At 66.3% G+C, this 115,343-nt stretch carries 105 protein-coding genes and 1 pseudogene (1 of these 106 running past the window's edge); 47 read left to right on the top strand and 59 right to left on the bottom strand.

The genetic code is table 11. The annotated features are described in order from the left end of the window. The 3 genes in view from M1247_RS29110 to M1247_RS29100 are tightly spaced (at most 42 nt apart) and all read left to right on the top strand, a layout consistent with a single transcriptional unit that may run on beyond the window. Nucleotides 1-1,805 carry the 3' portion of an amino acid permease gene (locus M1247_RS29110; RefSeq protein WP_317159885.1) on the top strand. Its footprint begins 16 nt before the window's first position, so the window shows 1,805 of its 1,821 coding nt (coding positions 17-1,821); its start codon lies off the left edge, out of view; the stop codon is at nt 1,803-1,805. Further along, the gene (locus M1247_RS29105; protein ID WP_317159884.1) at nt 1,802-2,686 is read left to right on the top strand and encodes a universal stress protein; all 885 of its coding nucleotides are present in this window, start codon (nt 1,802-1,804) and stop codon (nt 2,684-2,686) included. Before M1247_RS29110 ends, M1247_RS29105 begins: the two co-directional genes overlap by 4 nt. A 42-nt stretch (nt 2,687-2,728) precedes the next feature. Beyond that, nucleotides 2,729-4,126, top strand: coding sequence for a sensor histidine kinase (locus tag M1247_RS29100; protein WP_317159883.1), 1,398 nt, complete (start codon nt 2,729-2,731; stop codon nt 4,124-4,126). Here the strand turns inward: M1247_RS29100 and M1247_RS29095 are convergent. From M1247_RS29095 to M1247_RS29085, 3 genes are all read right to left on the bottom strand, one after another. Continuing rightward, complete coding sequence (locus M1247_RS29095) at nt 4,087-4,776, bottom strand: response regulator transcription factor (RefSeq protein WP_317159882.1); 690 nt, start codon at nt 4,774-4,776, stop codon at nt 4,087-4,089. The genes M1247_RS29100 and M1247_RS29095 overlap by 40 nt on opposite strands. 113 nt (nt 4,777-4,889) lie before the next feature. Then, complete coding sequence (locus tag M1247_RS29090; protein WP_317159881.1) at nt 4,890-5,534, bottom strand: porin MspA; 645 nt, start codon at nt 5,532-5,534, stop codon at nt 4,890-4,892. 112 nt (nt 5,535-5,646) lie between these two features. Next, on the bottom strand, nt 5,647-6,330 hold the full coding sequence (locus tag M1247_RS29085; protein WP_410506964.1) for an HNH endonuclease family protein: 684 nt from the start codon (nt 6,328-6,330) through the stop codon (nt 5,647-5,649). Between the two features lie 92 nt (nt 6,331-6,422). On the opposite strand from M1247_RS29085, the gene M1247_RS29080 reads away from it, so the two are divergent. The 3 genes from M1247_RS29080 to mscL all read left to right on the top strand — a co-directional run bounded on the left by M1247_RS29080 (nt 6,423) and on the right by mscL (nt 8,005). Beyond that, nucleotides 6,423-6,767: an FmdB family zinc ribbon protein gene (locus M1247_RS29080; RefSeq protein WP_317159879.1), complete on the top strand. Its 345-nt coding sequence runs from the start codon at nt 6,423-6,425 to the stop codon at nt 6,765-6,767. 74 nt (nt 6,768-6,841) lie between these two features. Then, nucleotides 6,842-7,507 carry an SAF domain-containing protein gene (locus M1247_RS29075; RefSeq protein ID WP_317159878.1) on the top strand — a complete coding sequence of 222 codons (666 nt, stop codon included), beginning with the start codon at nt 6,842-6,844 and terminating at the stop codon, nt 7,505-7,507. Between the two features lie 87 nt (nt 7,508-7,594). Further along, nucleotides 7,595-8,005 (top strand): large-conductance mechanosensitive channel protein MscL, encoded by a 411-nt coding sequence (gene mscL, locus M1247_RS29070; RefSeq protein WP_317159877.1) that lies wholly within the window; start codon nt 7,595-7,597, stop codon nt 8,003-8,005. Between the two features lie 70 nt (nt 8,006-8,075). On the opposite strand, the gene M1247_RS29065 is transcribed toward mscL, so the two are convergent. The 8 genes from M1247_RS29065 to M1247_RS29030 all read right to left on the bottom strand — a co-directional run bounded on the left by M1247_RS29065 (nt 8,076) and on the right by M1247_RS29030 (nt 15,020). Beyond that, nucleotides 8,076-8,732, bottom strand: a complete 657-nt coding sequence (locus tag M1247_RS29065) for a porin MspA (protein WP_317159876.1) — start codon at nt 8,730-8,732, stop codon at nt 8,076-8,078. Nucleotides 8,733-9,121: 389 nt separating this feature from the next. Next, entirely contained in the window at nt 9,122-9,280 is a 159-nt protein-coding gene (locus M1247_RS29060; protein ID WP_317159875.1) for a hypothetical protein, read from the bottom strand. Nucleotides 9,281-9,416: 136 nt separating this feature from the next. Further along, nucleotides 9,417-9,911: a MogA/MoaB family molybdenum cofactor biosynthesis protein gene (locus M1247_RS29055; protein WP_317159999.1), complete on the bottom strand. Its 495-nt coding sequence runs from the start codon at nt 9,909-9,911 to the stop codon at nt 9,417-9,419. An 80-nt stretch (nt 9,912-9,991) separates the two neighbouring features. Next, nucleotides 9,992-11,305, bottom strand: a complete 1,314-nt coding sequence (locus tag M1247_RS29050) for a S1C family serine protease (RefSeq protein ID WP_317159874.1) — start codon at nt 11,303-11,305, stop codon at nt 9,992-9,994. A gap of 169 nt (nt 11,306-11,474) precedes the next feature. Then, on the bottom strand, nt 11,475-12,950 hold the full coding sequence (locus M1247_RS29045; protein ID WP_317159873.1) for a HAMP domain-containing sensor histidine kinase: 1,476 nt from the start codon (nt 12,948-12,950) through the stop codon (nt 11,475-11,477). A gap of 8 nt (nt 12,951-12,958) precedes the next feature. After that, on the bottom strand, nt 12,959-13,645 hold the full coding sequence (locus tag M1247_RS29040; protein WP_317159872.1) for a response regulator transcription factor: 687 nt from the start codon (nt 13,643-13,645) through the stop codon (nt 12,959-12,961). Between the two features lie 155 nt (nt 13,646-13,800). Next, nucleotides 13,801-13,974, bottom strand: coding sequence for a 50S ribosomal protein L32 (rpmF, locus tag M1247_RS29035; protein ID WP_003885704.1), 174 nt, complete (start codon nt 13,972-13,974; stop codon nt 13,801-13,803). Nucleotides 13,975-14,084: 110 nt separating this feature from the next. After that, on the bottom strand, nt 14,085-15,020 hold the full coding sequence (locus M1247_RS29030) for an NADP-dependent oxidoreductase (RefSeq protein WP_317159871.1): 936 nt from the start codon (nt 15,018-15,020) through the stop codon (nt 14,085-14,087). A 100-nt stretch (nt 15,021-15,120) separates the two neighbouring features. Between M1247_RS29030 and M1247_RS29025 the strand changes: the two genes are divergently transcribed. The 8 genes from M1247_RS29025 to M1247_RS28990 all read left to right on the top strand — a co-directional run bounded on the left by M1247_RS29025 (nt 15,121) and on the right by M1247_RS28990 (nt 24,889). After that, the gene (locus M1247_RS29025) at nt 15,121-15,615 is read left to right on the top strand and encodes a MarR family winged helix-turn-helix transcriptional regulator (protein ID WP_317159870.1); all 495 of its coding nucleotides are present in this window, start codon (nt 15,121-15,123) and stop codon (nt 15,613-15,615) included. 62 nt (nt 15,616-15,677) lie between these two features. After that, entirely contained in the window at nt 15,678-17,414 is a 1,737-nt protein-coding gene (locus tag M1247_RS29020; RefSeq protein ID WP_317159869.1) for an acyclic terpene utilization AtuA family protein, read from the top strand. Then, nucleotides 17,411-18,559, top strand: a complete 1,149-nt coding sequence (locus tag M1247_RS29015) for an acyl-CoA dehydrogenase family protein (RefSeq protein WP_317159868.1) — start codon at nt 17,411-17,413, stop codon at nt 18,557-18,559. Before M1247_RS29020 ends, M1247_RS29015 begins: the two co-directional genes overlap by 4 nt. Beyond that, on the top strand, nt 18,556-20,151 hold the full coding sequence (locus M1247_RS29010) for an acyl-CoA carboxylase subunit beta (RefSeq protein WP_317159867.1): 1,596 nt from the start codon (nt 18,556-18,558) through the stop codon (nt 20,149-20,151). The genes M1247_RS29015 and M1247_RS29010 overlap by 4 nt, the downstream gene beginning before the upstream one ends. 8 nt (nt 20,152-20,159) lie before the next feature. Continuing rightward, a complete protein-coding gene (locus M1247_RS29005) occupies nt 20,160-22,109 on the top strand; it encodes an acetyl/propionyl/methylcrotonyl-CoA carboxylase subunit alpha (RefSeq protein ID WP_458695267.1) in 1,950 nt (649 codons plus the stop codon). Further along, on the top strand, nt 22,103-23,263 hold the full coding sequence (locus M1247_RS29000; RefSeq protein ID WP_458695266.1) for an acyl-CoA dehydrogenase family protein: 1,161 nt from the start codon (nt 22,103-22,105) through the stop codon (nt 23,261-23,263). Before M1247_RS29005 ends, M1247_RS29000 begins: the two co-directional genes overlap by 7 nt. Before the next feature lie 15 nt (nt 23,264-23,278). Next, the gene (locus tag M1247_RS28995; protein WP_317159864.1) at nt 23,279-24,046 is read left to right on the top strand and encodes an enoyl-CoA hydratase family protein; all 768 of its coding nucleotides are present in this window, start codon (nt 23,279-23,281) and stop codon (nt 24,044-24,046) included. Between the two features lie 84 nt (nt 24,047-24,130). Beyond that, a complete protein-coding gene (locus M1247_RS28990) occupies nt 24,131-24,889 on the top strand; it encodes a hypothetical protein (protein ID WP_317159863.1) in 759 nt (252 codons plus the stop codon). Here the strand turns inward: M1247_RS28990 and M1247_RS28985 are convergent. After that, nucleotides 24,850-25,860: a cation diffusion facilitator family transporter gene (locus M1247_RS28985; RefSeq protein ID WP_317159862.1), complete on the bottom strand. Its 1,011-nt coding sequence runs from the start codon at nt 25,858-25,860 to the stop codon at nt 24,850-24,852. The two genes, M1247_RS28990 and M1247_RS28985, sit on opposite strands and share 40 nt — an antisense overlap. Further along, complete coding sequence (locus M1247_RS28980; RefSeq protein WP_317159861.1) at nt 25,857-26,258, bottom strand: ArsR/SmtB family transcription factor; 402 nt, start codon at nt 26,256-26,258, stop codon at nt 25,857-25,859. The genes M1247_RS28985 and M1247_RS28980 overlap by 4 nt, the downstream gene beginning before the upstream one ends. Nucleotides 26,259-26,459: 201 nt before the next feature. Here M1247_RS28980 and M1247_RS28975 point away from each other — a divergent pair, with 201 nt between their 5' ends. Next, a complete protein-coding gene (locus M1247_RS28975; RefSeq protein WP_317159860.1) occupies nt 26,460-26,900 on the top strand; it encodes an ester cyclase in 441 nt (146 codons plus the stop codon). Nucleotides 26,901-26,917: 17 nt separating this feature from the next. On the opposite strand, the gene M1247_RS28970 is transcribed toward M1247_RS28975, so the two are convergent. The 4 genes from M1247_RS28970 to M1247_RS28955 all read right to left on the bottom strand — a co-directional run bounded on the left by M1247_RS28970 (nt 26,918) and on the right by M1247_RS28955 (nt 32,633). After that, entirely contained in the window at nt 26,918-28,303 is a 1,386-nt protein-coding gene (locus tag M1247_RS28970) for an HNH endonuclease signature motif containing protein (protein ID WP_317159859.1), read from the bottom strand. Between the two features lie 154 nt (nt 28,304-28,457). After that, nucleotides 28,458-29,777 (bottom strand): glutamine synthetase family protein, encoded by a 1,320-nt coding sequence (locus M1247_RS28965; protein ID WP_317159998.1) that lies wholly within the window; start codon nt 29,775-29,777, stop codon nt 28,458-28,460. An 83-nt stretch (nt 29,778-29,860) separates the two neighbouring features. Then, a complete protein-coding gene (locus M1247_RS28960) occupies nt 29,861-31,225 on the bottom strand; it encodes an aminotransferase family protein (RefSeq protein ID WP_317159858.1) in 1,365 nt (454 codons plus the stop codon). Between the two features lie 34 nt (nt 31,226-31,259). After that, entirely contained in the window at nt 31,260-32,633 is a 1,374-nt protein-coding gene (locus M1247_RS28955; RefSeq protein WP_317159857.1) for an aldehyde dehydrogenase family protein, read from the bottom strand. 195 nt (nt 32,634-32,828) lie between these two features. Between M1247_RS28955 and M1247_RS28950 the strand changes: the two genes are divergently transcribed. Next, nucleotides 32,829-34,868 (top strand): N,N-dimethylformamidase beta subunit family domain-containing protein, encoded by a 2,040-nt coding sequence (locus M1247_RS28950; RefSeq protein WP_317159856.1) that lies wholly within the window; start codon nt 32,829-32,831, stop codon nt 34,866-34,868. A gap of 49 nt (nt 34,869-34,917) precedes the next feature. Here the strand turns inward: M1247_RS28950 and M1247_RS28945 are convergent, their stop codons facing one another. The 3 genes from M1247_RS28945 to M1247_RS28935 all read right to left on the bottom strand — a co-directional run bounded on the left by M1247_RS28945 (nt 34,918) and on the right by M1247_RS28935 (nt 38,908). After that, nucleotides 34,918-36,306, bottom strand: a complete 1,389-nt coding sequence (locus M1247_RS28945; RefSeq protein ID WP_317159855.1) for an APC family permease — start codon at nt 36,304-36,306, stop codon at nt 34,918-34,920. Nucleotides 36,307-36,649: 343 nt separating this feature from the next. Then, nucleotides 36,650-37,417, bottom strand: coding sequence for a FadR/GntR family transcriptional regulator (locus M1247_RS28940; protein WP_317159854.1), 768 nt, complete (start codon nt 37,415-37,417; stop codon nt 36,650-36,652). Between the two features lie 231 nt (nt 37,418-37,648). Next, nucleotides 37,649-38,908, bottom strand: a complete 1,260-nt coding sequence (locus M1247_RS28935) for a hypothetical protein (RefSeq protein WP_317159853.1) — start codon at nt 38,906-38,908, stop codon at nt 37,649-37,651. Between the two features lie 514 nt (nt 38,909-39,422). On the opposite strand from M1247_RS28935, the gene M1247_RS28930 reads away from it, so the two are divergent. From M1247_RS28930 to M1247_RS28920, 3 genes are all read left to right on the top strand, one after another. Then, nucleotides 39,423-39,713, top strand: coding sequence for a hypothetical protein (locus M1247_RS28930; RefSeq protein ID WP_317159852.1), 291 nt, complete (start codon nt 39,423-39,425; stop codon nt 39,711-39,713). A 56-nt stretch (nt 39,714-39,769) separates the two neighbouring features. Further along, nucleotides 39,770-40,531: an SDR family oxidoreductase gene (locus tag M1247_RS28925; protein WP_317159851.1), complete on the top strand. Its 762-nt coding sequence runs from the start codon at nt 39,770-39,772 to the stop codon at nt 40,529-40,531. 94 nt (nt 40,532-40,625) lie between these two features. Next, entirely contained in the window at nt 40,626-41,207 is a 582-nt protein-coding gene (locus tag M1247_RS28920; protein ID WP_317159997.1) for a DUF1707 SHOCT-like domain-containing protein, read from the top strand. Between the two features lie 433 nt (nt 41,208-41,640). Here M1247_RS28920 and M1247_RS28915 read toward each other — a convergent pair whose 3' ends face one another. Next, the gene (locus tag M1247_RS28915; protein WP_317159850.1) at nt 41,641-42,846 is read right to left on the bottom strand and encodes a PE-PPE domain-containing protein; all 1,206 of its coding nucleotides are present in this window, start codon (nt 42,844-42,846) and stop codon (nt 41,641-41,643) included. A 197-nt stretch (nt 42,847-43,043) separates the two neighbouring features. Here M1247_RS28915 and M1247_RS28910 point away from each other — a divergent pair, with 197 nt between their 5' ends. The 7 genes from M1247_RS28910 (at nt 43,044) to M1247_RS28880 (ending at nt 50,222) form a co-directional block, all read left to right on the top strand. Continuing rightward, entirely contained in the window at nt 43,044-43,865 is an 822-nt protein-coding gene (locus M1247_RS28910) for an SDR family NAD(P)-dependent oxidoreductase (protein ID WP_410506962.1), read from the top strand. An 85-nt stretch (nt 43,866-43,950) separates the two neighbouring features. Then, a complete protein-coding gene (locus M1247_RS28905; protein ID WP_317159848.1) occupies nt 43,951-44,679 on the top strand; it encodes a GntR family transcriptional regulator in 729 nt (242 codons plus the stop codon). Between the two features lie 234 nt (nt 44,680-44,913). Beyond that, nucleotides 44,914-46,353, top strand: coding sequence for a flavin monoamine oxidase family protein (locus M1247_RS28900; protein ID WP_317159847.1), 1,440 nt, complete (start codon nt 44,914-44,916; stop codon nt 46,351-46,353). Between the two features lie 28 nt (nt 46,354-46,381). Continuing rightward, the gene (locus tag M1247_RS28895) at nt 46,382-46,726 is read left to right on the top strand and encodes an antibiotic biosynthesis monooxygenase family protein (protein WP_317159846.1); all 345 of its coding nucleotides are present in this window, start codon (nt 46,382-46,384) and stop codon (nt 46,724-46,726) included. Beyond that, entirely contained in the window at nt 46,723-48,063 is a 1,341-nt protein-coding gene (locus tag M1247_RS28890; protein ID WP_317159845.1) for an MFS transporter, read from the top strand. The genes M1247_RS28895 and M1247_RS28890 overlap by 4 nt, the downstream gene beginning before the upstream one ends. Then, entirely contained in the window at nt 48,060-49,244 is a 1,185-nt protein-coding gene (locus M1247_RS28885; RefSeq protein ID WP_317159844.1) for a metal-dependent hydrolase family protein, read from the top strand. Before M1247_RS28890 ends, M1247_RS28885 begins: the two co-directional genes overlap by 4 nt. A gap of 24 nt (nt 49,245-49,268) precedes the next feature. After that, on the top strand, nt 49,269-50,222 hold the full coding sequence (locus M1247_RS28880; protein ID WP_317159843.1) for a LysR substrate-binding domain-containing protein: 954 nt from the start codon (nt 49,269-49,271) through the stop codon (nt 50,220-50,222). On the opposite strand, the gene M1247_RS28875 is transcribed toward M1247_RS28880, so the two are convergent. The 8 genes from M1247_RS28875 to M1247_RS28840 form a co-directional block, all read right to left on the bottom strand. Continuing rightward, nucleotides 50,219-51,250, bottom strand: coding sequence for a proline racemase family protein (locus tag M1247_RS28875; RefSeq protein ID WP_317159842.1), 1,032 nt, complete (start codon nt 51,248-51,250; stop codon nt 50,219-50,221). The two genes, M1247_RS28880 and M1247_RS28875, sit on opposite strands and share 4 nt — an antisense overlap. A 98-nt stretch (nt 51,251-51,348) precedes the next feature. After that, a complete protein-coding gene (locus M1247_RS28870; RefSeq protein ID WP_317159841.1) occupies nt 51,349-52,242 on the bottom strand; it encodes a dihydrodipicolinate synthase family protein in 894 nt (297 codons plus the stop codon). 118 nt (nt 52,243-52,360) lie between these two features. After that, nucleotides 52,361-53,167 carry an amino acid ABC transporter ATP-binding protein gene (locus M1247_RS28865; RefSeq protein WP_317159840.1) on the bottom strand — a complete coding sequence of 269 codons (807 nt, stop codon included), beginning with the start codon at nt 53,165-53,167 and terminating at the stop codon, nt 52,361-52,363. Further along, nucleotides 53,164-53,871: an amino acid ABC transporter permease gene (locus tag M1247_RS28860; protein WP_317159839.1), complete on the bottom strand. Its 708-nt coding sequence runs from the start codon at nt 53,869-53,871 to the stop codon at nt 53,164-53,166. Before M1247_RS28860 ends, M1247_RS28865 begins: the two co-directional genes overlap by 4 nt. Nucleotides 53,872-53,875: 4 nt before the next feature. After that, nucleotides 53,876-54,715, bottom strand: a complete 840-nt coding sequence (locus tag M1247_RS28855) for a substrate-binding periplasmic protein (RefSeq protein WP_317159838.1) — start codon at nt 54,713-54,715, stop codon at nt 53,876-53,878. 196 nt (nt 54,716-54,911) lie between these two features. Further along, a complete protein-coding gene (locus M1247_RS28850) occupies nt 54,912-55,322 on the bottom strand; it encodes a YkvA family protein (protein WP_317159837.1) in 411 nt (136 codons plus the stop codon). Next, entirely contained in the window at nt 55,319-56,224 is a 906-nt protein-coding gene (locus tag M1247_RS28845; protein WP_317159836.1) for a class I SAM-dependent methyltransferase, read from the bottom strand. The genes M1247_RS28850 and M1247_RS28845 overlap by 4 nt, the downstream gene beginning before the upstream one ends. Further along, complete coding sequence (locus M1247_RS28840; RefSeq protein ID WP_317159835.1) at nt 56,208-56,924, bottom strand: TetR/AcrR family transcriptional regulator; 717 nt, start codon at nt 56,922-56,924, stop codon at nt 56,208-56,210. The genes M1247_RS28845 and M1247_RS28840 overlap by 17 nt, the downstream gene beginning before the upstream one ends. 132 nt (nt 56,925-57,056) lie before the next feature. Between M1247_RS28840 and M1247_RS28835 the strand changes: the two genes are divergently transcribed. Beyond that, complete coding sequence (locus tag M1247_RS28835; RefSeq protein ID WP_317159834.1) at nt 57,057-58,382, top strand: alpha/beta hydrolase-fold protein; 1,326 nt, start codon at nt 57,057-57,059, stop codon at nt 58,380-58,382. Between the two features lie 60 nt (nt 58,383-58,442). Here M1247_RS28835 and M1247_RS28830 read toward each other — a convergent pair whose 3' ends face one another. From M1247_RS28830 to M1247_RS28820, 3 genes are all read right to left on the bottom strand, one after another. Then, the gene (locus M1247_RS28830; protein WP_317159833.1) at nt 58,443-59,294 is read right to left on the bottom strand and encodes a type IV toxin-antitoxin system AbiEi family antitoxin; all 852 of its coding nucleotides are present in this window, start codon (nt 59,292-59,294) and stop codon (nt 58,443-58,445) included. A gap of 111 nt (nt 59,295-59,405) precedes the next feature. Then, nucleotides 59,406-61,382, bottom strand: coding sequence for a vWA domain-containing protein (locus M1247_RS28825; protein ID WP_317159832.1), 1,977 nt, complete (start codon nt 61,380-61,382; stop codon nt 59,406-59,408). 53 nt (nt 61,383-61,435) lie between these two features. Beyond that, entirely contained in the window at nt 61,436-62,818 is a 1,383-nt protein-coding gene (locus M1247_RS28820; protein ID WP_317159831.1) for a sigma 54-interacting transcriptional regulator, read from the bottom strand. Between the two features lie 112 nt (nt 62,819-62,930). Here M1247_RS28820 and M1247_RS28815 point away from each other — a divergent pair, with 112 nt between their 5' ends. Next, nucleotides 62,931-64,775 (top strand): LpqN/LpqT family lipoprotein, encoded by a 1,845-nt coding sequence (locus tag M1247_RS28815; protein ID WP_317159830.1) that lies wholly within the window; start codon nt 62,931-62,933, stop codon nt 64,773-64,775. 6 nt (nt 64,776-64,781) lie between these two features. On the opposite strand, the gene M1247_RS28810 is transcribed toward M1247_RS28815, so the two are convergent. From M1247_RS28810 to sfnG, 6 genes are all read right to left on the bottom strand, one after another. Continuing rightward, nucleotides 64,782-65,429 carry an LpqN/LpqT family lipoprotein gene (locus M1247_RS28810; protein WP_317159829.1) on the bottom strand — a complete coding sequence of 216 codons (648 nt, stop codon included), beginning with the start codon at nt 65,427-65,429 and terminating at the stop codon, nt 64,782-64,784. Nucleotides 65,430-65,444: 15 nt separating this feature from the next. Next, complete coding sequence (gene purH / locus M1247_RS28805) at nt 65,445-67,007, bottom strand: bifunctional phosphoribosylaminoimidazolecarboxamide formyltransferase/IMP cyclohydrolase (protein ID WP_317159828.1); 1,563 nt, start codon at nt 67,005-67,007, stop codon at nt 65,445-65,447. Nucleotides 67,008-67,017: 10 nt separating this feature from the next. Next, on the bottom strand, nt 67,018-67,650 hold the full coding sequence (gene purN / locus M1247_RS28800) for a phosphoribosylglycinamide formyltransferase (RefSeq protein WP_317159827.1): 633 nt from the start codon (nt 67,648-67,650) through the stop codon (nt 67,018-67,020). A gap of 10 nt (nt 67,651-67,660) precedes the next feature. Then, nucleotides 67,661-69,196 carry a cell division protein PerM gene (locus M1247_RS28795; protein WP_317159826.1) on the bottom strand — a complete coding sequence of 512 codons (1,536 nt, stop codon included), beginning with the start codon at nt 69,194-69,196 and terminating at the stop codon, nt 67,661-67,663. Nucleotides 69,197-69,256: 60 nt separating this feature from the next. Next, nucleotides 69,257-70,108 (bottom strand): DUF5336 domain-containing protein, encoded by an 852-nt coding sequence (locus M1247_RS28790; RefSeq protein WP_317159825.1) that lies wholly within the window; start codon nt 70,106-70,108, stop codon nt 69,257-69,259. Nucleotides 70,109-70,243: 135 nt separating this feature from the next. Beyond that, the gene (sfnG, locus tag M1247_RS28785; protein WP_317159824.1) at nt 70,244-71,377 is read right to left on the bottom strand and encodes a dimethylsulfone monooxygenase SfnG; all 1,134 of its coding nucleotides are present in this window, start codon (nt 71,375-71,377) and stop codon (nt 70,244-70,246) included. 129 nt (nt 71,378-71,506) lie between these two features. Between sfnG and M1247_RS28780 the strand changes: the two genes are divergently transcribed. Further along, the gene (locus tag M1247_RS28780; protein WP_317159823.1) at nt 71,507-72,355 is read left to right on the top strand and encodes an LLM class F420-dependent oxidoreductase; all 849 of its coding nucleotides are present in this window, start codon (nt 71,507-71,509) and stop codon (nt 72,353-72,355) included. Nucleotides 72,356-72,452: 97 nt separating this feature from the next. Next, nucleotides 72,453-72,776, top strand: a complete 324-nt coding sequence (locus M1247_RS28775) for a hypothetical protein (protein WP_317159822.1) — start codon at nt 72,453-72,455, stop codon at nt 72,774-72,776. 15 nt (nt 72,777-72,791) lie between these two features. On the opposite strand, the gene M1247_RS28770 is transcribed toward M1247_RS28775, so the two are convergent. Continuing rightward, nucleotides 72,792-74,318 (bottom strand): acetyl-CoA acetyltransferase, encoded by a 1,527-nt coding sequence (locus M1247_RS28770; protein ID WP_317159821.1) that lies wholly within the window; start codon nt 74,316-74,318, stop codon nt 72,792-72,794. Between the two features lie 192 nt (nt 74,319-74,510). On the opposite strand from M1247_RS28770, the gene M1247_RS28765 reads away from it, so the two are divergent. The 4 genes from M1247_RS28765 to M1247_RS28750 are packed head-to-tail and all read left to right on the top strand — an operon-like array spanning nt 74,511 to nt 79,279. Then, the gene (locus M1247_RS28765; RefSeq protein ID WP_317159996.1) at nt 74,511-75,626 is read left to right on the top strand and encodes an ATP-binding protein; all 1,116 of its coding nucleotides are present in this window, start codon (nt 74,511-74,513) and stop codon (nt 75,624-75,626) included. Further along, nucleotides 75,623-76,708 (top strand): ATP-binding protein, encoded by a 1,086-nt coding sequence (locus M1247_RS28760; RefSeq protein WP_317159820.1) that lies wholly within the window; start codon nt 75,623-75,625, stop codon nt 76,706-76,708. The genes M1247_RS28765 and M1247_RS28760 overlap by 4 nt, the downstream gene beginning before the upstream one ends. Before the next feature lie 58 nt (nt 76,709-76,766). Then, nucleotides 76,767-77,381 (top strand): TetR/AcrR family transcriptional regulator, encoded by a 615-nt coding sequence (locus M1247_RS28755; protein ID WP_317159819.1) that lies wholly within the window; start codon nt 76,767-76,769, stop codon nt 77,379-77,381. A 29-nt stretch (nt 77,382-77,410) separates the two neighbouring features. Then, a complete protein-coding gene (locus tag M1247_RS28750; protein ID WP_317159818.1) occupies nt 77,411-79,279 on the top strand; it encodes a S9 family peptidase in 1,869 nt (622 codons plus the stop codon). Between the two features lie 72 nt (nt 79,280-79,351). Here M1247_RS28750 and sucD read toward each other — a convergent pair whose 3' ends face one another. Continuing rightward, nucleotides 79,352-80,251 (bottom strand): succinate--CoA ligase subunit alpha, encoded by a 900-nt coding sequence (gene sucD / locus M1247_RS28745; protein ID WP_317159817.1) that lies wholly within the window; start codon nt 80,249-80,251, stop codon nt 79,352-79,354. 12 nt (nt 80,252-80,263) lie between these two features. Continuing rightward, nucleotides 80,264-81,427: an ADP-forming succinate--CoA ligase subunit beta gene (gene sucC / locus M1247_RS28740; protein ID WP_317159816.1), complete on the bottom strand. Its 1,164-nt coding sequence runs from the start codon at nt 81,425-81,427 to the stop codon at nt 80,264-80,266. A gap of 262 nt (nt 81,428-81,689) precedes the next feature. On the opposite strand from sucC, the gene M1247_RS28735 reads away from it, so the two are divergent. Beyond that, nucleotides 81,690-82,772 (top strand): M23 family metallopeptidase, encoded by a 1,083-nt coding sequence (locus tag M1247_RS28735; protein WP_317159815.1) that lies wholly within the window; start codon nt 81,690-81,692, stop codon nt 82,770-82,772. Further along, nucleotides 82,773-83,414: a hypothetical protein gene (locus tag M1247_RS28730; protein WP_317159814.1), complete on the top strand. Its 642-nt coding sequence runs from the start codon at nt 82,773-82,775 to the stop codon at nt 83,412-83,414. A gap of 8 nt (nt 83,415-83,422) precedes the next feature. Here M1247_RS28730 and M1247_RS28725 read toward each other — a convergent pair whose 3' ends face one another. Together M1247_RS28725 and M1247_RS28720 are read right to left on the bottom strand one after the other, a co-directional pair. Then, nucleotides 83,423-84,142, bottom strand: coding sequence for an NUDIX hydrolase (locus tag M1247_RS28725; protein ID WP_317159813.1), 720 nt, complete (start codon nt 84,140-84,142; stop codon nt 83,423-83,425). A 22-nt stretch (nt 84,143-84,164) separates the two neighbouring features. Next, a complete protein-coding gene (locus M1247_RS28720) occupies nt 84,165-84,533 on the bottom strand; it encodes a nuclear transport factor 2 family protein (protein ID WP_317159812.1) in 369 nt (122 codons plus the stop codon). Between the two features lie 111 nt (nt 84,534-84,644). Between M1247_RS28720 and M1247_RS28715 the strand changes: the two genes are divergently transcribed. Further along, nucleotides 84,645-85,295, top strand: a complete 651-nt coding sequence (locus M1247_RS28715) for a cutinase family protein (protein ID WP_317159995.1) — start codon at nt 84,645-84,647, stop codon at nt 85,293-85,295. A gap of 40 nt (nt 85,296-85,335) precedes the next feature. Further along, complete coding sequence (locus tag M1247_RS28710; protein ID WP_317159811.1) at nt 85,336-87,906, top strand: DEAD/DEAH box helicase; 2,571 nt, start codon at nt 85,336-85,338, stop codon at nt 87,904-87,906. Nucleotides 87,907-87,910: 4 nt separating this feature from the next. Here the strand turns inward: M1247_RS28710 and M1247_RS28705 are convergent, their stop codons facing one another. The 3 genes from M1247_RS28705 to M1247_RS28695 form a co-directional block, all read right to left on the bottom strand. After that, nucleotides 87,911-88,657, bottom strand: a complete 747-nt coding sequence (locus M1247_RS28705) for an alpha/beta fold hydrolase (RefSeq protein ID WP_317159810.1) — start codon at nt 88,655-88,657, stop codon at nt 87,911-87,913. Between the two features lie 54 nt (nt 88,658-88,711). Beyond that, nucleotides 88,712-89,599 (bottom strand): aldo/keto reductase, encoded by an 888-nt coding sequence (locus M1247_RS28700; RefSeq protein WP_317159809.1) that lies wholly within the window; start codon nt 89,597-89,599, stop codon nt 88,712-88,714. A gap of 117 nt (nt 89,600-89,716) precedes the next feature. Further along, entirely contained in the window at nt 89,717-90,343 is a 627-nt protein-coding gene (locus M1247_RS28695) for a TetR/AcrR family transcriptional regulator (protein ID WP_317159808.1), read from the bottom strand. A 182-nt stretch (nt 90,344-90,525) separates the two neighbouring features. On the opposite strand from M1247_RS28695, the gene M1247_RS28690 reads away from it, so the two are divergent. Beyond that, entirely contained in the window at nt 90,526-90,912 is a 387-nt protein-coding gene (locus M1247_RS28690) for an MmpS family transport accessory protein (RefSeq protein ID WP_317159994.1), read from the top strand. Beyond that, on the top strand, nt 90,909-93,815 hold the full coding sequence (locus tag M1247_RS28685) for an MMPL/RND family transporter (RefSeq protein ID WP_317159807.1): 2,907 nt from the start codon (nt 90,909-90,911) through the stop codon (nt 93,813-93,815). The genes M1247_RS28690 and M1247_RS28685 overlap by 4 nt, the downstream gene beginning before the upstream one ends. Here M1247_RS28685 and pcrA read toward each other — a convergent pair. Then, on the bottom strand, nt 93,812-96,118 hold the full coding sequence (gene pcrA, locus M1247_RS28680) for a DNA helicase PcrA (protein WP_317159806.1): 2,307 nt from the start codon (nt 96,116-96,118) through the stop codon (nt 93,812-93,814). The genes M1247_RS28685 and pcrA overlap by 4 nt on opposite strands. Before the next feature lie 51 nt (nt 96,119-96,169). On the opposite strand from pcrA, the gene M1247_RS28675 reads away from it, so the two are divergent. After that, entirely contained in the window at nt 96,170-96,463 is a 294-nt protein-coding gene (locus M1247_RS28675; protein WP_317159805.1) for a chorismate mutase, read from the top strand. Between the two features lie 31 nt (nt 96,464-96,494). Here M1247_RS28675 and M1247_RS28670 read toward each other — a convergent pair whose 3' ends face one another. The 3 genes from M1247_RS28670 to M1247_RS28660 all read right to left on the bottom strand — a co-directional run bounded on the left by M1247_RS28670 (nt 96,495) and on the right by M1247_RS28660 (nt 100,997). Continuing rightward, nucleotides 96,495-97,364 (bottom strand): putative endonuclease domain-containing protein, encoded by an 870-nt coding sequence (locus tag M1247_RS28670; RefSeq protein WP_317159804.1) that lies wholly within the window; start codon nt 97,362-97,364, stop codon nt 96,495-96,497. Nucleotides 97,365-97,418: 54 nt separating this feature from the next. Then, the gene (locus M1247_RS28665) at nt 97,419-99,437 is read right to left on the bottom strand and encodes an acyltransferase family protein (RefSeq protein ID WP_317159803.1); all 2,019 of its coding nucleotides are present in this window, start codon (nt 99,435-99,437) and stop codon (nt 97,419-97,421) included. 111 nt (nt 99,438-99,548) lie between these two features. Beyond that, nucleotides 99,549-100,997 carry an NAD-dependent succinate-semialdehyde dehydrogenase gene (locus M1247_RS28660; protein WP_317159802.1) on the bottom strand — a complete coding sequence of 483 codons (1,449 nt, stop codon included), beginning with the start codon at nt 100,995-100,997 and terminating at the stop codon, nt 99,549-99,551. Nucleotides 100,998-101,047: 50 nt separating this feature from the next. On the opposite strand from M1247_RS28660, the gene pgi reads away from it, so the two are divergent. Beyond that, nucleotides 101,048-102,697: a glucose-6-phosphate isomerase gene (pgi, locus tag M1247_RS28655; RefSeq protein ID WP_317159801.1), complete on the top strand. Its 1,650-nt coding sequence runs from the start codon at nt 101,048-101,050 to the stop codon at nt 102,695-102,697. A 1-nt stretch (nt 102,698) separates the two neighbouring features. Here pgi and M1247_RS28650 read toward each other — a convergent pair whose 3' ends face one another. The 5 genes from M1247_RS28650 to M1247_RS36545 form a co-directional block, all read right to left on the bottom strand. Continuing rightward, nucleotides 102,699-103,226 carry a hypothetical protein gene (locus M1247_RS28650; protein WP_317159800.1) on the bottom strand — a complete coding sequence of 176 codons (528 nt, stop codon included), beginning with the start codon at nt 103,224-103,226 and terminating at the stop codon, nt 102,699-102,701. Continuing rightward, nucleotides 103,219-103,512 (bottom strand): helix-turn-helix transcriptional regulator, encoded by a 294-nt coding sequence (locus tag M1247_RS28645; protein ID WP_317159799.1) that lies wholly within the window; start codon nt 103,510-103,512, stop codon nt 103,219-103,221. The genes M1247_RS28650 and M1247_RS28645 overlap by 8 nt, the downstream gene beginning before the upstream one ends. 75 nt (nt 103,513-103,587) lie before the next feature. Beyond that, nucleotides 103,588-104,001 carry a hypothetical protein gene (locus M1247_RS28640; protein ID WP_317159798.1) on the bottom strand — a complete coding sequence of 138 codons (414 nt, stop codon included), beginning with the start codon at nt 103,999-104,001 and terminating at the stop codon, nt 103,588-103,590. 513 nt (nt 104,002-104,514) lie between these two features. Further along, complete coding sequence (locus M1247_RS28635) at nt 104,515-105,264, bottom strand: SDR family oxidoreductase (protein ID WP_317159797.1); 750 nt, start codon at nt 105,262-105,264, stop codon at nt 104,515-104,517. A gap of 40 nt (nt 105,265-105,304) precedes the next feature. Then, nucleotides 105,305-106,159 carry an Fpg/Nei family DNA glycosylase gene (locus M1247_RS36545; protein WP_458695263.1) on the bottom strand — a complete coding sequence of 285 codons (855 nt, stop codon included), beginning with the start codon at nt 106,157-106,159 and terminating at the stop codon, nt 105,305-105,307. A gap of 41 nt (nt 106,160-106,200) precedes the next feature. Here M1247_RS36545 and M1247_RS28620 point away from each other — a divergent pair, with 41 nt between their 5' ends. Beyond that, nucleotides 106,201-107,934 (top strand): FUSC family protein, encoded by a 1,734-nt coding sequence (locus tag M1247_RS28620; RefSeq protein ID WP_317159796.1) that lies wholly within the window; start codon nt 106,201-106,203, stop codon nt 107,932-107,934. Here M1247_RS28620 and M1247_RS28615 read toward each other — a convergent pair. Further along, nucleotides 107,905-108,288, bottom strand: a complete 384-nt coding sequence (locus M1247_RS28615) for a phage holin family protein (protein ID WP_317159795.1) — start codon at nt 108,286-108,288, stop codon at nt 107,905-107,907. The genes M1247_RS28620 and M1247_RS28615 overlap by 30 nt on opposite strands. A gap of 140 nt (nt 108,289-108,428) precedes the next feature. On the opposite strand from M1247_RS28615, the gene M1247_RS28610 reads away from it, so the two are divergent. Further along, nucleotides 108,429-109,727 (top strand): diiron oxygenase, encoded by a 1,299-nt coding sequence (locus tag M1247_RS28610; RefSeq protein WP_317159794.1) that lies wholly within the window; start codon nt 108,429-108,431, stop codon nt 109,725-109,727. Here M1247_RS28610 and M1247_RS28605 read toward each other — a convergent pair. Beyond that, nucleotides 109,711-110,895 (bottom strand): MFS transporter, encoded by a 1,185-nt coding sequence (locus M1247_RS28605; RefSeq protein ID WP_317159793.1) that lies wholly within the window; start codon nt 110,893-110,895, stop codon nt 109,711-109,713. The two genes, M1247_RS28610 and M1247_RS28605, sit on opposite strands and share 17 nt — an antisense overlap. A 76-nt stretch (nt 110,896-110,971) precedes the next feature. On the opposite strand from M1247_RS28605, the gene M1247_RS28600 reads away from it, so the two are divergent. Further along, complete coding sequence (locus M1247_RS28600; protein WP_317159792.1) at nt 110,972-111,835, top strand: LLM class flavin-dependent oxidoreductase; 864 nt, start codon at nt 110,972-110,974, stop codon at nt 111,833-111,835. A gap of 24 nt (nt 111,836-111,859) precedes the next feature. Here M1247_RS28600 and M1247_RS28595 read toward each other — a convergent pair whose 3' ends face one another. Further along, nucleotides 111,860-112,999 (bottom strand): ROK family transcriptional regulator, encoded by a 1,140-nt coding sequence (locus M1247_RS28595; RefSeq protein WP_317159791.1) that lies wholly within the window; start codon nt 112,997-112,999, stop codon nt 111,860-111,862. An 86-nt stretch (nt 113,000-113,085) separates the two neighbouring features. On the opposite strand from M1247_RS28595, the gene M1247_RS28590 reads away from it, so the two are divergent. Together M1247_RS28590 and M1247_RS28585 are read left to right on the top strand one after the other, a co-directional pair. After that, nucleotides 113,086-114,300, top strand: a complete 1,215-nt coding sequence (locus M1247_RS28590; protein ID WP_317159790.1) for an MFS transporter — start codon at nt 113,086-113,088, stop codon at nt 114,298-114,300. Nucleotides 114,301-114,389: 89 nt separating this feature from the next. Further along, the gene (locus M1247_RS28585; RefSeq protein ID WP_317159789.1) at nt 114,390-114,560 is read left to right on the top strand and encodes a hypothetical protein; all 171 of its coding nucleotides are present in this window, start codon (nt 114,390-114,392) and stop codon (nt 114,558-114,560) included. A 3-nt stretch (nt 114,561-114,563) separates the two neighbouring features. Here the strand turns inward: M1247_RS28585 and M1247_RS28580 are convergent. Next, nucleotides 114,564-115,343, bottom strand: a pseudogene (locus tag M1247_RS28580) (HNH endonuclease signature motif containing protein); the annotation flags it as partial.

The raw sequence follows: 115,343 nt of genomic DNA, 5'->3' as shown, positions 1-115,343 counted from the left end.
CACTGAAGAGGGCGCTGAGTCAACGTCAGCTGCGGATGATCGCGATCGGCGGCGTCATCGGCGCGGGCCTGTTCGTCGGTTCCGGGGTGGTGATCGGCGGCACGGGCCCCGGCGCCTTCATCACGTACGCGCTGGCCGGTGTGCTGATCATCATGGTGATGCGGATGTTGGCCGAGATGGCCGTGGCCAACCCGTCCACCGGGTCGTTCGCCGACTATGCGCGAAACGCCATGGGCAATTGGGCCGGCTTCTCGGTCGGCTGGCTGTACTGGTACTTCTGGGTGATCGTGGTCGGCTTCGAGGCGATCGCCGGCGCCAAGATCATCCAGTACTGGGTGGATGTGCCGCTGTGGCTGACCGCTTTGCTCCTGCTGATCGCAATGACCGCCACCAATCTGTTCTCGGTGTCCTCGTTCGGTGAGTTCGAGTACTGGTTCGCCGGCATCAAGGTGGCCGCGATCCTGGCGTTCATCGGGCTGGGCACGCTCTACATCGTCGGCTGGTGGCCGAACAAGAATCTGGACTTCTCGAACCTCACCGCGCACGGCGGGTTCTTCCCGCTCGGCCCGATGGCCATCACCGTAGGTGTGGTGACGGTGATCTTCTCGATGGTCGGCGCCGAGATCGCCACCATCGCCGCCGCCGAGTCCTCGGATCCGGAGCGGGCCGTGGCCAAGGCCGCCAACTCGGTGATCGTGCGAATCCTGCTGTTCTTCGTCGGCTCCGCGTTCGTGCTGGTGACGATCCTGCCGTGGAACAACGAGCAGGCCGCGGCGTCGCCGTTCGTCGCCGCCTTCACCGAGATGGGCATCCCCTACGCGGACCACATCATGAACGCCGTGGTGCTGACCGCGGTGCTGAGTTGCCTGAATTCGGGCATGTACACCGCGTCCCGGATGCTGTTCGTGCTGGCCGCCCGGCGTGAGGCCCCGCCGATGCTGGTGTCGGTCACCCGGCGCGGGGTGCCTGCCGCGGCGATTCTGACCTCGTCGGTGATCGGGTTCCTGTGCGTGATCGCCGCCGCGTTCTCCCCCGACACGATCTTCGCGTTCCTGCTGAACTCCAGCGGCGCGATCATCCTGTTCGTCTACCTGCTCATCGCGATCTCCCAGATCGTGCTGCGCTACCGGACCCCGGACTCGCAGCTCAAGGTGAAGATGTGGCTGTTCCCGGTGCTGTCGATCCTCACCGCGGTCGGAATCGTCGCCATCCTGGTCCAGATGGGCATCCAGAAGGATGTGCGTTCGCAGCTGGTGCTGAGCCTGTTGTCGTGGGGCGTGGTGATCCTGCTGTTCCTGGCCAACCGGTCGTTCGTCCGTCGTCGGCCCGAGGTGGCCGGGGTCGCGGCCACCGGGCAGCCGCACCGGGTGCTGGTGCTGGCCAACCAGACCGTGGAGTCCGACGAGCTGCTCGACGAACTCCGCGCCATCGGTGCGGCCAAGGACGCCACCTACCACGTGGTGGTGCCTGCCAGCCCGATCGACACCGGCGTGGCCGCCACCCACGGCCCGCTGGACATCTCCGAAGCCACCAAACAAGCTGCGCAGCAACGCCTCGACAGCACGCTGACCACGCTCCGGTCGGACAACCTGGTCGCCGACGGGGAGCTCGGCGATTACCGGCCGCTGCGTGCGCTGGCCGCCGCGGTGAACACGTTCCACCCGGATCAGATCGTGATTTCGACGCTGCCGCCGGAAGATTCGGTGTGGGAGCGCTTCGATGTCGTCGACCGCGCCCGCGCCGATTATCAGGTGCCGGTGACCCACGTGGTCTCGCGGCTGCGGTCCGGGGAACCCGCGCAATGACCATCCTGGCCGCATTCAGTGCGAGCAGGCACAGCAGCGCACCGCTGCACCTGGCGACGCAGATCGCGCGGGCGACCGGAGAGAAAGTGGTGGCGACCGCGGTCGTGGAACGTCCGTGGCCACCCCGGCTCGACGGCGTCGAGGAGCAGTACCTGGGTCACGTCACCGCGCAGGCCACCGAGGCACTCGAGCGCGCGGTGGACCTGTTGCCCCGCGATGTGGAGATCGCCCAGGTGGTCCACCAATCCACGTCGATACCAACGGGTCTGCTGGAACTGGCGGAGACCAATCGGGCGAGCCTCGTTGCGGTGGGGTCGTCTTCGGCCGGGCTGTTGGGCCGGGTGGCGCTCGGCAGCGTGACCGAGCGGCTGGTGCACACCGCGCAGTTGCCGGTCGCGATCGCGCCCCGCGGCTACGCGCAGAACTCCGGCCGCATCCGGCGGCTCACCGCGGCCTACGGCGGTGAGGCCGACGTCAACGGACTCATCCCGGCGGCGGCGGCACTGGCCGGGAAATGGTCGGCGACGCTGCGCATCGTGTCGTTCACGGTGCGCAATGTGGCAGCCTTCCGCGGCACCATCGAATCGACCGCCGAGGATCTGGTGGTGCAGCAGTGGGCCCGCCGCACCCATGACGACATCGTCAAGCAGCTCACCGAGATTCGCGCGCGCACAGCGGTGCCCGATGTCGACGTGGCGATCGGCAGCGGCCACGACTGGAACGAAGCCGTCGAGAGCGTGCAGTGGGACACCAGGGACATGCTGCTGCTCGGCTCGGGTGCAGCCGCGCAGGCCGCACAGGTGTTCCTCGGCTCGGCCGCGGGCAGAATCCTGCGACACGCCCCGGTGCCGGTGATGATCGTGCCGCGGTACCAGGGGTAGCACCGGCGCCGGGCCGCCGGAATGTGGTGAACTTGGGCGGTTATGCCGAACGTATCGACCGCTGGTTCACCGATGGCGTGGGGCATCTCGGTCCGTTCGGCCGTCGTCGCGGCGACGGTCGTGCTCGTCACGCTGATGCTGGCCGCGGCAGGTCTGGCCACCGTGATGTACCGCTCGATGTTGTCCGGCGTCGACACCGCGGCCGCCGCCCGTGTCTTCGATGTGGGGACCGCGCTGACCTCAACGGCGCCCGGCCGGCTCGATCCGGGTCTGCTGGCCACCGATGAGCGGATCGTCGCGGTCCAGGTGATCAGCGCCGACGGCACCGTGGTGCAACGTTCATCGTCGGCGCCCCCGACGCCGCTGGTGCCGGTCGGTGAGGTCGGTGACGGGCTGCACATCGGGATGCCCGAACACGCTTCACCTTTCGGACCTATCCGGTTCAGCGCGCAGACGGTCGACGGGGTCGGCGGACGCTACACCGTGCTGGTCGGTGAGGGCAGCCGGCTGGTGGCCTCGACGGTGAAGACTGTGATAATCGCGCTCGCGATCGCGGCGCCCGTCGTGGTCGCGGTGTCGGCGGCAGCCACCTATCTGCTGGTGCGGCGGTCCATGCGATCGGTCGACGCGATCCGGTCCCGTGTCGCCGACATCAGCACGTCCGATCTGACCGAACGGGTGCCGGTACCGAACAGCCGCGACGAGATCGCGGCCCTGGCCGCCACGATGAACGAAATGCTGGCCCGGATCGAGGAGGGCCACACCGCGCAGCAGCGGTTCGTCGGCGACGCTTCCCATGAGCTGCGCAGCCCGCTCACCACCATCATCTCCGCGCTGGAGGTCACCGCCGCGCATCCCGAACTCGACCAGCAAGTCGCAGCCTCCACGGTGATCTCCGAGGCACACCGGATGCAGGCCCTCGTGGAGGACCTGCTGCTGCTGGCCCGCGCCGACGAATGCAGGCTCACCACCGGGTCGGCCTTCGGCGATGTCGACCTCGACGATGTCGCCGCGGCAGAGGCGGACCGGCTTGAGCGGGCCTGCGCGTTGCGGGTGCGGACCGATATCTCCCCGGCCCGGGTCGTCGGCGACGCCGCCGCACTGTCGCGGGTCGCGCGCAACCTGTTCGACAACGCGGCCCGGCACGCGGCGTCGTACGTCGAGGTGACGGTGCGCGCCCACGGTGGCGAGGCGGTGCTGACCGTCGGCGACGACGGCCCCGGCATCGCGGCCGCCGACCGTGAGCGGGTGTTCGATCGCTTCGTCCGGCTCGACCCGGACCGCTCCCGCAGTTCGGGCGGGGCCGGCCTCGGCCTGCCCATCGTGCGTGAAATCGTTGCGGCGCACTGTGGTTCGGTGTCGATCAGCGAGTCACGCGACGGCGGGGCCTTGGTCACCGTTCAGCTGCCGTTGGCGTATGCCCCCGAATCCAACCGGTAGCCGATGCCGCGGACCGTCTCGATGGTGTTGGTGCCGAAGGGGATATCGATCTTGCGGCGCACGTACCCGACATAGACCTCCACCACGTTGTCGTCGCCGCGGTGGTGGGCGTCCCAGACATTTTGCAGGATCGCGGTTTTCGTGACGACGGTGTCCTTGTTGCGCATCAGGTATTCGAGCAGCCCGTACTCCCTGGGGGTCAGCGCGATCGTCGTGCCGTCCCGTTCGACCACCCGGCGCGCCGGATCCAGCGTGAGCGTTCCCGCCTCGAGAATGACCGGCCGGTGCTGAGCGGGCCTGCGGGCCAGCGCACGCAACCGCGCCACCAGGATCGGGAAGGAGAACGGCTTGGTGAGGTAGTCGTCGGCACCGAGGTCGAATGCGTCGGTCTGGTCGTACTCCCCGTCCTTGGCGGTCAGCATCAGCACCGGCGTCCAGACATCTTTGGCCCGCAGCCGGCGCAGCACCTCGTAGCCGCTCAGCCCGGGAAGCATGATGTCGAGGACCACGACGTCGAAGTTGTGCTCGGCGGCCAGCCACAGTCCGTCGACTCCGTCGGAGGACTGGACGACGAGGAACCCTTCGGCGCGCAGCCCCATCCCGAGCGTCGCCGCCAGCAGCGGCTCGTCCTCGACGACCAGAACTCTCATCACGGGCAATTGTCCAACACGGCGTGGGCCGGCGCGCCCCCACGATCCGTCACAGGGAGGTCAACGATGCGAGTGACGGGTGAGCGTGGGCGACGCGCCGACGGCACGGAGGACTAGTTCATGTTCCAGGGTTCGCCGTAGGTGGTGACGCTGTCACCGGTCGAGGCGATCAGCCGGGCGAAGGGACGCAACAGCACGCCACCGGCCGCACCGGTCACGGTGCCGTGCGCGTTGGACACCGCCACACCGCCGTTCGGACCCGTCACGTCAACGGAGAACGTCGCGACTTCCTGGATGCCAGGGCCGTTGCCCAGGTCAGCCGAGATCGACACTCCCGGGAACAGGTTCGGGGTGATCACCGAACCCAACGGATCGAAGCCCGACGAGAGCGGGTTGATGTTCACATCGTCGAGCAGGATGTTCGGGGTGGTGTAGGAGAAGTTGATTCCCACGCCCAGCGACCACGGGAAACCGATCTGGTATCCGAGCTCGAGTGTGCCCTCGAATTCGTCGGCACCAGGGCCGGCCACGATGTACTTGGCGCGACCGGAATGGAACCACTCCCGGGTCAACCGGTTGCGGTCCAGGGGGAACACACCATTGAGGAAGGTGTCCCACTGCTGGACGGTCATCGTCCGGTCCTGACCGTCGACAATGCTCAGCTCATTGTCCAGGCCTGCGTGCGCGGTGGGACTACTGGCCAGCACGGTCGCTATCGCCACGGCCATCGCGATCAGTGCACGACTGAGGACTTTCATCTTCTCCCTAGCTGTGTGGGGTCATGGCTGCTTGTTCGCCATGGATCAGCAGGGGTGAATCGTCACAAAAATCCGCTGTGAGATCACTGAGAATGCAGGTCAGGTGCGCCGATCAGCAGCCCGCGAGCACTGCGGCCATCGCCTGCTTCTCCTTGGCCGACACCCATAGCCCGTAGGCCGCCTTGACCGCGACCTGCCGCGCCACGAACTCACACCGGAACGCGGTGTCGGGCGGTAACCAACCGGCCGCATCACGGAAGGCCTTGTCGAAGTTGGGGGTTGCGCCCACCGCCAGCAGGTTGCGGGGATCGTTGGCGAAGTCCCGGCGGCGCTGGGCATCCCACTGCCGTGCACCCTTATACCAGGCGTCCGACAGCGACACCAGATGATCGATCTGCACCGCGCCCGAGGTGTCGGGGCCGCGGACGAACGCGATCGTCGCGCCGGTGTACGGGTCACGCAGGACGCCGCTGCCTGCGTAGCAGGTTCCTGGCCGCACGGTCAGCTCGCCGAGGTCGCGGCGCAGGATGTCGTCGCGGGTGTTGCAGCCGTTGTGGCCGAACTCGACGTCGACTTCGTCGGTCCACGGTTCGCCGAACTGGGCGCGGGAGTAATCGGTGTGCCGGTCCCATTCCTTGATCGGCAGCTGCGCCAGTTGGGTGCGGGCGTCGGCGAAACCGGCGGTCCCCGTCACCGCGGCGGGCGGCGCCGAGCCGGTTCCGGTCGGCCGGGATACCGGCTGCTGCCGCATCCAGGCCACGGCCAGTACGATCACCACCGCCCCAATCACCAGCATTGCCAGCCGGGCGGGAATGGTGGAGCCCACATAGCGGTTCTAGCACTTGAGCCGGTAGAGTGCTAACAGGTTTGACCAACTCGGAGGTTTTCGTGCCTACCTATTCCTACGCGTGCACGGCGTGCGGCGATCGTTTCGACGCAGTGCAGGCATTCACTGATGACGCGCTGACCAGCTGCCCCAAGTGCGCCGGCCGGCTGCGCAAGCTGTTCGGCTCGGTGGGAGTGGTGTTCAAGGGCAGCGGTTTCTACCGCACCGACAACCGCGAGTCGGGTAAGACCGCGGCGAAGAGCTCGGAGTCCACGACATCCGCCTCCTCGGAGAAGTCTTCCTCTGAGAAGTCCTCGTCCTCATCTGAGAAGTCGAGTTCGTCGAGCGATTCCAGCTCAAGCTCCAGCTCGTCGAGTTCCGCCCCGGCCGCCGCGGCGTCGAGCTAGACCTCACCCCGAGTTATCCACAGCCCGGCGATCACGCCGTATCCTCAGCCCGCTGAGGCGCTTACCGTGACGCCATGGGCGAATCACTCAACCCGTCGGCATGGCACCGGCTGACTGCTGCGCTGCGGCCCGACTGGTCGCGGACCGTGGCTGCCCGCCGGACTGCCGCTGCCGGGTTGGTCCTCCTCGCCGCGGCCGCCGCCGTCCGCTCCGACCCACGCGGTGAGCACACGCAGATCATCGTCGCCGCCCATGACCTGACCCCGGGCATCGAGTTGTCGGCCGATGACGTCCGCGTGGAGAGCCGCAGCAGCGCCACCCTGCCCGATGGTGCGCAGACCGATATCGCGGCCCTGCTGGGCATGACGGTGGCCGGACCGGCGCGCCGGGGTGAAGTGCTCACCGATGTACGTCTGCTCAGCCCACGGCTCGCTGAGTCGGCCGCGGGACCCGACGCCCGCATCGTGCCGCTGCAACTGGCCGACACCGCCGTACTGGACATGATCCGGCCCGGCGACGTGGTCGACGTGCTGAGCGTGTCCCACGATCAACCCGGCGATCAGCAGCAGCCCCGGCCGCGAGTGGTTGCCAGCGATGCCGTGGTGGTGTTGGTATCGGAAAAACCCAGGGGCGCAGGCAGCGGCAGCGAACGGGTCGCATTGGTGGCGCTACCCGCGCGCTCGGCCAACGAAGTGGCCGGTGCGGGCCTTTCCCAGGCCGTCACCCTGGTCATGCATTAAGGCCGTCGATTCCCGCTGCGGGATGCCCGACTCGGTTAATGTTCGCTTGTTCGGCCTACACAACCTCAATGCAGGAAGGGTCCCCGCATGTTAAAAGGGTTCAAAGAGTTCATGATGCGCGGCAATATCGTCGACCTCGCAGTTGCTGTGGTCATCGGTACCGCCTTCACCGCTCTCGTCACCAAGTTCACCGACAGCATCATCACACCGCTGATCAGCCGGATCGGCGCCGGCGGGGAATCCGACTACGGCGTCCTTCGCATCGACATCGGCGGTGGACAGACCATCGACCTGAACATCCTGCTGTCGGCGATCATCAACTTCATCCTGATCGCGGCGGTCGTGTACTTCCTCGTGGTGATGCCCTACAACGCCTGGCGCAACCGCAGCCCGGCCCCTGAGCCGGACGCCACCGAGACCGAGCTGCTGACCCAGATCCGCGATCTGTTGGCCGACAACGCAGGCAACGGCAGCAGCGCCAACAAGCACGAGCAGTAAACCGAACCCGAAAAAAAAGAACAGCCCCCGGAGAAATCCGGGGGCTGTTCTCATTGCCTGGGAGTTGCGCTCAGTTCATGTTCCAGGGCTCGCCGTAGGTGGTGACGCTGTCGCCGCTGGAGGCGATCAGCCGGGCGAAGGGACGCAGCAGCACGCCGCCGGCCGCGCCAGTCACGGTGCCGTGGGCGTTTGACACTGCCACGCCGCCGTTGGGGCCCTTGACGTCGACCGAGAAGGTGGCGACTTCCTGGATGCCGGGGCCGTTGCCCAGGTCAGCCGAGATCGACACACCGGGGAACAGGTTCGGGGTGATGACCGAGCCCAGCGGGTTGAAGCCACTCGAGAGCGGGTTGATGTTCGCATCGTCGAGCAGGATGTTCGGGGTGGTGTAGGAGAAGTTGATTCCCACGCCCAGCGACCACGGGAAACCGATCTGGTAGCCGAGTTCCAGGGTGCCTTCGAATTCGTCGGCACCGGGTCCGGCGACGATGTACTTGGCGCGACCGGAGTGGAACCACTCACGGGTCAGCCGGTTGCGGTCCAGGGGGAACACACCATTGAGGAAGGTGTCCCACTGCTGAACGGTCAAGGTGCGATCCTGACCATCGACCAAGCTCAGCTCGTTGTCCAGACCTGCATGAGAGGTGCCTGCGCCCACGAAAAGCGTCGCGATGGCTGTGACCACCGCTAAACCCATCGTCATCAGCACCCGACTGATTGCCTTCATGTTCTCCCTAGCTATGTCGCCGGCCAGCCCCTGAGGGCCACCGAGTTATTGGGTGGTGCCCGGCCCTCAGCGGACCTCACACCCCGCAAGACCTCCGCGTGTGAAGCGAATTAAAAACCTCACACGTTGCTCTTACGTTTCGCTCATCGTTGACAGGAGGAACATAACGGGGCTGCATCAGACCGGCAACGCGAGCACATATGAGCACCCACGTATGCGATCAAGAGACTGACATTTGCTACGGCACGGGGAACATCTGCTCACGAGGGTCCGGGCCCTGCCGATTCAGCCGGTGGGCAATGCTGTGACCTACTTCGCTTTGCTAACGAGGAATGAGCCATTTCACAATGGCAACCAGGCGTTTTACCGGATCATCGCCTCTTCATTACTCAATCATGATGCGGAGGGATATTGCGCCGCAGCCAACGGTCGTGCTCGGCGTCGTCCTCTGGCGAAGCCGGGTCACGTTCGTCGGCCGTGATCTCCGGGAGCGTCTCGCCGAAAATTTTGTTAACTACATCGCGTGAGATCTTGGGCTTGTCCGCCATCGGCATTCCCCTTTGTGACTAAGATCACATCTGCTGGCTCGCGATAGTTAACCTGCTGGTAACCCTCTCGCATGCCCCCGCACGGCATTCGCCATGTCGACGAAAACGGGGGTCTACGCCCGCCGAATCGTGATGGTTAGATCTCCAAGCTTGATAGCTGGCCGATGATCTGCACGGCCAGCGGGTTCAGCGTGGCCATGCCGTCACGGACGGCTGCACGTGATCCGGCGATGTTCACCACGAGGGTGCTGCCCGAAATTCCGGCCAGCCCCCGGGACACCCCGGCGTCGACGATGCCGGCCGACAGACCCGATGCGCGCAGCGCCTCGGAGATGCCGAGGATCTCGCGATCGAGAATGTCCAGGGTGGCCTCCGGGGTGACGTCGCGCGGGGTGACGCCGGTGCCGCCGACCGACACCACCAGATCCACGCCGCCGATAACTGCGGTGTTCAACGCGTTGCGGATCTCGACCTCATCGGCTGCGACGACCACGACACCGTCGACGACGAATCCCGCCTCGCCCAACAGTTCGGTGACCAACGGACCGCTGTGGTCCTCCTCGCCATGCGCGGTCCGATCGTCGACGACGATGACGAGCGCGCGCCCCACCAACTCCCCTGGTTGCTCCATGCCTGCAACCGTATATGTGGCCGGAGACAGCGGTGCGACCACCAGCGCCGGGAACAGCCGCGTGGACGGCGTCAGCGTGCTCACTGCTCGGCCTTGCCGAGGGTGACCTCGACGGTCTGAGGTTTGCCAACTTGGTCGAGGTAGGTAAGTGTCACTTTGTCACCTGGCGCCTTGGACCGTACGGCAGCAACGAGAGCGTCGGCGCTACTGATCACCCGGTCGTCGACTTTGGTGACCACCACACCGCTGGGCAGGCCCGCGGCGGCGGCCGCACCGCCGTTGGTGACCTCGACAATCTTGGCGCCGTCGCTGGTGATGTCGTTGCTGACCTGCACACCGAGCGACGCGTGCGACGCAACGCCGTTCTGGACGAGCTCATCGGCAATCCGCTTGGCCTGGTCGACCGGGATCGCGAAGCCGAGGCCGATCGAACCGCTCTGGGCCTGTGGCGAATCTCCACCCATGGTCGCGATCGCGGAGTTGATGCCGACGAGTTCACCGTTCATGTTGACCAGTGCGCCGCCCGAGTTACCTGGATTGATCGCGGCGTCGGTCTGGATCGCGTCGAGCACGGTGTTCTGGTTGCGGGTGTCGCCGCCCGCGGCGACCGGGCGGTTCAACGCGCTGATGATGCCGGTGGTGACGGTGCCTTCCAGGCCCAGCGGCGATCCGACGGCCACCACGTCCTGACCGACCCGCAGATTGGCCGAGGAACCGAGCGAGATCGGCGTCAGCCCGGAGGTGTCGCGCGCCCGCACCACGGCGATATCGCTGCTGGGATCGGTACCCACCACGGTGAACGGCTTGCTGACGCCGTTGGAGAACGTCACCTTGGTCTGCGCGCCGCCGGGCGATCCCGGTCCTTCTTTGGCGGCCGCCACGACGTGGTTGTTGGTGAGGATGAGCCCGTCGGCGGTGAGGATGATGCCCGAGCCCTCTTCGGAGGCCCGGCCCAGATCCACCTCAAGCTTGACCACGCTCGGCACCACCTTGGCCGCGACCTGCTCGACCGAACCGGCGGGCAGGGCCGCCGCGGGAACGCTGGGCGCGGCACCACCGAACGTGCTGCCTGCGGGTGGATTGTCCTGATGCACCACGGTCGCCACACCGCCGCCGATACCCGCCGACACGACGGCCACGGCCAGCGCTCCGGCGGCCACCCCCGCCTTGGACCGTTTCTTGGCTGCCGCCGGCGCCGCGACCGGCGTGACCCGGTAGGGATCGTAGGGCGCGCGGTAGGCCTGCTGGGTCTGCTGAGACTGCTGGGCGTAGCGCCAGTCGTACTGCTGCTGGTAGGGGTCCGGCCGCTGTCCACCGGGGTAACCGGGCGCGGTGCCGCCAGGTCGGGGGCCCGGCTGCTGCTGCGGCGGGGAGTACCTCGGATGGTTCGTCATAGCGCTGCGGTGCTCTTCTCTTCTGAAGGGGCTGTCGGCGGTTGTGCTGCTACTTCACACAACGAACTACATGTCACTCAGGTTGCCCAGGTGGGCTGAGAATCCACTTAGAGAATTTTCTGGACCACCCATGACTTCCCCTGACTCCCCCAGCCCCGAGCTAACTGTCTCACCTTTTGTCGGTACGTACCGAATGCTCGTCGTCGAAGTCCTGACTTCGCGGTGCGCCGTGGTCGAAAATCGGCTGCCCGGGCAGCACCATGTGAACCGACGCCCCGGGCGGGTTGCCACCGGGCACCGTCTCGTCAACCCGAAGTGCGCCACCGTGTTTCAGCACAACCTGCTGGACGATCGCGAGTCCGAGGCCTGAGCCGGGCATGGCCCTGGCCGCCGTCGAGCGGTAGAACCGCTCGAACACCAGACGACGTTCCTGCGGCGGGATGCCCGGGCCGTGATCCGACACCACCAACTCGGCGTGCACCGGATCGAGCTGTCGAAGCCGCACACCGACCCGGCCGCCCGGCGGGCTCCATTTCGCTGCATTGTCAAGCAGATTCAGCACGGCCCGGCCCAGCCCGGCGGCATCGCCGAAGACCTGCCAGCCCATCACGTCGACGTCGAACTCGATGTCGTTGCGGCGCCGCCGGACCCGCTCCAGGCTGCGGTCCACCACTTCGGTCATGTCCACCGGCTCGTGGGTGATGTTGCCTGCCTCGTCGCGGGTGAGGTCCACGAGATCACCCACGAGGGTGGACAGCTCCTCGATCTGGGCGATCACGTCGGCGCGCAGCCCCGCCATCTCTTCCTCGGGCAGCTGCGGTGCGCCGGGCTCCTGGGAGGCCATCAGCAGTTCGACGTTGGTGCGCAGCGAGGTCAGCGGGGTGCGCAACTCGTGCCCGGCGTCGGAGACAAGCCGGCCCTGCCGGTCCCTCGATTCCGCGAGGGCACGCAGCATCATGTTGAACGCGTCGGTGAGCCGGCCGAGCTCGTCGCTGCCCAGCACCGGGATGGGCCGCAGATCGTCGGTGCGTGCGACCCGTTCGGCGGCTTCGGTGAGGCGCCTCACCGGCCGCAGACCGGCCCTGGCGACGGCACCACCTGCCATCGCTGCCACGGCCACGCCCACGCCACCGACGATCAGCAGCACGGTGCCCAATCGCTTGAGCACCTGACCGGTGGGCGCGAGACTCTTGGCGAGAAGCAGGGAGCTGCCGTTGGCCAGGTGCACCGAAAGCACCCGCTGGTGGTTGGCGGTGCGCAGCGACATCAGCAGCTCACCGGAGATCACGTCCTTCTCCGGCTGGCCCAGCGGCAGCATCTGGCCCTGCTGGTTGGCCGTATAGATGGAGCGGCCCGGGATCACCAGCATCGCGTTGACATCGGAATAGGCGGTGCCCTCGATGGCCTTGCCCGGATCGGCCGCCAGTGAACCGCTTTCGATGAGCAGCCGGGCCCGGCTGTGCAGCTGGTTGTCGAGGTCGTTGTAGAGCGCGCGGGACACCACGGCGTAGACGGCGACAGCCATCAGGACCACGACCATCGCGACCATGGACATCGCAAGCAACATCACACGCCAGCGCAGCGAGAGTGAGCTGGTGTTCGGCAGGGCCGTCGTCGGCCGCCAGGAGTTTGGGTTCAGTGCCATTTCCGGTATCAGGGGGGCGTCTCGCGCAAGACGTAGCCGACGCCGCGCACGGTGTGGATGAGCCGCGGTTCACCTTCGGCCTCGGTCTTGCGGCGCAGGTACCCGATGTAGACCTCGAGGGCGTTGCCGGAGGTCGGGAAGTCGAAGCCCCACACCTCCTCGAGGATGCGGCTACGGGTGAGCACCCGCCGCGGGTTGGCGATCAACATCTCCAGCAGTGAGAACTCGGTGCGGGTCAGGCTGATCTGACGCGTCCCGCGCGTGACCTCCCTGGTCACCGGGTCCAGGCTCAGGTCGGTGAACGACATCACCGCCGCGTCCGCACCGTCGTCGGAGATGGTCCGACGCAGCAGGGCGCGCAGCCGGGCCAGCAACTCTTCCAGCGCGAACGGCTTGGGCAGGTAATCGTCGGCGCCCGCGTCGAGCCCCGAGACCCGCTCGGAGACCGTGTCACGGGCGGTCAGCACGAGGATCGGCAAATCGTCACCCGTGCTGCGGAGCTGACGGCACACTTCGAGACCGTCGAGCCGCGGCATCATCACGTCCAGGACCACGGCGTCGGGTCGATCGTTGGAGATCGCATCGAGGGCCTCGACGCCGTCCTGGGCAAGCTCAACTGAATAACCATTAAATGAAAGTGATCGGCGCAGTGATTCGCGCACGGCACGATCGTCGTCAACGACAAGTATGCGCACAGACACAGTGTCAACCTGCCATCTGAGAGTGGCCTGAGAGGCACGCCGCAAATTGCCGCAACGTTTTCTGCTTTATCGGAAAACTCATCGAAGTCCGCGCACGACAAAAGGCGCTACCACATGTGATAGCGCCTTTTGTCGGCGTGTGAGAAGTGTTAGCGCTTGTCGAGGTCGACCAGGCCAAGGCGCGCGGCCTTGAGCAGGCGGCGCGGCACCTTGTGCTGCTGACCGGCGACATTGACACCGACGAGGCCGGTGGCCTCGGCTTTCCACTGCGCGCGCCGGCTACGGGTGTTCGCGCGCGACATTCTGCGCTTTGGCACAGCCATGACGTGCATCTCCTTGCTTGTGGGTGTTGCCGCGCGAACGGTGTTCACGCGCCGGCGGCGACGATTGCACTACAGAGTAACGGTTGACCTGCGTCGGCTCCAAAACGCACTCAGGGGACGAGAACGACCTTGCCGGTGCGTTGTCCGGCGCCGGCCTCGCGGTGGACCACCGCCAACTCGTCCAATGGCCGCCGGGCGGCGACGTCGATCCGCAGTTCACCCGCGTCGACGCGCTGCACGAGCCCCGCCAGCTGCGCGGCGTCGCTGCGGGCGAACAACTGCACCGTGCGGACTCCGCGTGCCGGATCTTCCGGCGCCGGGGTGGTGGTGCTGACCAGCACGCCGCCGTCTTTCACGAGCTCGACCAGGCCGGCGGTCTGCTCCGGCGTGGTGGTGACCAGGTTCAGCACGATGTCGAACGGCGCGCCGTCGACGGTGGGAGGTGTGGTCACGTAGTCGAGATAACCGATGGTGCGGTCGGCCCCGTAGTCGCGGAGGCGCTCGACGCTGGGCGCGCCTGCGGTCGCGGTGACGACGGCACCGGCCCGCTTTGCCAGTTGCACCGCATAGCCGCCGACCGCACCCCCGGCCCCGTTGACGAGAACCGTCTGACCGACCTTCACCCCGGCGTGGTCGAACAGCGCCTGCCAGGCGGTCAGCCCGACGGCAGGCAGGGCGGCCGCGTCGGCCAGGTTCACGGTCTGCGGCGCGGCGGCGAGCGCCTCGACGGGCGCCACCACATATTCGGCGGCGGCACCGTCGGCGTTCATCGGCAGGAACGCCACCACTGCCTGTCCCACCTGCCAGTCCCCCGCCTCGTCACCGCGTTCGGCGATGGTCCCGGCGACGTCGATCCCCGGCACGTGCGGGAACGCGACCGGGAACGCTTCGGCCAGATAGCCCGCCCTGATCGCGGCGTCGACGGGGTTGAACGAGGTGCCCGCGACGCGGACCAGCACCTGACCGGTGGTGGGCGTCGGCCGCTCGATTTCTCCGTACGCCAGCACATCGCTGTCGCCGAAGCGGTTGTAGCGCACTGCCTTCATGATTTCCTCCTCATCGGTTTGCTTCGATGTCGAAGCATTCAGTGTGCAGTAACTGCTTCGGCATCGAAGTAATTCCCGCGGGGGCCAATACTCTGATCAGGTGGGCGAAGCACTCGGGCCGGAACAGCTGCATACCTACTTCGCGCTCATGGAGGCCGTCAGTCTGCTTGAGCACGCGGTCGAGCAGCAGTTGCGGGCCGAGGGCGACCTCAGTTATGTCCAGTTCCAGCTGCTGGCCAAGCTCGCCGACGCCGACGGACAACTCACCATGACCGAACTGGCCGACGGCGTCGTCTACAGCCGCAGCGGCCTCACCCATCAGGCCGGACTGCTCGAAAAGGCCGGGCTCATCACCCGCAGGCCCAGTCCGGACGACCACCGCGCCACCCTGGTCGGCATCACCAAGAGCGGCCGGGCCCGGGTCGCCAAGGTTCTGCCCGGGCACATCGAGGTCACGCGCAATCTGCTGTTCGAGCCGTTGTCCGACAAAGATCTGCGCACGCTCGGCGACATCATGACCCGGGCCAGGGACCACATGCGCAGTCGGCCGCCCCGCTCGGCACGCAGGCGCGCCACCCGACCCCTTGACGCGTGACCGGAGGTACCGGCTAACGTGGCTGACCTACCAGTTGGTTGAACCCGGCGACAGGAGTATGTGTGGCGTCCAGTGCGGTCCGCATCGGTAACTGCTCAGGCTTTTACGGCGATCGCCTGTCAGCGATGCGGGAAATGCTCACCGGGGGCGAGCTCGACTATCTGACCGGTGACTATCTCGCCGAACTCACCATGCTGATCCTCGCCAGGGACCGCGCCAAGAACCCCGACCGCGGCTACGCCAAGACCTTCCTGCGCCAACTTGAGGAGTCCCTCGGGCTCGCGCTGGACAACGGTGTGAAAATCGTCGCCAACGCAGGCGGGCTCAATCCGGCCGGTCTGGCCGTCGCGGTCCGCGAGCTCGCCGAACGCCTCGGCCTCGACGTCAGCGTCGCCCACGTCGAGGGTGATGACCTGGTCGCGCGCGCTGCCGAACTCGGGCTGGGCACGCCTCCGGCGGGCAGGAGCGAAGCGACCGGGGGATCTATTCTCGCGGCCAATGCCTACCTGGGTGCGTGGGGCATCGTCGACTGCCTGAATTCCGGCGCCGACGTCGTGGTCACCGGCCGCGTCACCGACGCCTCGGTGATCGTCGGCCCTGCCGCCGCCCACTTCGGCTGGGACCGTACCGATTACGACGCGTTGGCCGGCGCGATCGCCGCAGGCCACGTCATCGAATGCGGCACCCAGGCCACCGGCGGCAACTACGCGTTCTTCACCGAGATCCCGGACCTGCAGCGGCCGGGCTTCCCGATCGCCGAGATATCGGCCGACGGCTCCTCGGTGATCACCAAACATCCCGGCACCGGTGGGCAGGTCAGTGTGGGCACCGTGACCGCGCAGCTGCTCTATGAGATCGCCGGGGCGCGCTACCCCAATCCCGATGCGACGCTGCGGGTGGACTCGGTGCAGCTGGACGCCGACGGCGAGAACCGCGTGCGTCTCTCCGGGGTGACAGGTGAGGCACCGCCGCCGACGCTGAAGGTGTCGCTGAACAGCATCGGCGGTTTCCGCAATGCGACGTCGTTCGTGCTGACCGGCCTGGACATCGAGGCCAAGGCCGAGTTGGTGCGCCGGCAGCTGGAAGCCAACCTGACCGTCAAACCCGCCGAGCTCGAATGGTCGCTGGCCCGCACCGACCACCCCGACGCCGACACCGAGGAAGCTGCCAGCGCGCTGCTGCACTGCGTGGTCCGCGACCCGGACCCGGCCAAGGTGGGGCGTCAGTTCTCGTCGGCGGCAGTCGAACTCGCGCTGGCCAGCTATCCGGGCTTCACCGCAACCGCGCCACCGGGCGACGGGCAGGTGTACGGCGTTTTCACCCCGGGCTATGTCGATGCCACCGAGGTCCCGCACGTCGCCGTGCACGCCGACGGCTCCCGCACCGAGATCGCGCCTGCCACCGACACTCTCCAGCTCGCGCCGGTTGACCAACCCGCGCTGCCCGAGCCACTTGCTTCCGGGCCGACCAGACGCGCGGCGCTCGGTGTGATCGCGGGCGCCCGCAGCGGCGACAAGGGCGGGTCGGCGAATGTCGGTGTGTGGGTGCGTAGCGATGACCAATGGGCGTGGCTGGCACACACGTTGACCGTCGACAAACTCCGTGAATTGCTGCCCGAGACAGCTGATCTGCCGATCACCCGGCATGTGCTGCCGAACCTGCGGGCGCTGAACTTCGTCATCGAGGACATTCTCGGGCAGGGCGTCGCCTACCAGGCGCGCTTCGACCCGCAAGCCAAGGGGCTGGGCGAATGGTTGCGCAGCCGTCATCTCGACATCCCAGAAAGTCTGGTGCCGTGAACATCTGGAATACACCCGAACGTGAAGCCCTCCGAAAGTCGGTGCGTACCTTCGCCGAACGTGAGGTGCTGCCCAACGTCGAGGAGTGGGAGCGCACCGGCGAACTCCCCCGCGAGCTGCACCGCAAGGCCGCCGACGCGGGCCTGCTCGGGGCGGGCTTCCCCGAGTCGGTCGGCGGCGGTGACGGGGACGGCGCCGATGCGGTGATCATCTGCGAGGAGATGCACCACGCCGGGGCCCCGGGCGGGGTGTTCGCGTCGTTGTTCACCTGCGGTATCGCCGTCCCGCACATGATCGCCTCGGGTGACGAACGGCTGATCGAGACGTATGTGCGCCCGACGCTGCGCGGGGAGAAGATCGGCTCCCTGGCGATCACCGAACCCGGCGGTGGCTCCGACGTCGGGCATCTCACCACCCGGGCGACCCGGGACGGGGATGACTACGTCCTCAACGGCGCCAAGACCTACATCACCTCCGGCGTCCGCGCGGACTATGTGGTGACCGCCGCCCGCACCGGCGGACCGGGAGCGGCCGGTGTCTCCCTGATCGTGGTGGAGAAGGGCACCCCAGGGTTTGAGGTCACCCGCAAGCTCGACAAGATGGGCTGGCGCTCAAGCGATACCGCCGAGCTGTCCTACACCGATGCGCGGGTTCCGGTGGCCAACCTGGTCGGGGTGGAGAACTCCGGCTTCCTGCAGATCGCAGCGGCGTTCGTCTCCGAGCGGGTCGGTCTTGCCGCCCAGGCGTATTCGAGTGCGCAGCGCTGCCTGGACCTGACCGTGCAGTGGTGCCGCGACCGGGAAACCTTCGGCAAGCCGCTGATCGCCCGGCAGTCCGTACAAAACACGCTGGCCGAGATGGCCCGGCGCATCGATGTCGCCCGCGTGTACACGCGCCATGTCGTGGAACGGCAGCTGGCCGGCGAGTCCAATCTGATCACCGAGGTGTGTTTCGCGAAGAACACCGCGGTGGAAGCCGGTGAGTGGGTGGCCAATCAGGCGGTCCAACTGTTCGGGGGCATGGGTTATATGGCCGAATCCGAGGTGGAGCGGCAATATCGCGATATGCGCATCCTCGGTATCGGCGGCGGCACCACCGAGATCCTGACCGCACTGGCCGCCAAGACGCTGGGCTTCCAGTCATGACAGCCCTGAAGTCCTCCATCAACCCGGACTCCCCCGCCTATCGGGAAGCCGCGGAGGTGATGGCCACCAAGCTCGACGAGCTGACCGCCGAGCACACCAAGGCGCTGGCCGGTGGCGGCACCAAATATGTGGAACGCCACCACTCCCGCGGCAAGCTGACCGCGCGCGAGCGCATCGAGCTGTTGCTCGATGCGGATGCCCCGTTCCTGGAGCTGAGCCCGCTCGCCGCGTGGGGCAGCGACTTCACCGTGGGCGCCAGCGTGGTCTGCGGGATCGGCGCCGTCGAGGGCGTCGAATGCCTGATCGTCGCCAACGATCCGACGGTCAAGGGCGGCACCAGCAATCCGTGGACGTTACGCAAGATTCTGCGGGCCAACCAGATCGCGATGGAGAACCGGCTTCCGGTGATCTCACTGGTGGAGTCGGGCGGGGCTGATCTGCCCACCCAGAAGGAGATCTTCATCCCCGGCGGGCAGATGTTCCGGGACCTGACGCGCCTCTCGGCGGCAGGCATTCCCACCATCGCGCTGGTGTTCGGCAACTCGACGGCCGGCGGTGCGTACGTGCCGGGCATGTCCGATCACGTGGTGATGATCAAGGAACGTTCCAAGGTGTTCCTGGCCGGCCCGCCGCTGGTGAAGATGGCCACCGGCGAGGAGTCCGACGACGAATCGCTGGGCGGGGCCGAAATGCATGCCCGCACCTCGGGTCTCGGCGACTACCTCGCCGCCGACGAGCTCGACGCCATCCGGATCGGGCGACGGATCGTGACGCGGCTGAACTGGCGCAAGCAGGGCCCGGCCCAGGCGCCGGTGACCGAGCCGCTGTTCGACGCGCAGGAGTTGATCGGCATCGTGCCCGCCGATCTGCGCATCCCGTTCGATCCACGCGATGTGATCGCCCGCATCGTCGACGGCTCGGACTTCGACGAGTTCAAACCTCTCTACGGATCGTCGCTGGTGACCGGGTGGGCCACGCTGTACGGCTACCCGATCGGCATCCTGGCCAACGCGCGCGGCGTGCTGTTCAGCGAGGAATCGCAGAAGGCCACCCAGTTCATCCAACTGGCCAACCGGTCGGATACGCCACTTCTGTTCCTGCACAACACCACCGGCTACATGGTGGGTAAGCAGTACGAAGAGGGCGGCATGATCAAGCACGGCTCGATGATGATCAACGCGGTGTCCAACTCGACGGTGCCGCACCTCTCGCTGCTGATCGGCGCCTCCTATGGTGCGGGGCACTACGGCATGTGCGGGCGCGCCTACGATCCCCGGTTCCTGTTCGCCTGGCCCAGCGCCAAGTCGGCGGTGATGGGCGGCACCCAGTTGGCCGGTGTGCTCTCGATCGTCAGCCGCGCCGCGGCCGAAGCCCGTGGCCAGCAGGTCGACGAGGCCGCCGACGCCGCCCTGCGCGCGGCGGTCGAGGCGCAGATCGAAGCGGAGTCGCTGCCGATGTTCCTGTCCGGCCGGCTCTACGACGACGGGGTGATCGACCCCCGCGACACCCGCACCGTGCTGGGAATGTGCCTGTCTGCCATCGCCAATGGCCCGATCAAGGGGACGTCGAACTTCGGCGTCTTCAGGATGTGAGCAACATGCTGATTACGCGAGTCTTGGTCGCCAACCGCGGCGAAATCGCCCGTCGGGTGTTCGAGACCTGCCGCCGTCTGGGTATCGGCACCGTCGCGGTGTACACCGATCCCGACGCCAATTCGCCGCACGTCGGCGAGGCCGACGCCCGGGTACGGCTGGAGGGCAACAACGGCTACCTCGACGCCGCACAGGTGATCGCCGCGGCCCGCGCCGCGGGTGCCGACGCCGTTCACCCCGGCTACGGGTTTCTCTCGGAGAACGCCGAATTCGCGGCCGCGGTCATCGATGCGGGGCTGACGTGGATCGGTCCGCCGGTCGCGGCCGTGCAGGCCATGGGCTCCAAGATCGAGGCCAAGAAGATGATGGCCGCTGCCGGGGTGCCGGTGCTCGAGGAACTCGACCCGGCCACGGTCACCGAGGCGCAGCTGCCGGTGCTGATCAAGGCCTCGGCCGGCGGCGGCGGACGCGGCATGCGGGTGGTGCGCGATCTCGCCGAGCTTCCCGGACAGGTGGAGGCCGCGCGTCGGGAAGCACAGTCCGCGTTCGGTGATCCGACCGTGTTCTGCGAGCGTTACCTGGCCACCGGCCACCACGTCGAGGTGCAGGTGATGGCCGATGCGCACGGCACGGTGTGGGCGGTCGGCGAGCGTGAGTGCTCGATCCAGCGGCGCCACCAGAAGGTCATCGAGGAGGCACCCTCGCCCCTTGTCGAGCGCACACCGGGGATGCGGGCCAAGCTGTTCGACGCGGCCCGCCTGGCCGCCGAGGCGATCGGCTATGCCGGTGCGGGCACGGTCGAGTTCATGGCCGACGAGTCCGGCGACTTCTTCTTCCTGGAGATGAACACGCGGCTGCAGGTCGAGCATCCGGTCACCGAGGCCACCACGGGGCTGGATCTGGTGGAACTGCAGATCCTGGTGGCCGACGGAGGTCGGCTGGACCCCGAACCCCCGCCCTCACGCGGGTATTCGATCGAGGCCCGGCTGTATGCCGAAGATCCCGCGAAGAACTGGCAGCCGCAGGCCGGTACCGTGCACCGCTTCGACGTACCGGGCGACGTCCGTGTGGACTCCGGAATTGTCGACGGGTCGGTGGTGTCGATCTTCTACGATCCGATGCTGGCCAAGGTCATCTCGTATGCCCCGACGCGGCGTCGGGCCGCGGGAGTGCTGGCTGACGCGTTGGCCCGCACCCGGATTCACGGTGTACGCACCAACCGCGACCTGCTCGTCAACGTGCTGCGGCATCCGGCGTTCCTCGACGGGGCCACCGACACGGCATTCTTCGACACCCACGGCCTGGACGCCCTGGCCGCACCGCTCACCACGGCGGACGCCGTCACGTTGTCGGCCATCGCCGCCGCACTCGCCGAGGCCGCGCACAATCGCCGCGGCGCCACGGTGTTCGGCGCCGCACCCAGCGGATGGCGCAACCTCGCGTCGGGCTACCAGTCGAAGTCCTACCGCGACGCGGCCGGCGAAGACATCGTGGTGCGCTACCGGTTCACCCTAGGCGTGGCCGAATTGCCCGATAACGACAATGTGACGCTGGTATCGGCGACGCCGCAGCGCGTGGTGCTGGCGGTTGACGGGGTGGAGCGGCCGTTCGAGGTGGCCCGCTACGGCTCCCCCGCCGCCGCGGAGGTCTTCGTCGACTCACCGCTGGGGCCGGCACAGCTCGTGGCGCTGCCCCGCTTCCCCGATCCGGACGCCGCCGTCGCCCACGGCTCGCTGCTGGCACCCATGCCCGGTTCGGTGGTACGGGTCGGCGCCGCCGCGGGCGACACCGTCACGGCCGGCCAACCGCTGATCTGGCTCGAAGCGATGAAGATGGAGCACACCATCGCCGCACCCGAGGACGGGGTGCTCGCCGAACTCAATGTCACCGCAGGCCAACAAGTTGAGGTTGGCGCCGTACTTGCCCGAGTGGAAACCGCTGAAGGAGAACAATCATGAGCTTCGTCGAAACCGAGGAGCAGCAGGCGCTGCGTCAGGCGGTAGCCGCGATGGCCGCCAACTACGGCCAGGACTACTACCTGGAGAAGGCCCGCGCCGGTGAACACACCACCGAATTGTGGAATGAGGCAGGCAAACTCGGCTTCATCGGGGTGAACCTGCCCGAGGAGTACGGCGGCGGTGGCGCAGGCATGTACGAGCTCAGCATGGTCATGGAGGAGATGTCGGCAGCCGGGTCGGCCCTGCTGATGATGGTGGTCTCCCCTGCCATCAACGGCACCATCATCGCCAAGTTCGGCACCGAGGATCAGAAGAAGCGCTGGATCCCCGGCCTCGCCGACGGCTCGATCACCATGGCGTTCGCGATCACCGAACCCGATGCAGGCTCCAACAGTCACCGCATCACCACCACCGCACGTAAAGACGGCAGCGACTGGATCCTCAAGGGCCAGAAGACGTTCATCTCAGGGATCGACCAGGCCCAGGCGGTGCTGGTGGTCGGCCGGACAGAGGATCACAAGACGGGCAACCTCAAGCCTGCACTGTTCGTGGTGCCGACCGATACACCCGGGCTGAGCTGGACCAAGATCGACATGGAGATCGTCAGCCCGGAAAGCCAGTTCCAGGTGTTCCTCGACGATGTGCGACTGCCTGCCGATGCGCTCGTCGGCTCGGAGGACGCCGCGATCGCGCAGCTGTTCGCCGGGCTGAACCCGGAACGGATCATGGGCGCGGCCAGCGCGGTGGGTATGGGCCGGTTCGCCATCAACAAGGCCGTCGACTACGTCAAGACCCGCCAGGTCTGGAAAGTACCGATCGGCTCGCATCAGGGCCTGTCACATCCGTTGGCGCAGAATCATATCGAGATCGAGTTGGCCAAGCTGATGATGCAGAAGGCCGCGACGCTGTACGACTCGGGCGACGATTTCGGTGCGGCCGAGGCCGCCAACATGGCCAAGTACGCTGCCGGCGAGGCCTCGGTGCGGGCGGTCGATCAGGCCGTCCAGTCCCTCGGCGGCAACGGCCTGACCAAGGAGTACGGCATCGCCGCGGCAGTCACGGCTTCCAAGCTGGCCCGTATCGCCCCGGTCAGCCGGGAAATGATCCTGAACTTCATCGCCCAGACATCCCTGGGTCTGCCGCGCTCATACTGATGGGGTCCTACTGACATGCCAACCCTGGTCCACTACACCGTCGAGGGCAGCGTCGCCCGGCTGACGCTGGACTCCCCGGACAACCGCAACGCACTGTCCACCGCGCTGGTCGAGCAGTTGCTCCAGGGCCTGGCGGATGCGGCCGCCGAGCCCGGGGTCCGTGCGGTGGTGCTGGGCCACACCGGCGGAACATTCTGTGCCGGTGCCGATCTGAGCGAGGCTGCCGGGCGCGATCCGGGGGACATTGCCGTGGGCCGGGCCCGGGAGATGACGCGACTGCTGCGCGCCATCCTGGAACTGCCGGTGCCGGTGATCGGCGCGATCGACGGGCACGTGCGGGCCGGGGGGCTCGGGTTGATCGGCGCCTGCGATCTCGTCGTCGCCGGGCCGCAGAGTTCCTTCGCGCTGACCGAGGCGCGCATCGGCGTTGCACCGTCGATCATTTCGCTGACCCTGCTGCCCAAGATGACACCCCGGGCCGCGGGCCGCTACTTCGTCACCGGGGAGAGATTCGGCGCCGCCGAGGCCGCGGCCATCGGGCTGATCACGCTGGCCGCCGACGACGTCGCCGCCGGTGTCGCCGCGCTCACCGCCGAGATCGTCAAGGGCTCCCCGCAGGGCCTGGCCGCGTCGAAAGCGTTGACGACGTCGACGATTCTGCGTTCCTTCGACGAGCACGCCGAGACGCTGACCGTGCAGTCGGCACGGCTGTTCGTCTCCGATGAAGCCCGCGAAGGCATGATGGCGTTCCTGCAGAAACGGCCGCCGAACTGGATGTCGTAAAACGGTTCCGGCAGATCGGCTAGCGTCTGGTTACTGGGTGGGGGCAGTACGCTGTCCTTGCGCTCGACCGGGCAGGAGGCCGATGTGACAGGGCCGCAGGCTGATCTGACAGCTGCACCCGCAGCCTGGGCCCGCACGGCCGGTCTGGCCGAAACGCTGGATGTGGGCCCGGTGCCGCGGGTCGACAGCTTCGAAGCCTTCTCCCGGGTCTTCCGCGATGACGAAGGGTTCGCGTGGTGGGTGCCGGCGATCGGCTGGCCGGCCATCACCGGCTGCGCGGGCGTGGCGGTGTACGCGCTCGCCTCGGCCGGCCTGCCCTGGCAGCAGGGCGCGGCCGCGCCCTTCATTTACATACTGTGGTTGGTCCTCGGGCTGCCCGGGGCGATCGCCTGGGTCTGGTACACGCTGAGCACCATTCGCGATGTGCGTGGCCGGCCGCGGGAACGCCGTGACGCCTACGCCCGGTGGCAGCGATCCGGTGTGCTGACCCGCAGCTGCCCGGTAGGACACAGCTTCCGCCCGTACGGTGACGAGAATCCCCGTCGCGTACATGTTTTGATCCGACCGGAGACCGACCCCCGCACGGCCCATCGGCTGCTGGTCAGCGCCAGGGGTTGGCTCCGCGGCGTCGAGGATGACGCGGCTCAAGCGTTGTTCAGGGATCGCCATGTCATCCCCACCGAGGACATCTTCGGAGCCGACGCCCGCGGCGGGTACCTCACGGACCACGCGACCTGGAACAACTGGATTCTGCTGCTACCACCCGAGCAACCGGATGGGCAGTGGACCAGGTTCGGCATGAGTCAGGAGACCGCCCGCGCGCTGACGTCACCTGCGGGATAGGCGTGGATGAGCGCCGTCGTCAGCTTCGGCACCGCGTGAATCAGGTCATGCTCGGCGTCGTGGGCGATCCGGTGGGCCTGGGCCAAACTCAAGTCCGGGTCGATGTCGAGTTCGGCGTCGGCGTGCAGGTGGTGGCCGATCCAGCGCATCCGGACAGTACGTACGCCGCGCACCTCGGCGCGCGACATCAACGACTGCTCGGCGGCGTCGATGAATTCCGGGTCCACCCCGTCCATCAACCGGCGGAACACATCGCGCACCGCAGTGCGGAGCACCGCGACGATCGCCACCGTGATCACGAGCCCGATCAACGGATCGGCCAGCGGGAATCCCAGCGCCACCCCACCGGCACCCAAAACCACTGCCACCGAGGTGAACCCGTCGGTGCGGGCATGTAATCCGTCGGCGACCAGCGCTGCCGAGCCGATGCGCCGGCCCACCCGGATGCGGTACAGCGCGACCCATTCATTGCCGATGAAGCCGACCACCCCGGCGGCCGCGACCCAGCCCAGGTGCTCGATCGGTTGCGGATGTATCAGGCGCAGCACCGCCTCATAGCCGGCGATAATGGCCGACAACGCGATCATGGCGACGACGAACAGGCCCGCCAGGTCCTCGGCACGGCCGTAGCCGTAGGTGTAGCGGCGGGTCGCGGCCTTGGTTCCCAGCGCGAACGCGATCCACAACGGCACCGCGGTCAATGCATCGGAGAAGTTGTGGATCGTGTCAGCGGCCAGCGCGACGGATCCCGAGACCACGACGATGACCACCTGCGCGAGAGCGGTCAACCCCAACACCAACAGACTGATCTTGACGGCGCGGATGCCCGCAGCACTGGACTCCAGGGCACTGTCGACACTGTCGGCGGCGTCGTGGCTGTGCGGGGCGAAGATCTCGGCCACCAAGCCGCGCAGGCCCTTCCGATGATGATGGCGATGGTGATGCCCGTGCGGATGGTCGTGATCGCTCATCGTCGTCGCACCTCACGCGTGAGTTCCTCCGGGGCCAGCCCCCGTAATCCTGAATCGCCGCGGTGATGGGCAGGCACACCGGGCCCGGCGTGCTCGGCGTTGTACACCGCGTCCATCACCAGCTGACGGACGTGTTCGTTCTCCAGGCTGTAGAAGATCGTGGTGCCGGACCGGCGTGTGCGCACCAGCCGCGCCATCCGCAGTTTGGCCAGATGCTGCGACACCGACGGGGCGGGTTTCCCGACCTGCGCGGCCAGTTCGGTCACCGAGCGCTCCTGGCCGGCCAGGGCCCACAGCACCTGGATGCGAGTCGCATCGGCCAGCATCCGGAACACCTCGACGACCAGGCCCACCTGATCGTCGTCCAGCGGCTCACTTACACCACTATCTGCATCCATACGCAGATAATAGACTATGAAACGGAACTGGCGCTAGATGTGTCGGGGCAGGTCAATGCTGCCCGCGTGGACGAGAGTCATTGCTGCAGCACGCATCGGCCACCTGGAAGGACCAAACGAGGCGCCGACGCCACTCGCGGGGGTCTACCTTGTGTCTGCGGACGTTCTCTGCCGTGTGGTCATCACCGAAAGGCCCGAACCATGGCCGAAGATCAGAACAAAGCCACAGCCCGCCGCATCTGGGAGATATTCACCTCGGGCGAGCTCGATGAACTCGACGAGCTCGTCGCCCCCAGTGCCGCATTCCACGACACACAGGATCCGTTCGGGGATCAGCGCGGCCCCGAACACATGAAGAGCCTCATGAAGATGTACCGGACCTCGTTCTCCAACATCCGTTTTGACGTCAAGATGCAGATCGCCGAAGGCGATTACGTCTGCACGATCATCGAAGCCCAGGGCGACAACACCGGCGAGATCATGGGGCAACCCGCCACCGGCAAGCACAGCAGAATTCAGCTCACCGACACCGACCGCATCGAGGACGGGAAGATCGCCGAAAGCTGGGTCAACTGGGACACTCTCGGAATGCTGCAGCAGCTCGGCCTGATACCGACAGGGGCTGAGCGGGCCCCTGCCTGACCCGTGCGAGCCGTTGGCTACGGGTCGTCAGGTTCGGCAAGGTAGCGCAGCGGGTGATGGTAGTCATTCACCCGCGCCTGTCCGGAATCAAGATGGGGCGGCGGAATCCACTCAGTCCGACCGTCTTTGCCTTTTTGTGTCTTCCAGCCCTTGTTGGTCAGCATCCGGTGGTCGCGCCTGCAGGCCAGCGTCAGCTCGTCGATATTGGTTTGCCCGCCCACGATCCAGTCTTTCTGGGCGTGGTGCACCTCGGACCAGTACGCCGGTGCGGTGCATCCCGGGCGCGTACAACCACGCTCCTTGTCATACAGCACGATGCGCTGCCCCGGCGAGGCGATGCGTTTGGTACGGCCGAGGTACAGCGGGACTTCCGAGTGCGAATGGTAGACGCACAGATAGTGGTAGGCGTGGCTCGCGATTCGAATGACATCGGCCATCGGCAGCATGCTGCCACCGCCCGTCACTGCCCAGCCCTTGCCGGATTCGATCTCAGCGAGCGTAGTGCTCACCACGATCGTGCACGGCAATCCGTTGTGTTGCCCCAACATGCCCGAAGCCAACATCGCACGGCCTACCGCATTGAAGGCGTCATGCTGACGTTGCCCCGCGGTGCGGGTGTCGCGGTCGACGGTCTCCTGATCGGGTTTGTCGTCGACACAGGCGGTTTCATCACTAGGGTTGCACATGCCGGGAGCCGCCCACTTGGCGTTGATGGCCTCCCACGTAGCCCGGGTCTCGGCGTCGACCCGCCCTCTGACCTCTGACGTTCCGTCACTCTCCTGTTTGCCGAAGGTCAGAAACCGGCGCCGGGCCCGCTCGGCGTCTGACGGCTCCTCGCCGTCCTGGTCGAGCAACAGCGCCAACCGGTCAGCGGCGTGCTGCAAGGCGTCGGGGCCCAGCGTGGACGCGGCCCGCGCCAGAGTCACCTCGGCTTGGTCGCGGGTGCACGCGTCGACCCATTTGGGCAAGTGCGAGAAGAACTTCCGGATGACCTTGACGTGTTCGCCACCGATGTCGCCGCGGGCCACCGCGGCAGCCGTCGCCGGCATCAACGGCTGCAACGGCTCGCCGGTGAGCCCCCGCCGTGGCCCCAGGTCCTTGGACTCCGCGATCCGCCGGGTCGCCTCAGTCGGACTGATGCGCAACCTCTCGGCCAGTGTTTCGCGCACCGTGGCGCCGCCGAGGGCCGCAGGAGTGGCCTGCTGCACGATCCCGGCGACGATGCTGTTGTCGACCGCCCCTTGCGCGCGCTGCATGCGCTCCCGACGGGTCGCCAGGCCGAGCAGGTCTGGCAAGCTCAGCGAGTCATGGGAGGCTTTCGCGATTTCGGCGCCTTCGGCTTCCCATGCGGCGTACCGGGCCAGCAAAGCCTCCCGATCCGTCTGCGCAATAGCCGAGCTCATACATCGAACACTAGTTCGACCATCCGACAAAAATGCCCGCCGGACCGCCGGGATTTGGGACGTATGACTACTGCCGGGACTGTTGAAACCGAAGTGTCCAAAGTTTTTTCAATACGGTGCTGGCGGTGGGCTGAATGCGACACCAAGACCGCACTTACAGACGTTCGAATCCTCGGAACTTCTCCCAATCGGTGACTGAGCGGTTGAACTGCTCGAGTTCGATCTCAGCCGTCCGCGTGTAATGACGCACAACGTCCTCGCCAAAGGCTTGCGCAGCGACGTCGCTGGCCTTGAACGCGGTCAACGCCTCGGACAGGGTCCGCGGCACACGCGGTAACTCGGCAGCATAGGCATTACCTGCCAATGGGTCTGGAAGCGTGAGTCCTTCCTTGAGGCCGCGCAGCCCGGCCGCAATGATCGCTGAGACAACCAGGTACATGTTCGCGTCGGCGCCGGGCAGACGATGCTCAAACCGCAGTGATCTCCCGGAACCAACGACGCGCAGCGCACAGGTCCGATTGTCATGTCCCCAGCAGATTGTCGTCGGCGCGTAACTGCCATCGACAAACCGCTTGTACGAGTTGATATTCGGCGCGAACATCAACGTCAACTCCGGCAGGTATGCCAATTGCCCGGCCAGAAACCCACGCATGACATCGGAGAATCCGTGCTGTCCATCGTCAGCCATAACCGGCGCGTTGTCGTGGTCGCGCAAGCTGAAGTGAACATGGCAGGAATTTCCCTCGTAATCCCCCAGCTTGGCCATGAACGTCGCGCTGTAGCCCGCGGCGGCGGCGATCTGCTTGGTGGCGAACTTGGCCAACGCGTGATTGTCGACGGCGGTCAGCGCGGGATTCACTCCCAGCACGATTTCCTGTTGGCCCGGGCCCGCCTCGCTGAGCACACCCTCGATGTCGATGCCGGCAGCCTCAAGTCCGTCAGCCAGTGATGTGAGGAAACTTCCTGTGCCGCGGGTGTCGAGCAACCCGTAATCGCTGCCGTAATCGCTAACCGGACGAAGTGATCGATACCCGTCCTGCCACGCTTGTCGGTAGGTATCGGCGAAGAGCTGAAATTCCAGCTCCGTACCGATCAGCGCGTTCCAGCCGCAGTCGTTGAGACGGTCGAGTTGGGTACGCAACAGCTGTCGGGGCGACACCGTGACCGCAGCACCGGTGCTGTCGAAGACATCGGTGAACGCGAGCACCGATCTGGGGTGCCATGGCAATCGGCGCATCGAGGTCAGATCGGGCCGCATCACGAGATTGCCGTAACCCGTCGACCACGACGCCAGGTCGTAGCCGTCAACGGTATTCATCTCGACGTCAGTGGCCAGCAGATAGGTTTGTGCTTCGCACCCGCCGCGGCGCGTGACGTCCAGGAAATGCCGGGCGTTGACCCGCTTACCTTGCAGCCGACCTTGCATGTCGACGAGGACGAGCTCGACCACGCCGATGTCACCATCGGAGACCATGGTGTCGAGTTCGTCGACACTGACATACCGCTGCGCGCCGAGCCCACTGTATGGCGAGCAGTTCGCGAGGTCGGGCGGTCCCGTCACCGGGTGGCGCCGACCGACTGCGCCTTGACGTAGGCCTCCACGCTCTTGACGCTGGCGGCGAAACGCTCGACCAACTCTTCGAGTTCGGTGTCGGTGGCGATGAAGGCCGGCGAAAGCAGCGTCTGGTCTCCCGCGAAACCGTCCCGGGTCGGCTGGGTCGAGTAGATCAGGAGTAGCCGCTGCAGCGCCTCCTCATCGATCCGGCCGGCCACTTGCAGTGCCGGGTCCAACAATTGCGATCCGTCGCGGGGATCGACATAGCTGACGCCGAGTAGGAAGCCGCGCCCCCGAACTTCGCGGACCATCTCGCAATCCTCGAGTGCCCTCCGGAGTTCTCCGAGCAGCCACGGCCCGCGCTCGCGCACGGTGTCGACAAGACCGGTGCGCTTCAGGTGAGCGATGACCGCGGAGCCGACCGCGCACGACAGCGGCGCACCGTCCCAGGTGTGTCCGGGTTCGAACGACCGTGAACCGTTGGCGACCGCTTGGTAGACGTGGTCGGCTACGAGCATGGCACCCACCGGGAAGAATCCCGCGCCGAGTCCCTTGGCCGTGGTGATGACATCGGGCCTGATCGGCATCTGGTCAGCTGCGAACCAGGTGCCGGTGCGACCGAGACCGGTCACCACCTCGTCGAACCACACCAGGAAGCCGTGCTTGCGGCGCCGTTCATCCAGACCGCGCCAGAACGCCTCGGGCGGTGAGTATCCCGGCAGCGAGGCGGCGCTGACAGGCTCGATGAGGAATGCGGCGACCCGTTCGCCGTCGCGGTCGAGAATCTCGTCGAGTGCCGCCAAAGCCGACTGTCCGGTGGGATCGAACAACCACGTTGACGGCGGGATGTGCGGCTGTTGCTGGATGTATGGCTGGTAGGGCGCCTGCAGACCGGGACGCCCGGTGAGCCCGAAGGTCGCAACGCTCGCGCCGTGGTAGGCCTGAGCCGGTGACACCACAAGGTGGCGTTTCTCGTCTCCTCGTTCGACGTGGTAGCTGCGCACCATTCGCAACGCGAGTTCGTTCGCTTCGGTGCCGCCCGAGACGAAATGCACTCGGTTGAAACCGTCCGGTGCGATCGACGTGAGGTCGCGTGCGAGTCGCTCCTGGGCCGGTGTGGTGGCGTGCACGTTGTACAGGAAAGAGATGGCTTTGGTCTGGTCGGCGACCGCTTTCAGGATTTCCGGCACCGCGCCGTGGCCCAGGCTGGTGACCATCGCACCGCCCGAAACTCCGTCGAGGTATGCGTTTCCGGCGGTGTCGTAGAGCCACATCCCTTCGCCGCGTTCGATAAGTGGGTAGGAGCGGTCGAGTTCTCGGATGAAGACGTTGGTTTCGTCGGCAGTGACGAATGATCGGTCAACCATGGTGACAGGTCCTTTCGGCGAGTGTGTCGGTGGTCTAGTCGTCGGCGATGAAGACGTTCTTCTCCTCGGTGAAGGCATCGAGGGCGTCCGGGCCGAGTTCGCGACCCAGCCCTGATTCCTTGAACCCTCCGAACGGCGTCGAGTACCGCACCGAGGAGTTGCTGTTCACGCTGAGCGCTCCAGCCTGGATACGTCGCGAGACCCGCAGGGCCCTGCCGACGTCGCGGGTCCACACCGATCCCGACAGACCGTAATCGGAGTCGTTGGCGATCGCGATGGCGTCATCTTCATCGTTGAACGGAAGGAGGACGGCGACCGGGCCGAAGATCTCTTCGACCGCTACCTTGTCCCGGGGTGATACTGGTCCGAGTACCGTTGGCGCAAACCAGTATCCGGGACCGCTGGGTGCATGACCGCGGATCGCCACCGGAACGTCGTCGTTCAGAAAGCTTGACACGCGGGCATGGTGGGCCGCTGTGATGAGCGGACCCATCTGCGCGGATTCGCTCGATGGATCCTCGACGCGAAAGCCGTGCACCGCCGGTTCGAGAAGACCGACGAAGCGGTCAAAGACGCTTTTCTGCACCAGTATCCGCGAACGCGCGCAGCAGTCTTGACCGGCATTGTCGAATACGGACGAAGGCGCGGCCTCGGCCGCCTTCTCCAGATCCGCGTCGGCGAAGATGATGTTGGCGCTCTTGCCGCCGAGTTCGAGTGTCACGGGCTTGATCTGGTCGGCACACCCGGCGAGCAGGTGTTTTCCCACACGGGTAGAGCCTGTGAAGACCACTTTGCGCACCAGGGGGTTGTGGACGAATCGCCCGCCGACGACCGGCCCCCGGCCGGGCAACACGGTGAAGACGTCGTCGGGCAGCCCTGCACGACGGGCGAGTTCGCCGAGTCGCAGTGCGGTCAGCGGCGTTGCCTCGGCCGGTTTGAGCACCACGGTGTTGCCTGCCGCGAGTGCGGGCGCGAGACCCCACGCGGCGATCGGCATCGGGAAGTTCCACGGGACGATGATGCCGACGACCCCCAGTGGTTCGCGGAAGGTGAGGTTCACCCCGCCCGCCACTGGTATCTGGCGACCGAACAGCCGCTCAGGTGCCGCTGAATAGTAGTTGAGCACGTCGCGGACGTTGCCCGCCTCCCAGCGGGCGTTGCCGATGGTGTGGCCGGCGTTGCGCACTTCGAGTCGGGCGAGATGCTCCAGGTCGGCGTCTACTTCGTCAGCAAACCGGCGCAGCAAGCGGGCGCGGTCACCGGGAGCAACGCGAGACCAGCTGTCGAATGCCTTGTGCGCGCGCAGGATCGCTTCATCGGCTCCAGCCTCGCTTACCAGGTCGACGGCCTGGAATGCCTGGCCGGTACTGGGATCGACCAGTTCAAGCTGTTCGTCCGTACCGGTCACCGACGCGCGCGGCCTCACAAGGCCGCCGCGCCTGCGGACGGCGCAAGCGCAGCCCCAAATTCACCAAAAGGACCTTGCATAGGTCCCTTTCTACAGACCGCCCGGCCCACGCGTCAAGGCCGAGCGGATGAACAGCCCGACATTCGACCGCCCGTATAGTATTAAGGACTCGTATCGAGTCCTTTTAGGAGGGGCATGGCGCTCAACGCACACGGTGACGAGCTCATCGGCTACACCGACAGCTGGTCGGTAGCTCCCGGCGAGGACATCCGCCTACACGCGTCAGCCAGTGCCGGCGAGGTCGTCCTCGACCTCGTGCGACTGCGCCATGGCGACCCCAACCCGGCTGGACCGGGACTACTGGTCGATGACATCTCTTCCGACGTGAGTGGCACCTATCAGGCCCCGGAACAACAGATCCACGCCGGCTCGTACGCGGTACTGTCTGCCGATCGCGCGGCTGCAGCGGCAAGCACGTTGGCGATATCCCTGTGGACGCGGCGTCCCGCTGCAGGTCACCGGCAGACCCTTCTGCACCGCGGCGAGGCAACCATCTTCCTCGATCCAGGCGGCGCACTCGGCGCAAAGGTGGGCGACAGCACCCTGATGGCCGAGCGTCCCCTTGCCCGCGAGCGCTGGCACGAAGTGGAGCTGCGGCTGGGCACCGCAACGGCGCTTTTCGTCGACGGCGCCGCGGTCGCCACCGCAACCGCTCAGATTGACCCGCCCACCGGACCGGTCACTGTCGCAGCGACCGGGAGCCGCTCGGGCCCGTGTGATTTCCTGACGGGAAAACTCGAAGAACTCCGACTCGACGACCGCAGCTACGATGTCCGCGATCTCGAGCTCGTCAACGGCCCGACACTCGCGGTCACCGGGCGCAGGTGGGACGACGACACCACCGATTTCCGCGCCGCGCCAGAACAATACGCTGCCGTGTACTTCCACGAAGATGACCTCGACGACGCCGGGTGGCCGGTTACCGCCACCTACACCGTGCCAGGGAGCCAACGCAGTGGCATCTACGCGTTCCGCTTGCGCGCAGGCGATCTCGTGGACCACATACCGTTTGTGGTGACGCCTCCGCGTGGCACCGCAACGGCGGACATCGCGCTGCTGCTACCGACCGTCACCTACCTCGCGTACTCCAACGAACGCCTCATCGCCGCACCGGGTGGCATGGTCCCGACCGACACCGCGTCCGAACCCGCCGATGCCGACCGGTGGCTGGCCAAGCATCCCGAAGCCGGATCCTCAATATACGACCGACATCCCGACGGCACCGGCGTGTGCTTGGTATCCATGCGCCGTCCGATCCCCAACATCCGACCCGACTTCGTGTGGTGGAACACCAACGCGCCGGAACGCTTTGGTGCAGACCTCTATATCGCCGATTTCCTTGACCGTCGCGGTGATCCGTGGGACGCCCTTACGGACCACGATCTGCACGAACAAGGTGTGCAGCTGCTGAACCGCTACCGCGTCATCGTCACGGGCACCCATCCCGAGTACTGCACGCGAAACATGCTCGTCGCGCTGCAGTCGTACCTGGAAAGTGGCGGACGCCTGCTCTACCTGGGCGGTAACGGCTTCTACTGGGTGACGTCCATCGACCCGCAACACCCCTACCGCGCAGAAGTGCGTCGCGGACTCAACGGCACCCGCGCCTGGACCTCCAGGCCGGGCGAACTGCGGCATCAGACCACCGGCGAACAGGGCGGCCTCTGGCGCTACCGCGACCGTTCGCCGAACCGACTGGTCGGAGTCGGGTTCACCGCCCAGGCCGACTCCCATGCGACGGCTCCCGGCTACCGACGGACCGATGCGAGCCACCGCCCGGAATACCAGTGGGTCTTCGCCGGGGTTTCGGATTCTGAGATTCTCGGTGACTACGGCCTCTACCTCGGCGGCGCGGCGGGATACGAGATCGACCGCCACGATCCCGAACTCGGCTCACCCGACGAGTCGGTAGTCCTGATGAGCTCAGCGGGAGCCCACCCCGCGGCGTACCTACTCGTCGTCGAGGACACTGAAGTCACCATCGGCAACCCGGCCGGCCCGGACAATCCTGACGTCCGCTCAGATGTCGTCCTACTGCCCTACGACGGTGGCGGGTGCGTCTTCAGCGTGGGATCCTGCTCCTGGGCAGGAAGCCTGTCCCACAACGGTTATGACAACGACATCTACCGGATCACCGACAACGTGCTTCGGCAGTTTCTCACCGTCGACCGGTAACGGCCCAACCCGTTCATCGCGCGAGACCGCGGTGCTCAATTGTGTTGACTCACTGGCCGTGGCTGGTACTGACTGCGGGTACACCACCGTCAGGCACAATACTCACGGGGTCGTTGACGGACAGTTCGGGCGGGGCCTCCCGGAATCCCTTGGTCAGCACCGCGAGGTAGAGCACGCCGATCGCGAGCCAGACCGCGCCCATGATCTTGGCGGTGCCATCGAGGGCCAACAGCAGAAACACATCGATACAGGCCCCGATCAGTGGTGATACCACGAAGATCAGCGGATTGAGACGCTCTTCGCGTCGCCTGCGCAGGAAGTACGCGATGACTGACACGTTGACCATCGTGAAGCCCAGGAACGCGCCGAAGTTGATGAAGGACGTCGATACCGCGAGGGTCATCCAGATCGCTGCAAGCCCGACAACGCCACACGTCAGGATCGCGTTGACCGGCGTGAGGAATCGCTGCGAGAGCTTGCCGAAGAACTTCCGTGGAAACACCCCGTCACGGCCCATGGCGTACATCAGGCGAGCCGAACTGGCTTGCGCGGCGATGCCTGCGGTGAACTGCTGGCACACCAGCGCGGCCAGGAAGATCGCACCGAACAGGTTGCCGCCGATGGTCCTTGCGATGTCGGAGCCGACTGAGTCGGCCAGCTCACCGCCGGGGGCGACCAGCGACAGCAGATAGAGCGTGACGACGAAGATGGCCCCACCGACGACCGCGACCAGCACAAGTCCGAGCGGAATGTTGCGTTTGGCGTTCTTCGTCTCCTCGCTGAGTGTCGTGACCGCGTCGAAACCCAGGAACAGATATGCCGCCACCGCAGCGCCCGACGCGATCGGCCCGAGCGTGTGGGTGACACCGATCAATGGTTCGAGCGAGAACAGCGCGCCGGTACCCCCTTCGCCGACCAGGTGATTGATCGTCAAGGCGATGTAGAAGACCAGGACCAACATCTCGAACAGCACGAAGAGGAAGTTCGCACGATCGGCGACTTTGATGCCCAGATAGTTGATGACCGTGGTGAGCGTGATGAACGCAACCACCCACACTGCCTTCGGAACCGCAGGGAACTCCGCGCTGAGGTACGCGACCCCGACCAGCCAGATCACCAGCGGAATGAACAGGTAGTCGAGCAGAATCGCCCAACCCACCAGGAAACCCGTCCGCGGACCGATGGATTTGCGCGCATACGTGTACGCACTGCCCGACGCCGGGTGCAGACGCGCCATAGTTCCGTAGCTCAGGGCGGTGAACAGGATCGCGATGGTAGCGAGGATCATCGCGCCGGCGCTCGCGCCCTCACTCTGCGTCGCGATGACACCGAAGATGCCGATGCCGATGAGCGGACCCATGTATGCCAGTCCGAAGAAGATCACCGCGCGTAGCCCGATGGTCGGTTCCATGTGCCGTGCGCCGACCGAGTCAGCCATAGTAGTGCTCCTGCATCGTCCAGGGGGATGGGATCGCAAGCGCTTCTGTGTTTCTCGTGCCGCTCGCACACCACTGGGACCGGTGCTCAGTCATTCCACACAGCGATCCGCCCGACCTGGATCGACGAAGTGGAAAACGACTGATGACCAAAGTCGACCGTCCTTCGTAGTGCGCATGCAAACGCTGGCGAGACTTATTGGACCTCTAACAGGTCCACAAGTCAATAGTCAGATCTTCGTCAGCGGTGAGACGGGAGCTGCGCCAGCACCAAGCAGCGGGGTGAGGGCAGGGCCGACGATCGTCAGGCCGAGCCGCACGATGGGCCCTTCTCGCGAGCCGTGGCTATCGGCGCGACAGCGTCTTCAGCAGCGAATGGATGCTCTGTTCGGCATGAGTGATATGGGCGGCCATCAGTTCCCGGGCGCCGTCGGGATCCTTCCGCACAAGCGCATCCAGTATCGCGTGATGCTCCTTGACGGAAAGTTCATGCCACACAGGCGTATCGGGTAGCAGCTGCAGCGCAGGGTTGAGTTCGAGGCGGATACGTTCCAGCCCCTCGACCATGAATTGGTTGGCTGTCGCCTCGGCGATCGCAAGATGAAATGCGGTGTCCCACCGCATGAATTCCGCATCATCGTCGGCCAGAGCAGTCTTCTCCACGATGCCGGCCATGACGTTGAGTTGCGCCTTGCGGATCTTCCCCGCTGCACATGCCGTAGCCTCGGGTTCGAGCATGCGGCGGTACTCGACTGCCTGCTTGACTCGATCGGAGTGGCGCCGCAGCTCGACGACGCGCAGATCCAGGGCACGGGAGTCGGCGTCTAGCGACTTGACGAAGCTCCCCCCGTTTCGGCCGCGACGGGTTTCGACGATGTGTTCGGCCTCGAGCTGACCGATCGCCAGCTGTACGGTGACCCGCCCGACGCCGAAGATCTTCATCAGTTCGCGCTCCGCAGGCAACGCGGATCCCGGAGCGAGGATGCCCAGCGCGATCTGGCGGCGGATCTGCTCCACGACAAAGTCGTGTGCCCGTGGTTGCGCGATGGTGGTGAAGCCGCCTGAAGAGCCGACGACGCTTGTTCCCGCGCTTTTGGGTCTACCAGCCGCCATGAGGTCCATTGAACCAGCTATCTGCACCCTGCAGACCCACCAGCGGCATCGAACGTGACGAAACCATTCACACGACTCGGCACGACATCTGACACCGGCGGCGGCACAGACAACGAGCACCGCGCTGTGTCCAGGTGGAGAACTGCGTCAGGCCGCCTGTTACGACCCTGACGCCGAGACACAAATCGGGCGGGCTCTTTCGAGCCCGCCCGATTGATGAAGAAGTACGGCTTATTCGCCGCCGTCACCGCCACTGTCGCCGCCATCTGCGGAACCGGCATCATCACCGCCGCCGATACCCAGCTTCTTGAGGCCTTCACCCCAACCGCGGATGCCATTGTCGGCGCCGTTGCCCTTGCCACTGCCGAACAGGATCTCTTCCTTCTTCGGCTTGAAGACACCCGAGTATGAGCCGCCGGCCGACGTGCCCTTCTCAGTCTCTTCGGCGGGCTTCGCCGTCTTGGTGCTTGACGTGCTCTTCGACTCCTTGGGCTCCGGGGCAGCCTCAGGCGCCTTCGGCGTCAGAGCCTCAACGGCACCGGCGGCCGGGAGCGAGACCTTGGGCGTGACGCTGCCCTGCGGCCCGAGCGCGGACTGCAGCGTCGACTTCACCTGACCCAGCGGAGTGGTCGGGGTCGTGGGCTCTTCGGCAGGCGCCTCTGTCTCTTCGGGAGCGGCGGTCTTCGCTACGAGGGTGTTTGTCCCCGCTGCCGCCTTTGCCTCTGCCGCCGTCGGCAGCCCGAGGTACTCAGGGATCGCACTAACCGAGTCCAAGCCCCTGATCGCGTCTGCTTTCGCTCCGGGTGTCGCCTCAGGATCGGCCAGCGTCAGGTAATTCGGGATCGCACTGAAGGCGTCGATGCCGCCAAGGGCGCCCACATCACCGGCGGCGAACTTCTGCCACGACGAGACCCCGCTGAGTGCGGCGTAGCCGGGATTCGTGACGTTCCCTTCCTCGTCCTCTGTTGGGACAAACGCCTCAAACCCCTCCTCCGGGAACTTACTGAAGGAGTACAGGCCGTTCACCGATTCCAAGGGGATCAGGTTTTCGACGGTGCCCTCGCCGCTGGCCAACGCGATGTATGACGGGATCGCGCTCGTCGAATCCAAGTCGCCAAGCCCGCTCAAGTCGCCGTCGAGCAATTTCGCGTATGCCGGGACCGCGCTCAGCAAGTCCACATCCTCAAGCGCGCTCAAATCACCATCGCTGAGCAAGGCCGCATACGCCGGGATTGCGCTCGTCAATTCCAACTCGCCAAGCGCTGCCAATTTCTCTTCCGGGGTACCGCCGAGTATTGCCTGGTATTGCGGGATCGCGTTCAGCCAGTCCAGGGCCCCGAAGTTGATGGCGGTCAGATTCACCTCGGCGGCGATGGTCTTCGCGAGGCCATAATCCGTCGTCGATTTGACCACCGGCACCGCTACTGCAGCTGCTGTGATGCAAGCCGCGCATGCGATTGACGCCGTGGCGGAAGGAATCTTCGCCCACATCGTTGGTTGCCCCTTCTTCGTGTACGGTCGCTCGACCGCAGGTCATATTGACGACACCGGATGGGAATAAACCGCGCCGTTCGGCAGAACGTACCTTAGAAATGCCTGTGACGCACCACGTAAACCCATGCTCAGGGCCGCATTTCTCACGATGTTCAACCGCGCGACGCGCCCCGCTCGCGCTCGGCCCGTCGATGGCCGGCGCCAAGCAACCTCAGCAAACACTCCCAGCTAACACCCGAGCATTCTCCCTCGGAGCGCCGTCCAGGCCACGCCACCGCCCGCACCGGGCGCCGCGGACCGCGGGTACCCAGCCAGATTCGGCCGCCCTCGCCACGTTTCCCATCAGGGCAGACCTTTGCTTTAGCAACTATCTGCCAGACCGTCGGCAGCGCGATAAACATACGCACTGATCTGGCAATACAGTCCGCCCAGGTTTACAGTTGATGCAGCTCTTCAGCGAACACCAGCACCCGGCGCTGGGGTCATCGGGCGCTCGACCTAAGGACACGAGATGTTTCTTCGACGCACCGTCATCGGCGCCGTGCTGATTGCGGCTCCACTGGCCTTCGCCGCCCCGGCGATGGCACAACCCACGGTTACTTTCGACTGCGCGCCCTGCGTGGGCGACATCAACGGCGACGGCACGAACGGCCCGGTCTGGAATGAGGTGACATCACTCGGCCCGTGGGAACCATTCTTTGATGCCACCGACGGAGTTCCCGGCGACGGTGAGGGCGCTTGGGAGAAAGGCGTCAAAGCCGTCAACGGCGGCGCGTGGGAGAAGGCGTTCCCTGCCGAGTAAACCGTCGTCGCTCAACGGCCCCCACCAAGGGCCCCGCCGCGCTTAGCCTGGAAACCATGTCGCGACGTGTGTTGGTCACCGGCGCCACCGGCACTCTCGGTCACCACGTGGTGCCGGAGGCCACCGAGGCCGGTCATGAGGTGCGGGCGTTGAGCCGGCGGGAGCGGATCGGCTACACCGGTGTGCACTGGCAACGTGGTGATCTGGTCAAGAATGACGGCCTGGACGCTGCGCTGGACGGCATCGACGTCGTCGTCCACTGCGCCACGCAGGCCACCGGGCGCAAGGACATCGCCGCCGCCGAGAACCTCATCGCGGCCGCGCGCCGCGCCGGCGTCGGGCACCTCATCTACATGTCGATCGTTGGAATCGACGACATCCCGTTGCCGTACTACAAAACGAAACTGGCCGTCGAACGGGCGCTCGCGGCCTCCGGGATCGGGCATACGGTGCTGCGCGCCACCCAGTTCCACGAGCTCATCGAGTCGATCTTCGCGGCCCAGCGGTTCTCCCCGGTGCTGTGGGCGCTGCGCGATGTGCGGTTCCAGCCGATCGACGTCCGCGACGTCGCCCGCCGGCTGGTCGAATTGGTCGATGCCGCACCGACGGGACGGGTGCCCGATATCGGTGGGCCTGCGGTGTTTGAGCATGCCGAATTGGGGCGAATGTACCTCGCCGCACGCAATAGTCGCCGCCGCGTGGTCAAATTCACGATTCCGGGCCGGATCGGCGCGGGTTACAGATCAGGGGCCAATCTGACCCCGGAAAACGCGGTTGGCACCTTAACTTTCCAGGAACATCTCAGTTTGCCCGCATAAAGTTTGGCCATCTACCGGGTTCGCCGTCGTCGCGGAGGTACCAGTTCGACCCGCACCCTTGCATGTGCCGATGTTCGTCGTAGGCTCAACACTGATGAGCACTTCAGCGTCGAAGAGTGGGACGATGCGAGCTGCCGACACCGATCGCATCCAGGTCGCGCAGCTGCTCACTGACGCCGCGGCACAGGGCCGTCTCCCGATGACGGAGTACGAAGACCGGCTGGACAGGGCCTATCGCGCCCAGACCTATGCCGACTTGGCGCAGCTCAGCGCCGATTTGCCAGGATCGGGGACTCGCGGCATCGGAACTTGCCGGCCGGCGCCTTCGACGACGCTGCTGGCGATTCTGAGCGGGTTCGAGCGCCGTGGCCGCTGGAATGTGCCAAAGAAGTTGACGACGTTCGCACTGTTCGGCGGTGGTGTCGTCGATCTGCGTTACGCCGATTTCACCGCACCCGACGTGGAGATTCGCAGCTATTCGATCTTCGGTGGGCAGACCATCCTGGTGCCGCCCGAGGTGAATGTCGATCTTGATGGTCTCGGCGTGATGGGCGCTTTTGACCGGAGTGTGAAAGGCCAGGGCTGTCCCGGCGGGCCGCGGGTCCACATTCGCGGTTTCTCGCTGTGGGGCAGTGTCGGGGTGAAGCGCAAGAGTCGTCGCAGCGATCGCCAGTAGTAACGCCGCATCAACCGATTTCGTGACGCGGACGTCAAAATTCCGGACTCCGACGGTTAATTTCTACGGTGTGCGGGCCCGTTAGCGCTGACACGCCCGATGTCGATGTCACCTCCCGCTCCCCACGTCTCCGAAATGCCAAGGCAGCCGCGGTCACCGCCGCAGTGATGGCGACCTCCGCCGCGCGGGCGGCAGGACCGGTGGCGCCGGTATCCGACGGGAGGCTAAGGCACGCAGGCTATCCCGATCTTGGATGACATTCTCGACGGCCTCGCCAGAATCGGGTTGGAACTGCACGTTGGCGGTCTCGCTGGAACCAACACCTACGTCACCTACGACTCCGGGAATCTTCCACTGCTGGAACCGTTTCAGGTGGCGCCCGGCCTCCGCCGTCAAGCACGCCGTGGACAACGCGTAGGCGATTCTCGACCTGTCACTCCGTCGTATCGGCGGGCGCAGCGTCGTCGTCACCCGCAGGCGAAGGCCCCCGCAGTTTCTTGGTCAGCGTCCTGGCGCGCTCGATCGCGGATTTCACGAGGCCTGCCACCGGTCGCTTCGTCGTGCCGGCGCTGGCATGCCGTGCCTTCGGTGAGAAGTCGAGGCTCTGACGCACCAGAGGCCGCGCCCGGTGCGCAGGCGCGGCACCGTCCTCACGAAGCATCGTCGCGCCCTGTTCGAGCCCGGCGGTGAAGTCGTCGACGAACCGTCTTGTCTCCTTTCGGCTCGGCAATAACCGTGCCGGCGTGTACTTCTCCGGTTTCACCAACGGATCATTGTCGGGGTACCCGTAGTCGACGACGGCCCGCAGCGCAGGCGTCGCCGCATCCGCCAGTCGGTTACCCGGCTCGCCGAACACGCGTAGCGGCGCCACCAACGGCAGGCGCTGCGATTCGTAACTGACATAGGTGGTGTCGTCGACCTTCTTGACCCGGGCGACCTGATCGCCGGTGAGTGTGAACGTCACGGTGTCTCCGGCGTCGAGCGAGCTTTGGCATGCGGCGTCGCATAGATCCGGGCGCACCTCGCCGGTCGCGTCCACCGGGAAATCGAGGCTCTCCTGGTTGAGCCGACGTTCGAAGTAGGCCATCAACGAGTTGGCCATCGCGGGCGCATTCCACAGGTAAGCCGGAATGTTGGAGTTGATGTCGTACTCGTACACCACATTCACCACCGGCACGCCAGGATCGGTCGGCGTCGGTATCGGATTCACCCCGATCACCGCGAACCCGGGCAGCCGGGTGCCGAACCCGCCATTGGGGCTCGCGACGTTGTTGTCGAGCACATACAGCGTCGGATTGCTCAGCACCGGATCATGTGTCGCCTTGAGCTGACTGAGCAGCAGGCTGGCGTTGGCCGCACCCCATCCCGAGGACAGCACCACGTTGTCGTCGTCATCGCGGTTGTCGGCAATGGCCCGGTAGATCCCGGCCGGCCCGGTGAGGAAGTTGGCCACGACCGTCGGGTCCTGCTGATAATGGCCACCGTAGAAATCCGAGACCCCGTCACCGCCCGGATTCGTCGAGCTCGCCCCGATGATCAGCGCCGCCAGCTGGACCGGGGCCACCTGCGGCGTCACGCCCAACGCGGCGACGGTCGCCACCGCGGCACCGCACACCACAAGTTGTCGGCAGTTCGTCATCCACGCGCCTTTCACCAGGATGAGCAGAAGCTACCGGACCAGGACCAGCGGGGACGCAGAACGGCGGCCGCGAGAGCAGCGCAATGGTCGCTCGCAGCGTCGCGGGCCAGCCATTGCGCTGTTCTCGGGGGAAGCGGCGGTGCTGGGCCGAACGCAGGGCCCACTTGACGGTCTGAGCGACTACCACCACACTGTCATTGATCAATTGTCGACAACTACACAATTCGACTGATTCGCAGCGCGACAGAAAGTGGGCACCAATGGGGACACTGTTGTCAGGAAAGACCGTCATCATCACGGGCGCCGGGCGGGGCATCGGGCTGGCCACCGCACGGCACCTACACGACGAGGGCGCACAGGTGGTCGCCACGGTGCGCGCGCACGAACACCTCGCACAACTCAAGGTGGACGATGACCGCCTCATCGGGCGGGTCGTCGACGTCACCGATGAGAATCAGGTCAAAGAGCTCATCACGTTCACGGTCGACACATTCGGCAAGCTCGACGGCATCGTCAACAACGCCGGTGTCCTGATTCCAGGGACCATCCTGGACGCGTCGGTCGAGGATTACCAGAAGACGTTCGATGTCAATGTCAAAGGCGTGTTCCTGGGCTCCAAGTACGCCATCCCGGAGCTCCTCAAGGCGGGCGGCGGTTCGATCGTGAACTTCGGCTCTATCAATTCCATCGGTGCGGAGAAATTGCTGACGACTTATACCGCCAGCAAAGGCGCGGTGCTGACGCTGACGAAGGCCATCGCGCTGGACTTCGGCGCCCAAGGCATCCGGGCGAACACCGTGTGCCCCGGCTTCGTCGACACCCCGCTGAACGTGCCGCACTACGAAGCACTCGGCGGCCGAGAGGCATTGGAGGCGGGGCTTCCCGACTTTCAACCGATCGGCCGCGCCATCGAGCCGATCGAGATCGCGCACTCCGTGGCGTTCCTGCTGTCGGATCACTCGACGGCCATCACCGGAACCGCGTTCGTCGTCGACGGCGGTGTGCTTGCGGGCGCCTGAGCGCCGTAGGCGCTGCGCAACGTCGAAATCACCATCGGAGCGACTACTGTCGACAATTAGGCAAGATGGCTGGTAGGAGTATCTGATGGCGGAAGCCCCACAGGACGGCATGGTGTCAGCGCTCGGCGCCAACGGCCGAAACGCCGTGTCGCTGGGACGGATAACCCAACGGACGACACCGAGTTCAGTCGCACATGTGCTGCGTACCGCCATCCTGGACGGCACGCTGCAACCGGGGAGCCAGCTTCGTGAAACCCATCTCGCGACAGACCTGGGCGTCAGCCGTGCGCCGTTGCGCGAGGCACTGGGCATCCTCGCCGAAGAGGGACTGATCGAGAAGATTCCCTACCGCGGTGCGTTCGTGGCCGAGGTGAGTGCCGAGGGCATGGCCGAAATCGCCAGTCTCCGCAAGCGTCTCGAACCGTATGCGATCGAGTTGGCGTTGCCTCGCCTGAGCGGATCCGCTCGGGTGAAGGTGACTCGCGCACTGGAGGACATGTCGATCGGGGCGGACAACAACGACCCGGCGGCCACGATCGACGCACACATGAGCTTCCACCGCGCGTTCTACGAATTATCCGGTCACAAACTGCTTCTGGAGTTGTGGCGAAGCTGGGAAGCCCAACTGCAACTGTTCTTCTCGGCCGATCATCAGGTGTTCGCGAATCTGCATGACGTGGTCACCGAGCACGAACGGCTGTTGCAGATCGCCGACACCGGCGATCTCGAGGCCATCTCCGCCGAGATCGACCGTCACGTCCATGGAGGCCGGCCGCAAGCCGAGATTGCCGCGGCTACCGCCAGGGAGGCGTGACCCCGGTCGACTGTCGAGGTCGGCAGAAAGTGATTGCGGTCACGCCCCGATCCGCGTAGATTGTCGACAGTAGTACAAATAATGGGTTCCCGGCGGTCCTCAGCCGCTCCGGCCCAGTCGGGCCGTATCCCGAAATCACGAGGTCACACATGGCGATCACTCGCGCCTCGAGGCCGGAGGCGTTGACGACCGGCGCGGGCCCGAACGTCCACGAGCAACGAGGGAGATCCCGCATTGCCCACATCAACACTTGATGCCGTCGTCATCGGAGGCGGCGTCGCAGGCATGTCCGCCGCCTGGTTGCTGCGGCACCGAAATATCGTGCTGCTGGAGGAATCTGACCGCTTGGGCGGCCGGATCAGATCCGAACCGCGGGGCGATTACTGGTTGAACCTGGGGGCGCATCTCTTTCCTGGGCCGGGCTCTACCGTCCATCGCATGGTCGAGGACCTTGGCCTGGAAACCGTCGAGATACCCGGCTCCAAGACCGGCATGTACTTCGACGGGCGGGTGCGCGTGCATGACCGCATCGAGGCCTATCCCCTGCTGTTGCCGTTGTCGATTCGGGAACGCTTCGCGTTGGCCACGGTAGGGCTACGCCTGCTGGCCCTGGTCAAGAAGTGGCAGCGGGTCGCGATTCCCCGCCGCGGAGAATCCGAACAGGCCCGCCGGCTTCGCCTGGCACAGGCCGAATCTCAGCGCTCTTTCCGCGATGTCCTGGGACGGCCCTGCGGTCGCATCAACGAACTGTTCGAAACTGCCGCCCGGCGGTCGAGTTGTGAGATTCACGAACAGAGTGCGGCAGTGGGCGCAATGCTGTTCGCCTCCCACTGGAGCGGGAAGAACGACAGCACCGCACTGAACCTCCTGGGCGGCTCGGGCAAGCTACCCGAGGCCGTGCATGCGCAGTTGAGGGACAAGGTCCGCCTGGGAACCCGTGTCCTCGAGGTCCGCGACGTCCCGGACGGGGTCGAAGTCCGGTATGAAGACAGCTCCGGAGAGCACCGCGTGCCGGCCCGGCACGCTGTCGTGGCAGCGCCCGCAACCGCGGCCCGCCAGATCATTCGCGGACTCCCCCAGGATGTCGATCAAGCGCTCGCCGCGGTTCGTTACGGCCAGTTCGTTGTGCTCGGCATCATCACCAAGGAACACGATCCGATGCCCTGGGACGACGTCTACGCCCTCACGACTCCAGGGCTGGCGTTCTCGATGTTCTTCAATCACGCGAACCCATTGCGTAACGGTGCCAGACGTATTCACGGCGGCAGCCTGATGTGTTACGCCGGCGGAGATACCGCCCGCGCAGCCATGTCGTGGACTGACGAGCAGATCGAGAACGAGTTCACCCGCGACCTGCTACGGGTATACCCGCAACTCGAGGGACTCATCGAAGAAACCGTCGTGCAGCGATGGACCACCGGCAGTCAATACCGGCCGCCAGGCAGGGAGTCGTTCTCGGCCCTGGACCGCTACGCCGAACAACCGGACACAACCATCCATCTGGCCGGCGACTACTACACCCCATTGGGTCAGATCGAGACTGCGGCACGCTCAGGGGCGGCCGCGGGCCGTCGCGTCCTGCAGGCCCTGGACACCGACGGTGTGGACCACCCGGCGGCATCGATTCCAGGTATCGGCGGAACGGGGCTTCTGCCGCAGCACACCGACGATTAGCTTTTCGATATCTGCACTGGAAAGTCATGTGACACAAAAGAAAGCGACGGTCGTGATGATCCGTGCGATTCTTCAACTCCATGCTGCACCAGGGCAGCGGGACCAGCTGCTCGCCCATTACGAACGGAACGAGGTGCTGGACGCCAGTAGCAGCTGGCAGTGGACGAGCGGAGAAGTCGGGTTGGACCTGACCGATGACCACACGGTCGTCGTGACCTCGACCTGGCCATCGGTCCAGAACTACCACGGGTGGCTTGCGTCGACGGCCCGGCGGGACGTCCTGACGGCGATGCAGCCATTGCTCGATCCGCACCGACCGGCCGTCACACAAGTGCTGCAGCTGGCCCAAACCCGCCAGGCGGGTGTTCGATGAGTTCGGCGGTGGAGCCGCCCACCCCACGCGAGGTCGCGCCACAGCGGGCCGAAACGGCGGACGTCCGGCGTGCGGTCGTGGCCGCGAGCATCGGAAACTTCGTCGAGTGGTTCGATTTCGGTTTCTACGGATACCTCGCCGCGACCCTGTCGGTGGTGTTCTTCCCCAGCGACAATCCGACGACCGGGCTGCTCGCCACCTTCGCCGTATTCGGTGCGGCGTTCGTCATGCGGCCCCTCGGCGCAATCTACTTCGGGTCCGTCGGCGACCGCATCGGTAGGAACCGCGTGCTCGCGGTGACGGTCCTGGCGATGTCCGCGGCCACATTCGCAGTCGGGCTCCTGCCGACGTACAGCGCGATCGGGATGTGGGCACCACTGTTGTTGTTGGCCCTGCGCATGATCCAGGGGTTCGCCGCCGGAGGCGAGCCCGGTGGAGCCGCGACGTTCCTTGCCGAATACTCACCCGCGCACCGGCGCGGCTTCACCGTCAGCTTCTGGCACTTCTCGAGCTTCGCCGCGCTCATCTGTTCGGCAGGACTGACGCTGTGCCTGTTCGCTGCGACCACCGATGCCCAGATGCAGACCTGGGGTTGGCGCATTCCGTTCCTCATCGCCCTGCCCGCAGGGGTGATCGGCCTGTATCTGCGGCTGCGGATCGACGACACACCGGAATTCCGCCGGCTGGAGCGTGCTGGCAAATCGGCGAAAGCCCCGCTACGCGAAGGCGTCTCCAAAGACCTGCGCCCGATGCTGCAGACCTTCTTTCTTGCGGCCCTGCAGCAGTTCGGCTTCTACACCGTGTTCGTCTATATCGCGATCTACGTCGTCGCGGAGGCCGATCAGTCCAGTGGCGCAGGATCGTTCGTGACGATCGTCGCGGTCACGGTTGCCATGGCAATCGTGAGCCCGGCCGGTGCGCTGTCCGACAAGGTGGGCCGCAAGCCGGTGCTGGCGGGTTCGTGCATCGCCATGGCGGCGCTGGCCTGGCCGATGCTCACGCTGCTGACCCATTCAAGCCTCGCCATCGCCGTCCTGGCCGCGGCCGTGCTGGCGGTGCCACTGGCGATGTTCATGGGCGCCGCGGGCGCCACCTTGCCCGAGATGTTTCCCTCAGCGCGGCGATACTCCGGAATGTCACTGTCTTTCGGCCTGGCCTCCGCGGCGTTCGGGGGTACCGCGCCGTATCTCGCGACCTGGATGATCGCGCAGACGTCGAATCCGTTGGCGCCGGCCTACCTTCTCGCCGGGGCGGCCGTGATCTCGTTCATCGCGACTCTCAGCCTGCGCGAGACGGCCGGGCTCGACCTCTCCACGATCGGGTCGGTGGACCGGTGACCAAGACCGCCTACCGCGCCGCACAATTGTATGACGGGCTCGGATCCCCGCCGCTGTCTCGGGCCACCGTCCTGGTGGAGGACGGGATCATCACCGACGTCGGAACAGATGTCGCGGTCAGTGCGGACTGCGACGACGTCGACCTGGGCGACGTCACCGTGCTGCCGGGCCTCGTCGACGCGCACGTCCACCTCGTGTGGGGTGCCGAGGCGGTTCCGCACCAACCGGTCGAGCTCGACGGCCACCGTCGCACCCTGTTACGAATGGCAAGGCGCGCCGCACAAACCCTTGCCCACGGCGTCACCACGGTTCGCGATCTCGGCTCCACCGACTCGCTCGCGATCGACCTGGCCGAAGCCATCGACGCGGGTGACGTTCCCGGGCCACGCGTCATTGCGGCGGGCAGGGCCATCGCCATCACCGGCGGTCATGCCTGGCAGATCACCGCCGAAGCCGATGGCGCCGACCGCATCCGCGCGGCGGTGCGAACCGAGATCAAGCGGGGTGCCTCGGTGATCAAGCTGATGGCATCGGGCGGCGTGTACGACACCCGCGCAGGGTTGAACCAGCCTCAGCTGACCGCCATTGAGATGGAAGCCGCGGTCGAGGCAGCGCACAACGCGGGACTGAAGGTGGCGGCACACGCCTACACGCCAGGACCGATCCAGTCCGCCGTGGCCGCCGGGGTCGATTCGATCGAACACGGCAGCTTTCTGGACAAAGCGACCGCGGATCTGATGGCCACGCGTGGAACATATTTCGTGCCCACTGCGATGGCCGCCGAGCTGATCGTGCGCAACGCCGAAACGATCGGAACGCCGCTGCACATGCGGGACAAGGCACTCAAGGTCCGCGACGCGGTGCGCCACGCGATCGCCACCGCACTGCACACGGGCGTCCCGATCGCTGCCGGAACCGATGCCGGCGGCGCGGGCATCAAGCACGGGACCCTCTACGAGGAGGCAGCGATCCTTGCCGACTGTGGTGCCACGGTGACCGACGTCGTCCGCATCTGCACCTCGGCCGGCGCAGCACTGTGCGGGCTTTCCGATCAGATCGGGGCGATCCGTCCCGGGATGCGCGCCGACCTGCTGGCGGTACGCGGCGACCTGGCAACCGATGTCCGGCGGCTGCGGGAGGTGGCGTTGGTGCTCAAGGATGGACGTCCGTGCACTGAGTAAACGCCGACGCCCGGCGTACGGATCATGAGACCATGGGCCGTGCAGCCGCACAATATCGATCTGAACCTGCTGAGGCCGCTGAGCGTGTTGCTCAGGCTGTGCAACGTCACCCGCGCGGCCGAGGAGCTCAATCTTTCCCAGTCCGCGACGAGTGATGCTCTGCGCCGCCTGCGGCGGGCACTGGACGATCCACTGCTGGTCCCGCACGGGCGCAATCTGGTCCGCACCCCGTACGCGGAGTCGATTGTGGGATTGGTCAACGACATTCTCCGCATGTCCGAACAACTCAGCATCAATCGTCCGCTGTTCGACCCGGGCACCGCGGATCGCACCTTCACGCTGATGGCCGGTGACTATGTCCTGCATACGATCGGTGGCCCCCTGCTGAAGCACACCTCAGAATCCGCACCGGGAGTGCGGATCGAAATGAGGGACCTGGTCGACGATTTCGCCGATACCGTGCGACGCGATGAGGTGGACGTCCTGATCACCTCGGCGACCCTGGCTCAACATCTGGAAGACCTGCCGCGCCGCTTCGTGTTCAGCGACACCATGGTGTGTTGTGGCTGGTCACACAGCGCAGCGTTTCAGGGGGCGGCCGCCGGTCCGACACTGGCCGCGGAGACCTTCACCAAGCTGGGGTACGTCCAGTACGGGCCTGGGGATCTGGTGGCCCTGGCCGATCGGACACTGCGCGCGGCAGGGCTGGACCCACGTGTACAGGCGCGGGTGGAAAGCCAGCTACTCGTGCCACGTCTGCTCCGCGGTACCGACCTGATCGCGCTGGTACCGCGGCGCCTCGCCGAGACCATGGCAGCCGACAACGAACTCGCCTTCGTCGGACCGCCGGTGCCGATCCCGCGCATCGAACACTTCGCCGCCTGGCATCCCAGGCACGACGCTGACCCGGCACATGCCTGGTTTCTCGACTTACTGTGCACATTGCCGGGTTTGGACGGGGAAGAGGTCCTCGACTAGGGCTGCGGCCAGGTGTCGGAAAGCGTGTAGCCGGTCGGGAACGGATCGGCCGGATCGAGGCCGACCTGACTGATTTCGGTGATGAACGCCTGCCCGCTGATGCGTGGAATGACGGCGTCATAGGGCCCGACGGAGGCCATCCGGTCGATACGGCTGTCGAACCTCGAACCGATCACCGATTCGTGAACGAAGCGCTCCCCCACCCCGATGAGGCCTTTCGCATTGAGCACCGCCAGCCGGGCCGAGGTGCCGGTCCCGCATGGCGAGCGATCGAGCCGGCCGGGCGAGACAACCACCGCGTTCCGTGACGTCAGGGCACCCTCTGTGCGCCGGAGTGGGCCGACGAACTCGGTCTGGGTGATGCCGGCGAACTCCGGGTTCTCCGGGTGAACGACGGGAATCTGCTCGGCGGCAGCGGCTTTGACCCGTTCACCGAGATCACACAGGTCGCGGGCTTCATCAGGTGTCAGGCGCAGCCCCAGTTCCTCTGCCGACGCGAGCACATAGGCCATACCGCCCCAGGCCACATCAACGGTCAGAGTGGAGTGTCCCTCGAGCTCCAGCGGCACACTCAGGCGGTAGACGAAGGCCGGCTGGTTCTCGAACTCGACACTGGTGACCTTGCCGTTCTCGCACTGACACCGGATCCGGATGAGCCCGGCAGGCGCCTCCAGCACGATCTCGGTGACCGGTTCGACCATGCGGATCATGCCGGTCTCCAGCAGCGCCGTGGTCACGCAGATCGTGTTGGAACCGGACATGGCCGGATACTCGGTGGCTTCGGCGATCACATAGCCCAGCCGCGCCTGTGGATCTGAAGCCGGCACAATGTAATTCACACAGTGGGTGACGGCGCCCCGCGGTTCGTGCAGCAGCAGTTTGCGTAGGTCGTCGTCGTGATCTCGGAAGAACTTCATCTTCTCGAACACCGTCGCCCCCGGGACATCGCCGATGCCACCGGTGACCACATTGTTGACCTCACCGCCGACATGACACTTGACCACATTGACCATCCGGCTCCAGCGCATTGCGTCCTCCCGTGCTGTTGTCCCGGCTGCCTCGGATCGGCGTCGCCAGGGCCACGGTTGCAGCCATGGCCCTGGCGACTTTCCCTCATCCGATGAGGTTATGAGTAGTTCAGCCCCGTTTCGGCGACCAGCTTGCGCAGTTCGTCGAGTTTCTGCGGCTCCAGCTCACTGTAGGGGGCACGAGGCTTGCCGAGATCGACACCGACGGCCTGGGCGACAGCCTTGGTGGAGACTGCATAGCCTTCCTTGCCGAGGAAGTCGAACACATTCCACAGCCGGCGGAAGATCTCCAGCGCCTCCGCGGACTTACCCGCCTTGGCCAGCTCGAAGATGGCCACGCATTCTTTGGGCGCGAAATTCGGTGCACCCCAGATCGATCCCGCGGCGCCGGCCGAGAAGGCAGGCAACACGATGGTGTCCCATCCGACGAAGGTGTCGATCGCATCGCCGAGATTGAAGACCAGGTCGAATGCCTGCTCGATCGAACCTGAGGTGTCCTTGATGTATTTCACGGCATCCGTGCGCTCCAGGAGCTCGCGGTAGAACGGGCGATCAAGATTCATGCCCGTCACGCCGGGCAGGTTGTAGGCGATCAGCGGGATTCCCGCTGCGTCACCGATAGTCGCGAAGTACTCGATCACCTCTCGGCGTGTCGGCGCTTCGTAGAACGGCTGAACCACCAGCACCGCGTCGGCGCCCGCTGCCGCCGCGTGCTTGGACAGTTCGACCGCCTCGGCGGTGCGCGTCGAACCGGTCTGCGGCGCAACGGGAACCCGACCCGCAGCCTGTTCGATGACGATCTCGTTCACCCGCTTGCGTTCGTCAACGGTCAGTGCCGCGAATTCACCCGTGCTGCCACCGGGCACCAGACCGTGCAGACCGTTGTCGATCAGGAAATCGACATGCCTGCGTAGGCACGCCTCGTCGACCTCGCCGTCCGCGCCGAACGGGGTGGATACAGCGGCAAGGATGCCCCCGAGCTTCTTCGTCATTCTTGTTCCTTTGCAGTGGGATTGAGACGGCGACTGGTAATCGCGAATGGTCCGAGCTAACCGCTCACCGTCACTATAACTAGATTGCACATTGTCGACAAGCGCACAATAAATAACATCAGAACCGCACCGCTTCGACGAACTTCGCCAGCTCCTGGTTCTCGTCCTGCTTGAATGCGCTTGCGGGACAACCGTCATAGGCGATCTGGCCCTGGTCGAAGAACATCAGCCGATCTGCCGCCTTGGCCGCAAACGCCATATCATGGGTCACCAGCGCAACGCTGATGCCGTCGTCCCGCTTGAGCCGCGTCAGCACACTGAGCACCTCGGCGGCGACGGGAGGGTCGAGCGCCGACGTGATCTCGTCGCACAACAACAGTCGCGGGTGCATCATCAAGGCACGGGCGATCGCCACCCGCTGCCGCTGGCCGCCTGACAGTTGATGCGGCTTGGCGGTGATGAATCCACTCATGCCGACTTCGTCGAGCGCTTCCTCCGCGCGCGCCCGCAGCTTCTTCGCGCTTTCCTTGTGCACGATCTTCGGCGCGAACGTCAGATTGGCCAGCACGTTCATGTGGGGCCACAGCGTATAGGACTGGAAGATCATGCCGATGGTCGATTGCGCCTGTGCCCACGCCTCGGTGTGTTCACCGTCTTCGAACACGCGCTGCCCGTCAAAATCGATGGCACCCGAATCTGCCTGAGTCAGACCGGCAATGACCCGCAACAGCGTGCTCTTGCCGGAGCCGCTACGGCCGATGATCGCGGTGATCTCACCCGCATGGAAGTCAAGGCTGACGTTGTCGAGAACCTTGGCCGCACCGAACTCTTTGCAGAGCTCGCGCACGCTGATCAGTGCATCGGGCTGCGAGGCGTCCTGGCTGTCGACGCCGTCGCCGACCGCCGTTGTCGTCGAATTGTTCATGCGATCACCGGTTGCTTCGTGTGTTTCGGGCTTGCCGGCGCGAGGTCCTGGCGTTGTCTGCGCCGTTCCAGATGACTCACGAGCAAGGACAGCGGGAAGGCGACCACGAAGTAGACAACCGCTGCGCCCGTGAGGATCTCCAGAGACCGATAGGTCTGCGCGGCCGCGGTGTTGGCGGCGAACATCAGGTCGACCACGCCGATCACCGATACCAGGGCGGTGTCCTTGAACCCGTTGATGGCGATCGTCAGCAGCGCAGGCAGCTGTTGGCGCAGCGTTTGGGGCACGATGATCGACACCACCTGGTGATACCGGTCGACTTGCAGAACCTTGGCGGCCTCGAGCTGCTCGGCGGGCACGGACTGGAATCCGGCCCGGTAGACCTCTGCCACTTGGGCGGTGAGATTTGCACTGATGGCGATGACGGCCGCGACGAAGCCCGAGAGACGGATATCCAGCAATATGGGCAACGCGTAGAACATCCAGAACAGTTGAATCAGAACCGGTGTGCACCGGAACAACTCGATGTAGCCCTGCGCAATCCATCGGATCAGGTCGAACTCCGCCATCCGCGCCAATGCGACAGGTACCGCCGCGACCGCACTGATCACGATGACCAGCAGGGTGATCGCCAGACTTGTCTTCAATCCTTCCAACAGATTTGGAAGGACATCCCAGATCACGCCCCAGTCGGTTTTGTTCATGCCGCTATCCCACCCTCAGCGTTCCGAGGTTCGCGACGTCGATGTAGCCGACCTTGTCGAAGGCGCGGTCACGTTCGCCGGAAGCGATCGCCTCGCGAATCGCGACATTGAGCATCTGCAGCGAGTGTGCGTCGATGTCGGCCGCCACTCCATAGGAAACGGGTGCCACCCAGATAGGGGTATCGGGCACGACGATTGCCAGTGCGGGATCCGAGCGGACCTGCCCCAATGCCGTGCCGTAATCGGTGAATTGCGCCGGCGCGCGGTCGGCCTTGACCGCCTGGATCGCATTCGTCCACGAGTCGACGCTGAGGGTCTGGAAACCGGCGGCCTTGACGGCGGCCTCGTGCGCGGAGCCCTGTGAGGACGCGACCGGCTTGCCGGTAGCCATGATCGCGGCTGTGCTGTTGAGGCCACCGTCGCGCTTCACCACCCACACGCCGTTGTCCTCATAGAAGGGGTCGGTGTACATGATCGTCATCGATCGCTCGCCGGTGATGTCCAGCCCGGCGGCCATGTCGTACTTGTCGGCCTGCAGACCCGCGACGATGGTGCTCCACGAGGCAGGCACCGGGGTGAACTTGACGCCAAGGTTCTTGGCAAGGGACTGCAACGGCAGTAGCACCGGACCCGTCCAGGTGCCGTTGTTCTCGACGACCATCGGCGCAAACGGCGCGACGCCGACGCGCAGTTCTCCGCGTTGCTTGACCGCGTCGGCCCACCCGCCCTGTGCGGCCGCCGCGGCGGTGCTGCCTGCGCCCATCTTGCCGCCGAGCACCCCGGCCAGTACGGCCACGACGACCAGGGCCACGATTCCCAGGGACTGCTTCGTCGACTTCTTCACTAATTGCTCCTTCGGTGAAGCCCCTGCAATGATTGTTACATTGTCGACTGTTATACAAGTGTCTCAGGTCACCGTCAAGGGCCAGTGTGATGAGAGCCACGCAGCTACGGCGTCGGGCGGCCCCGAGAGCAGCGCAATGGTCGCTCGCAGCGCGGCGGGCCAGCCATTGCGCTGTTCTCGGGGGAAGCGGCAGGAACTAACCCAGGCCCGCGAGCCGAATCAGCACGGCGAAACCGTCGTCGGTGCCGGGCCAGTGCGCCCGCACGGCGTCGAGGCCGGCGCGCCGCACGACGCTGCGCAGCACCGCGATGACGATGATGACGTCGTCGGCATAGCCGAGCACCGGGATGAAGTCGGGAATCAGGTCGATCGGCAGTGCCAGATACGCCAGCAGCAGCGCCAGCCGTATGCGCACCCCGCGGGGCAGGGATCGGTCGGCGGCCAGCCTGCGGATCAGCCGCAGTACGTCGGGCAGGATGCGCAGCGCCTCTCGCAGCAACGGGCCCCGCGGCCGCAGCACGATCAGCGCGGTGACCAACGCCACCCAGGCCACCACCAACGCGATGGCCAGGCCGATCAGCAGGTCCCACCAGAACGAGCCGGTCACGGGCTCGTCAGCACTCCGCTGACAATCCGGGCATCGGTGAACGCGGCGAACATCTCATCACCCGGTAGTTCAAAACCATTGGCGGCGTATGCCTCTTCGAGTGACTGCGACGACACGTCCCACCCGCGGCCGGCCAGGTAGTCCATGACGGGGCTGCGCCGGCCGTGGTAGACGAGCTCGGACAGCTCCCCATCGAACCCGAACCGTCGGAAGCCATCCGTCACCCCCCGCGACCGGTCCTGCGCGAGCGCCGAGGCATCGGGCAGGTACTCGGTGCCCAACTGGCTGCCCGTTGCGCTGAGTCGGGTGATGTTGTCGAACAATTGGTCCTGGGCGGCGGGCGGCAGGTAGATCAGCAATCCTTCAGCGATCCACGCCGTCGGGGTGCCGCGATCCAATCCGTTGTCGGTCAACGCCTGTGGCCAGTCATCGCGCAGATCGATGGCCAGCGGCCGATGTTCGGCGATGGGTGTCGCGCCCAATCCGGCGAGCGTCCTGGTTTTGAACTCGATCACCGCGGGCTGATCGATCTCGTACACGACCATTCCGGCCGGCCATGCCAGGCGGTAGGCGCGGGTGTCCAGGCCGGAGGCCAGGATCACTGCCTGACGCACCCCCGCGGCAGCCGCATCGGTGAACACGCCGTCGTAGAACCTGGTGCGCACCGCCATGGCCTCGGCGAGCTGCTTCCTGTTGAGCGCAGTGCCGCCCGCGGCGTCCTCACCGTCGAGCATCGTCGCCGCGAAATTACCTCCCACCGCGCGCACCAGAGGCTCGGCATACGGGTCCTCGATCAGCGGATCCGGTCCGCGTGACGCAATGGCGCGCTGTGCGGCCACCACCGTCGCGGTCGCGCCCACGCTCGACGCCAGATCCCAACTGTCGTCATCGGTTCGGCTCATCATGGCCTCCTTGCCGGTAGGTGAGTGTCCGGAACTGCTCGGCCACCTGTGCGTAGAGGATGGCGACCTTCTCGGCCGCAGCCTCGATGTGTTTGCGGGCCGGTGGCCGGGTTGGTTCGAAAGCCCGCTGCAACGTGCCGGCCAGCTGATCGGCCTTCTCCTCCATGCTCAGGTCGAGTTCGTCGGGCAGGAGCGGATCGGCCGCGAAGAATCCGAAGACGGTCGCGGTGAGTGGATAGTGCACCTCGGCCGGGCGCAACTCGTCGCGCAGCAGGCCGTGTTCGTGAACGATCTCCAGATAGTCGCGCCAGCCAACGAAATTGGCGCCTTCCATCGCCTTCTGGGAGCGGTCGGTGGCCAAGGCGTCCACCGTCTCGACATCTTGGGTATAGATGGCACGCAGCACCGGACGGCCCATCGCCTCCACGAAGATCCGACGCATCAGCAGGCTCGGCATCACCACCGGCGGGTCGGCCCGCAGGGCTTCGATGACCGCGTCGACCATCCTGGCGGTTTCGCGCGATCCGACCGCGCCGAGCATCTGCTCACGGGTACGCCAGTGCAGGTAGACCGTTCCCTTGCCGACCCCGGCCCGCCTGGCGACCTCGTCGATCCGGATCCGCCGATAGCCCCAGCGCAACAACAGATCCGACGCCGTATCGAGGATCCGGTCCGCCCGCACCCGTTGCGTGTCCGGCATCGTGCACCTCCCGTCGACTTCCCAGTGTTGACCAAAATACGGTTTTGGTCAAACGTTGTTTGATATCGATTGCTTAGAAACGGAGCGCACAATCGAAGGAGGACCAGTTTCAATGTGAGGGGAGCGGAACCAATGGTCAGAACACACACGGTTGTCGCGGGAGAAACGCTGTGGGCGTTATCTTTGCGGTTCTACGGCGAAGCGGAACTGTACCGACTGATAGCTACCGCCAGTGGCATCAACAACCCCGACACCATCGATGTCGGGCAACGACTGATCTTCCCCGGCTTCACCAGACACACCGTTGCCAGTGGGGACACCCTGTCGGAACTTGCGTCACGCTTTTACGGCGACACCAACCTCTCCCGACTGATCGCCGCTGCCAACGGGATCGCCGATCCCAACCGCATCCAGAGCGGGCAACGGTTGATCATCCCCGACATCACGCGACATACGGTTGCCGCCGGCGACACACTGCCGGACCTCGCGTCACGCTTCTACGGCGACGCCGCACTTGCCCCACTGATCGCCAGCGCCAACGGCATCACCAGCCCGAGCGCCGGGCAGGTAGTGGTCGTCTTCGCCGGCCGCACAGACGGCTTCGGGCTTCATATCGTCGAACGCAACGAGAACGACCCGCGGCTGTGGTACTACCGGTTCCAGACCGACGCGATCGGCTGGAACCCCGGCGTCAACGTCCTGCTTCCCGACGACTACCGCACCAGCGGGCAGACCTACCCCGTGCTCTACATGCTCCACGGCGGTGCGGCGGACTTCCGCCAGTTCGACTTTCTGGGCATCCGCAGTTGGACCGCGGGAAAGCCGATCATCGTCGTGATGCCCGACGGCGGGCAGGCGGGCTGGTACTCCAACCCGGTGGGCTCGTTCGTCGGCCCACGGAACTGGGAGACGTTCCACATCGCCCAGTTGATCCCGTGGATCGACGCCAATTTCCGAACCTACGCCGAGTACGACGGCCGTGCGGTCGGCGGATTCTCGATGGGTGGGTTCGGTGCGCTCAAGTATGCGGCGAAGTATTACGGCCACTTCGCCTCGGCGAGCGCGCATTCCGGTCCGGCAAGTCTGCGCCGCGACGGCGGCCTCGTCGTGCACTGGGCCAACTTGAGCTCGGCTGTCGTGGAGCTGGGCGGCGCCACGGTCTACGGCGTGCCGTGGGATGAGGCCAGGGTCAGCGCTGACAACCCGGTCGAGCGGATCGACAGCTACCGCAACAAGCGGATCTTCCTCGTCGCAGGCACCAGTCCGGACCCGGTCAACTGGTTCGACAGCGTGCAGGAGACCCAGGTGCTTGCCGGGCAGCGGGAATTCGGGGAAAAGCTCACCGAGGCAGGCATCCCGCATGAACGGCACGAGGTTCCCGGCGGCCACATCTTCCGGCCTGACCAGTTCGCCATCGACCTCGACGGCATCATCGCCCGGTTGCGGCCGGCGGCGTAGCCAACCTGCCGCCGAGATCATCGCAATGGTCGATCCCAGCGCCGAGGATCGACCATTGCGTCACTTTCCAGGAGGTCGCCAACCGCGTGCGAGCAGCGCGCTGCGGGCCTGGCGGACGATGTCCTCGCGACCGTCCTCTTTGATGACATGGATGACGTGCCAGCCGAGCCGCTGCAAGGTCCGGTTCACCCGCACATCGAGGACATACTGACGACGGTTGGTGAGGTGTTGTTCGCCGTCGTATTCCGCGCCGACCTGAAAGTCCTCCCAGCACATGTCGATCCGGCGGACGTAGTAGCCGCCTTCGTCGTAGATTACGAATTGTGTGGTGGGGCGCGGTAACCCGCCGTCGATGAACAGCAACCGCAGCCAGGTCTCCTTCGGTGACTCGGCGCCGCCGTCGACAAGAGATAGCGCAACGCGTAGCCGTCGCAATCCACGGACCCCGGGGTGACGCTTGGCGATGAGCAGCACGTCTTCGATCGGGTACGGGCAGGCGCTCATCAACGCGTCAAGGCGGGCGACAGCCTTGTTGCGTGGGAGATGACGGCCAAGGTCGAACGCAGTGCGTGCCGGGGTGGCGACCCGGATGCCTGCGATGGTGGTGACCTCGTCGGCGTGCACAGTCTCCCTGCGGACGATCAGGCCCGGCTGGCGTCGAGCCATCGTGATGAGTTCGACGGGGGCGTCGTCGCCGACCCACTTCGCGCCGTGCATCGCCGACGCCGCGACTCCGGTCACGACCGCATCGGGCGAGGCCAGTGAGGCGCCGACAATGCGGTCGCGTAGCGATGCGGCATGGTGCCGCGGGACATACACCCCGCGATACATGGGCCGGTAGTGGCTGCGCAGGTGCGCTCTGGTGAGGTGGCCCGCGGCTACGGCGTCACTGCCGAGGAAGGGAATCTGCACACTGTCTTGGACGCAGCGCGCGGTCGTTTGGCTCCCTTCTCCGCGAGATCAGCGTTTTGGCGGCCGGAACTGCCGCAAAGCCGCCATTGCGCTGATCTGGGCGCAGAAGAGCTACCTACGCCGCGACCGCAGATAGTCCCCGACCACCGCGGCGCCCAGCCCGTCAAGATCAGGCTCCACCACACGGCCGGCCACCCGCCGGGCCACCTGGTCGATGAACCTCGCGAGTCCGGGGTCAGAACCCAGCCGGAAAATCGTCACCTGTGCGCCCAGGCGTGCAACCTCGTCGAAACCCCGCACGGTGTGGGCGATGGTGCGCGGGTGTGGTGGGTAATCGAAGAACACCGAAGATCCCTCGCCATCCCGGAAATCTTCGAGATGGGCCGTCGGCTCCCCGTCGGTCACCACGAGCACCACGGGTTGCGCGTTGGGATGACGTCGCAGATGTCGGGACGCCAGCGCCAGGGCGTGGTGCAGATTGGTGCCCTGCTCGTAGACGCCTTCCAGTGCGGTCAGCTCGGCCGCCGACACTGTGCGGGCATAGCGCCCAAAGGCGATGATCTCCAGGTCATCTGAGCGGAACCGGGTGCTGATGAGATGGTTCAGGGCCAACGCGGTGCGCTTCATCGGCAGCCACCGGTTCTCCATCACCATCGAGAACGAGGTGTCGACCAGCAGGGCCACCGCGGACTGGGTGCGGGTCTCGGTTTCGGAGATCTCGACGTCCTCGACTGCCAACCGGATCGGTCGCTCTACCACTCCCGTACCGGCCTGGCGCAGCACCGCATTGGTCACGGTACGGGTGACGTTCCACGGCTCGGTGTCGCCGAATGCCCAGGGTCGCGTCGCGCCGGTCAACTCGCCGGCGGCACCGGCACGCCGGGTGTCGCGTTCCCCGTGTCTCCCGGAAAGCTGTTGGGCCACATCGCGCAGCGCGGTCTGACCGAGTTGACGCATCGCCTTGGGCGACAGCCGCCACTGCCCGTCCGAACCCCGGTCCAGGAAGCCCTGGTTGACCAGGGCGCGTTCCAGCTCGGCGAGGGTGCGGGCGTCGACGGCGGCCTCGTCGCCGAGCTGACGGGCCAAAGCCTCGAGATCGACATCGTCCATGGACGCGCCGGCGTAACTCTGCGACAGCGCGTCGGCCAGCTGCTCCAGCTCGCCGATGTCGGCGAGCGCCTGGGCGCCCTCCCCCATGCCCATCGGATTGTCACCGGAGAACCGCTGCGAGCCGTTCCAATCCTCACCGGGCCGCGCCGCCTGCAGGTGCGCGTCCAGCCGGTTCAGTGCGTTCATCAGCGACGGCGAGCCGAAGGCCTGCTGCGCCAATGCATCCAGCTCGGCGCGCTGCTGCTCGGACAATGAGTTGCGGAACCGCTGCGCGGCGGCGGCCCGCTGGGCCAGCGAGTCCAGCAGCTCGTCGATGTTCTGCGGGTTCTCGGGAAAGAACTCGCCGTGCTTGTTCATGAACTCTTGAAAGTCGGTTGAGGTGTCTTCACCGCGAGAGTGCTTGTCCAGCAGATCATTGAGGTCGTCGAGCATGTCGTTGACCCGTTGGCGGTCCTCGTCGGTGGCGTTCTCCAACGCGTCCTTCATCCCGGCGAAGCGCTGATCGAGCATTTCACGGCCGAGCAGATCCTTGATCTGGTCGTACTTCTCGCGGGCCTCGGGTGACCGCCATGAGTATTCCGAGAGCTCCTGGACCGCCTTGGCCGGTGACGGGGATAGCGCATCCAGTTGCAGCTCACCGAACCGGGCATCGTCGTCCAACGCCCGCGCCAGTTCCTTGCGCTCGGCCAGCACGGCCTCGTCGAGCAGCTTCTTGATCTCCTGCAGGGTGCCGTCGAGGTTGTTGTTCTGCAACAACTCCCGACGGCGCCGGTTCGCCTCGGCGGCCAGCCGGTCGGTGCCCCGCATATCGCGCGTGCCACGCCGCAACAACTCCGACAGGGCGCGCCGCGGGGAACTGCCCTCCATCACGTTCTGGCCGATCTGCTCCAGTGCGTCGCGCAGATCGACCGGCGGTGCCAGCGGGTCCGGCCCGCCGGTGTACCGCGAATACCGCGAGGTATGGCCGTGGCTAGGCATATTTGTCGCACTCCTCAACGCAGCTCGTCCCTCGCTGCTTGATCGTCGCGCTCCTAGCCATAGACGGTTTCGCCCTCCCCCGAAACCTTGTCGATGCGTTTGGCCAGATACAGCGCTTCCAGGGCCAACTCGACCGCGGCGGCACGTTCACCGTCGGACTGGGCGCCCAGCCGGGTCGCGAGCGCGTCGATCACCGGCAGGTCGGGCAGCGCCGCCAACACGTCCTTGGCCGACACCCGCTCACCGGTGGTCACCGGCGAGCCCTCCTCGACCGCCAGCACCAACGGGCCGACGTCGATACCGCCGAGCAGCCGCTGCGCGGTGTCCGCGGTCGCGCGGCGCAACAGATGCTCCAGCACGGCCTGCTCGCGGCCTTCCTCGCCGGTCTCGAACTCCAACTTGCCGCGCAGCACGTCGATCACCGTGGACAGGTCGACCACCCGCGCGACCGGATCGTCCTCACCGAGGATCGCCGACCGGTGCCGGGCCGAGGCCGCGACGGTCTCGGCGGCCGCGATCGCGAACCGCGCCGATACGCCTGAGCGCTGGTCGATCGAATTGGACTCACGCAGATTGCGGGCGAACCGGGCCAGCACCGTCAGCAGATATTCCGGGACCTCCGCGGACAGGTGGGCCTCCTGGCGGATCACGCCGATCTCCGCCTCGATCTCCAGCGGGTAGTGGGTGCGGATCTCGGCGCCGAACCGGTCCTTGAGCGGGGTGATGATCCGGCCGCGGTTGGTGTAATCCTCGGGATTCGCGCTGGCGACGACCAGGACGTCCAGCGGCAGCCGCAACGTGTAGCCACGCACCTGGATGTCGCGCTCCTCCATCACGTTGAGCATCGACACCTGGATGCGCTCGGCCAGGTCGGGCAGCTCGTTGACGGCCACGATGCCGCGATGCGCACGTGGGATCAGCCCGTAGGCGATCGTTTCCGGGTCCCCGAGGCTGCGACCCTCCGCCACCTTGATCGGGTCGATGTCGCCCACGAGATCGGCCACGCTGGTGTCGGGGGTGGCCAGCTTCTCGGCATAACGTTCGCTGCGGTGGCGCCACGCGACCGGCAGGTCGTCCCCGGAGTCCGCGGCACGCCGGATCGACTCCGGTGTGATCGGGGTGAAGGGATGCTCGTTGAGCTCGGAACCGTCGATCACCGGCGTCCACTCGTCGAGCAGGCCGGTCAGTGCGCGCAGCAGCCTGGTCTTGCCCTGCCCGCGCTCACCCAGCAGCACGATGTCGTGCCCGGCGATCAAGGCCCGCTCCAGCTGCGGGATCACCGTGTCCTGGAAGCCCAGGATGCCTGGCCACACATCGCGGCGCTCCGCCAGCGCAGACAGCAGGTTCTCCCGGATCTCGGCTCTGATGCCCCGTTCACGATGCCCAGAAGCACGCAGCTCGCCGACCGTGCGGGGAAGGTCCTTGGGTTGACTCACCACTCCACGCTACGACTGTGTGCGCCGGTAAGCATCGCCACCTTCCTGACTCGCGGTTCGGCATAGGCCTACAAAGTCGTGGCGACCGGGCCACGACCGGTAGTCTGCGCCCATGCCGTTGGCTAGCGGTCAGGTCTTCGCGGGGTTCACCATCGTCCGGTTGGTGGGCACCGGTGGCATGGGCGAGGTGTACCTGGCGTCCCATCCGCGGCTGCCGCGTGAGGACGCCCTCAAAGTGCTGCCCATCACCGTCAGCGCGGACGACGAATTCCGGCAACGGTTCATCCGCGAGGCCGATATGGCGGCCACGTTGTGGCATCCCCACATCGTCGGGGTGCACGACCGCGGCGAGTTCGAGGACCGGCTGTGGATCTCGATGGATTACGTCGACGGCCACGACGCGGCACGGCTGCTGCACGACGCGTACCCGTCCGGTATGCCCGCCGACGATGTGACCGAGATCATCACCGCGGTCGGCGACGCCCTCGACTATGCCCACCAGCGCAAGTTGCTGCACCGCGACGTCAAACCCGCCAACATCCTGCTGACCAGCAAACAGGGTGCAAAGCGGCGAATCATGCTGACCGACTTCGGCATCGCACGTCGCGCCGATGAGGTGAACGGGCTGACGTCGACCAACATCACGGTCGGTTCGATGTCCTACACCGCGCCCGAGCAGCTGATGGGCCAGCCGATCGACGGCCGTGCCGACCAGTACTCGCTGGCCGCCACCGCCTACCGATTGTTCACCGGCGCACCGCCCTTCGCGCACAGCAATCCGGCCGTGGTGATCAGCCACCACCTGAATTCGCCGCCACCCAAGCTCGCTGCCACCAAACCCGAACTGGCCGCGTTCGATTCGGTGATGGCAAAGGCGCTGGCCAAGGATCCGAAGGACCGCTACGACACCTGCCACGACTTCGCCGTGGCCCTGACCGAGGCGGGCGCCGAACCGGCCGAGACCGCGCGACTGGTGCTGCCGTCACGGCCGCCCGCTCCGGCCGGCCCTCCCCCGCCGAGCGCCGCGCCGACGCCAACACCCACGCCGACACCCGTGCCGTCCCCGCCACCGATCCCGATGTCGCCGTCGGACCCGCGGCGATCGGAGCCGCCGTCACTGTTCGGTCCGTCGTGGACGCCGAACGAGCCACCGCCGCGCGGTCAACCGGGCATGAATCAGCCGCCACCGCCGCCCAACTACGGACCGCCGCCGCTGCCGTATTCACGGCCGCCGCGGAAGTCGAAAAAACCGCGCCGCAAGATGATCGTGGCGGCGGCCGCCATCGGTGCGGTCATCCTGCTCGTCGGCGGTATCACGCTGGCGGTGACCTCGGGTGGCGATGAGTCCTCGACCGCGGGCGACGCCACCACGACCACGACGGAGTCCGAAACCAGCACCACCGAGACGACGGCGACGAGCGCGGCTCAGCCGGCCGGGCACTCGTACACGATCGCCGACTACATCCGCGAGAACAAGCTCGTCGAAACACCGATCCACCGCGGCGATGCCGGCGCACCGGTGTTCACGATGCCGACCCCGCCCGGCTGGGCCGACGCGGGCCCGCGCACCCCGGCCTGGGCGTACTCTGCGATCGTCAACGACACCATCACCCCGACCGATCCGCCGTCGGTCATCTCACTGATCTCCAGGCTCGTCGGTGACGTCGACGCCAACAAGCTGCTCGATCTGGCCCCCAACGAGTTGCAGAACCTCGCCGAGTACGAGTCGGTCAGCGGGCCGACCCGGGGCACCCTCGGCGGATTCCCCGCCGTCTCGCTGGCCGGGTTTTACGTCAAAGAGGGCAAGCGCCGCGCGATCACCCAGACCACCGCGGCGGTGGAGAGCCCGGGCGGATTCTTCGTCCTGCAGATCAACGCCGACTCGCTGTCCCGCGATATGAACGCGCTGACCGACGTCAACAAGGTCATCACCCGCGAGGCCACCATCACCCCGTAGCGGCGATCAGGACTTCGACGGCGGCAGCATCTGGAAGCCGTTGAGGATCGTGTCGGAGTCACGCTTGTAGGTCGGGTTGTCCGGATCGGTGGTCTGCACCGTCACGGCCACGGCATATGTGGTGTCATCGGTGTGCATCACCGCGAACAGCACCATGGCCGGGTGCGGCGCCACCGTTCCCATCACCGGCATCTCGTAGTGCATGACCTTGGCGGGCAGGCCGCACAGCGTGTGTTCGGTGACCTCCACACCCGTCACGCCCAACTGGGACTCCAACGAGGCGCGCTGGCTGTCGAACACCACGTCGGGGTCCTCTTCGCCCGGCGCGCTCTCCAGTGTCACCACCGCCGTCGGCGCGAAGTTGTCGACGGCCAGGCTCCGGTTGGCCATCGCGAACCGGATCAGGTTCGAATCCATCATCGTGGAGCGTTCCCAGCCATCGGGCTGTGGAATCTTCAGCACCGGGTCGCCGTCGTCGACGGCCGGAACCGTGGTCAGCTCCGCGTCGACGGTGCTGCACTCCGACGCGCCGGAACCCGCGGCCTCCAACAGGTCTGGGCCTGCCACCGCGCGGGCATCGTCGGCGTAGCGCGTGCACGACGCCAACAGCACCATCGCCGCGGCCAGGGCCGCCGTCCTCAACGCAGTCTTCATGTCTACTGACCGTACTCAGTGGGCGAAGTGCCGGGCGCCGGTCAGGTACAACGTGATACCGGCCGCCTCGGCTGCTGCGGTCACCACGTCGTCGCGCATCGACCCGCCGGGGTGGACGATCGCCTTCACGCCGGCTGCGGTGAGCGTTTCCAGTCCGTCCGGGAACGGGAAGAACGCGTCGGAGGCCGCGACCGCCTCCTGGACCCGGTCACCGGCACGCTGCACGGCCAGCCGGGCCGCGTCCACCCGGTTCACCTGACCCATGCCCACACCGACCGTGGCGCCCTCCTTGACCACCACGATCGCGTTCGACTTCACCGCGCGACAGGTCCGCCAGGCGAACGCCAGGTCGGTCAGGGTCTGCGGGTCGGCGGGCTCGCCGGTGGCCAGTGTCCAGTTGTTCGGATCGTCGCCCTCGGCGTCGATCGCGTCCCGCTGCTGCAGCAGCAGGCCGCCGCTGATCTGACGCAATTCGGTGCCGCCGACCAGCGGCTCGGAGGCCACCAGGATGCGGATGTTCTTCTTGCGGGCCAGCACGTCCACGGCGCCGGCCTCATAGGCCGGGGCGATGATCACCTCGGTGAAGATGTCGGCGACGGTCTCGGCCATCTCCACGGTCACTTCGGTGTTCGCGGCGATGACGCCACCGAAGGCGCTCAGCGGATCGCATTCGTGGGCCTTGCGGTGTGCATCGGCCACCGACACCGAGGAGATCGCGATGCCACACGGGTTGGCGTGCTTGATGATTGCCACACAGGTCTGCTCGTGGTCGAACGCCGCGCGCCACGCCGCGTCGGCGTCGGTGTAGTTGTTGTACGACATCTCTTTGCCGTGCAACTGTTCTGCCTGCGCCAGGCCCGGCCAAGCAGAATCGTCGCGGTACACCGCGGCCTGCTGATGGGGGTTCTCGCCGTATCGCAACACCGCGCTGCGGTGCCAGGTGCCGGCGAACCACGCAGGCTGCGGCTGCACGGGATCCTCCGGGGCCAGCGTGGAGCCCATCCAACTGGCCACCGCGACGTCATACTCGGCGGTATGCCGGAAGGCCAACGAGGCCAGCTTCTTTCGCTCCTCCAGCGTGAACCCGCCGGCACGCACCGCGGCCAGCACCCCGTCATAGCCCAGCGGTTCGACGACGACCGCGACACTCGGATGGTTCTTGGCGGCGGCCCGCACCATCGACGGCCCACCGATGTCGATCTGCTCGACGCATTCGTCCACCGAGGCACCGGATTCCACCGTCTCGGAGAACGGGTACAGGTTCACCACCACCAGCTCGAACGCCTCGACACCGAGTTCGGTCAGCGCCGCGATGTGCTCGGGCTTGCGGGTGTCGGCCAGCAGCCCGGCGTGCACCCGCGGATGCAGCGTCTTCACCCGGCCGTCGAGCACCTCGGGAAACCCTGTCACCTCTTCGACGGGGGTGACCGGAACGCCGGTGGCCGCAATGGTTTTGGCGGTTGACCCGGTCGAGACGATCACGACGCCCGCCTCGTGCAGGCCGCGGGCCAGATCCGCGAGGCCGGTCTTGTCATAGACGCTGATCAACGCCCGCCGGATCGGTCTCTTGTCGCTCATCGCTGTGTCCTCAACATCCGAAGGTCGCCTTTCGTCCGGTCCAGGTCACGCCGCGGGTTGCCAGCGCGGCCAGCACGTCCACCAGCAATCGTCGTTCGACGATCTTGATGCGCTCGTGCAAAGTCTCTTCGGTGTCGTCGTCATGTACCTCGACGGGCTCCTGCGCCACGATCGGCCCGGTGTCCATCCCGGCGTCGACCAGGTGCACCGTGCATCCCGTCACGCGCACGCCGTAGGACAGCGCCTCGGGCACGGCATGGGCGCCGGGAAAGGCGGGAAGCAACGCCGGATGGGTGTTGACCACCCGGCCGGGGAAACGCGAAAGGAACTCCGGCCCAAGTATCTTCATGAACCCGGCAGAAACCACCAGATCCGGCTGATGTTCGGCGGTGGCGGCGGTGATCGCCGCATCCCAGGCCGGCCGGTCCGGATAATCGGCGAGGCGCACGGCGTACGACGGCACCCCGGCGTCGGCGGCGATGTCCAGGGCGGCGCACTTACGGTCCGCGCCCACCGCAACCACCCGCGCCGGATAATCGGCGACGGCCGCGGCCAGTAGCGATGCGAGCAGCGATCCGGTGCCTGAGGCCAGCACTACCAGCCGTGCCGGTGCACTCGGGGGCACACGTAGGGGTTGCTGCACGCGCAGCAGCCTAGTCGGCCACGTCGCGGGGCTTGTCGCGGGACACGTCCTCATCGACGATGAAGTGGTCCTCGGGATCGCCGAACGCGTCGGGGTCGGGCAGGACGGCGCCGTGGGGTTCCTCGACGACGTCGATGGGTTCTTCGGCTTCGAAGGCTTCGATCGCGTGGTCAGTTTGGCCGGCGTCGTCGGACACGTCCTGGGCCGGCCAGGCCACGATCGGCTCCCCGTCCGTCTGTGCGCCCGCCTCGTCCACGTCGTCGTCCACGATCTCGGCGTCGACAATCTCGGCGTCGACGAAGACCTCTTCCTCGAAGGCTTCCTGGGGCTCGTACTCCTGGTCGTACTCCCGGTCCTCGAATTCGGGCTCGGGCTCCGGTTCAGGCGCCGCCGCGGCAACACGCCGGGTCCGGATACGGCCGCGCGCGATGCCGCCCGACATCGCCACGGTCAGCCCGCCGATACCGGCAAACCACAAGAACACCCCAGGCGCGAACGTGGACTGATCCACGCCGACGTCACCGAAGTTGCCGAGCCGCCCGCTCCCGGCATAGCCGAGCACCGCCATCGTCACGGCCGCCACCGCCGCGGCGACCACCAGCTTGGCCAGGGCCTCAAGGGCAGGTAGCGGCCTGCGGGCACACTGCTGGCCGACCACCACCGCCGAGGCGGCACCGACGATCAGCAGCGCCACCCAGACCGGGCCCAGCGGTGGGGCAGGCACCGCGGCCAGTATCGGCACCGCCGGGATGTCGCCGCCGAACACCGTGAAGGAACTGAAGGTGGCCAGCCCGACGTGCGCGCTGGAGCCGACGGCGATCGCGGAGGTTCCGACGATCACATTGGGGATGTAGAGCACCGACAGCGCCGTCAGGCTGAGCTGCCCGAACACCGTGTCGGTGATGGCGTAGAGATCGTGCATGGTGGCCCAGTGCACGACCAGCGACGCGGCCGTGACCACGCCGGACAGGCCGAACAAGGCCAGCACGCCGGCGCCCGCGGCACGGAACGCGTCGGGCAGCCAGTCCGGCAGCGGGGAGGCGGCCAGGGTGCGTCGCCCCACGCGGGCGCCCACCCCGATCGCCGCACCGACCGCGTGCACGGCCAGTACCGCGACGAACGCGTGCAGCGCGCTGGGGGTCTGAAGTTCGGTGATCACCGAGGCCGCGTCGTGAATGATCGCCAGCATGATCGCGGCGATCAGCAAAGGCCCGCCCAGCGCCGAGCCGATCACCCAGCGCGTGACGAACCAGGATGAGTTGGGCGCCGTCGCCGCCGCCGTGGTGCGTGCGGTGCCCCACACCATCGCCAGCACCGGCAGCAGCGGCATCACGCCGAGTTCGCTACCGCCGATGGACACCGGCACCTGGTGCACACCCAGCCACATGCTCGCGATCGCGCCGAACGCGCCCGTCATATCGCTGTTGGCGATGAGCAGCTGCAACAGCGTCACCGCGGCGATGATGACCAACGCCACCACGGAAGGCCCGAACGCGACCCGGAGCAGCTCACGCGCCTGACGTGTGCCGACTGGTCGGTTTTCCACTAGCTGGGCCGCTCCTCGTAAAAGACCGCGCGTGCGCAGATCACGCACGCGCGGATCAGCTTACGACGGCGCAGGGCCAGATTGCTGTGAAGGTGACTGCTGTGCCTGCGGCTGTGCCGGAACCTGTGTGGTCGGCGCCGAGGCGTTCGACTGCTGCTGCGGCTGGCCGTAGGTGGGGAAGCCGGTGGGCGGGGTCGGCGGGCCGCTCTGCTGCCCTTGCTGACCCTGCTGGCCTTGCTGGCCCTGCTGCGAGGGGAAGCCACCGGTATTCGATCCGCCGGGGTAGCTGCCGTACTGCGACGGGTAGCCGGGGCGCTGCGAAGGCGCCTGCTGGTAGGGCTGGCCGCCGTGCTGCGGCTGGCTCTGCTGACCGTAGTACTGCGACGGGCCGCCGTACTGGCCGTACCCGGGCTGCTGGTCGTACGCAGGCTTGGGGGCAGGCGGGGTGAGCACACCGGCGTCGTACAGCAACGCCGCGATGGCGCAGCCGGCCTGGATCACGGTGAGCGCGAGAATCGCCCAGTAGGCCCAGGTGATGAAGTCGATGCCGCCGATGACGGCACTGATCACCAGCAGGGCCGCCAAGGTGGAGACCGCGGCCACGACGGCGGTCAGCTTCCGCTGCTTGGGCAGCAGGCTGACACCGGCCAGCAGGCCGGCCAGCAGGGCCGCGCTGGTGTCCACGCCCGAGGAGCCGCTCGACACCACGAAGCCGTCGGTGGCCTTCACGAGGTCGGCGAAGGTGAGCAGGTAGACGATGAGACCCAGCGCGGCGACTGCCATCAGCAGGAACTCGGGCAGGCTGCTGGCACCGGGCTCTGTGGGCTTCGCGAACTGCGGCTGGGTGGCGCCGTACTGGGAGCCTGATTGTGGGGCGGGCGGGTATCCGGGGCTACTGGGCGGGTACGTCATGACCTCTCCTGTGCTGATTGGGCGTCGCATCGTGCGTTCACACAAACATCAATACGGGCCGCCTGAGCGATTCGATCTTCCACGCTAGCGCACCCAGGTGTGTGGTCGGCACACACGATGTGTGACAGAGCGGTCTCAAGCAGATACCAGTACGGACGCGTCGGCCGAATCCTGTTCAGCAGCCTCGATTTCACGCACCAGAGGCAGCACCTTGGCGCCGAAATATTCGATTTCCTCCTGGAAGTGCAGGAACCCGCCGAGGATCAGGTCGACGCCGCGCTTGCGATACGCCGCAATGCGTTCCGCTATCTGCTCGGGAGTCCCGATCAGCTGGGTGCGGAAGCCGTCGTTGTACTGAACGAGGTCCTCGAAGCTCGAATCGGCCCACATCCCCTTCCCGTCTCCGGTGGAATTGCCTGCCTGCTGCACCGCGGAGCGGAAACCGTCTACCGCGGGCTTGTTGGCCTTGGCGATGATCTCCCTGAGGACCTCTTTGGCCTCCTTTTCGGTGTCACGGGCGATGATGAAGCCGTTGAGCCCGAACTTCACTTCCCGGCCGGCGTCGCGCGCGTGGTCGCGCACCTCGACCACCTGTTCGGTGAGGCCGTCGAAATCCTTGCCGTTGGAGAAGTACCAGTCGGAGTACCGGCCGCCGTTGCGGCGGGCCGCCGTCGAGTTGCCGCCTTGGAAGATCTCCGGGTTGGGCCGCTGCGGGGTGTTGAGTGGCTTGGGCTTGAGGGTGAAGTCGTGGATGCGATAGAAGTCACCGCGGAATTCAACCGGGTCGTCGTTCGTCCAAATGGCACGCAGTACCTGCAGGAACTCCGCACTTCGGCGGTAACGCTCGTCGTGTTCGAGCCACGGTTCGCCCAGATGGGTGAACTCGTCCTTGAACCAGCCCGACACCACGTTGACCGCGAACCGGCCATTGCTGAGGTGATCGGCCGTTGCGCCCAGTTTGGCCAGCACTGCGGGCTGCCACAGCCCCGGGTGGACGGCCGCGATGACCTTCAGTTTCTCGGTGGCCAGCAGCAGCGCCAGGCTGAAGCTGGTCGACTCGTGCTGGAATTCGGCGCCGTAACTGGCCTCATAGCGGACCTGGCTCAGCGCGTACTCGAAGCCGTTCTTCTCGGCGGTCTGCGCCAGTTTGACGTTGTAGTCGTAATTCCAGTCGGTGCGCTGCTCGATATCGCTGGTGACCAGGCCGCCGCTGACATTGGGCACCCAGTATGCGAACTTGACGTGTTCGGAAACGCGTTCGGTGGTCATCCTCACATGCCAGCAAACCGCGTCGCGCACGTCGCCGGTAACGCTCGCGGTGAAGTTATCTGCCGGAGTCCCGGTACAACGAGACCCTTAGTCTTGCTACTCAGACTGAAACACGTTCTAATTCTGGGCATGGACTATGGGCTCGTTCTCTTCACCAGTGACCGCGGCATCGCGCCGGCCAAAGCCGCCAAGCTCGCCGACGATCATGGCTTCACCACGTTCTACGTGCCCGAACACACCCATATCCCGGTCAAACGACAGGCCGCCCACCCCACCACCGGCGACGAGTCCCTGCCCGACGACCGCTATATGCGCACCCTGGATCCGTGGGTGTCGCTGGGCGCCGCGTGCGCGGTGACCTCGCGGGTGCGGTTGTCGACGGCCGTCGCGCTGCCCGTCGAGCACGACCCGATCACCCTGGCCAAATCCATCGCGACCCTGGACCATCTGTCGGGTGGCAGGGTCAGCCTGGGCGTCGGCTTCGGTTGGAACACCGACGAACTCGCCGACCACAACGTGCCGCCGGGGCGCCGCCGCACCATGCTGCGCGAATACCTGGAAGCCATGCGTGCGCTGTGGACCGAGGAAGAAGCCTCCTACGAAGGCGAATTCGTGAACTTCGGGCCGTCATGGGCGTGGCCCAAGCCCGTCCAGTCCCACATCCCGGTGCTGGTCGGCGCGGCTGGCACCGAAAAGAACTTCAAGTGGATCGCCAAGTCGGCCGACGGTTGGATCACCACACCGCGTGACTTCGACATCGACGCGCCGGTGAAGCTGCTGCAGGACACCTGGGCCGCCGCCGGGCGCTCCGGCGCGCCGCAGATCGTGGCGCTGGACTTCAAGCCCGATCCGGACAAGCTGGCCCGCTGGGGTGAGCTCGGGGTGACCGAGGTGCTGTTCGGGCTGCCCGACCGTTCCGAGGCCGACGTTGCCTCGTACGTGGAGCGCTTGGCGGGCAAGCTCGCCGCGTTGGTCTGACACACCTCGCAGCGTTGCAGCCCTTGTCGGAGGGTCGGCACATACTCCTCTGGAAGAGCGTCAACCAAAGGCGACAACCGAATCCAAGGACACTGCCGTGACGACCGACACGCCCGAACCCTGGTGGGCCAACGATCCTGAACTGAAGGAATTTCAGCGCCGCTCATGGGAGGCGTTCCAGAGGGAGCTCGCGGCACACGAACCGATCGCGCCCGCCGAGCCCTTCGAGACCTGCCTGGACGGTCATGGCAGCATGCGTCAACTTGCCTCTGCCCGCGACAATCTCGCCCGGGCAAAGACCCGATACGAGCACGCGATACTGGCGGGACGCGCGGCCGGCCTCTCGTGGGGTCAGATCGGTGGCGCACTGGGAGTCTCGCGGCAGTTCCTGCACCGCCGGTACGGCCCCCTGACGCTGTAAGGCCAGTCAGGCCAGTCAGGCCAGTGACGCGCGGTTGCCCTTGTCGGTCGAGCGCACCACGATCGACGCACCGAGCGGGTCACCGTCGGACAGCAGGGCAAGCAGGGCCTCGTCGTCGGTCGTCGCCAGGAATCGGCTGCCGTCGGCCCGCAGGCGCCCGATGATGATGCCGGTACGCGGCGTCCAGTCGTAGCGCACGGTGTAGGTCTCAATGGTGGCCGCACCGTCGGCCTGCTCCGTGATGGCGACCTTCGGAAGCGCCGCCACCTGTTCGATCAACTCGGCACTGTTGTCGGGCACCCAATCGGCCGGCTCGGTGGAATAGATGCCCACCGAGTACTTGCTGGCAATGCCGCCGTTGGCCCCGACCAATGCGAATTGCCCCGGCTTGTCCCGCATTTCGTTGACGGCCTCAGCGATGCCGTGCAACGAGTAGTTGTTGCCCGGCCCGCCGAAGTACGGCAGACCACCGGTCATCGTCAGGCCGCGCGGATCATCGGCGGCCAGGCCGGTGCCGTCACCGATGTTGAACACCGGGAACGGAAAACAGCTGTACAGATCGAACGCGGCAACGTCGTCAAGCCCGATGCCGGCGACCCGCAGTGCCTCACCCACCGCCATCACCGAAGCCGGGCTGGCGCCGAGATCAGCACGCTCCAGCAGCTTCTGCTCCTTCATATCGGCGTGACCACGCAGGTAAACCCACCTCTCCTCGGGCACCCCGAGGCGGCGCGCCGTCTCCACCGACATGAGCAGCGCGGCCGCACCCTGGTTGACCTGATCGCGGGCGACCATCAGGCGCGGGTACGGATCGCAGATCATCCGGTTGCTGTCGGTGACGGTGGCCAGCTCCTCGACCGAGCGTTCCACCGGTGCCGACGAAAACGGGTTCTTGGCAGCCACTTTCGAAAACGGTGCAAACAACTCGGCCATCTTCAGGCGGTAATCGGCAACCGACAAACCCAGCCTTGCCCGGCGGGCGTTCTCCAGCAGGCCGTACTGCACCGGGGCCCCGATCAGCCCGTGCTTGATCGTGTACTCGTCGAAGATGCCGTCGTAGCCGAAGCCACGGTCCTCCAACTGCCCCTCGACGGTGTCGGAGTGATCGGGCTTCTCCTCATGGTCGGCGAAATACCGGATGCTCGAAGTGTTCTCCGAGCCGATCACCAGCACGACGTCGGCCTCGCCCGCGGCTACGGCGCCGGCGAATTCGGTGATCAGATGCTGCGGGCTCTGCCCGCCGATGACCTCCAGGACAGCCGTTGCCGGGTCCGCACCGATACGCCCCGCTACCGACCGCGGGTAGTTGTTCGACTTGCCCATGGGCGCCGGAGTCCGACCGGAGATCTCGAACTGGCGGGTTCCGGCCACGGTGTCGATGGCCTTCGCGATGGCATCGACGTCGGCTCCGGTGTCCCGCAGCGCTGCCTGCGCCGCGGCCGTCGCCAATTCCACCGAGGACATGCCGCGGTAGCCGGGATCGTCGATGCGCTCGGTGAACTGCCCGACGCCGACGATGACCGGTGTGCGCGGATCGACCATGAGCAACCTCCTGACAGCTGTTAATTCGCCAGGCTAACGGATTCGGGATGATCGCTGACAATCGGTACCGGTGGCGACGCTCCGCTGACACGGGGTGCTGACGGTCCGACGTACATCGTTTCAGACGTACATCATTATTGACGTACATCAACACTGGCGTAGACTTTGGTGATGACTTGGCCCGTGCGCCCAATGTCGCTGGTAGTCGGTGGTGTGGTGCCGCCCGAGAATGTCGTGGGCCGGGTGCGTGAACAGCAGGAGATCCTCGCCAGCCTGCCCGACGGCGGCGCTGCACTGGTCGGTGACCGCAGGCACGGAAAGACCTCGCTGTCCCGCCTCGTCGCGCACACCGCCCGTCAGCGCGGGCTCACGGTGGTGTCGGTCAGTGCCGAACGCCAGAACTATGACGAGTTCGTCAGCGCACTGGCCGGCGAACTCGGCCGCGTCGACAACGTGCTCCGCCAGGAGGTGGAGCGCTGGCGAATCGCATTCGGCACCGGGCCGGTCCGCTTCGAACGTGCCCGCGCCGAGGCCGCACTCGACGATCTGCTCCAGCGCGCGGTGGCGCGCGCCCACGGCGGGCTGCTGATCCTCTTCATCGACGAGGTCACCGTGCTCGCGCGCAACCTGGAACGGGACAAGCCCGGTGCCGGCGACGCGTTCCTGCATCTGCTGCGTCGCTTCCGGCAGGAGAACGCCGGCCGGCTGGCCACCATCCTGTCCGGATCTATCGGCTTTCATCATGTCTCGGGAGATGCCCTCAGTTCGGTCAACGACATCCGAAAGGTCACCGTCGGCCCGATCCGCCACGATCACGCCACCTACCTGGCCGAGTGTCTGCTACTCGGGGCTCAGGTTCCCACGACCGACCAGCACCCGGTCGCCGAATCCATAGCCGCCGCAGCCGAAAACGTGCCCTACTACATCCAGCACCTCGTGGCTGCCGCAGCCAAGGCCGGGGGCGCTGTCCACCCGGCCCAGATCGCCGAGTCCCTCAGCACGGCCATAACCGACCCACACGATCCATGGGACCTGCGCCACTACCGCGACCGGCTGCGCAACTACTACGGCGAGGACAGCCCGGCGATCGCCAACCTGCTGGACATCTACGCCTATGCCCCAACGCCATTGGGCGTCGACACCGTACTGCAGCGGCTCCACTCCGAGGGCTCGCCCATCCGCGACCGCGACCAGCTTGTCTCGTTCATCGAACGTCTCGAACAGGACCACTACCTGCGCCGCGTGGGCGACGACGATTGCTTCGCGTCGGCGTTGGTGCAGGCGGCTTGGCAGGCGATGCGGCGATGAGCACTCCGCTGTTCACGCCGTCGGCCGTCAATCGGACCGAGCTGGACGCCCGCACCGTCGGCCGATCCGACCTGCTGGCCCGACTGACCAATCGAATCATCGGTGCCGCCCGGGATGGCTCCCGTCCACACACCCTGCTCGTCGCGCCCCGCGGTAGCGGTAAGACCCACACCCTCCAGGTGGCGATCCACCGCGCGCTGGCGAACAAGACAACCGCCAAAGGCACGCTGTTACTGATGCTTCCGGAAGACTCGTTGGCCATCGGAAGCTACGGCGACCTGCTGGTCGAGCTGCTGCGGACACAGCGCCGTCCACCCACCTCCCGTGACGACGTCGTTGCGCTCGAACGGGAGATCCTCGATCTGGCTGACGGCCGGATGGTGCTGCTGGCTATCGAGAACCTGGACCGGGTGTTCGACGGCATGGGCGAAGCAGGACAGGGCAGCCTTCGCGCCTGGGTGGAAACATCAACCGCAGTATTGGTTTTCGCGACCGCGCCCGCCTTGTTCCCCGGCGTGTCATCACGGACTCATCCCTGGTACGGCTCGTTCATCATCGAGGAACTGCCTGATCTGACCGTCGCCGAAGGGGCGGAGATCATCGCACGCGTGGCCAAGGGCCGCGGCGACGACGAGCTGGCCGCCTACGTCAGCTCCCCCGCCGGCTCGGAGCGCCTCGCCGCCGTCGCGAGCCTGGCAGGTGGCTCACCGCGGTTATGGCACATGGTGGCCGACTTCGTCGATACGTCCGCGCTGGTGGCACTGGAACCGGTGCTGGCCACGCTATTGGACCGGCTCGCACCGTCCTACCAGCAGCGGCTGTGGCAACTGCCGGCCGGAGAGCAGCGCCTGGTGGTGGAGCTGGCTCGCGGGGACGGGCCCCGAACCGTCTCCGAACTCTCTGGGGCGGTGGGTGTTTCGAATCAGACCGCCTCGGCCGCACTGGGTCGGCTCGCGGCTGCCCGGTGGGTGGTGGCCACCAAGTCGGACACCGGTGACCGCCGCGCCACCTGGTACGAACTCAACGATCCGCTCGTACGCCACGTTGTGCAGTACCGCGAGAACGGCACCATCCCGGCTTGACGATCCTGTCACTTAGTGACAGAGTGGGATTGTCACTAAGTGACAGGAGGTGAGAGTGATGAACGAGAAACAGGCACTGGCGCGCCTTGAGGTGTCGCGAATCGCCTCCGCCCTGTTCTGGGAAAACGGGGTCTCCGCGACGAGCGGGGACGATATCGCCGCCGCCGCGGGCCTGTCGACGCGCACGATCTGGCGCTACTTCCGGTCCAAGGAAAGTTGCGTCGAACCGCTGCTCGCCAAGTCGGCCGACCGGTTCCTGGCCTCGGCCCGGCGGTGGCCGCATGAGCTGTCGCTGTCGGATCACCTTGTGGCAGACATGATTGCGCATCCTCTCCCGCCGCAGGACATCGAGGACGAGATCAGCGCAATGCGCCTCGCCACGATGACGACCGACGAACCTGCGTTGCGCACTGCCTATCTGATGGTGCACGACCAGATGGAGCAGGGTCTCATCCCGGTGTTCGCCGACCGGTTGCGACTGCCCGAGGACGACCTGACGGTGCGCCTTTCCGCGGCGGCGGTCACCGCGGCGTTCCGGGTCGTCGACGAGGAGGTGACGCGGGCAGTGATCGTGAACAACCACAAGGTGAGCCAAGCCGAGGCGCTGGCGCTCATGGACCGGGCCATCCGGGAGGCCACCAACGGCCGGCTCGGCGGGCCGGTCACCCCCTGACACTTCATCGAAAACCCGAAAGGAAGTTCATGGCGCTACCCGAACTCATCACGGTAGAAGACTTTTTCAGGCCCCCGGTACGGGCGGGGGCGCAGATCTCACCCGATGGCACCAGGATCGCCTACCTGGCACCGTGGCAGAACCGGCTCAATGTGTGGGTCGAAAACCTCGACACCGACCAGGCCCCGCGGTGTGTGACCGCCGATGAGACCCGCAGTGTCTACATCTTCCACTGGACCCACGATTCCCGGTGGCTGCTCTACATGCAGGACAACGGCGGCGATGAGAACTGGCACATCTACCGCATCGATCCGGACGACCCGGATGCCGCGGCCGTGGACCTGACGCCGTTCCCGGATGTCAGGGCGAGCTTCGAGCTGCCCAAGGGGCTACCGGGCAAAGCGATCGTTCAGATCAACAGGCGCAACCCCGAACTGTTCGACGTCTACGAACTCGACATCGCCACGGGCGAACTCACCCTCGTCGCGGAGAATCCCGGCACCGTCGTCGGCTGGCTGAGCGCCCCCAATGGCGACCTGTTCACCAACACGCTGACCGCCGACGGTGATGTCGAGATATCGCAATGGGATTCCGCGACAGCCACATTGCGCCCCGTCACGGTCTACGACGGCACCGACTACCCGTTGGGCATCCATCCGGTCGTGATCACTCCGGACGGCACCGGCATCTGGCTCGGCTCCAACCGGGGCAGTGATCGGACCCGACTGGTGCGGGTCGACGTGGCCACCGGCGCCGAAACCGAGGTCGACAGCCATCCGACGTTCGATCTTGCTGCCCAGATGGTTCTCCCGTCGCCGATGATCCTCAGCGAGCGCACGGGCGAATTGATCGGCGCCCGATACTACGGCGAACGTCAGGTGATCCACCCCCTGGATCCGGATTTCGCTGCGGTACTGGCGAATCTGACCAAACTGTCCGACGGGGACCTGTCCTCCATATCCTCCGACGCGGCCGAGCAGCGGTGGATCGTCAGCTTCGCCCACGACCGCGATCCTCACGCCACCTACCTCTACGACCACGCCACCGGTGAGAGCAGGCTGTTGTTCCGGCCCTATCCTCATCTGGATCCCGAGAAGCTGGCGCCGATGTCACCGGTGACCGTCACCGCGCGCGACGGGCTGGAGCTGCATTCGTATCTGACGTTGCCGGTCGGGGTGGAACCGGTCAATCTGCCCATGGTGCTGCTGGTGCACGGCGGTCCGTGGGCGCGGGACTGCTGGAGCTTCCAACCCGACGTACAGATGCTGGCCAATCGCGGTTATGCGGTGCTACAGGTCAACTTTCGTGGATCGACCGGCTACGGCAAGGCGTTCACCAAGGCGGCCATCGGAGAGTTCGCCGGCAAGATGCACGATGACCTCATCGACGCCGTGGACTGGGCCGTCAAACAGGGCTACGCCGACCGCGACAAAGTGGCGATCTTCGGCGGCTCCTACGGTGGTTACGCGTCGCTGGTCGGCGTCACGTTCACCCCGGATGTCTTCGCGGCGGCCATCGACTACGTCGGCATCTCCAGCCTGGCCAACTTCATGCGCACGCTGCCGAATGTAGGCCGACGGTTCCTGGCCACCAACTGGCACCTGTACGTCGGCGACCCGTCCGACCCCAAGCAGGAAGCCGACATGCTGGCCCGCTCCCCGATCACCCGGGTGGACCAGATCCGCACCCCGCTACTGGTCATCCAGGGCGCCAACGACTCCCGCGTGGTGCAGGCCGAGTCCGACAACCTCGTGGCGGCACTGCGCGAACGCGGCGTCGAGGTCGAGTACATGGTCAAGGAAGACGAAGGGCACGGATTCCTCAACCCGGACAACCAGATCGACATGTACCACGCAGTCGACCGCTTCCTCGCGCAGCATCTAGGCGGTCGCCTTTAGCTGGCGAGCAGACAGTTAGGCCCCCGAAATCCAGTGATTTCGGGGGCCTAACTGTCTGCTCGCCAGAAAAAATCAGCCCTGCAGGATCTCCCGGGCCAGGTTGGCGGTCTCCGACGGAGTCTTGCCGACCTTCACCCCGGCGGCCTCAAGGGCCTCCTTCTTGGCGGCGGCGGTACCCGAGGAGCCCGACACGATGGCGCCGGCGTGGCCCATGGTCTTGCCCTCCGGCGCGGTGAAGCCCGCGACGTAGCCGACGACCGGCTTGGTGACGTTGGCCTTGATGTAGTCGGCGGCCCGCTCTTCGGCGTCGCCACCGATCTCGCCGATCATCACGATGACCTTGGTCTCCGGATCCTTCTCGAACGCCGCGATCGCGTCGATGTGGGTCGTGCCGATGACCGGGTCACCGCCGATGCCGATGGCGGTGGAGAAGCCGAGATCGCGCAGCTCGTACATCATCTGGTAGGTCAGCGTGCCCGACTTCGACACCAGGCCGATCGGGCCCTTGTCGGTGATGTTGTTGGGCGTGATGCCGACCAGCGACTCCCCGGGGGTGATGATGCCCGGGCAGTTCGGCCCGATGATGCGGGTCTTCTCACCCTTGTCCACGTTGTAGGCCCACGCATAAGCGCTGTCCTGCACCGGGATTCCCTCGGTGATGACCACCAGCAGCGGAATCTCGGCGTCGATGGCCTCGATGATGGCGTCCTTGGAGAATGCAGGCGGCACGAACGCGATCGACACGTCGGCGCCGGTCTCCTTCATGGCCTCGGCGACCGAACCGAACACCGGCAACTCGACACTTTGACCATTCTTGTCGACATGCGACACCTTGGTGCCGGCCTTGCGCGCGTTCACGCCGCCGACGACCTGGGTGCCTGCCTTGAGCATCAGCGCGGTGTGCTTGGTGCCCTCGCCGCCGGTGATGCCCTGGACGATGACCTTGCTGTCCTTGTTCAGAAAAATCGACATATCAAGTGTCCCTTACTTATTCGCCAGCTCGGCGGCCTTGTCGGCGCCGGCGTCCATGGTCTCGGCCTGGATGACCAGGGGATGGTTGGCCTCGGCCAGGATGCGGCGGCCTTCTTCGACGTTGTTGCCGTCCAGGCGGACGATCAGCGGCTTGTTGGCCTCGTCACCGAGCTTCTTGAGCGCGCCCACGATGCCGTTGGCGACCGCGTCACACGCGGTGATGCCGCCGAATACGTTGACGAACACGCTCTTGACCTGGCTGTCGTTGAGGATCACGTCCAGACCGTTGGCCATCACCTCGGCCGAGGCGCCACCACCGATGTCCAGGAAGTTGGCCGGCTTCACGCCACCGTGCTTCTCGCCCGCGTAGGCGACCACGTCCAGCGTCGACATGACCAGGCCCGCGCCGTTGCCGATGATGCCGACCGCGCCGTCGAGCTTGACGTAGTTGAGGTCGTTTTCCTTGGCCTTGAGCTCGAGCGGGTCGGTCGCGTCCTTGTCCTCGAACTCGGCGTGACCGGGCTGACGGAAGTCGGCGTTCTCGTCGAGGGTGACCTTGCCGTCCAGCGCCAGGATCTGATCGTCCGGGGTGCGCACCAGCGGGTTGACCTCCACCAGCGTGGCGTCTTCGCCGACGAACACGTCCCACAGCTTCTGGATGGTCACCGCGGCAGCGTCGAGCACCTCGGCGGGCAGCTTGCCCTTCTCGGCGATCTCACGAGCCAGCGCCAGGTCGACACCCTTGACGGCGTCGACGGGCACCTTGGCCAGGGCGTCGGGGTTCTCCTCGGCGGTGACTTCGATCTCCACACCGCCCTCGACCGAGCACATCGCCAGGTATGTGCGGTTGGCGCGATCGAGCAGGAAGGAGATGTAGTACTCCTCGGCGATGTCGCTGGCTTCAGCCACCAGCAACTTTTTGACCACGTGGCCCTTGATGTCGAGACCGAGGATGTTGTTGGCATGAGTGAACGCGTCATCGGGGGTGGCTGCGTACTTCACACCACCGGCCTTGCCGCGGCCACCAACCTTGACTTGCGCCTTCACCATCACAGGACGGCCGATTTCGGTGGCGATCGCCTTCGCGTCCTCGGCGGAATCGGTCACCCGGCCGGGCGTCGTGGGGACGTTGTGCTTGGCGAACAGCTCTTTCGCCTGGTATTCGAAAAGATCCATTGGCTCACTGTCTGTCTGCGTTGAACTTCGTAACTGCCCGGACTGGTAGATGCCTGACGGGCCCGGGGGAACTTTATCCATCGCGGAGTGAGCCGTTGGCATCGCCTACCGCGGATGTGGTAGATCTCACCGGGCACGAGGCGGTGATACAGGTCACATTCTTACCCGGAATAAGCCGATAAGTTGCCACCATCATTGGGATTTGGTTAACGTGCCTCTGGTTCCAGATAACGTTCAGGTCACGAGAGAAGGATCTTTCGGGTTGTCGCAACACCGTTCGTCCGTAGCTTCTGAGGGAGTGACGACGAACGCACGGCACCGCAGAATCGTCTCGCCGGACGAGCTGGACGCTGCGGAAATCACCGACATCATCCCGTTCAACGAGTTCGGCCATCTCGCCGACGTGGAGTATCACGCATCCAGTGCGTTCGACCGGGAATCTCAGGTCATCCGGGCCCCCGAGCTCGACGACATGCACGACACCGACGATCTGACCCCCATCCGGCTGGTCGTGCCGTCACGGTTCCGCCCGGATGCGCGCGATGAGCGCAGCGCCGATTACGCCTACCGCGACAGCCACACCGATGTCAGCGACGGCATGGACGCGACGGACATCATCGACATGGCCGGCCGCCGCGGTGCGCACCGCAAGGAGACCGCCGGGGCCGTCAAGAGCCGCCTGATGATCGCCGCCATGGCCGCGGGCGCCACCGCCGCGGGTGCCTACTCGCTCAGCAGCGGCACCGAGGCCCAGGCCGCCGACGACACCGTGCTCGCCTCCGGCTCGACCATGGCCAACGGTGCAGCCGTCACCGGCTCGGTGGACGGCATGCAGATCGTCTCGGTCGCCTCCACCGGCAATTCCACGGTGCATGCCGAGGAGATCACCAAGGCCGCGGCCTTCGCGCAGGAACGTGCCGAGCGGGAGGCCAGGCTGGCCCGCCCGCTGTTCGTGATGCCGACCAAGGGCGTGTGGACGTCGGGCTACGGCTACCGCTGGGGCGTTCTGCACGGCGGCATCGACATGGCCAACTCGATCGGCACCCCGATCGTGGCCGCCTCCGACGGCGTCGTCACCGACGTCGGCCCGACCGCCGGCTACGGCGCGTGGGTGAAGATCCGGCACTCCGACGGCACCGTCACCCTGTACGGGCACATCAACACCTGGCTGGTCAGCGTCGGCGAGCGGGTGATGGCAGGCGATCAGATCGCCACCATGGGCAACCGGGGCAACTCGACCGGCCCGCACCTGCATTTCGAGGTGTTGCTCAACGGCACCAACCGGATAGACCCGGTGGGCTGGCTGGCCAAGCGCGGGCTCAGTCCCGGCAGCTATGTTGGCTGAGTGAGTGACCCCGGCCCTTCCGAAGCCGGCCTTCCTGAGCCGTCCGACCAGACCAGCATCATCCGACGCCACCCCACCGGCGCCATCCCGACGCAGGGCGAAGCCGAACCCCAGACCAGCATCATCCGACGCCACCCGACGGGCGCCATCTCGATCCCGACCGATGCGGAACCCTCTACCAGCCTGATCGGGGCCGCTGCCGAGGATGCCCAGACCGGTTACATCCCCCGTGCGCGGCCGATGGCGATCCCGCGCACCGCGGGCGACATCAATCCCCGGACGGCCATCGCCGCCGCGGTGCTGAGCATTCTGAGCGGCTGGACCACCGCCCTGATCGCCACCGACCTGATCGCCGGGTGGTGGCGCACCGATCAACTGTTCTGCGTAGCCGTCGGCTTCCTCACCGCGATCTCGGCTGCGGCAACCATCGGCGGCCTCATCGCACTGTTGCTGCGCCACCGCACGGGCAGGCTGCTGATCGTGGTCGGCTCGGTCATCGGACTGTTGATCTGGGGCAGCTTGTTCATCGCCGGGGCCCAGATGCGGCCGGTCGTGTACGCGATGCCGGCGCTGCCGCTGGCGAGCATCCTGTTCACGGTGCTGCCCTCCACCGGTCGGTGGAGCCGAAGCGGACGACGCTAGGGCAGGCGCTACTGCCAGGCGAACACCGGTTGCTCGAGCTCGTCGACCGGATCGTCGCGGCCCTCCAGGCACAGCCACCGCAGCTGCAACAGCACTGCACCCGTCGGTGCGTGAATCAGGTCGTTGCCCAACGGAATCTGCACGACGGGACGCGGACTCTCGGGGATGTCGACGAACCGCGGCGAATCGTCGCGCTGCAGTTGATGCAACCCGACGCGATAGGCCGCCACCACCTCATCGGGTGAGGGCCGCAGTTCGAGACGCCCGCCGCCCCAGACCACCACCGGGGTGATGACGTATCCCGACCGGGTCGGATAGTCGTCGAGCATCCCCAGCACCGACGAGCCGGGCAACGCGATGCCGACCTCCTCGTCCAGTTCCCGCAGCGCGGCGTCCACCGCGGTCTCGCCCGGGTCGAGCCGGCCACCGGGCAGCGCCCACTGCGCGGCATGCGTGCGCAGCCGGGATGCCCTGCGGCACAGCAGAAAAGCGGCGCCCCCCGATACATCGACCATGCGGCCGTCGAGACCCGCTTCGGGCATCGGTCGCCCGCCGATCCAATCGTCCACGGGCGCCGGGTCCACCCGGTCCTCGCCGAGTTCGGAATCGACGAGCACCACGGCGACGGCGGCGTGCCGCTTCGTCGGGTCGGTCACGGCGCGACGCTCATGGCGGACCAGGTGTGCTCGGACCCGTTCACGGAGCGCTTCGTCATAGGCGATCGTCACCGATCGACCATAAGCGGCCGGGTCAGGCGCGCGTCTGTTGGTACAGCGCGAGCTTCCAATCCCCACCCGCCCGGTGGTAGACGCTGGACATCGCGCCGACGAACGCGGGCTCGTCGCCTTCGCGGTACGCCGTGGCGGTATAGACCAGCACCACATTGTCGTCGTCGAGGGGGATCAACCGCGGATCGCTGATCTCGTAGGTGCGCCACGGGGGTGATTCGGCGAGCGCATCGATGACGCCATAACGGTCCAGCACCATGCCGTTGGCCAGCACCATCACCGCCTCGGGCAGCATCGTGTTTCCGTAGAACTCGGTGGCGGTCGAACCGCACAGCGAATCCCAGCCGGCGCGTTCGAGTTGCAGGAACTTTTCTAGTTGCGAATCTGGCACCGTACTGCTATACCCGCTGCAGGTTGCCGGTACGCATAGCCACAGCTGTGAAAAGAGTGGTAAAAGTGACTGGTGGGTGTAGGCGTCCGTAAGGTACGGGCCCGGACGGGCATGGCAGCGGTGAGCGCGGCAGTCGCGGCAGGCACGATCGCGGCTCCCCCGGCCTCTGCGGCCCCGCGGTGCCCCGACATCGAGGTCGTCTTCGCGCGCGGTACCGACGAACCCGCTGGTATCGGTGTCGTCGGCCAGTCCTTCGTCGACACCCTGCGCCCCATGGTGAAGGACTCGACGGTGGGCGCGTACGCCGTGCGCTATCCCGCTTCGTGGGATTTCTGGAAGGCCGCAGCCGGAGCGAACGACATGAGCAGACGCGTCCAGGACACGGCGGCGCAGTGTCCCAAGACCAAGATCGTGATGGGCGGCTACTCCCAGGGCGCGGCGGTGGTCGACGTTGTCGCCACCTCACCGGTCGCGGGCTTCGGTTACACCGCCCCGCTGCCGGCGGCCGTTGTCCCCCGCATCGCCTCGGTCGTGGTGTTCGGCAACCCCTCGGCGCGCATCGGCCAACCACTGACCCGCATGAGCCCGGTCTTCGGTTCCAGAACCGCTGACCTGTGCGCCCCCAACGACCCCGTGTGCTCGCTCGGCCGGAACTTCGACGCCCACGTCCGGTACCCGCAGTCAGGTCTGGTGAAGCTCGCCGCCCAGTGGGTCACCCGCCATGTGCAGGCACCGGCTCCGAGCCCTGCTGCCCGGCGCTGAATTCACACCTCGGCGATCGTCAGGCAGGCTGGACCCCACAATGAGTACTCCCCTGCTCGCAGATCCGAGCGACCTGGCCGCCCTGCGCAGCGCAGGGACCGATCCTGACGAGCTGTTCGCATCGTTCGCAGGGTGGGCCGAAGCGAACGGCACCGTGCTGTATCCAGCGCAGGAGGAGGCGCTGATCGAACTGGTCAGCGGCAGCAACGTCATCCTGGCGACACCGACCGGCTCGGGCAAATCGCTCGTGGCCACCGGCGCGCTGTACGCGGCGCTCGCGGCGGGCGCCGACGCGACGAGCACAAACAACAGCGGTCGCAGCTACTACACCGCACCGATCAAGGCACTGGTCAGCGAGAAGTTCTTCGCGCTGTGCGAGGTGTTCGGTGCGGCGAACGTCGGCATGCTGACCGGTGACGCCGCGGTGAACGCCGAAGCGCCGATCATCGCCTGCACCGCCGAGGTGCTGGCCAACATCGCGCTGCGCGAGGGTGGTGAATCGGAATGGGCCGCGGATCTGCTCATCGTGATGGACGAGTTCCACTTCTATGGCGACCCCGACCGCGGCTGGGCCTGGCAGGTGCCGCTACTGGAATTGCCGCGCGCCCAGTTCCTGCTGATGTCGGCCACCCTCGGGGACGTCACGTTCCTGCGCGACGACCTCACCCGGCGCACGGGTCGGACGACGGCGCTGGTCGCCAACGCGCAGCGCCCGGTGCCGCTGCATCACTACTACGCCACGACGCCGATGCACGAGACGATCGCCGACCTGCTGGAGACCAAGCAGGCGCCGATCTACGTCGTGCACTTCACCCAGGCTTCGGCGCTGGAGCGGGCGCAGGCACTCATGAGCGTCAACGTGTCCAGCAAGGAGGAGAAAGCCGCGATCGCCGAGCACATCGGCGCATTCCGGTTTTCCACGGCGTTCGGCACAACGCTGTCGCGGCTGGTCCGCCACGGGATCGGCGTACACCACGCCGGCATGCTGCCCAAGTACCGGCGACTGGTCGAACAGCTGGCCCAGGCCGGCCTGCTCAAAGTCATCTGCGGCACAGACACTCTCGGCGTCGGCATCAACGTGCCCATCCGCACCGTCGTCTTCTCGGCACTGTCCAAATACGACGGCGTCCGCACCCGGCTGCTCAACGCCCGGGAATTCCACCAGATCGCCGGGCGCGCCGGGCGGGCGGGCTACGACACCGCGGGCACCGTCGTGGTGCAGGCGCCCGACCACGAGGTAGAGAACCTCAAACAGTTCGCCAAGGTGGCCGACGACCCCAAAAAACGCCGAAAGTTGGTACGCCGCAAAGTTCCAGAGGGCATGGTGCCGTGGAGCGAACAGACCATGACCCGGCTCGTCGAGGCCTCCCCCGAGGCGCTGACCAGCAATATGCGGGTGTCGACCGCGATGATCCTCGATGTCGTCGACCGGCCAGGTGACCCGTTCATCGCGATGCGCCGCCTGCTCACCGAGAACCACGAGCCACGCAAGCGTCAGCTTCGACATATCCGCGAGGCGGTCGGTATCGCACGCTCGCTGCTGCAGGCCGGCGTCCTGGAACGGCTCGACGAACCCGAGCCCGACGGGAGGCGCTATCGGCTGACCGTCGACCTGCCGCCCGACTTCGCGCTCAATCAGCCGTTGTCGACGTTCGCCCTCGCCGCGGTCGAGGCTCTCGACCCTGCCTCGGAAACATATGCGCTGGATGTGGTTTCGGTGATCGAGGCGACGCTGGAGGATCCCCGCCAGATTCTGGCGGCCCAACTGAACAAGGCCAGGGGCGAGGCCGTGGCGGCGATGAAAGCCGAAGGTATCGAGTACGACGAGCGGATCGAACTGCTCGACGACGTCACCTACCCCCGCCCGCTCGAGGAACTGCTCACCCACGCCTTCACGGTGTACTGCCAGACCAACCCGTGGGCGGCTGACGGGCGGCTGTCACCGAAGTCCGTGGTCCGCGAGATGTGGGAGCGGGCGTTCACGTTCCGCGAGTTCGTCAGCGTCTACGGACTGACCCGCTCCGAGGGCGCCGTGCTGCGCTACCTTTCGGATGCATTCAAGGCGCTGCGCTCAGGTGTGCCCGCCGCCGCGCGGACCGAAGAGGTCATCGATATCGTCGAGTGGCTCGGTGAGCTTGTGCGCCAAGTCGATTCGAGCCTGCTCGACGAGTGGGAACAGCTCACCAGCGATGACCAGCCGCATGATGTGCCGGTGGCGGTCCCGGCCCGCCCGCGTCCGCTGACCGGCAACGAGCGGGCATTCACCGCGATGGTCCGCAATGCGCTGTTCCGCCGCGTGGAGCTGTTCGCGCGTCGCCGCTGGCATGACCTGGGTGAGCTGGACGGCAGCTCCGGATGGACCGCCGACCGCTGGGCCGACGTCGGGGACGACTACTTCGCCGAGCATGCCGAGGTGGGCACCGGCGCCGACGCCCGCGGTCCGGCGCTGCTCATCTTCGACCGGCGCCCAGACGTGTGGCGGGTGCGGCAGATCCTCGACGATCCGGCAGGCGACCATGATTGGGGCTTCGATGTCGAGGTGGACCTCGACGCCTCCGACGAGGAAGGCGCGGCGGTGATACGTCTGGTAGACGCGGGATGCGCGGACTGAAGCCTCAGTCGAGCGTGTCCCAGAAACCGGTGAGGGCCGCTGCGCCGCGGACCGGATCCTGCACCATCCACCAGTGTCCCAGCCCATCGAGAACCTGCGTGCGGGCTCCGGCCCGGTCTGCCGCCCGGCGTCGAAGCTCCTCGGACCCCGCGTAAGGGTCCTCGGTCAGGAGTAGGGAAAGCCCCGGTCGCGCTGCAGCGTTCTCCAACGCGCGGCCTGCTTCTGCCATCGCGGGGTGCCGCGCCGAGCGGTACAACAGCAGGATCGCCCGGCCCATCTCCGGTCCCTGTTCCGTGGCGATCGAGGTGGCGATGTCCTGCGGTATCCCCAACTGGGCCATTTGTCCGGTCCGGTCGGCAACCGTGCCGCCGAGCATGGTGTCCACCAGCTGTTCACCCTCGCCCGGCGTCTGCCACACCTGCGCGAGGTCGTGCCACACGTACTCAGGATCGAACAACCCGACGGCGTCGCTGACCCAGCTGCGCAGCAGCTCCGGCCGGTGCATCGCCACGTTCACCACATGGCCACCGCCCCAGTCGTGCCCGACCAGGTCGACCGGTTCGCCGAGGGCCACCAGCTCATCCTCCAGCCAGTCGCGGTAGTCGAGGTGGGTCGCGGCGAAACCATCGGGCAGCGGGGCGCCGAATCCCGGCGGGGACAGCCGCACCACGTCATCGCGCCCGAGGGCTTCGACCAACGGGCCCCAGATCGCTTCGGTCTCCGGATTGCCATGCACCAGAACGACGGTCATGCTCGTCATCCTGACACGGCGAGCAGTGTCTGGAAAGGGCTGGGACGACGAGTCCTAGGCTTCCGGGATTTCGATCCCGTATTTATCTCTGGTGATGTCTTCGGGCTCCGGGCCGCCACGCGTGCCGGTGTCCAGCGCATCGATCGCGGCGAGTTGCTCGTCGGTGAGTTCGAAGTCGAAGACGTCGAAGTTCTCTGCAATCCGCGACGGCGTCACCGATTTCGGGATCACCTGGCGGCCCTGCTGCAGATGCCAGCGCAGCATCACCTGCGCTGGCGACTTGCCTTGTGCGGTCGCGATTTCTCCGATCACCGGATCCTGCAGAGTGGAGCCGTGCGAACCGTCACGATAGAACGTGATGCCGCCGATCGGTGACCACGCCTGATTTAGGATGCCGAGCTGGCCGTCGATGTCGAGCACGTCGGACTGCCGGAAGTACGGGTGTACCTCGATCTGATTGACCGCGGGCACCACCTCTGTCTCGGCCAGCAGCTGGTCGAGGTGGTTCGGCATGAAGTTCGAGACACCGATCGCACGCACCTTGCCGTCGGTGTACAGCCTCTCCAGCGCCTTGTAGGCGGCGATGGTCCGATCGAACTCGCCCGGTAGCGCCTGATGCAGGATCAGCAGATCGATCGTGTCGACGCCGAGCTTGCCGACCGCCTTTTCGAAAGCGTGCAAGGTCGTGTCGTAGCCGTAATCGGTGATCCACACCTTGGTTTCGATGAACACATCGTCGCGGGGCAGTCCGGATCGCCGGATCGCCTCCCCGACTCCCCGCTCATTGCCGTACACCGCGGCGGTGTCGATGTGGCGGTAGCCGGTCTCCAGCGCGGTCTCGACCGCGGCGCGCGTTTCCTCCGGCGGAGTCTGGTAGACGCCGAAGCCGAGGGCAGGCATGTCGACGGCGTTGTTGAGAGTAAAAGTGGGAATGCTCGTCATGTTCTCCAGTGAACTCCTTCGAGCCCGGAAAAGGGAGCCATGGCCACCCGCCTGGAGCAATCGCTTTTCACGCGGGTAACGCCACGGCGAGGATGACGCAGAATTTTCGCCCTGACGTTACTGGCGCGGTGTCGGCCGAGCGGGCTCACCCGTCAGGCTCGGCATGAGTACGTCGTCCACCAGCGTACGTACGGTCTTTTCGGTCGGTGGCCGCCCGGATACCAGCGCGCGGAACACGAGATAACCCGGTAGCAGGTCATAGATCTCATCGCTGATCGCCGCCGCGTCGATCTCGCCGCGCTTCACCGCGTCGGCCAGCACCTCGTCGATCACCAGCTTGCGCTGATTGACGAATTCGTCCTGCATGGCCGCGCGCAACGCCGGGCTGTGCGACATCTCGTTCAACACCGCCCGCATGGTGGCCGCGTGCTCACAAGCCTGCTCACACACTGAAGCACCGATTGCCAGGAGGTCGCCACGCAGCGAGCCGGTACGCGGCGGGACACCCGCCACCCGGGTGCCCTCGATGAACGCGGCGAGCACCAGGTCCGCCTTCGACGGCCACCGTCGGTACATCGTCGATTTGCTGGCTTTCGCCTGAGTCGCAACGGCTTCCATGGTCAACCGGTCGTATCCGTGCTGCTGCAGCAGTTGCAGCGTGACCGCCAGCAGCTCGGCCTCGCGTGCGGTCCATCGGGACGTCGGCGGCCATACTTCGGCATCGCCGGCCAGCTCGGATAGCACTGTTCACTCCTCAACTATTGCGCAGGACCGTACCGTACCGTACCGTTCCCTCAAGGTCCACTAGGCGTGCTAAAGATCGTGTCGGGGCAGGCCGTGTTAGCAGGGCTTCGAAAGGCGTTGGGGTGAGCGGTTTTTCGGTGAGCGGTCTGTTGAGACGACGGTGGACGTTCGTCGTCGCGTTGATGGTGGTGGCTGTCGTCAGCTTCACTGTGTACCGATTGCACGGCATCTTCGGTTCCGACAACACCGTGTCGAGACCGAGCGCCGACGCCCTGGAAAACACCGGCTACAACCCCAAGCGCGTCCTGTTCGAGGTGTTCGGTTCTCCCGGATCCGTGGCCACCATCAACTACCTGGATGTCGACGCGCAACCGCAGCGCGTCGACGACACCCCGCTGCCGTGGTCGCAGACATTGACCACGGATGACCCGACCATGTTCGCCGACCTCCGCGCGCAAGGCGACGGAGCCACGATCGGTTGCCGCATCACCGTCAATGGCGTGGTCAAGGACGAAAGGTCCACCAGCAACGTGAACGGATACATCGCCTGCTTGGACAAGTCCGCATGAGCGAGCACGAGAAGACGACCGAGGGCGTGACCGGTTCCAGAACCGCGCGCACCATTCGCCGACTCGCCGTGCCGATCCTGCTGGTATGGATCGCCGTCGCGGCCGTGACGAACATCGTGGTGCCCCAGCTGGAGGTCGTCGGCGCGGCACGCTCGGTGGGGTTGAACGCCCCCGATGCCCCGTCGACCGAGGCGATGCGCCACATCGGCCAGGTCTTCGACGAGTTCAACTCCGACAGCGCGGCGATGATCGTGCTGGAGGGCGACCAGCCACTCGGCGCGGACGCTCACCACTTCTACGACACCCTGGTGCAGCGACTGGCGCAGGACAAAGAACACGTCGAGCACATTCAGGACTTCTGGGGGGATCCGCTCACCGCGGGCGGTTCACAGAGCAAGGACGGCAAAGCCGCTCTGGTGCAGGTGTATCTGGCCGGTAACCAGGGCGAAGCGCTGTCCAACCAGTCCGTCGACGCCATCCGCGAGATCGTGGCGAGCACGCCGCCACCGCCCGGGGTCAAGGCCTACGTCACCGGTGCCGCCCCGCTGATCACCGACAACTTCGAGGTCGGCAGCGAAGGCACCGAGAAGGTCACCGGCATCACCTTTCTCGTCATCGCGGTCATGCTGCTCGTCGTCTACCGGTCCTTCCTCACCATGCTCATCATGCTGGTCACGGTGCTCATCGAACTGGCGGCCGCACGCGGTGTCGTTGCCGTGCTGGCACATTCGGGCGTCATCGGCCTGTCGACCTATTCGACGAACCTGCTCACCCTGTTGGCGATCGCCGCAGGCACGGACTACGGCATCTTCGTGGTCGGCCGCTATCACGAGGCCCGTAACCGAGGCATGGACCGAGAAGCCTCCTACCACGACATGTTCCGTGGGACCGTGCACGTCATCGTCGGCTCGGGGCTGACCATCGCCGGGGCGGTGGCCTGTCTGCACTTCACGCGGCTGCCCTACTTCCAGACCCTGGGCGTGCCCGCCGCCATCGGGGTTCTCGTCACGCTGGCGGCCGCCCTGACCCTGGGGCCCGCCGTCCTGGTGATCAGCAGCCACTTCGGCCTGTTGGAGCCGAAACGCAAAGTGCGGGCTACCGGTTGGCGCCGCATCGGTACCGCCATCGTGCGGTGGCCCGGCCCCATTCTCGTCGTATCCTGCGGGATCGCGCTGATCGGTCTCCTCGCCCTGCCGGGGTACAAGACCAGTTACGACGCGCGCCCGTACCTGCCGGCATCGGCACCGGCCAACGTCGGCTATGCGGCCGCCGAGCGGCACTTCTCCCAGGCCCGGCTCAACCCCGAACTGCTGATGGTCGAGACCGATCACGACATGCGCAATCCCGCGGACATGCTCGTGCTCGAACGCATCGCCAAAGCCGTGCTGCACACCCGCGGCATCGCCCTGGTGCAGTCGATCACCCGACCGCTGGGCACACCGATCAAGCACAGCTCCATCCCGTTTCAGATCAGTGCGCAAAGTGCCAGCCAGATCATGAATCTCGGCTATCAGCAGGACCGTGCCAAGGATCTGCTCAAACAGGCCAACGAGATCACCAATACCGTCAACATCCTCAAGCAGCAGGTCGAATTGCAACAGGCCAGCGCCGCGGCCACCCATGAGCAGACCCAGGCGTTCCACGACACCGTCACGATCGTCAACGACCTGCGCGACAAGCTCGCCAATTTCGACGACCAGTTCCGGCCCCTGCGCAACTATTTCTACTGGGAGCCACACTGTTTCGACATCCCGATGTGCGCGGGGCTGAGGTCGGTGTTCGACGCGCTGGACGGCATCAGCCAGCTCAGTGAGCAGTTCGGGAACATCACCGCGAGCCTGGACAAGCTCGATGCCCTTCAACCACAGCTCGTGGCGTTGCTGCCCCCGCAGATCGCCATCCAGGAACGAAACCGCGATCTCATCCTGTCCAACTACGCCACCACAGCCGGCACCAACGCGCAGTCCGATGAGGCACTGCGTAATTCGACCGCGATGGGTCAGGCGTTCGACGCGGCCAAGAACGACGACTCCTTCTACCTGCCACCGGAAGCCTTTGACAATCCCGATTTCCAGCGCGGCCTGAAACTGTTCATGTCGCCGGACGGCAAGGCCGCCCGCATGATCATCACGCATGAGGGCAATCCCGCTACCCCCGAAGGTATTTCGCACATCGACGCACTGAAGGACTCTGCGTTCGATGCAATCAAGGCCACCCCGCTGTCGGATGCCAAGATCTACGTGGCCGGAACCGCCTCTGCGTACAAGGACATTCAGGACGGCGCGAAATACGATCTGCTCATCGCCGCACTGGCCGCGATCAGCCTAATCCTGCTCATCATGATGTTCATCACCCGCAGCCTGGTCGCCGCGCTAGTCATCGTCGGCACCGTCGTGCTGTCGTTGGGGGCGTCATTCGGACTGTCAGTCTTGGTGTGGCAGTATATTTTCGGTATTCCGCTGTACTGGATCGTGTTGGCACTGGCCATCATCCTGCTGCTCGCGGTGGGCGCCGACTACAACCTGCTACTGATATCCAGGTTCCAGGAAGAGATCGGGGCGGGGCTCAAAACCGGCATCATCCGTGCGATGTCCGGCACCGGCAAGGTCGTCACGGCCGCGGGACTGGTGTTCGCCGCCACCATGTCGTCATTCATCTTCAGCGACCTCATCGTGCTCGGCCAGATCGGCACCACGATCGGCCTGGGCCTGCTGTTCGACACCTTGATCGTCCGATCGTTCATGACGCCGTCCATCGCGGCGCTGCTCGGTCGGTGGTTCTGGTGGCCGGTGAACGTGCGCCCCCGCCCTGCCAGCCGGATGTTGCGGCCCTACGGGTCCCGCACCTCGGTCCGGGAATTGCTCAAAACCGATGCCGAGGACGGTTCGGAGGCGAAAGCCTAGAGCTTGGACACCGGGGCGTGGTTGTGCATCAACTTGACCCGGCCGGCGCTACCGAAGTCGATCAGCGACATCGCGGACTCGCCGACGCCGGAGACCTCCTCGACCCGGCCCAGGCCGTACTTGTCGTGGGTGACCCGGTCGCCGGGCTCCAACACGATCAGCGCCCGGTTGCGCGCCGCGGCCGGCCGTGACGGTGACGGGCGGGGTGTGCCGTAGCGCCCGGCGTTGCCGATCGGTGCACTGAACGACGACGCCTGCTCGGTGCGTCGCCAATTGATCAGCTCCTGCGGAATCTCCCGCAGGAAACGGGATTCCGGGTTCAGCATCGGCTGCCCCCACGACGAGCGCACCTTGGCGCGGCTGAGATAGAGACGCCGGCGTGCGCGGGTGATCCCGACATAGGCCAGCCGCCGCTCCTCGGACAGTTCCGTCGGATCGCCCAGCGCCCGCATGTGCGGGAACATGCCGTCCTCCCAGCCCGTGACGAACACCGCGGGGAACTCCAGGCCTTTGGCGGTGTGCAACGTCATCAACGTCACCACGCCCGCGCCGTGTTCGGGTATGCCATCGGCATCGGCCACCAACGACACCCGTTCCAGGAACTGGGCCAGCACGCCGGTGTCGGGGATGTCCTCGTCGACCGGCTCGTCCTCGGCAAGTGCCCTCGAGTTGGCCAGGTCGGTGCTGAATTCGTGTGCGACGCTGACCAGTTCGTTGAGGTTGTCCAGCCGGGCCAGGTCCTGCGGATCACTGGAGGCTTCCAGGTCACGGCGATAGCCGGTGCGCTCCAGCACCGCCTCGACCAGATCACCCAACTCGTCGTCGAGCTTTTCCCGCAGCCCGTCGAGCATGGTCACGAAACTGGCGATCGCCTTCTCCGAACGGGAGTTGAGCATGGGCACCCGCCCTTCGGCGGCGGCCTGCAGCGCATCATTGAAGCTGCCGCCGGTGTTCTCGGCGTATACTGCCACGCAGGCCTCGGCCCGATCGCCGATGCCGCGCCGCGGCGTGTTGAGGATGCGGCGCATGCTCACCGCGTCACCGGGATTGTCCAGCACCCGCAGGTACGCGACGATGTCGCGGATCTCGCGGCGTTCATAGAACCGCACGCCGCCGACGACCTTGTACGGGATGCCGGCGCGGATGAAGACCTCCTCCAGCGCGCGTGACGAATTGTTGGTGCGGTAGAACACCGCGACGTCGTTATAGGTGATCTCGCGACTGTCGGCCAGCGCGTCGATCTCCTCGGCGACGAAACGGGCCTCGTCATGCTCGTTCTCGGCGACATAGCCGACGATCAGTTCGCCTTCGCCTTCGTCGGTCCACAGCCGCTTCTCCCGCCGGCCGGTGTTGCGCGCGATGACCGAGTTCGCCGCGTTGAGAATGGTCTGGGTGGACCGGTAATTCTGTTCCAGCAGAATCGTCGTCGCGTCGGGATAGTCCCGCTCGAAGTCTTCGATGTTGCGGATGGTGGCGCCGCGGAAGGCATAGATGGACTGGTCGGCGTCGCCGACCACACACAGCTCGGCGGGCCCGACCCCGTCCTTCTCGTCGAGATGATGCCCCACCAATTCCCGCACCAGCGCGTACTGGGCGTGGTTGGTGTCCTGATACTCGTCGACCAGGATGTGCCGGAACCGGCGGCGGTAATACTGGGCGATCTGCGGGAAAGCCTGCAGCACGGCGACGGTCTCACCGATCAGGTCGTCGAAGTCCAGCGCGTTGGCGGCCCGCAACCTGCGCTGGTACTCGGCGTAGACCTGCGCGACGATGCCTGCCATCTCCTCGGCCGCCTCAGACGCCTCGGCCGCGGCCTGCTCGGGCCCGATCAGCTCGTTCTTCAGGTTGGAGATGGCGTTGGCCAGCAGCCGGGGCGAATACCGCTTGGTGTCCAGCCCCAGGTCCTTGCCGATCATCATCAGCAGGCGCCGTGAATCGTCGGAGTCGTAGATCGAGAAGTTGGAGTTCAGCCCCGGCAGCAGCGAGGCCTGATTGCGCAGAATCCGCACGCACGTCGAATGGAACGTCGAAACCCACATCGACTTCGCCCGCGGGCCGATCAGCTCCACCACGCGCTCACGCATCTCCGCGGCAGCCTTGTTCGTGAAGGTGATCGCCAGCACCTGTCCGACACCCACGTCGCGCGCCGCCAGCAGGTAAGCGATGCGGCGGGTCAGCACCGCCGTCTTGCCCGACCCGGCGCCGGCGACGATGAGCAGCGGCGAACCCTCGTGCAGCACCGCCTGGCGCTGTTGTGGGTTGAGGCCGTCGAGAAGTTGGTCCGTGTCGGTGGCGATGCTCATATCGACTCCAAACCTACCGTTGGGCGGGGACAACACCGCATCGACAGCCCGATGAGGACCCCCACTCGACGCGACCCCACTTGGGCTGAGACGATCAAAACCGTGCCTGACATCGATGACCTGCGTCGCGAGATCGACGAACTCGACGCCACCATCCTGGCCGCCGTGCAGCGGCGCACCGAGGTGTCCAAGCTGATCGGCCAGGCCCGGATGGCATCCGGCGGCACCCGGCTGGTGCACAGTCGCGAGATGAAGGTCATCGAGCGCTTCGGCGTGCTCGGCCCCGAGGGCAAAGACCTGGCCATGCTCCTGCTGCGTCTGGGCCGGGGCCGCCTAGGTCACTAGCGCTTTTTCCGCGGAACTGCATTCCCGGTCACTAAGCCGGCCGCTCAACAGCCCTGGTTTCCGTTTCGCGGCGCGCCCACGCTGCGCGGACCCGGCTGAGTATGTCGCGGGGACGGTCCTCTTTGATGACGCGGATGTGTAGCCACCGCTGACGCTGAATCTTTCTCAGCCGGATCACGTCCCACGCATATTGCGCCCGGTCGGTACGGTGCTGATCGCCGTCGTACTCCACCGCGATCTTCAGATCCTCCCAACCGAGGTCCAGGTAGGCGAAGGGGTATCCGTAGTCGTCGAGCACCGGAATCTGCGTCTGGGGAGCCGGATAGCCCGCATCGATGAGCAGCAGTCGCAGCCAGGTTTCTTTCGGCGACTGGGCGCCGGGATCCATGAGGTCAAGCGCTTCGCGGCACCGCCGCACTCCATGAGCGCCCCGGAATTCCTCGGTGAGGGGCCGCACGTGGTCGGCGGCCAGTCCGGTGGCGCGGGCCAACGCGTCGAGGTGCTTGACGGCGGCTCCCCTGGGTAGAAATCGACCGAGATCCAACGCGGTCCGCTGAATTGTCGCGATCGCCATACCGTTGATCTCGACAACGTCGTCGCAGGTGAAGCGGTCGTTGTGGGTGATGATGCCCGACGGCGGACGGTGGTTCTGCCAGATCAGTTCGACGGGGCTGTCCTCGTCCACCCATTGCGCCCCGTGCAGAGCCGCCGCCGCGCGACCCGTGATGACGCCGCGACGCTTCGACCACAGCCAGGCCGCCATGGTCTTGTCGTACAGCGTGGTCTCGGCGATCCGCAGTTGGTAGACGTCAGGAAATATCGGCCGGTAAGCCGACCGCAACCGACCGCGCGTGAGATCGCCCCGCGCCAATGCCTCGCTGCCCAAGAAGATCGTTCCCATGGGCGGATACTGCTTGGCAGGCCCGACAATTCACCGAGACGGCAACCAGGGTTGTTAACCGCCTGGTTTAGCGACCGGGAATGCAGTTCCGCGGAGGGAGTCCACCAGCCACGGTGTGAGCCACTTGACGGCCTCGGCGGTGGGGTGCACGCCGTCGCTGCGCATCCTGGTGCCGTTCACGCGTGCGGTGTATTCGCCGTCGGGATTGAGCTTGGCGTTGAAGTCGAGCACGGACACGTTCGGCCGCTTGTCGGCGACCTCGCGCACCAGCTTGTTCCACGCCTCGACGCGGGCCGGCCGGTCCTCCGGATACAGGCTCCCGTCGGCCCGCTCGCCGCGGCGGGTGTACGGCGCGGTGGTCACCACCACCCGCGAACCCGTCGAGCCGAGGATGTCCAGCGCCTGCCGCAGCTCACCGCGCAGGTACTTGTCGTAGTCGTCGTCACCGATGTGCGTCCACTCGCCCTTGTGCATCCGGTCGACGATCTCCCAGCGGCCGATCATCAACAGCACCGTGTCGGGCCGGTCGTGCTTGATGCGCTGGCTCCACCGTGCCGGCCAGGTGTCGCATTCGGGCTTCTGGTTGATGGTCTCGCCCGCCGAACGGTACGGGCCGCCGCGGGCGATGCCGCATCCGATCGTGGTGTAGTCCGTGAAGCTGAATCCCGGCGTCTTCGGTAGATAACGCATCACCGTCCACGCCACCGAGTCGCCGAACACCGCGACCGTGCGGGTGCCGGGGGCCAGACGCACCGGCGGCGAGCCGACCGCGACGGGAACCTCGGCGCCGACGTCGGGCTGGACCGCGGCTGCCGACATCACGTCGGGGCCGGGTTGGGTTGGCCCGGAGCCGACGGGAAGGACGACCGTGGCCACCACCGCTGCCGTCGCCACGCTCGCGGCGGCCAGCCTCAGCATCGGCACGTGCACCGGACGCCAGCGCTTGACGGGTTGCTCGATCAGCCACCACGACGCCGCGGCCGCCGCGACCGTGACCGCACACCGCAGTGCCAGCAGCGTCCAGCTGGTCAGGCCGGTGCGTTCACCGTTGAGGATCAGGAATATCGGCCAATGCCACAGATACACGCCATAGGAGATGGCGCCCAGCGCCACCAGTGGACGCCACGCCAGCGCCCGGGCGACGTAGCCGTCCTGATCGAGCGCGACGGGCGCGATGACCAGAACGGCGCCCAGCGCCACGATGATCAGCAGCCCGTGCCGGAAGTCGTCGGCACTGCCGGTCGCCAGATGCGTGGCCACGCCCAGCACCGCCAGCCCGAGCACGGGCAACAGCCAGGCGACCCAGCGTCGCCATCGCGCACGGATCAAGGTGCCCGACACCGTGAGCGCCGACCAGTCCCGCACCAACAGCGCCGCTGCCGCCGCCCCCACCAGCAGGGCCTGCGCGCGGGTGTCGGTGCCGAAATACACCCGGTTGAGCGAGTCCTCGTCGACGAACACGATCGCCGCGACCGCCGATGCCGCCGCTCCTGCCGCCGCGAGCGTGAACACCGCCATCCGCACCGCCTGCGGAAACCGCTTGCGCACCAGCATGATCGTGGCCAGCACCAGCACCGGCCAGATCAGGTAGTACTGCTCCTCCACGCCGAGCGACCACGTGTGCTGCAGCGGCGACGCCGTCGCGCCCTGGCTGAAGTAGTCGGCCCGCTGAACGACGAACGCCCAGTTGGCAACCCAGAAGAACGCCGCGAGCGCGTCGTCCCGCAACGACGTGATCGCATCGGGCGGGAACAGCGCCTGAGCCGCGACGACCGCCAGCGTCATCACGATCACCGCGGGCAGCAGCCGACGGACCCGGCGGGTCCAGAAGCCTTTGAGATCGATGCGGTCGGTCCTGCGGAACTCGTCGAGCAGCAGCGAGGTGATCAGAAATCCGCTGAGCACGAAGAAGATATCGACACCGAGGAATCCGCCGGCCATCCCGGGAACACCGCCGTGATCGGCCAACACCAGCAGCACCGCAATGGCGCGGATGCCGTCGAGGGCCGGGATATCGCGGCGGGCAGGAACCGTCCGGCGTCGACCGGCAGCACGGACCGGCGCCGCAGTCACCTCATGCCCTCCCGTCTGGCGTCGAAGCACAAGACTATCCCCGGCGAGCAGACGCGAAAGTCCCCCGACAGCGGCGTGTCGGGGGACTTTCGCGTCTGCTCGCCGGATTGGCTACTTGGTCAGCGCAATGTACTTGGTGTCGAGGTACTCCTCGATGCCCTCGGTGCCGCCTTCGCGGCCGAACCCGGACTCCTTGATGCCGCCGAACGGCGCGGCCGGATCGGAGATGACACCGCGGTTGACACCGACCATCCCGGACTCGATGCCCTCGGCCACACGGAGCGCGCGGTCCAGTGATTGCGTGTAGATGTAGGCGGCCAGGCCGTATTCGGTGTCGTTGGCCGCCGCGATGCCTTCGTCCTCGGTGTCGAATCCGGTGATCGGGGCGACCGGCCCGAACACCTCCTCGGAGAGGATGCGGGCGTCGGCGGGCACGTCGGCCAGGACTGTGGCGGGGTAGAAGTGGCCGGGGCCGTCGGGGGCGACGCCGCCGACCGCGACCGTCGCGCCGCGGGACACCGCATCGGACACCAGCTCGGTGACCGTGGCAACCTGCTTGGCATTGATCAGCGGGCCCAGGGTCGACGACTCGTCGATGCCCTTGCCGAGGGTGAATTCGCTCATCCGCTTGACGAGCTTCTCGGTGAACTCCTCGCGCACCGAGTTCGCCACGTGGAACCGGTTGGCGGCCGTGCAGGCCTCACCGCCGTTGCGCATCTTGGCCAGGATCGCCCCGTCGACGGCCGCGTCCACGTCAGCGTCGTCGAACACGATGAACGGTGCGTTGCCGCCCAGCTCCATCGAGGTCCGCAGCAGCTTGTCCGCGGACTGCTTCACCAGCGCCTTGCCCACACCGGTCGAGCCGGTGAAGGTCAGCTTGCGCAGCCGGCCGTCGTCGATCAGCGCCTCGGTGACCGGGCGGGGGTTGCTGGTCGGCAGCACCGACAGCACGCCCTTGGGCAGGCCCGCCTCATCCATCAGCTTGGCCAGCAGCAGCATGGTCAGCGGAGTTTCCTGGGCAGGCTTGACGATCATGGTGCAGCCTGCGGCGAAGGCCGGGCCCATCTTGCGGGTGCCCATGGCCAGCGGGAAATTCCACGGCGTGATCGCGTAACACGGGCCGACGGCCTGCTTGGTCACGATGATGCGGCCGGTACCCGCGGGGCTCTGCGTGTAGCGGCCGTCGATACGCACCGCTTCTTCGGCGAACCATCGGAAGAACTCGGCCCCGTATTTGACCTCGCCCTTGCTCTCGGCCAGCACCTTGCCCATTTCCAGGGTCATCAGCGCGGCGATATCGTCGGCGCGGGCGGTGATGGTCTCGAACACCGAACGCAGAACTTCGCCGCGCTCGCGGGCCGGGGTGGCCGCCCAGTCCGCCTGCACCGCGCAGGCCGCGTCAAGTGCGGCGACCGCATCGTCGGCGGTGGCGTCGGCGACCGCGGTCAGCACGTGATCGTCGCTGGGATCGAGGACGTTGAAGGTCGAGCCGGCCTCGCGCTCCTCACCGCCGATCCACAATCCTGTCGGCACGGATGAAATCAGCTCTTCAATGTGCATACATCCATCATGTACACCTTTGAACCGAACGTCGCACTAAGGTCAACAGAATGAGTGCTGACATCACCTCGACTCCCGCATGGCAGGCGCTCTCGGCCCACCATGACGAGATCGGCGCCAAACATCTGCGCGAGTTCTTTGCCGAAGATCCCTCGCGCGGAACCGAGCTCGCGCTCACCGTCGGCGACCTCTACATCGACTACAGCAAGCACCGGATCACCCGCCGCACCCTCGAGTTGCTGGTCGACCTGGCCGATGCGGCCGGTCTCGAGCAACGTCGCGACGCGATGTTCACCGGCGAGCACATCAACACCTCCGAGGACCGGGCGGTACTGCACACCGCGCTGCGGTTGCCCGCCGACGCCTCGTTGACCGTGGACGGCCAGAACGTCGTCGCTGACGTGCACGACGTTCTCGATCGGATGGGCGACTTCACCGACCGGCTGCGCAGCGGCGAGTGGACCGGCGCCACCGGCAAACGCATCACCACCGTCGTCAACATCGGTATCGGCGGTTCGGACCTGGGCCCGGTGATGGTGTACGACGCGTTGCGCCACTACGCCGACGCGGGCATCTCGGCGCGGTTCGTGTCCAACGTGGACCCGGCCGACCTCGTCGCGACGCTGTCCGATCTGGACCCGGCCACAACGCTTTTCATCGTCGCCTCCAAGACGTTCTCGACGCTTGAGACGCTGACCAACGCGACCGCAGCGCGGCGCTGGCTGGTCGATGCGTTGGGTGACGCCGCGGTGTCCAAGCACTTCGTGGCCGTCTCCACCAACAAGAAGCTGGTCGACGAGTTCGGCATCAACACCGACAACATGTTCGGTTTCTGGGACTGGGTCGGCGGCCGGTACTCGGTGGACTCGGCGATCGGGCTCTCGGTGATGGCGGCGATCGGTCGCGAACGTTTCGCCGAATTCTTGGCGGGCTTCCACCTTGTCGACGAACATTTTCGTACCGCTCCCTTGACCCAGAACGCCCCGGTGCTGCTCGGGATGATCGGGCTGTGGTATTCGAATTTCTTTGGCGCACAATCCCGTGCGGTGCTGCCGTACTCCAATGACCTGTCCCGGTTTGCGGCGTACCTACAGCAGCTGACCATGGAGTCCAACGGCAAATCGGTGCGCGCCGACGGGTCCGCGGTGAGTACCGACACTGGCGAAATCTATTGGGGTGAACCGGGAACCAACGGCCAGCACGCCTTCTACCAACTGCTGCACCAGGGCACCCGGCTGATCCCGGCCGACTTCATCGGGTTCTCCCAGCCCACCGATGATCTGCCGACCGCCGACGGCACCGGCAGCATGCACGACCTGTTGATGAGCAACTTCTTCGCCCAGACCCAGGTGCTGGGCTTCGGCAAGACAGCAGATGAGATCGCCGGTGAAGGCACACCCGCACATGTGGTGCCGCACAAGGTGATGCCGGGCAACCGGCCCACCACCTCGATCCTGGCCACGCAGCTGACCCCGTCGGTGGTGGGGCAGCTGATCGCCCTCTACGAGCACCAGGTTTTCACCGAAGGCGTGATCTGGGGCATCGACTCGTTCGACCAGTGGGGTGTGGAGCTGGGCAAGACGCAGGCCAAGGCGCTGCTGCCGGTGATCACCGCCGCGGCGTCACCGGCCGAGCAGACCGACGGGTCGACCGATGCCCTCGTGCGGCGCTACAGGGTGGAGCGCGGTCGATCGGCCTAGCTCAGCTCTCGGGGTCCGGCCGGATCCACCCCAGGATCATCGTCGGTGCACAGCCCCCGGCCAGCAGGATGGTGAGCACCATCAACCCGCCCGCATACGCCATGGCGGTGTCGGTTCCTTCGGTGATGACGGCTCCGATGATCAGGTAGAAGATCGGGATCATCATCAGGTACTGCGTGAGGGTCAGGCCGATCGAGCGGGCGTTGTTGCGTTGCTGCAACTCGAACTCGTCGAGTGCCGCCAACGGAGCGTCACCCTGCCTGCCGGACACGATCTGCAGCATGATCCACAGCGGGAAGAACAGCAGGCAGGCAGGCAGCCACAACACCGGTGCCCACTTGACGCCGAAGGCGCACACCACCCCGACGGCGAACATGAACGCGAGCGCGATCCCCAGACCGACCACCAGCATCCGGCGCCGCTGCTGGGTACGCCAGCTACGCAGCGTGTTGGCGTAGGTGCGCTCGTGTTTGAGGAAACGTCGGGTCCGGAAGTCCTGGTACCGGTCGATCAGGGTCGGACTAGACATCGGCATCGCTCCCTTGCGGTTGGGCGGGTCTGCGGTAGAGCTCGGTAGACAAAGGCGTGAAGGCGGTGCGTGAAAACACCGCCTCCACGGGCAAACCGAAAACGTCGCAGATCCGGAACGCCAGATCGAGGCTGGGATAGTGATCGCCTCGCTCCAGCGCCCCAACCGTCTGCGGGTTGACGTTGATCAAGGTGGCGAGCGCTGCCCGTGTCATCCGCCGCTCGGCGCGGAGCACACCGATGCGGTTGTGGATGGGGAGCGTTTCCCCTCGTCTCACCGGACTCATGCAACACATTATTGGGAAAACCCAACAATATGTCAACATGATCAACCGGAATACATGGTCAACCGCGCGAGCGGGTTACGGGGCGGGAACGCTGGCGCAGCCGACGTAAGGTACGCAGCCGCTGGCACCGCCGGGACCGGCCGTGCCACCCGGGCCGTACGGAATCTCGCCGGTAGCACCCCCCGGTCCCGCAGTTCCACCCGGACCGTAGGGAATATCGCCGGTCGCTCCACCTGGCCCAGCGCTGCCGCCAGGGCCGTAAGGAATCGAACCGCTCGCCCCGCCGGGTCCGGCCGTACCGCCAGGGCCGTACGGAATCTGGCCGGAGGCACCGCCGGGACCTGCGGTTCCGACGTCTGCGCACGGTGTGCCGTCGGCGTTGACACACGGCGGGGGCGGAGGTGGCTCCGAAGCGGCAACCGGGGCCAGTGCCACTGCGCTGGCCGCCGCGCCTGCAAAGAACATCGAGGTAATCAGTTTCGCCATCATGACGGTCGTCTACCCACGACCGCTGGAAATCAAAACCCCCGGGGGCAGGCGGCAAGCGACCGTTCCGGCGCGAAAAAGTACGCGGCGCGGAAACGATCAGTTGGCTGACCGTTTCCGCGCCGAATTCACGGGTGGGTTATCCCGGCAGGTCGATGGTCCGGCATGGGCCACCCGGGACACAGGCGACGCCGCCGCCAGGTCCGGCTTCGGCCCACGGGCCATTCGGCACACCCGCTGAGACGTGGCCGTCAGAGCCCGCTTGAGCCCCAGGTCCACCGGGGACCTCGGCGCCGGCGCCGCCCGGACCCGCGGAGGGAGTGCACGGCGTGCCGTCCGGGTTGAAGCAACCCGGCGGCGGAGGCGGCGGGGGTGCCGGCTCAGCGAGAGCGGCCGGGGCGAGCGCGATGGCTCCAGCCGCGGCGCCAGTGAACAGTACGGGCGTTAGTTTCCTCAGTTTCACCATCATGTGGTTTTGCCTACCCCGCGACGGCTCAGGGCTAAACCTCCGAAAAGCTACGCGAAACGCTTCGTATAACGCGGCGGCAGCAGCCGCAGCACCTGGGTCAGCGGTGCCCACGGCCAGCGTGGCACCACCGCACGGCCCTTCTCCTTCTCGATGGCCTCGACCATGGCACGGACGCCGGTCTCGTTGTCGACCATCAGCATCGTGGTCGCGGACCTGGCCGTCATCTCCGATTCGATGTAGCCCGGCTCGATCACGGTCACCCGGATCGGACCCTTGTCGTATTCGGCGCGCAACGATTCACCCAGCGACGTCATCCCGGCCTTGGACGCGCAGTACGCCGCCTTGCCGCCGGGCACGCCCGTGTTGCCCAGCACCGAGGAGATCAAGACCAGATGCCCGCTGCCGGACTTCTTGAACATCTCCAGCGCGGTCTCGATCTGCACCAAGCCGGCGACCAGGTTGGTCTCGATGGTGGCCTTGTTCGCCCACGGCTTGCCCTCGCCCAGTGGCCAGCCCTTGCCGATGCCTGCGTTCACGATCACCCGGTCGATGCCGCCGAGTTCCTCGGACAGTTCTCCGAACACCCGGGGTACGGCCTCGTGATCGTTGACGTCGAGCGCCGCGACGGCGATCTTGATGTAGGGATGCCGGTCGGTGAGTTCGGCCTTGAGCTCGTCGAGCCGCTCGGTGCGACGGGCGCACAACGCGAGGTCACGGCCCTTGGCGGCGAACTGCCGGGCCATGCCGGCACCGAGGCCGGAGCTGGCTCCGGTAATGAGGATCTTCTGACGGGTCACCGCTGCAGGATAACCTGGTTAGACAGCTGTCAAGAAACCGCTACTTCAACAACCGTGACATCCTGCGGTCGGCCAGTACTTTGCCGCCGGTCTGGCACGTCGGGCAGTACTGGAACGACTTGTCGGCGAACGACACCTCCCGCACGGTGTCACCACACACCGGGCACGGCAGTCCCGTGCGGGCATGCACGCGCAGCCCGGAACGCTTCTCCCCCTTGAGCGTTGCGGCCTGCTGCCCCACCGACCGCGAGACCGCATCGGTGAGCACCGAGATCATCGCGTCGTGCAGATCGGCGAGTTGCGCCTCGGCCAGCTTGCCCGCGGTGGCGAACGGCGACAACTTGGCCACATGCAGGATCTCGTCGCTGTAGGCATTGCCGATCCCGGCGATCACCTTCTGATCGGTGATGACGTTCTTGATGCGTCCGCTCTGCCCCGCGAGGACGCCCGAAAGCCCGGCCGCATCCAGCGACAGGGCGTCGGGCCCGAGCGAGGCGATCTGCGGGACATCGACAGGATCGGAGACCACCCATACCGCGAGCCGCTTCTGCGTGCCCGCCTCGGTGAGATCGAATCCGACCGCCCCGTCGAGGTGCACGCGCAACGCGATCGGCCCCTTGCCGGGCTTGAGCGGCGTCGGCGCCAACTTGTCCGACCAGCGCAGCCAGCCGGCCCGCGACAGGTGAGTGATCAGATAGGCGGAGTCGGTCTGCAGTCCGAGGTACTTGCCCCAGCGGGCGGCACCGGTGACGGTCTGCCCGTGCAGTGCGGTGACCGGCGGGTCGAACGTTTTGAGCACCGACAATGCGGCCACGTCGACGCGCGTGACCGTCCGTCCGGCCGCATGCCGGCGCAGATGGTCGGCGAGGGCCTCGACCTCAGGCAGTTCGGGCACGCCTCCCAGTGTGGCAGCCGGATGCCGAGGATGCTGTAAACATGCCCGACCGGCCGGCGCCCGAACCGGCTCCCCACCCATTGCGGGGCGTCTTCGCGGTCAACAGGGTGCAGCGTCGTTGGCCGTTCGCGTTGCGGGCCGGGATATGTATGGCGGTACCGGTATTCGCAGGCTGGGCAGCGGGCGATACCGCCGCCGGTCTGATCGCCACCATCGGCGGGTTTACCTCGCTCTACGGCAGCGGACGGCCGTATCTCAACCGCGGGGTGTACCTCGGGGTGGTCGCGGTGTGCTTCGCCGTCGCGGTGGCGCTCGGCGATTGGGCTGCGTCCTCGCCGTGGCTCGGTGTGCTGACGGTGACCGCGATCGCGGTGGTGGCGGTGCTGGTGTGCCATGCCCTGGCCATTCCACCGCCCGGGGCCTACATGTTCGTGTTGAGCTGCGCGGCGGGTACCGGGTCCGTGTCGACACACCTGAGCCCGGGCCATCTCGCGACGCTGGTGCTCGCCGGCGGCATGTTCGCCTGGTGCGTCCACATGGTCGGGGCACTCGTGCGCCCGCGGGGACCCGAGAAGGCTGCGGTGGCGGCCGCCGCGACAGCCGTCGCGCAGTACCTCGACGCCATCGGCAGCGACGCCGAAGCCGCGGCCCGCCACCGGGGCGCCCAGCTGCTGCACAGCGCGTGGGTCACGCTGGTGACCTTCCAGCCGGTGGCACCCAAACCCGACGATGCCCTCTACCGGTTGCGGGTGGTGAGCCGCCGCCTGCACGCGTTGTTCGCCGAGGCGATGCGGGCCGCTGACTCCGGCGCACCGGTGCCGGCCGGCGGGGCCGCTCTGGCCAGGCATCTGGCCACCGTGCCCGCCGACGCGATCACCGATGAGCATGGCGCCGAAGGGGTTCCGCTCGGCCGCCCCAGCGCGGTGATGTTGCTGCGCCGGGCGCTGACACCGGGTTCGGTCTCGCTGCGGCTGGGGCTGCGGGTCGGTGTCGCCGTGCTGATCTCCGGTGCCGTCGCCGCCGCGCTGACCATGAACCACGCCTACTGGGCGATGGCGGCCGCGGTGCTGATGCTGCACCAGGGCTTCGATTGGCTGCGCACCCTGACCCGCAGTGTCGAACGCGCACTGGGCACCTGGCTGGGACTCGTGGTCGCCGGGGTGATCCTGGCACTGCATCCGCAGGGCCTGTGGCTGGTGCTGGTGATCGGTGGGCTGCAGTTCGTCATCGAGATGTGGGTGGTCCGCAACTACACGCTGGCCGTCGTGTTCATCACCCCCGCCGCGCTGACCATCGCGTCGGGCGGGCATGCCGTCACCAATGTCGGGGATCTGCTTCTGGCCCGCGGCGCGGACACCCTGATCGGTTGCGCCGTGGCCCTTCTGGTGTACCGGCTGACGTTGCGCCGACGATCCCGACCGGGCCTGGCCACCGCGATCTCGGCAACGGTCGACGCGGTCGCGACCACGCTGCCCTACCTGGCCACCGGCGCCGTGGCCACCGCCGAGGCCCGCACCGACCGCCGCGATCTGCAGTTACGGGCGATGGCACTGCTGCCCGCCTACGACGCCGACATCGGCGGGTCAGCCGCGCAACGTGTTGCCGCCGAGAGCATGTGGCCCACTGTGGTGGCCGCCGAGCAGCTCGCCTACCGCACGCCGGCCGCCTGCTGGGCGGCCGAACGCGACGGCGACATCAGGGCCGCGAGCGATACCGCCGCCGCCCTTGCCGAGCAGGTGTCCGCGTTACGCGGCGCGCGTGACGAAGGACAGTAGCCAGCTCACGATCGACAACACGATCGCGGCCCAGACGGCCGTCCACCAGAACTGGTCGATCTGCAGACCCCAGTGGGTGGTGGTCTCGGTGATCCACGAGGTGATCCACAACATCAGCGCGTTGATGACGATGTGGATGAGGCCGAGGGTCAGGATGTAGAGCGGTATCGACAGGATCTGCACGATCGGTTTGATGATCGCGTTGACCAGACCGAAGATCACCGCGACGACGAAGATGATCCCGACCCGCGCCAGTGCGGTGTCACCGCCGATGAAGCTCATGCCCGGCACGATGAGGGTGACAACCCAGAGCGCGAAACCGGTCACCGCGGCACGCAACAGAAATGAGCCCATGGGCGATCAGTCTGCCGAGCGCAACCGGTGTGTGTCCACACGCCTGCAGGTACCCAAAGTATCCGGTACCGTGGGTATTGACATCTTGCTGCACCGCTACTTAGGTTCGAGGGCGAAACGTCAACGAAGGGACGTCAACGGTGACTTCTTCGGTCCGACCCGCTGCAAAATCTGCCAAGGCCGCGAGCCGTGACGAGTTTTCCGAGCGGCTGCTCAAGGGCTCGGTCAAGAAGTCCTACGCACCTGTCGTCGACATCGACTGGGACGCGCCCCTGGACCCGGACAAGTTCTATCTGCCGCCGAAAGTGGTGTCGCTGTACGGAACACCGTTGTGGGACAGCATGTCCAGGGAACAACAGGTTGAGCTGTCCCGCGAGGAGCTGGCCAACACGCTCTCGGCGGGCATCTGGTTCGAGAACATCCTCAACCAGGCGCTGCTGCGCAAGATGATGCACCAGGATCCCACCGCGCACGCCACCCACTATGAGCTCACCGAACTCGGCGACGAGACGCGGCACATGGTGATGTTCGGCAAGGCGATCGAGCGGATCGGTGCCAAGCCGGTGCGGCCTCGGCTCTATCAGCGGATGATCATCAACGGACTGCCGTTCGCGTTCCGGGGCTCACTGCTGTGGGTGGCCGCGCTGATCGGCGAAGAGATCTTCGACTCGCTGCAGCGCCAGATGATGGATGATCCCGAATTGCAGCCAATGGTGCAGCGGCTCATGCGCATTCACGTCACCGAGGAGGCCCGGCACATTCAGTTCGCCCGCGACGGGCTGCGTAAACGCACCCCGACGATGCCGTGGATCAGCCGCGCGTGGGTGGGCAACCTCAATGGCATCGGCGGCCTGTTCTTCCGCTTCCTGTTCACCAACAAGGTGCAGTACCGGCGCGTCGGCCTGGATGCCCGCGCGGCCCGCCGGATGGCCAGGGCCAGCGAACATCGCCGCCAGACGCAGATCGACGGGTTCGCGCCGCTGGCCGCATTCCTGCAGGAAGTCGGGCTGATGGGTCCGATCGCGCGACGCCTGTGGCGGCGCACCGGCTTCCTGCCCGCCAAGCAGGTTCCGTTCACGACCGACCGCGATTCGCTCGCCGAACCCAGTGCCGAAACCGGTGCCGCAATCAGTGCCGCAATCAGTGCCGAGGACGACGTCTACGACGGCCCGGCCACCCTGCACATTCCGGGGCTGGATGACCGACCCGTCCGGGTGCGGCTGACCGGGCACCTGGACCCGATCGACGGCCGGTATCACTGGCGGGGAACGATTCTCGACACCGCTCTCGACGCGACCGGGCCGGTACGGCTCACCATCGGGTCCCGCAGCGTCGATGCGCGGATCACTGAACGCACCGCGCAGGGAACCGCGTCGATCACCGGCGTGGGAGTGCCTCCGTTCACGCTGGACGACGTGGCGGTCACCGTCGCCGGTTGAGCACGGCCGTACCGAGCAGCGCCACCGCGAACACCCCGCCTGCGGCGCCGGAGATCAGCAGCGGCAGTTGTCCGTCGGCGCCCCATGCCAAACCGGCCCACACCCCGGCACCGAGAATCGCAAAACCACTGAGGCCCTGGAACACTCCCTGCGCACTGCCCTGCAGATCGGAACCGACCAGCGAGGAGATCCAGGCCTTGCTGACGCCGTCGGTGCACGCGGTGAACAGGCCGTACGCCCCGATCAGGAGCCAGGCCGCCAGCGGGTCGGTGGTCAAACCGAGACCGGCGTAGCCGATCGCGAAGAACACCAACCCGATGGCGAACACAGGCAACCGCCCGATGCGGTCGGCCAGCAGACCGGCCGGAAAGCTCGCGATCGCGTACACCGCGTTGTAGGTCACGTAGGCCAGAATGACTTCGACGACCGAGAAGCCGATTTCGTTGAGCCGCAACAACAGCAGCGCGTCGGGAAAGTTGATCAACCCGAACGCGACCAGCACCGCCGTCACGCGCCAGTAGCGGCCGGGCAGGTCCTTCACCCTGGCGAAGATCGGCGGATGCGGTGCGGCCGGTCGCTCGCGGCGAGGCTCGGAAACCAGGAACACCAGCGCGACGCTGAGCACCGCCGGTATCACCGCAACCCACAGCAGCGGCGCGATCTGGTGGTCGAGCAACTCGTAGCCTGCCAGGCCCAGGAGCGGACCCACCACCGCACCGGAGGTGTCCATCGCCCGGTGGAATCCGAATACCCTGCCGCGGGCGGCCGGGTCGATGTCGTCGACCAGCAGGGCGTCGCGTGGCGCACCGCGCACGCCCTTGCCGAGGCGGTCGACGACGCGGCCGGCCAATACCCCGGGCCAGGCCCCCGCGGCCGCCACCATCACCTTGCCCATTGCCGCCATCCCGTAGCCGCTCGCGACCAGTGGCCGGCGGGCGAAGCGGTCACCGAGCGGACCGGCGGCAAGTTTGGTCATCGCGGCGGCGCCCTCGGCCGCACCTTCGACCGCACCCACCACCGCGGGCGGCGCACCGAGCACCGATGTCAGGTAGATCGGCAGCAGCGGATAGAGCAGTTCGCTTGCGGCGTCCTGCAGGAACGATACCGCCGAGAGCACCCGCACATTGCGGGTGAGCCAGGGCCGACCGCTGCGTGCCGTGGTACTCATCTCCGACATCATGCCGGGCCGCGCGAATGCAGCGATCCACCCGCGCAAGTTCTAGAACACGTTCTAGTGTGGGGGCATGCGGTTCACCTATGCCGAAGCGATGACCGACTTCTCCTACTACATCCCCTTGGCCAAGGCCGCCGAAGCGGCCGGGTATCACGCCATGACGATTCCGGACAGCGTCGCCTACCCGTTCGAGTCCGATTCGAAGTATCCCTACACGCCTGACGGCAACCGGGAGTTCCTGGACGGTAAGGCCTTCATCGAGGCCTTCGTGCTGGCTTCGGCGTTGTGCGCGGCCACCACCACGCTGCACTTCAACTTCTTCGTGCTCAAGCTGCCCATCCGCCCGCCGGCCCTGGTGGCCAAGCAGGCCGGTTCGCTCAACGCCATGTTCGACAACCGGCTCGGGCTCGGTGTCGGGACCAGCCCGTGGCCGGAGGACTACGAGTTGATGGGCGTGCCGTTCGCCCGCCGCGGCAAGCGGATGGACGAGTGCATCGACATCATCCGCGGCCTCACCAGCGGCGAGTACTTCGAATATCACGGCGAGTTCTACGACATCCCCAAGACGAAGATGACGCCTGCACCGACGAGGCCCGTGCCCATCCTGGTCGGCGGCCATGCCGATGCGGCGCTGCGCCGCGCCGCCCGCTGCGACGGCTGGATGCACGGCGGCGGCACCGACGAACTGGACGTTCTCCTGAAGCGGCTCAATGAGCTTCGCAAAGAGGAAGGTTCCGCCGAGGACTTCCAGATCCACGTCATCTCGGCCGACGCGTTCACCCTCGACGGCATCAAGCGGCTGGAGGACAAAGGCGTCACCGATGTGATCGTCGGTTTCCGGCTGCCCTACATCAAGGGTGATGACACCGAGCCGCTGGACCGCAAGATCCGCCATCTGGAGATGTTCGCCGAGAACGTGATCGCCAAGCTGTAGGCGTTCCGGCCCAGCACCGCGATGTCAGAGCAGGTCGATGGCGTCGACGCTGAGCACCTCGTCGAGGACCATGGTCGCGCAGCCGATCAGACCGGATTGATCTCCGTAGGTCGACGGCGCCACCTGCAGGGTCCGGGTGGCCATGGCAGTGGCGTTGCCGTACAACGTTTCTCGCAATCCTGCGACGAAGATGTCATAGGCCCCCGCCATATCGCCTGCGACCACCAGCACGGCGGGGTTGAGCAGGTTGACCGCCGCGGCCAGCACCTCGCCGACGTGACGGCCACTGTCCCGGATGAGCCGGCGGGCATCGGCGTCACCGTCATGCGCGAGTGCCACCACGTCGCGCAGATGGCTGACGGGGCGACCGTCCTCCCGCAACGCCGCCACCAACGCCCACCCGCCCGCGATGGCCTCCAGGCAGCCGGTGTCCCCGCAGCGGCACGGAAACCCCGTCGCGGCGGCCGTCTTGTTGTGGCCCAACTCGCCCGCGGCCTGCATCGCGCCGCGTTGCAGCGCCCCGCCCGCGATGATGCCCGCGCCGATGCCGGTGGAAGCCTTGAGCACGAGCATGTCGTCGACGGCGCGGCGCTCGCCGTGATGTTCGGCGAGCGCGATGACGTTGACGTCGTTGTCCACCACGACGGGCGCGTCGGTGAGCTCCCGCAGATAGGTCTGTAACTCCACACCGTCCCAGCCCGGCAGGATCGGCGAGCTCAGGCTGGCGCCGCGGCGGCGGTCGACGGTGCCGGGCAAGCTCGCCCCGACCCCGAACAGCCGCTTGTCCCGATGGCCGTCGAGCAGGGCGTCCAGACGCTTGACCACATCGGGCATCAGGTCATCCGGCCCGAGTTCGGGATGCTGATCGATATCGGCCAGCTCAAGAATCTCGCCGGCCAGGTTGCACACCGCCAGCCGGGTGCGGCTACGGCCGATCGCGGCGGACACCACCACCCCGGCCTCGGCGTTGAACGAAAGCAGCGTGGGCGGCCGGCCACCCGTCGAGGGGGCCTGCTCGGTTTCGGCAACCAGGCCGTGGTCGGCAAGTGCGCCGACCCGTGCCGATACCGCGGTCCGCGACAGCCCGGTCAGCTGGCCGATCTCGGCACGGGTCACATCGCCCCGCGCCCTGATCAGGGCCAGAACCTCGCCGACGGTCGTCACATACCGAGCGTAACCTCCCTCACTTTCACCTCCAAAATACAAAAGTAGGTTGATGAGGGAGCGGAAGTGCGGTTAGCGTTGCACGAGTGACATCAACCCTCGAACGCGGTGGCGGCTCCAAATCGGTCGTGGCGCCCGATCCCACCGTGCGGTGGCTCGCGGTATTCGCCCTGGCCCTCGGCGGCTTCGGCATCGGCACCACTGAGTTCGTCGCGATGGGGCTGCTGCCCGACATCGCGTCGGCCTTCAGGATTTCCGAGCCCGTCGCCGGGCACGTCATCTCCGCATACGCACTCGGCGTGGTCATCGGCGCGCCGGTCATCGCCGCGCTGACCGCCCGGCTCCCCCGCAAGGCGCTGCTACTCGGCCTGATCGCGGTGTTCACGCTCGGCAACCTGGTCAGCATGGTCGCGTCGTCGTATTCGGCGCTCGTGATCGCCCGCTTCGTCGCCGGACTGCCGCACGGCGCCTTCTTCGGAATCGCCGCGCTGGCCGCCGCGCACCTCATGGGTCCCCAGAACCGGGCCAAGGCCGTCTCCCACGTCATGTGCGGTCTGACGTTCGCCACGGTGCTGGGCGTGCCGGTCGCGTCCTGGCTCGGTCAGGCACTGGGCTGGCGCAGCGCCTTCGGCCTGGTGGTGCTGATCGGCGTGGTGACGCTGACAGCCCTGTGGTTCTGGCTACCCGACCAGTTGCGTGCGATGCACGTCAGCAGCCCGCTGACCGAGTTGGGCGCGCTGCGGCGCCCCCAGGTCTGGCTGGCGGTCCTGGTCGGCATGATCGGCTTCGGCGGGATGTTCGCCGTCTACACCTACATCAGCACCACGATGACCGATGTGGCCGGGCTGCCCCGCGCCCTGGTGCCGGTGGCACTCATGGTCTTCGGCCTCGGCATGGTGGTCGGCAACCTGGTCGGTGGCCGCATGGCCGACATGTCGGTGATCCGGGCGCTGTACCTGTCCATGAGCACGCTGGGCGTGCTGCTGGCGGTGTTCGTGCTGGCCTCCCACAACCCGTGGTCCGCGCTGCTGGTCCTGTTCGGGATCGGCGCGGCGGGATCGGCGGTCGGTCCGGCGCTGCAGACCCGGCTGATGGATGTGGCCCACGACGCGCAGACGCTGGCCGCCGCGTTGAACCATTCCGCGCTCAACATCGGCAACGCCAGCGGGGCCTGGGTGGGCGGTCTGGTGATCGCGGCCGGCTACGGCTACACCGCGCCCGCCGCCGCCGGTGCGCTACTGGCCGTCGGCGGGCTGCTGGTGCTCACCGTCTCGGTCGGGCTGCAGCGCCGCCGCCCCTAGTGTGCCCGCCGTTTGCCGGCGCATGACGAGCGCGCGGAAACACGTCCCGAACCGTCACCGATGTCCTGCGAGATAACAAAGTTCAAAATGTGATGGGGCGGCTCGGTCGGCGTCCGTCGATGGGGCTGGTGGTGCACGATCGTGCGTCTGCGTCCATCGTGGCGGCGGCGCTCGTCGAGGTCGCTACCGGGTTGGATCCCGGTAGCGTCATCGACCGCAGGTGGGGTGCAGCGGGGTGGGCAAGCCCCGGGCTTGCGTAGATCTCAGGGTCCGCGTATTCCTTTGCCGCCGTGAGCATAATCGTTGCCGATGCTCTGCCAGGGGTCGGGGTAGGCATCGGTGGCCGGGTTGGAGTCGATCGCCGTGGGGTCGTCGTCGAGCCAGTCCAGGGGAATCGGCTGGTTGAGCGGGGCCGGGTGGTCGAGGTCGGCGGTACTCGGTGGGGTCGGGGTGGGCTGGTCGTACATGTTGGCCCACTCGCGGTCCCATTCCAGGATCGCTTCGAGGTCACACTCGGGGATTGACTCGGGGTGCCAGTCGAGGTCTGCGATTGTGTCCCAGTGTGGTTCGCGTTGCGCGTTCCACTGTGGCTCGCGTCCTGTGTCGGACCTCGGTTCAGGTTCTGGCTCGCACTCCGGCGCCGGTTCGGGTTCTGCTTGCCTTTCCGGTTCGCGGTCTGCGTCCCTCCCCGGTTCGGGTTCCGCGTCCGACCTCAGTTCGGGTTCCGGCTCGGGCTTCGGGTCAGGCTCGGGGTTTTCGGGTGGGGTGAGCAGGAGTTCGGGGCGGTGGTGGTAGTTGATGCGGGCTTGGCCGTGATCCAGGGCGGGTGGGGGGTGCCAGGCGACTTCGCCGGTGTCGGTGATGGTGGTGGTGTAGCCGCCGTCGGAATGGACGAGGCGATTATCGGGCCCACACGCCAGGGCCATGTCATCGACATTGGTGTAGCCACCATCAGCCCAATCGGCGACGGCGTGGTGGACCTGGCTGCCGTAGGCACCCACGGTGCAACACGGTTTGGTGCAGCCACCGTCGCGGGCGATGAG

Source organism: Mycobacterium appelbergii (genome assembly GCF_032883035.1).
GTDB lineage: Bacteria > Actinomycetota > Actinomycetes > Mycobacteriales > Mycobacteriaceae > Mycobacterium > Mycobacterium appelbergii.
Note: the sequence above shows the minus strand (reverse complement) of the source record. Positions and strands in the feature narration are given on the sequence as shown.

Bases quoted from the DNA above. Each gene is read 5' to 3' on its own strand.
- M1247_RS29060 (WP_317159875.1), bottom strand. From the start codon at position 9,280: ATGGCGGACAAGCCCAAGATCTCACGCGATGTAGTTAACAAAATTTTC.
- M1247_RS29095 (WP_317159882.1), bottom strand. From the start codon at position 4,776: ATGAGAGTTCTGGTCGTCGAGGACGAGCCGCTGCTGGCGGCGACGCTC.
- M1247_RS29030 (WP_317159871.1), bottom strand. From the start codon at position 15,020: ATGAAGGCAGTGCGCTACAACCGCTTCGGCGACAGCGATGTGCTGGCG.
- M1247_RS28915 (WP_317159850.1), bottom strand. From the start codon at position 42,846: ATGACGAACTGCCGACAACTTGTGGTGTGCGGTGCCGCGGTGGCGACC.
- M1247_RS28985 (WP_317159862.1), bottom strand. From the start codon at position 25,860: ATGAGCGATCACGACCATCCGCACGGGCATCACCATCGCCATCATCAT.
- purH (WP_317159828.1), bottom strand. From the start codon at position 67,007: ATGAGCGACAAGAGACCGATCCGGCGGGCGTTGATCAGCGTCTATGAC.
- M1247_RS28600 (WP_317159792.1), top strand. From the start codon at position 110,972: ATGCGGTTCACCTATGCCGAAGCGATGACCGACTTCTCCTACTACATC.
- pcrA (WP_317159806.1), bottom strand. From the start codon at position 96,118: ATGAGCATCGCCACCGACACGGACCAACTTCTCGACGGCCTCAACCCA.
- M1247_RS28890 (WP_317159845.1), top strand. From the start codon at position 46,723: ATGAGTTCGGCGGTGGAGCCGCCCACCCCACGCGAGGTCGCGCCACAG.
- sucD (WP_317159817.1), bottom strand. From the start codon at position 80,251: ATGTCGATTTTTCTGAACAAGGACAGCAAGGTCATCGTCCAGGGCATC.
- M1247_RS28965 (WP_317159998.1), bottom strand. From the start codon at position 29,777: ATGGTCTCCGATGGTGACATCGGCGTGGTCGAGCTCGTCCTCGTCGAC.
- M1247_RS28975 (WP_317159860.1), top strand. From the start codon at position 26,460: ATGGCCGAAGATCAGAACAAAGCCACAGCCCGCCGCATCTGGGAGATA.
- M1247_RS28645 (WP_317159799.1), bottom strand. From the start codon at position 103,512: ATGAGTCCGGTGAGACGAGGGGAAACGCTCCCCATCCACAACCGCATC.
- M1247_RS28615 (WP_317159795.1), bottom strand. From the start codon at position 108,288: ATGGGCTCATTTCTGTTGCGTGCCGCGGTGACCGGTTTCGCGCTCTGG.
- M1247_RS28880 (WP_317159843.1), top strand. From the start codon at position 49,269: ATGAGACCATGGGCCGTGCAGCCGCACAATATCGATCTGAACCTGCTG.
- M1247_RS28875 (WP_317159842.1), bottom strand. From the start codon at position 51,250: ATGCGCTGGAGCCGGATGGTCAATGTGGTCAAGTGTCATGTCGGCGGT.
- M1247_RS28925 (WP_317159851.1), top strand. From the start codon at position 39,770: ATGTCGCGACGTGTGTTGGTCACCGGCGCCACCGGCACTCTCGGTCAC.
- M1247_RS28945 (WP_317159855.1), bottom strand. From the start codon at position 36,306: ATGGCTGACTCGGTCGGCGCACGGCACATGGAACCGACCATCGGGCTA.
- M1247_RS29055 (WP_317159999.1), bottom strand. From the start codon at position 9,911: ATGGAGCAACCAGGGGAGTTGGTGGGGCGCGCGCTCGTCATCGTCGTC.
- M1247_RS28840 (WP_317159835.1), bottom strand. From the start codon at position 56,924: ATGCCGGACACGCAACGGGTGCGGGCGGACCGGATCCTCGATACGGCG.
- M1247_RS29075 (WP_317159878.1), top strand. From the start codon at position 6,842: ATGGGCGAATCACTCAACCCGTCGGCATGGCACCGGCTGACTGCTGCG.
- M1247_RS29105 (WP_317159884.1), top strand. From the start codon at position 1,802: ATGACCATCCTGGCCGCATTCAGTGCGAGCAGGCACAGCAGCGCACCG.
- M1247_RS28920 (WP_317159997.1), top strand. From the start codon at position 40,626: ATGAGCACTTCAGCGTCGAAGAGTGGGACGATGCGAGCTGCCGACACC.
- M1247_RS28650 (WP_317159800.1), bottom strand. From the start codon at position 103,226: ATGTCTAGTCCGACCCTGATCGACCGGTACCAGGACTTCCGGACCCGA.
- M1247_RS28755 (WP_317159819.1), top strand. From the start codon at position 76,767: ATGAACGAGAAACAGGCACTGGCGCGCCTTGAGGTGTCGCGAATCGCC.
- M1247_RS28670 (WP_317159804.1), bottom strand. From the start codon at position 97,364: ATGGGAACGATCTTCTTGGGCAGCGAGGCATTGGCGCGGGGCGATCTC.
- M1247_RS29085 (WP_410506964.1), bottom strand. From the start codon at position 6,330: ATGCTGGTGATTGGGGCGGTGGTGATCGTACTGGCCGTGGCCTGGATG.
- M1247_RS28705 (WP_317159810.1), bottom strand. From the start codon at position 88,657: ATGACCGTCGTTCTGGTGCATGGCAATCCGGAGACCGAAGCGATCTGG.
- M1247_RS28825 (WP_317159832.1), bottom strand. From the start codon at position 61,382: ATGCCTAGCCACGGCCATACCTCGCGGTATTCGCGGTACACCGGCGGG.
- M1247_RS29090 (WP_317159881.1), bottom strand. From the start codon at position 5,534: ATGAAAGTCCTCAGTCGTGCACTGATCGCGATGGCCGTGGCGATAGCG.
- M1247_RS29065 (WP_317159876.1), bottom strand. From the start codon at position 8,732: ATGAAGGCAATCAGTCGGGTGCTGATGACGATGGGTTTAGCGGTGGTC.
- M1247_RS28685 (WP_317159807.1), top strand. From the start codon at position 90,909: ATGAGCGAGCACGAGAAGACGACCGAGGGCGTGACCGGTTCCAGAACC.
- M1247_RS28710 (WP_317159811.1), top strand. From the start codon at position 85,336: ATGAGTACTCCCCTGCTCGCAGATCCGAGCGACCTGGCCGCCCTGCGC.
- M1247_RS28765 (WP_317159996.1), top strand. From the start codon at position 74,511: ATGTCGCTGGTAGTCGGTGGTGTGGTGCCGCCCGAGAATGTCGTGGGC.
- M1247_RS28970 (WP_317159859.1), bottom strand. From the start codon at position 28,303: ATGAGCTCGGCTATTGCGCAGACGGATCGGGAGGCTTTGCTGGCCCGG.
- M1247_RS29045 (WP_317159873.1), bottom strand. From the start codon at position 12,950: ATGGCACTGAACCCAAACTCCTGGCGGCCGACGACGGCCCTGCCGAAC.
- M1247_RS28640 (WP_317159798.1), bottom strand. From the start codon at position 104,001: ATGATGGCGAAACTGATTACCTCGATGTTCTTTGCAGGCGCGGCGGCC.
- M1247_RS28865 (WP_317159840.1), bottom strand. From the start codon at position 53,167: ATGAACAATTCGACGACAACGGCGGTCGGCGACGGCGTCGACAGCCAG.
- sfnG (WP_317159824.1), bottom strand. From the start codon at position 71,377: ATGACCACCGAACGCGTTTCCGAACACGTCAAGTTCGCATACTGGGTG.
- M1247_RS28960 (WP_317159858.1), bottom strand. From the start codon at position 31,225: ATGGTTGACCGATCATTCGTCACTGCCGACGAAACCAACGTCTTCATC.
- M1247_RS28605 (WP_317159793.1), bottom strand. From the start codon at position 110,895: ATGAGTACCACGGCACGCAGCGGTCGGCCCTGGCTCACCCGCAATGTG.
- mscL (WP_317159877.1), top strand. From the start codon at position 7,595: ATGTTAAAAGGGTTCAAAGAGTTCATGATGCGCGGCAATATCGTCGAC.
- M1247_RS29100 (WP_317159883.1), top strand. From the start codon at position 2,729: ATGCCGAACGTATCGACCGCTGGTTCACCGATGGCGTGGGGCATCTCG.
- pgi (WP_317159801.1), top strand. From the start codon at position 101,048: ATGAGTGCTGACATCACCTCGACTCCCGCATGGCAGGCGCTCTCGGCC.
- M1247_RS28995 (WP_317159864.1), top strand. From the start codon at position 23,279: ATGCCAACCCTGGTCCACTACACCGTCGAGGGCAGCGTCGCCCGGCTG.
- M1247_RS28715 (WP_317159995.1), top strand. From the start codon at position 84,645: ATGGCAGCGGTGAGCGCGGCAGTCGCGGCAGGCACGATCGCGGCTCCC.
- M1247_RS28815 (WP_317159830.1), top strand. From the start codon at position 62,931: ATGCCGTTGGCTAGCGGTCAGGTCTTCGCGGGGTTCACCATCGTCCGG.
- sucC (WP_317159816.1), bottom strand. From the start codon at position 81,427: ATGGATCTTTTCGAATACCAGGCGAAAGAGCTGTTCGCCAAGCACAAC.
- M1247_RS29010 (WP_317159867.1), top strand. From the start codon at position 18,556: ATGACAGCCCTGAAGTCCTCCATCAACCCGGACTCCCCCGCCTATCGG.
- M1247_RS28770 (WP_317159821.1), bottom strand. From the start codon at position 74,318: ATGGTCGATCCGCGCACACCGGTCATCGTCGGCGTCGGGCAGTTCACC.
- M1247_RS28940 (WP_317159854.1), bottom strand. From the start codon at position 37,417: ATGGCGGCTGGTAGACCCAAAAGCGCGGGAACAAGCGTCGTCGGCTCT.
- M1247_RS28835 (WP_317159834.1), top strand. From the start codon at position 57,057: ATGGTCAGAACACACACGGTTGTCGCGGGAGAAACGCTGTGGGCGTTA.
- M1247_RS28810 (WP_317159829.1), bottom strand. From the start codon at position 65,429: ATGAAGACTGCGTTGAGGACGGCGGCCCTGGCCGCGGCGATGGTGCTG.
- M1247_RS28790 (WP_317159825.1), bottom strand. From the start codon at position 70,108: ATGACGTACCCGCCCAGTAGCCCCGGATACCCGCCCGCCCCACAATCA.
- rpmF (WP_003885704.1), bottom strand. From the start codon at position 13,974: ATGGCTGTGCCAAAGCGCAGAATGTCGCGCGCGAACACCCGTAGCCGG.
- M1247_RS28760 (WP_317159820.1), top strand. From the start codon at position 75,623: ATGAGCACTCCGCTGTTCACGCCGTCGGCCGTCAATCGGACCGAGCTG.
- M1247_RS28935 (WP_317159853.1), bottom strand. From the start codon at position 38,908: ATGTGGGCGAAGATTCCTTCCGCCACGGCGTCAATCGCATGCGCGGCT.
- M1247_RS29050 (WP_317159874.1), bottom strand. From the start codon at position 11,305: ATGACGAACCATCCGAGGTACTCCCCGCCGCAGCAGCAGCCGGGCCCC.
- M1247_RS28905 (WP_317159848.1), top strand. From the start codon at position 43,951: ATGGCGGAAGCCCCACAGGACGGCATGGTGTCAGCGCTCGGCGCCAAC.
- M1247_RS28950 (WP_317159856.1), top strand. From the start codon at position 32,829: ATGGCGCTCAACGCACACGGTGACGAGCTCATCGGCTACACCGACAGC.
- M1247_RS28845 (WP_317159836.1), bottom strand. From the start codon at position 56,224: ATGAGCCGAACCGATGACGACAGTTGGGATCTGGCGTCGAGCGTGGGC.
- M1247_RS28690 (WP_317159994.1), top strand. From the start codon at position 90,526: ATGGTGGTGGCTGTCGTCAGCTTCACTGTGTACCGATTGCACGGCATC.
- M1247_RS28660 (WP_317159802.1), bottom strand. From the start codon at position 100,997: ATGCACATTGAAGAGCTGATTTCATCCGTGCCGACAGGATTGTGGATC.
- M1247_RS28750 (WP_317159818.1), top strand. From the start codon at position 77,411: ATGGCGCTACCCGAACTCATCACGGTAGAAGACTTTTTCAGGCCCCCG.
- M1247_RS28870 (WP_317159841.1), bottom strand. From the start codon at position 52,242: ATGACGAAGAAGCTCGGGGGCATCCTTGCCGCTGTATCCACCCCGTTC.
- M1247_RS28780 (WP_317159823.1), top strand. From the start codon at position 71,507: ATGGACTATGGGCTCGTTCTCTTCACCAGTGACCGCGGCATCGCGCCG.
- M1247_RS28860 (WP_317159839.1), bottom strand. From the start codon at position 53,871: ATGAACAAAACCGACTGGGGCGTGATCTGGGATGTCCTTCCAAATCTG.
- M1247_RS28930 (WP_317159852.1), top strand. From the start codon at position 39,423: ATGTTTCTTCGACGCACCGTCATCGGCGCCGTGCTGATTGCGGCTCCA.
- M1247_RS28620 (WP_317159796.1), top strand. From the start codon at position 106,201: ATGCCCGACCGGCCGGCGCCCGAACCGGCTCCCCACCCATTGCGGGGC.
- M1247_RS28700 (WP_317159809.1), bottom strand. From the start codon at position 89,599: ATGACGAGCATTCCCACTTTTACTCTCAACAACGCCGTCGACATGCCT.
- M1247_RS28675 (WP_317159805.1), top strand. From the start codon at position 96,170: ATGAGGACCCCCACTCGACGCGACCCCACTTGGGCTGAGACGATCAAA.
- M1247_RS28980 (WP_317159861.1), bottom strand. From the start codon at position 26,258: ATGGATGCAGATAGTGGTGTAAGTGAGCCGCTGGACGACGATCAGGTG.